Genomic DNA, 115,343 nt, shown 5'->3' with positions numbered 1-115,343 from the left:
AGACATCGCCTCGAGGGTATTAGTAAGCGCCGTCGCGACGAACCACTACGCCAGCGGTTTTGAACAGAATCGCAATGTCAGTCCATAACGCCCAGTTTTTCACGTACCAGGAATCGAAGTAGACGCGCGTATCGTAGTCAATGTCGTTACGTCCGCTGACCTGCCACAAGCCGGTCATGCCCGGTTTCGCCATCAGGTAGTAATCCACATCACCGGCATAACGCTCCAGTTCTGCTTCAATCACCGGACGCGGACCGACCAAACTCATTTCGCCACGAATAACATTCCACAACTGTGGCAGCTCATCAAGGCTGGTTTTGCGCAGGAAGTTACCAATTTTGGTCACACGCGGATCGTTTTTCAGTTTGAAATCACGGTCCCATTCGGCACGCGCTTCCTCGCTGGTCGCCAGCAGGTTTTGCAGCACTTCCTGCGAGTTGGTCACCATTGAGCGGAACTTCAGGCACTTAAACTTCACGCCATCTTGCCCAACGCGTTCATGACCATAAATCGCATTGCCGCCGTCACGTTTCACCATCGCACACAGCAGTCCAAATACCGGTCCGAGGAACAGCAGCAGCATGGATGCCACCACGATATCGAAGGTGCGTTTCAGGAAGCGCGAAGAGCGTTTCGCCAGGTTGTTGCTGACGCGCAAAATCATCACTTCATGGCTGAAGATGAATGACATATCGGTGCCATACAGCGGCACGCCGCGCAACGTTGGGATCACGGAGATTGAACGGCACTTCATTTTGGACAGGAACTTCAGCCATTTATCGCGCACCACTTGCTGCTCAAATTCGGTGGCGACGATAAATTGGGTGTTGTCACGGTCCATGGTTTGCCAGTTGATGTCTTTCCAGGTGATCACCGGAACGCCATTAACCTTCTCATGCTGTTGGTCATCATCCAGCGAGATAAACGCCTGCACGTTATAACCGAGGATCTCCTCGCTCTGCAGCGCCGCATAAGCTTCCATGGCATTTTTACCGGAACCAATGATGATGGTTTCCTTCTGCCACTGACCTGCGCGGTTGATGGCGCGTTTGACCACGGCACGCATCAGCGGCAGCAGCAGCAGAGCGTAAGTCCAGCTAAATACCCAAACCATGCGCGAGAAGTCCCATTTTGAAAAGGCAATCAACGCCAGATCAAGCAGAGAGAAGACGAACAGGGTTTTAATCACTTCTTTCAGTTCAAACCAAAACGGCTTGCGATAAGTGTAGTGACGCATACGCACCCAGAACCAGGCGGTGCAAAGAATAGAAAGGCTAAATTGGGCAATAAACCGGTATTCAATCTGCTGGGGCGGAATAAAGGTATCCAGTTCGCCCCAAATACCTTGAACGGTGGCGGCAGATAAAAACAATGCCAGATTTAATGCAATTAAATCCGAGAAACTAAGTGCGACTTTTGCGATGAGGTTTTTGCGCAGTCCGCTCCACGAGCGGGTTGCATCATTCATTATCAAAGTACTTGCCATAAAACCTGCTCTCTTTTCTTAAGTAAAAGATGGCCTGACCAGAATCAAGTACGCGCTCAGGAGTGGTCCGCTGAAAAATGGAAAGAATAATTCTTTCAGCGAGATATAAGTCAGTGCTGCCATAAGCGCTGCAAGGAAAGGACCGTTTGAGACGTGATGCACGTCACGAAAAGCTGCAGCAACGTTTAAGAGTATGCAGGAGTTATTTGACAGAGTTAATATGGAAATAGTCTGAAAAGGAAATAAATGACTAAAGAAATAATTGGCTATTTAATTGAAATGTATGGTTAAAAGTTAATTAATCGCGAATATTACGCTTCATTTTAAGACAGCTTTTCGGAATGACCGCCATTCACATCAATGGCGGCGCCAGCCAATCAGGCGGGTTTTTTTAATACCCACAGGTCCTGCTGCTTATCATAGTGTCCGATTTGCAGATCGACAGCCTCTTCATCAATCCATGCCGGTACACTGGTATCCACATCCCAGCCGTCGAGTTGGTCACTCAGGCCGGGATTGGTATGGCAGGGAATACTGACAGTGTCGCCATTGTCACTATTGAACTCTGCATCAACGATTTCATATTGACCAATCTTCACCACGCGTCCCATTACATTCTCCCGTATTTGCTGGGTTGAATAGTGAGCATAGTCGTTCACACGCAGTTTACGAGCGATAAAGCCTCGGATTAATCCTTGTCTTCGCTGACGCGCACACCGACCTTCACAATCTGGTTATCTTCTTTCTCTGCCACCGTCCAGGTTAACTGCTTCCATTCCACCTGATCGCCAACCACTGGCGTGCTGCCGAGCAAACTCATTACCAGCTGTCCAAGCGACTGCTGATCGTTGGTCTGTTCATCTAACTCCAGGCCGTAAATTTGCGCCACGTCGCGCAGGCGCGCCTCGGCATCCAGAATAAAGTCGCCGAAGAAGCGTTGATCCAGCGATACCGGCGGCGATTGACTAAACATTTTGCCCAAGGCGGGGAGATCACGTTCACGGCCAATCACACACAGCACATCGCCTTCTTTCAGGCGCGTATTGCCGTTGGGATGCATTAACGCGTTATCGCGGAACAGGGCGGCGATGCGGGTTTCGCGCGGCATCTGCAAATCACGCAGCGCTGCGCCGACGCACCATTTATCGGCGCTCAGCTGATAAATAAATTGTTCCCACGGATTCTCCGGATGGATATCCAGCCCAACCCGGCTAATCGGCGAGGCGGTTGGTGGCACCACCACTTTGGCGCGTTTGGCGGCATAGCCCAGCGAAGTGCCTTGCAGCATCAACGACACCAACACTACAAAGAAAGCGATGTTGAAGTAGAGCTTGGCGTTCTCCAGCCCGGCCATCATCGGAAATACGGCGAGGATGATTGGCACTGCGCCACGTAAGCCCACCCAACTGATGAAGATACGTTCGCGTCCGGTGAAGCCTTTGAACGGTAACAGACCAACCAGAATCGACAGCGGGCGCGCTACCAGAATCAACCACAGCGACAGAATCATCGCCGGCACCGCGATGTGCCACAAATCGGAGGGTGTCACCAGCAAGCCCAGCACAATGAACATGCCGATTTGGCTCAGCCATGCCATACCATCAAAAGTTTGCAAAATACCGTGGCGGTTGCGAATCGGGCTGTTGCCCAGCAGGAAGCCGCAAAGATAAACCGCCAGAATGCCGCTGCCTTCCATCACGGTGGTGAGCGCAAACACGATGATGCCGCCACTCACCGCCAGCAGCGGATATAAACCCTGCGCCAGATTGATACGGTTAATCAACTGCTGCAGCGCCCAGCCGCCGCCCAGGCCTAATACGATGCCAAGACCAAACTGCTGCACCAGATGCACCACAAACATCCAGCTCAGGCCGGACTGGCCTTGCTGAATCATGTCGATCAGCGTGATGGTGAGAAACACCGCCATCGGATCGTTGCTGCCGGATTCAATCTCCAGCGTGGAGCTGACACGTTCATTGAGGCCTTTATCACCCAGCAGCGAAAATACGGCGGCGGCATCGGTAGAACCGATAATCGCGCCAATCAGAAAGCCCTGCATCAGATCGAGCTTAAACAGCCAGGCAGCGGCAACGCCGGTTAACCCTGCGGTGATCATCACGCCAACCGTCGCCAGCGATAATGCCGGGCCGAGCGCCACCTTTAGCGAAGACGCTTTGGTGCGCATCCCGCCATCAAGCAAGATGATGGCTAAAGCGAGGTTGGAGACCAGATAGGCGACGGGATAGTTGTCAAAGGCGATGCCACCGATACCATCAATCCCGGCCAACATGCCGAGAGCGAGGAAGATCACCAGAATCGGAATGCCAAGGCGTGATGAAAAGGAACTGAGCAAAATACTTGCTGCTACCAGCACGGACCCAATAATGAACAAACTGTAAATCATGCTGGTATTCAACGGCGTTCTCCTGCGGTGGGGCAAAAAAGACAAACTGCGGGCGATTCACACAGACAAGGTGGAAAGATAATGCCTTATCAATAGCTTGTCAGCGCTTAATTGCACATTTTTTCATTCTGTGGGGCCGCATCCCATACACAGCTAAATTTGTATAAAAAAACAACAGGAAATGGCGCGAAGTGAGTGGGGCTGCTGCAAAGAAAAAGCCGGTCAGTGACCGGCTTATAAAATCAGGCTTCTGCAGCCTGTTTGTGGAAAAGTTCTCTAAATACCGGATAGATGTCTTCTGGCTCGCGAATATGTTGGATTGCGAAGTTATCAAACATTGCCTGCAGATGTTCATACTCGCGCCATAAGGTCTGGTGCGCGCGACGCGTGATCTCGATATAGCTGTAATAACGCACAACCGGCAGAATATGTTTGGCTAAGATCTCGTGGCAGAGCGGTGAATCATCGGCCCAGTTATCACCATCCGACGCTTGCGCCGCATAGATGTTCCACTGTGACGGGTCATAACGCTCTTTAACCACCTCATCCATCAACTTCAGTGCACTGGAAACAATGGTGCCGCCTGTTTCCTGCGAGTAGAAGAACTCCTGTTCGTCGACCTCTTTGGCTTGAGTGTGATGGCGAATGTACACCACGTCGACGTTCTTGTAAGTACGGCTCAGGAACAGATACAGCAGAATGTAGAAACGCTTCGCCATATCTTTGGTGGCTTGATCCATCGAACCTGACACGTCCATCAGGCAGAACATCACGGCCTGGCTGGAAGGTTCTGGTCGCTTCTCGAAGTTTTTGTAGCGCAGGTCAAAGGTATCGATAAACGGCACGCGGTCGATGCGCGCGCGCAACTCAGCGATCTCTTTACGTAAACGCTCCTCTTCCAGTAACTGCGCCGGTTCGCTGGTTTCCACTTCGGATAGCGTAGCTTCCAGTTCGTTTAACATGCGGCGTTTACCCGCCGTCATCGCCGTACGACGTGCTAGCGAGTTCTGCAGCGAGCGCACCACGCTGATGTTAGCCGGCGTACCGTTTGAGGTGTAGCCCGCGCGATGGGTTTTGTACTCGTTTAACTGCCGATGCTGATTCTTGCGCAGGTTCGGCAACGCCAAATCTTCGAACAGAAGATCGAGATATTCATCTTTAGATATCTGGAAGCTGAATTCGTCCTGGCCTTCACCATCCTGACTGGCGTTGCCCTGGCCGCTACCGCCGCTGCCGCCGCCACCTTGCGGACGTTCAATGCGATCGTTTTGCACGAAATGGTCATTCCCAGGATGCACGCGATGGCGACTGCCGCCGCGGCCCTGATGGAAGCTCGGTTCATTGATATCGTCAATTGGAATCGAGACCGATTCGCCGCTCTCGACATCGGTCACCGAACGCTTGTTGATGGCCTCGGAGATCGATTGCTTGATTTGCGACTTATAACGGCGCAGAAAGCGCTGCCGATTGACGGCGCTTTTGTTCTTACCGTTGAGACGCCGATCGATAAAATAGGCCATAAAAATCCCCCAAACTGCATTGCAAGCTTAGGCCGGGAAAACCCGGCCTCCTGTTGCAGCACCGAAGCGCCGCGACGCTTACAGATAACGATTATGAAGATTTACGCACGCGCAGATACCATTCGCACAGCAGGCGTACTTGCTTGCGGGTATAGCCTTTTTCCATCATGCGATCGACAAAATCATCGTGTTTTTTCTGCTCGTCCGTTGAGGTTTTGGTATTGAACGAAATCACCGGCAGCAACTCTTCGGTGTTCGAGAACATTTTCTTCTCGATGACCGTGCGCAGTTTTTCGTAGCTGGTCCAGTTCGGATTGCGTCCGCTATTCTGCGCACGGGCACGCAGCACAAAGTTGACAATCTCGTTACGGAAATCTTTCGGGTTACTGATCCCGGCAGGTTTCTCGATCTTTTCCAGCTCGGCGTTCAGCGATTCGCGGTCAAACAGCTGTCCGGTGTCGGGATCGCGGTACTCTTGATCCTGAATCCAGAAATCAGCGTAGGTAACGTAGCGATCAAAGATGTTTTGACCGTATTCAGAGTAGGATTCCAGATACGCGGTCTGAATCTCTTTACCGATAAACTCGGCGTATTTTGGAATCAAATAGCCTTTCAGGTGCTCCAGATACTTCTCGGCTTGATCCTGAGGGAACTGCTCGCGCTCAATTTGCTGCTCCAGCACGTAGAACAGATGCACCGGGTTGGCCGCTACTTCGGCATGGTCGAAGTTAAACACGCGCGACAGGATTTTAAACGCGAAGCGGGTTGAAAGACCGTTCATGCCCTCATCAACGCCCGCGTAATCGTGATACTCCTGCCAGGATTTGGCTTTTGGATCGGTATCTTTCAGGCTTTCGCCATCATAGACGCGCATTTTGGAGTAGATGCTGGAGTTTTCCGGCTCTTTCAAACGCGACAGAATCGAGAAGCGGGCCAGGGTTTCCAGCGTGCCCGGCGCGCATGGCGCAGTGGTCAACTCACTGTGATCCAACAGTTTGTTGTAGATCTTGATCTCTTCGGAAACGCGTAGGCAATAAGGCACTTTGACGATGTAAACACGGTCGAGGAACGCCTCATTGTTTTTGTTATTACGGAAGGTGACCCATTCTGATTCGTTAGAGTGCGCCAGAATGATGCCGTTGAACGGCAGGGCAGAAATCCCTTCGGTACCGTTGTAGTTACCTTCCTGCGTGGCGGTCAGCAGTGGATGTAGCACTTTAATCGGTGCTTTAAACATCTCAACGAATTCCATCACGCCTTGGTTTGCGCGGCAAAGGGCACCTGAATAGCCGTATGCGTCAGGATCGTTTTGCGCGTGATTTTCCAGTTTACGGATATCCACTTTACCGACCAACGCAGAGATATCCTGGTTGTTCTCATCGCCTGGCTCTGTTTTGGCAATTGCTACCTGCTCCAGAATTGACGGCCACACTTTCACCACTTTGAAGCGGGTGATATCGCCGCCAAACTCATGCAGGCGTTTCGCCGCCCAGGGCGACATGATGGTGCCCAGATAACGCCGCGGCACGCCATACTCTTTTTCCAGAATATTGGCGTCTTCCTGAGGGTTAAACAGGCAGAGCGGATGATCGTTTACCGGGCTGCGCTCGCCGTCGGCGCTCAGCACATAGATCGGCACACGCTGCATCAGCGCTTTCAGGCGCTCAGCCAATGAGGATTTACCGCCACCCACCGGGCCCAGTAAGTAAAGGATCTGTTTCTTCTCTTCCAAACCCTGCGCGGCGTGTTTCAGGTAGGAGACGATTTGCTCAATCGCTTCCTCCATACCGTAAAACTCTTCGAAGGCCGGGTAGCGTCCCATGACACGGTTGGAGAAGATTCGGGAAAGGCGAGGCTCTTGCGCAGTGTCAACCATCACCGGCTCACCGATGGCCATTAATAGTCGCTCGGCAGCGTTGGCGTATGCACTGCGATCCTGTTTACAGATGGCGAGGAATTCCTGCAATGAGAACTCTTCGTCCTTGGCAGCTTCATAACGCTGACGATAGTGATCGAATATATTCATAGCGATGCCCGTCCTTTCGTTTTTAGCACAGGTAAAGGAGCGTAATAAAAGTTTGTAGCAGCTCCCGGAAGATATTCTTTATTGAGTACAGCAACCCTTATGCCAACCTGACGTTTTTTTATCGGGATACACAATTCTTATGGTTACTCTGCTCGTACAAAAAAGTCTCGTCTTACATTTAACTGTAGAAGGCATTCAGAAAACCTGCAGCCACTTTTCTCCTTATTCAGCGATATATCAATAACAAAGTCTCATAAGCACTGAGGCAATCAACCTAAGCCGTGAGAGCGATGAAGCCACTGAGAATATTTCGCTATGCTGGTTAGAGAGCATCATTAAACGTTAACCGATAGCAAAAATTTGGTTAGACTCTGCGAGTGATTGTTATATTAATGGACTGAATAAATTGTGAACCAATTCAAACTTAAAGCGCTTACTCTGGCTATACCTTGTTATTTTGCGGCGTTCGGCACTCATGCAGAACCCTTATCTCTTGGCGCTTCGGTGATTTATGCGCAGTCACCTTATCGGGGCGGACAAGACCGCTATCTGCCGATTCCGGTGATTAATTATGAAGGCGAAAACTTCTGGTTCCGTAGCCTGCAAGGCGGCTATTACCTATGGAAAGACCCGCAGAATCAGCTGTCGCTGACGGTGCTGGGATCGCCGCAGCAGTACGATCCGAAAGACAACGATTTGGGTGACATGAAAGCGCTGGATAAGCGCCGTATGACGCTGATGGCCGGCGCCAACTATCGCCACGTTGCCGATTGGGGTATCGTGCGCACCGCTCTGCTGGGTGATGTGCTCAATAACAGCAATGGGTTAATCTGGGATCTCACCTATCTATATCGCTTTGATTTCGGCGCATTCAGCCTGACGCCGGGCATTGGTGCCATGTGGAACAGCGCCAATCAGAACCGTTATTACTACGGTGTTTCATCCCATGAAAGCGCGCGAACCGGCATCGCTGAGTATCATCCAGATGACAGCTGGTCGCCGTATGTCGAGATGAATGCCAGCTACCAAATCAGCCAAAGCTGGAACGCCAGCTTGTCAGGTCGCTACACGCGCTTCGACAGCGAAATCAAAGACAGCCCGATGGTCGATAAGAGTGGCCAGTTCACACTCTGGACCGGCATCAGTTACAGCTTCTGACGATTAAATAAACGCCTCATAATGAGGCGTTTTTCTTACATTGCACCAATTCAGAGCCCCATATCAGAGCAACAGGAGGAGTGATGAAGACTATCCAATTTCACGGTGAATCAGCTTTACCCGCTATTGGCCAGGGAACCTGGTATATGGGTGAGAATGCAGCGCTGCGCAGCCAGGAAGTGGGCGCACTGCAGGCGGGTTTAGATCTTGGACTTAAGGTTATCGACACGGCGGAAATGTATGCGGAAGGCGCTGCCGAAGAGGTGGTCGGCGAAGCGTTACGCGGCCGTCGCGATCAAGCCTGGCTGGTATCGAAGGTGTATCCCTGGAATGCCGGTGAAGTCGATGCTATCGAGGCCTGCGAGCGCAGTCTGCGCCGTCTGCAAACCGATTACCTCGATCTCTACCTGCTGCACTGGCGCGGCAATGTGCCCTTAGAAGAAACCATTCGCGCGATGAAATCCTTGCAGCAGCAGGGCAAAATCCGCCATTGGGGCGTCTCGAACTTTGACCATGACGATATGCTGGAACTGTGGCAAGAGCCCGGCGGCAAATCCTGTTTAACCAATCAGGTGCTGTACCACTTAGCGTCCCGCGGGATCGAGTACGATTTGTTGCCGCAGTGTCAGCAGCGCGAGATGCCGATTATGGCCTATTGCCCGTTAGCGCAGGCTGGACGACTGCGACAGGCGCTGTTTGACGATGCGCATCTTCAACAGATTGCACAACAGAAGGGCATCAGCGTGGCGCAAGTGCTATTGGCTTGGGTGATCCGTCAACAAGGCGTTTTGGCCATTCCTAAAGCCAGCAGCGTTGCACATGTGCAGCAAAACGCGGCCGCGCTTAGCATCAATTTGACTGATGAAGAGCTGAGCATCATTGATCGGGCGTTTCCTGCGCCTCAATCTAAAACTGCATTAGATGTGGTTTAGCGGCGCAACGGCGCCGCATCTTATTACTTATTAACGATACGAATTGTGGTGCCCAAACGCGCAGGGGATTCACCCGCGCTTTTTAACGGCTTGCTAATGCGCGCCGTTTCCACGCACACCATGGTTTTATAGCCTTCATTTGGCATGTCCCCCATGCTGCATGATAACTCCGGACCTGGATTCCACGTGACAACGTCACTATGATAGTGGTGATAGACTTCAATCTGGCGTTTGCCCGCTTTATCGTGAATCACGCTGCAGTCATCCGCTGCGGTGTGAATACGATCCACGCGGTTGGGATAGGTCTGCTTGCCGTCGGATGCGCCAACAGCATTATCGTTAACCTTATCGATAAAACTGTTACCCAATCCGCTCACTTCGATCTGCGCGATATCCGCAATCTGGAAGTAGCTGTGCAACGCTGCGGTGGCTTCATAGTCGCCGTAAGCTTCCAGCTCAATTTCACAATGCTCAGCAATCCGGAAGCGAGCAAGCAGGGTGAAATCGTGTGGCCAGAGCTTTTTGGTTTGTGCGTTGCTTTCCAGCGTAAAAGTCAGCATTACCGCATCTTCGTTTTCGTCATGGGCGGTCAGCGTCCACGGCATATTGCGTGCAAAACCGTGCGCCGGTTCACCTGCCGGACCAAACCACGGCCAGCAAATAGGCACGCCGCCGCGGATTGCTTTACCTGTAGTAAATGGGGTCTTTTCACTGAGCCAAATCACCGGTTTTTGACCGCTAGGCTGCCACGAAAGCAGATGCGCACCTTGCAGGGCAATCGCCGCTCGCACTTTAGGATGGCTGATCACTACAATTGGCAAATCACCCTGCTGACGCTGTGACAGATAAGGGGTGATTTGATTCACTACCGGAAGGGTATAAAGCGTATCTTGCATGGTCAGATCTTCTCTTTTATCCAGTCGAAAAAAAGGGGCGACCGAAGTCACCCCTTGTCCGTTTAGCCGGTTAGCTTACTTAGAAGCAACCAGTGCAATCAGATCGAGAACTTTGTGTGAGTAGCCAGTTTCGTTATCGTACCAGGAAACCAGTTTCACGAAGTTGTCGTTCAGAGCGATACCAGCTTTAGCATCGAATACTGAAGTCAGGGTTTCGCCGTTGAAGTCGGTAGAAACCACGTCGTCTTCAATGTAGCCCAGAACGCCTTTCATTTTGCCTTCTGACTCAGCTTTGATCACTGCACAAATTTCTTTGTAAGTCGCTGGTTTTTCCAGGCGAACAGTCAGGTCAACAACAGACACGTTTGGAGTAGGAACGCGGAACGCCATACCGGTCAGTTTGCCGTTCAGCTCTGGCAGAACAACGCCAACTGCTTTAGCTGCACCGGTAGAAGATGGGATGATGTTCTGCGCTGCGCCACGGCCGCCGCGCCAGTCTTTGTGAGACGGGCCATCAACGGTTTTCTGCGTCGCGGTGGTTGCGTGAACGGTGGTCATCAGACCTTCAACGATACCGAAGTTGTCGTTGATAACTTTAGCCAGTGGAGCCAGGCAGTTGGTGGTGCAAGACGCGTTAGAAACGATGTCCTGGCCAGCATATTTGTCAAAGTTTGCGCCACGTACGAACATCGGGGTGCTGTCTTTAGATGGACCAGTCAGAACCACTTTCTTCGCGCCAGCGGTGATGTGTTTACGTGCAGTTTCGTCGGTCAGGAAGATACCGGTCGCTTCAGCAACAACGTCAACACCCACTTCGTCCCACTTCAGGTTAGCCGGGTCTTTCTCAGCGGTAACACGGATTTTCTTGCCGTTAACAATCAGTGCACCGTCTTTCACTTCTACAGTGCCGTCAAAACGACCGTGAGTAGAGTCATACTTCAGCATGTATGCCATGTAATCGGCGTCGAGCAGATCGTTGATCGCGACGATTTCGATGTCAGAACGCTGCTGCGCAGCACGGAAAACGATGCGACCGATACGGCCAAAACCGTTAATACCTACTTTGATAGTCATATATTCCACCAGCTATTTGTTAGTGAATAAAAGGTTGGCTGTAAAATTACAAAAACCTTACCAGGCGTCAAGCGGAATCGTGTCAATTGTTGCGACAGGTCAATTCCAACACCAGGAATAATTCGTTGCGCAATCGCTTACGCAGCACCCTTATTGCGCGCCTATGTTACGCCGAATGCGGGCTGAAAAGGGATGACTTTTGCAAAGGGTGATCGCCATCACAAAATCGTGCTGTGGAACAGATGTCGGAGGCGTTAGCACGAAAAAAGACCCGATAGATGTTGTACGTTTGTTAGAATACTAGTCGATTTTTTCAGAATGACACTCCGGAACTCAAAATGGCTAAAGACACCGCACCCGACGCAAAAATTGCGCAGCTTTCCGAAATGCAGCGCTATGTCACTCAGCATCGTGGAACGGAGCCCCCTTTCTCGGGCGCCTTGCTGCACAACAAGCAGGAAGGGATTTACCACTGCTTAGTTTGTAATTCGCCGCTGTTTCTCTCCGAAACCAAATACGATTCAGGCTGTGGCTGGCCAAGTTTCTATCAGCCTTTCAGTGACGACGCCATCCGCTATCTGGAAGATGATTCTCACGGCATGCAACGGGTTGAGATTCGCTGTGGCAACTGTGATGCACATTTGGGACATGTGTTCCCGGATGGCCCACAACCGAGCGGCGAGCGCTACTGCGTGAACTCCGCCTCGCTAAACTTCACTGATGAGCAGGGCAATCAGCAAGAGGGCTAAGCATGAAACAGGAACTGGAAGCGATGCTGGAGGCGATGACGCCGGAAGTGTACGAGCGGCTCTCCACGGCGGTTGAAATCGGCAAATGGCCAGATGGCGTCGCGCTGACGCCAGAGCAGAAAGAGAATTGTCTGCAGCTGGTGATGTTGTGGCAGGCTCGCCACAATGACGATCCGCAACATATGACCATTAGCAAAGGTGGGGATATGGTGATGAAATCTAAGAAACAGCTGAAAGAAGAGTTTGGCATTGAGCCCGACGTCACGCGCATCAACCTGCACTAAAAATCAAAAGGGCTGGTTCTCACCAGCCCCTTATTTTCAGATTAATACCGCACCTTGTGCTTCCATCTGAGCGAAAGCAATTTCACTGTCATCCGGATTCAGGTTCACACCGCGGCAGCCCTCTTTAACCACCTCCACGTTGTAACCTAACTCCAGCGCATCCAGCACGCTGTATTTGACGCAGTAATCGGTCGCAATACCCAGCATCACTAAATCGCTAATGCCGCGCTCGCGCAGCCAACTGTCGAGTTCTGTCTTGCGTCGATGGCCGTTATCGAAGAAGGCGCTGTAACTATCCACCTCAACATCGCCCCCTTTATGAAACACGGCATCTATCAGAGAGCGATCGAGATCGGGATGAAAATCCGCCCCGACAGAATTCTCAATACCGTGATCGGGCCACCAGATCTGCGCTAAACCGTTTAATTCGCCGAGCGTGTAGACCGGCTCGCCGGAGATCGAGGCGAAGCTGCCGTGATTGGCTGGATGCCAGTCTTGCAATGCCACCACACATTCACCCCGATCGTGAAACTCACGCGCAAATCGATTGGCGACGGCAACCGTTTGGTCACCCTCACGCACCGCCATTGGGCCGCCGGGGCAAAAATCGTTCTGAATATCGATAATTATCAATGCCCGCTTCATTGGTTTCGCTCCGTATCAATCTTCGGTCAGTTCGCCGCGTAAATTCTGCTGCATTTTGGCACGAATTTCCGCGCTGGTAAGGTTCTGACTCAATAAAAAATGCAGTTTGGTTAATGTGGCCTCAACCGTGAGATCAAAACCGCTGATCACGCCCGCATGCTCAAGCGCATTGCCGGTGGCATAGCCGCCCATATTCACTTTGCCGGACATACACTGCGTCAGATTCACCACCACAATGCCGCGATCGCTGGCCTGTTGCAGTTCCGAAAGAAACTCTGCATTTTGCGGCGCGTTGCCAACGCCGTAAGAGCGCAGGATCAAGGCTTTCACCGGCTGACGCAGGAAATTACCCACCACGTCGGCAGAGATACCCGGATAAATCGTCACCACGCCAATCGGCTGTGGTGTAATCGGATGCACAATCAGCTCGCCGTGACCTTGCGGTGCGGGCGGGGTGTTTAACCGGCGAATATGAATACCCGCTTCCAGCAAAGGCGCCAGGTTTGGCGATGCAAAGGCATTAAAGCCGTCAGCATGTGCCTTAGTGGTACGGTTGCCGCGGAATAGCGTGTTGTTGAAAAACAGGGCAACTTCACTGATCGGATAATTGGCCGCCACATACAGCGAGTTCAGCAGGTTTTGCTGCCCATCAGAACGCAATTCTGCCAGGGGAATTTGCGAGCCGGTGACAATCACCGGCTTAGCGAGGTTCTCCAGCATAAAGGAGAGCGCCGAAGCGGTGAAGGCCATGGTGTCGGTACCATGCAAAATTACAAAGCCATCGTAACGATCGTAGTTTTGCTTAATATCGTTCGCAATCGATTGCCAATCCTGCGGCGTCATGTCCGAGGAGTCCATCAGCGGCTGATATTCATGGATGGTGAAATCCGGCATTTCAGGCCGATGGAATTCGGGCATGTTTGCCAGCTGCTGTTGCAGATGACCCGATACCGGAATGTAGCCCTGCGCAGAGCGCTGCATCCCGATGGTGCCGCCGGTGTAGGCTACGTAGATATTTTTCTTTTGCATGAAGGAACTCAGACTTGCCGTAAAACGCGCAGTATAAGGGGATTGCGAACGAAAAGCAGCCCGACCAGCGGCCGGGCTGTAAAGATTAGCGTACGTTGCCGCAGTTCAGGCAGAAAGCGTAGCGATTTTGCGGATCGTTGAGGTTATTCAGTAAGCCAGGTTGCTGTTTCATTGCGCTCATGACGTCCAGCATTGGCGCTGGCAGCCAGACTTTCAACGCAGCCGGCAACACCGCCTGAACCGACGCGTTCATCTGATTCAGCAGCAGATCGATCATGCCCGGGTCGTCCTGATACCAGCTCAACTCCGGCTTAGCGACTTTCGCCAGCTCAGCGGCTTTCGCCACGGCATCGTCAAAGTCACCCAACGCATCGACCAAACCATTGGCTTTGGCATCGCTACCGGTCCAGACGTGACCCTGCGCAATCGCATTGATCTCCTCAGGCGTTTTGTGACGCGAGGCCGCTACCAGGCCCACGAAGTTACGATAGCCGTTCTCAATGGTCAGCTGCATCAGCTGCTGCACTTCAGTTGGCAGCGCTTTGGTGGTGGCGACGTCCGCCAGCGGTGATGTGGCAACGCCGTCAGTATGCACACCCACCGAACTCAGGCTGTTTTCAACGGTGTTAATCACGCCAAAGATACCGATGGAACCGGTCAGCGTGCTGGGTGCCGCCACGATGTAATCGGCAGGCGTTGAAATCCAGTAACCGCCGGAAGCCGCCATGCCACCCATTGAGACGACCACCGGTTTACCCGCATCGTGGGCTGCCGCCAGCTCTTCACGAATCGCTTCCGATGCCGTGACGCTGCCGCCAGGGCTGTTGACACGCAACACAATGGCTTTGATTTTAGCATCCAGGCGCGCATCGCGGATTTGCGACGCCGTGGTATCACCGCCGACGTTTCCGGCACTCTCTTCACCGTCCATAATCGCACCGCTGGCGAGGATCACGGCGATATTGCCATCCTGGCTCTGCGGCGGCTGTTTAACGGTGTAATCGTAGATACTCACGCTACGGTAATCGTTATTCGCCTTATCCCAGCCGAAGGTTTTCACCAGTTCCTGATCGGCGGCTGCACGCGTATCCAGTACATCCACCAATTTATTATTCAGCGCATATTTCGCGGTATCACCTTGCACCGCTTGCAAGCCGCTAATGATGCCGGCTGCACCTGGGAACAGCTGTTCTGGTGTAATTTGACGATTGGCTGCCACAGTATTCAGATAATTCTGCCACAGCTGGCCAATCCAGCGCCCATCAGCGTCGCGCGCTTCCGGTGACATATCGTCACGCAGGAATGGCTCAACCGCAGATTTATAAGTGCCTACGCGGAATACATGCGAATTAACTTTCAGCTTTTCCAGCAAAGTCTTGTAGTACAGGCCGTTGGTGGCGAAACCGTGCAGATCAACCGTGCCCTGAGGTGAGAGATACACCTTGTTGGCGTAACTGGCGATGTAGTATTGCGCCTGGCTGTAACTGTCGCCGACTGCATAAATAGGTTTGCCGGCGTCACGGAATTCGCGCAGTGCTTTACCCACATATTGCAGCGAAGGTTGATCGCCACCGGCAAAGTCACGCAGCTCCAGCACGATGCCAGTGATGTTTTTATCGGTTTTTGCCTGGCGGATCGCATCGACGACATCGAACAAGGAATTCTCCTGCAGACGATCGCTATTGGCGCCTAACAGTTGACGGCTAATACGACTCAGACGATTGCTGACAGAAGGTTTATCGACCAGCACTCCGCTCAGATCGATTTTCAATGCGCCTTGCTGTACAGGCTCACTGCTATTGGAACTGGAAACCTGCAGCCAAATCCCGACGCCCGCCAGGATCAAAACAATAAGAAATAAATTAAGAATAAATTCCCGAATAAAATTCAGTACCCGCCAGGTCCAGCGGAACAGGCCGGAAATAATTCGCCACAAAGTGCGCATAAACTCTCCATATTCACGTAGCAGGGCAGCCAGCACGCGGTCTGCCCCGATGTCGGGTTCATCCTAAAGAGCGGCGTGCGAAAAGTCAGCAGGAAATCGCGCCAGACTGTTACAAAAGATCGTGCTGTGCCAGGATTAGCCCACGCTTTTTATTCACGGGAGAAGAATAATGGATGCATTGGATTTATTGGTTAATCGCCGCTCGGCGTCTCGTCTGGCAGAACCGGCTCCGGCAGGTGAAGCGTTGCAAAATATTCTGCACGCCGCGATGCGCGCCCCCGATCACGGCACATTGCAGCCATGGCGTTTCATTATTGTCGAAAATGAGGGGCGCGAGCGCTTTGCTAACTTGCTGGAACAGGCCGCGCGTGACAGCAACCTTGAGCAGAAGGCGATCGACAAAGCAGCCTCCGCGCCTTTTCGCGCGCCGATGATCATCACCGTGGTGGCGCATTGTGAAGAGAACGCCAAAGTGCCGCAGTGGGAGCAACTGGCGTCTGCCAGCTGTGCAGTGATGGCGATGCAGATGGCCGCCGTGGCGCAAGGTTTTAATGGCATCTGGCGCAGCGGTCCGTGGACCGATCATCCGTCCGTGCGCGAAGCCTTTGGCTGCCGCGAGCAAGATGCGATTGTCGGTTTCCTCTATCTCGGCACGCCGCAGTTGAAAGCCAACACCACCGTGATTGCGCCGGACACCGCGCAGTTTGTCAGTTATTTCTGACAGACAATGCTGGACTTTTGCGGCAGGTTAGGCGCCGTTGCAAAGATTGCACAGAGCCTGTGCGAAAGATCGAGGTTAGGTCGTGCAACACTTACTCCCAACTGACAGCCAGGCTAACATAGCGCCTTCTGTTCATCGCATAAGGAAGTCGCCATGAGTGAACCTGTTCGTTTAACGCAATACAGCCACGGTGCGGGTTGTGGGTGCAAAATTTCGCCGCAGGTGTTGGAAACCATTCTGCGCAGTGAGCTCAGCCCGTTTCACGATCCGCAACTGCTGGTTGGCAATGAAACGCGTGATGATGCTGCAGTCTACGATCTCGGCAACGGTACTGCGGTAGTAAGCACCACCGATTTCTTTATGCCGATCGTCGACGATCCTTTTACCTTTGGTCGTATCGCCGCCACTAACGCCATCAGCGATATCTACGCCATGGGCGGGAAACCAATCATGGCGATCGCTATATTAGGCTGGCCGGTGAATCTACTGAGTCCGGAAGTGGCGCAGCAGGTGGTCGAGGGCGGGCGTGCCGCTTGTCAGGCGGCAGGAATCGCCCTGGCGGGCGGCCATTCGATTGATGCGCCAGAGCCGATCTTTGGCCTGGCCGTAACCGGTATCGTCGATGTGGCACGGGTGAAAAAGAACAGCGCGGCGCAGGCCGGTTGTCAGCTTTTCCTCACCAAACCATTAGGCATTGGCATTCTCACTACCGCGGAGAAAAAAGGCCTGCTGCGGCCTGAACACCAGTCGCTGGCTGCCGATGTGATGTGCCAGCTGAATAAAGCCGGAGCGGAGTTCGCCAAACTGGCGGGCATCAGCGCGATGACCGATGTCACCGGTTTTGGCTTGCTCGGCCATTTAAGTGAAATCTGCCAGGGTTCAGGATTGCGTGCCGAAGTGATTGCAGCGCAGGTACCGCGCCTGGCGGGCGTCGATGACTATATCGCTGCGGGAGCGGTGCCCGGTGGCACCAGCCGCAACTTCGCCAGCTATGGCGAGCAGATTTCACCGCTTGACGACGCCACCCGCGCGCTGCTGTGCGATCCACAAACCTCCGGTGGTCTGCTGGTGGCGGTTCAACCCAGCGCCATTGAGGCATTCCAGCGCTGCGCCTCTGCAGCAGGCGTGCAAGCAACGTCGATTGGCGAACTGTTTGCCGCTAAAGCCGATCGTCCACTGATTACCGTAGTTACCTGACGTTAAGGAACGACGCCATCCATGCGTTTGTTTATTGCCGAAAAACCCAGCTTAGCGCGTGCGATTGCCGACGTGTTGCCAAAACCGCATCGACGCGGAGACGGCTATATTGCCTGCGGGAATGACCAGGTTGTGACCTGGTGTGTTGGGCACCTGCTGGAGCAGGCGCAGCCCGACAGTTATGACAGCCGCTATGCGCGCTGGAATCTGGCTGATTTACCGATTATTCCGGAAAAATGGCGCTTGCAGCCACGTCCATCCGTGGCTAAGCAGTTAAAAGTGATTGAAGGCCTGCTGCAACAAGCCAGCATGGTGGTGCATGCGGGTGACCCCGATCGTGAAGGTCAACTGCTGGTGGATGAAGTGCTGGATTATCTGCAGCTCGCACCAGAGAAACGTAAAGCGGTGCAGCGCTGCCTGATTAACGATCTTAATCCCTCGGCGGTTGAACGTGCGGTTGGGCGCTTGCGTGAGAACCGCGAATTCATTCCGCTGTGTGTGTCTGCGTTAGCGCGTGCGCGCGCCGACTGGCTGTACGGCATCAACATGACGCGCGCCTTTACCTTGCTGGGCCGTAACGCCGGTTACGACGGCGTGCTGTCGGTTGGCCGCGTGCAGACGCCGGTGCTGGGTTTGGTGGTGCGCCGCGATGAAGAGATCGAAAACTTTATCCCTAAGGACTATTTCGAAGTTAAAGCGCACATCGTCACGCCAAAAGACGAGCGTTTTGTCGCGACATGGGTGCCAAGCGATGCTTGCGAGCCGTGGCAGGATGAAGAGGGGCGTTTGCTGCATCGTCCACTGGCGGATCACGTGCTTGAGCGCATTAATGGTAAGCCGGCGCTGGTCACCGGATATAACGACAAACGTGAATCCGATACCGCACCGCTGCCATTTTCGCTTTCTGGCCTGCAGATCGAAGCCGGTAAGCGCTTTGGCCTCAGCGCGCAGAACGTACTGGATTGCTGTCAGCGGCTGTATGAAACCCATAAGCTGATCACCTACCCGCGTTCCGATAGCCGCTATCTGCCCGATGAGCACTTTGCCGGACGCCATGCGGTGTTGAACGCCATTCAGGCGCATCAGCCCAATCTGACACCGCCAGCGGATTTCAATCCCGATCAGAAAAACCGCTGCTGGGACGACAAAAAGGTCGATGCGCACCATGCCATCATTCCCACTGCGCGTGCCAGTAAGGTTAGTCTGACCGAAAATGAGGCCAATATTTACGGCCTGATCGCCCGCCAGTATTTAATGCAGTTTTGCCCGGATGCGGTGTTCCGCAAATGCGTTATTGATCTTGATATCGGCGGCGGAAAATTTATCGCCAAAGCGCGTTTTCTGGCCGAAGCCGGCTGGCGTGCGCTGCTCGGCAGCAAAGAGCGTGACGAGGAGAACGATGGCACGCCGCTGCCGGTCGTCGCTAAAGGTGATGAGCTGCTGTGCGAGCGCGGCGAAGTGCTGGCGAAGCAGACGCAACCGCCGCGTCCGTTTACCGATGCGACGCTATTGTCTGCGATGACCGGCATCGCCCGCTTTGTGCAGGATAAAGAATTAAAGAAAGTGCTGCGTGCAACCGATGGTTTAGGTACGGAAGCGACGCGTGCGGGCATTATCGAATTGCTGTTCCGCCGCACTTTCCTGGTGAAAAAAGGCCGCTATATTCATTCGACGGATGCGGGCAGGGCGTTGATCCATGCACTGCCAGAAATGGCCGCCCGGCCCGATATGACGGCGCAATGGGAATCGACGCTTACCCGGATTAGCGAGAAGTCTTGTCGCTATGATGAGTTTATGCAGCCGCTGGTCAGCACCTTGATTGGGCTGATTGGTGAAGCACGCCAGCGACCGTCGTTACAGGCCTTTCGCGGATTGACAGCGCCTGGGGCCAAAAAGAAAGCCAAACCGAAAACGGCTCGTCGCAAAACCAAGGAGACAGAGTGATGCGTTATGCAATGATGTTGCTGGGCGGATTGTTGTTATGCAGCACCTCGGCGCTGGCCAACCGCCAGCCGGAAAACAATCGTATGGGCAATACCGATGTGGTGGTGGATCTGCCGCCAGAAGCTTGGACACAAGGGCAAAACAATCGTCAGAGCAATTGCATGCAGTGCTGTACCTATGAGAACCGCAGTTATTCTGAAGGTGCGGTAGTCAAAGCGGAAGGCGTGTTATTGCAGTGCGGCAGGGATGAGAAGGTATTAGGAACCAATCCGCTTATCTGGAAGATCATCAAATAAAAGCGCGTGGCGCCAGACGCCACGCTGCTTCATCACAGCTTAAATGTCGACCAAACCGGGGCGTGATCCGACGGTTTCTCCATGCTGCGGATATCGTAATCGATGCCACTCTCAATGCAGCGCGAGGCAAGCGGTTGGCTTGCCAGCAGCAGATCAATGCGCAGACCACGGTTGTCGTCAAAGCCTTTCGAACGGTAGTCAAACCATGAGAAACGATCGTTGGTTTCCGGGAACTTAGCGCGCCAGGTATCAACCAAACCCCACTTCAGCAAGCGATCCATCCACTCGCGCTCCTCAGGCAGGAACGAGCATTTTCCGGTACGCAGCCAGCGTTTACGATTGTCTTCACCAATGCCGATGTCAAAATCGGTGCTGCTGATGTTCATGTCGCCCATGATCAATACCGGTTTATCCACGGCTAGCTGTTGCTCAAGATAGCTTTGCAGATCGCGATAAAACTTCTCTTTCGCTGGGAACTTGGTGGGATGGTCGCGGCTTTCACCCTGCGGAAAATAACCGTTGATCACCGTGATATCACCAATCGCACTCGGGATTTCCGCCATGATCAAACGACGCTGTGCATCTTCCTCATCGCCAGGGAAACCACGGTAGACGTTGACAGGCTCAGCTTTGGTCAGCAGCGCGACGCCGTAGTGACCTTTCTGCCCGTGATAAAACACGTGATAACCCAGTTTGCTGACGTCTTCGAGCGGGAACATATCGTCATGCACTTTAGTTTCCTGCAAGCCGATAACATCGGGTTGATGCTGTTCAACCAGCGCGGCTAATTGATGAGGACGCGCACGCAAGCCGTTGATGTTGAAAGAGACAAATTTCATTTCGCTGCCATTTTTATCCGCAAAAGTATGGCGCGATGGTAACGAGTTTTTGGGGAAAAGTCATGGTGTGAATCAGGAGGTTACAACGATTAAAACAAGTGGGAAAAACAGGAGAATGGTATTGATGGTGGTGGGAGAAGGATTCGAACCTTCGAAGTCTGTGACGGCAGATTTACAGTCTGCTCCCTTTGGCCGCTCGGGAATCCCACCGGGGATATGACATATTGTGGCTTCAGGCAGAGACGATTCAGATGGTGGTGGGAGAAGGATTCGAACCTTCGAAGTCTGTGACGGCAGATTTACAGTCTGCTCCCTTTGGCCGCTCGGGAATCCCACCACTGGCCTGAATCATTGCGTCTTAAAGCGGGGCGCATCATAACAAATGCGCTCGGTCTGTAAAGCGCCGTCACTGAAAATAAAAACTGTTTGCCCACTTTTTATGCGTGGCGCTGAAGAGTTGTGCAGTTCAGCGCCGAAGTGGTTAAAGAATGATCGTGCGGTTGCCGTAAACGAACACGCGCTGGCCTAACACTTTATACAGCGCGCGGCTCAACACATTCTTCTCAACGTCTCGTCCTGCACGCATCATCTCTTCTGCGGTGTAGCTATGATCGACGTTGATCACGTCCTGCATGATAATTGGACCTTCATCGAGGTTATCGTTCACGTAGTGCGCGGTAGCGCCGATGATTTTCACGCCGCGCTCATAAGCCTGATGATACGGACGCGCGCCAATGAACGCCGGCAAGAAGGAGTGGTGAATATTGATGATCTGGTTTGGATAACGTTGGACAAAGGCGGGCGTCAACACGCGCATATATTTTGCCAGCACCACGTAATCAGGCTGATAACGGTCAATTTCATCCGCCATGCGGTTGTCGTGCTCTTCACGCGTGTGGCCTTCGTGGCTCACCATCACAAACGGAATATCGAAACGTTCAACCAGTGAACGCAGCGTTTCGTGGTTACCGATGACTGCAGCAATCTCCATATCCAGACCGCCAAACGCGCTTTTCATTAGCAGATCGCCCAGGCAATGCGCCTCTTTGGTCACCAGAATCACGACACGGCGACGACCGGCACTTTGCAGTTCACGCACTGAACCGACGGGTAGCGCGCTATCGAGATCGGCCAGCAAGGTATTGTCGTTGAAAATGCCTTCCAGCTCGGTGCGCATGAAAAAGCGTCCGGTGCGGTGATCGACAAACTCATTGTTCTGCACAATGTTGAGTTCGTGCTTGTAGCAAATGTTGGTGATCTTGGCGATCAAACCTTTCGCATCAGGGCAAATGGTTCGTAAAACTTTTCGTTGGATGGTTTGCGCTTGCATCTCGATCAGAGTCCTGTCAAAGCGATGAATGGTAAAGCCGTTGTGTATCTGTCCAGATTACCCACAACATTTTTTGTATTTTTTATCGGCGCCACAAGGACAGCGATCGTTACGTCCCAACTCAGGCGTTGTTCCGTCGACATAGTACCAGCGTTGATCCTCGCGAAGAAAGCGCGAACATTCATAGATGGCTGAAGTGCGGCCTTTTTCGAGGTAACGCGCAAAAAACGTCACGAAGGCTTCATTCTCATGGCTTCCATGATTACAACGAGTTACATTCAAGCCCAGCCATTCAGTACCGGCAAAACTTTCGGATAATAACGTCTCAAGGTCGGCCACGCGTTTACTGGAGTGCCAGGTTTTCGCCAACCACGCGGCATCTTTCACGACGTAAGCGGTGTAACGTGAGCGCATTAATTGTTCCGCGCTGGACGGGTTCGCTTGGCCATTCAGAAAGGGTTGGCAACATACGCTATACTCCTTTCCGCTGCAGCAAGGGCACTTTTCAGACACGTCATCTCCTGGAAGTGATTAAAGTAAATTTAAGCGTGCGCTATGGTAGCCGACTGTCAGGCGTGATGCTACGTACCATGCCAATCATGAGGTGAGATGAGAAAGGTCAGGATTGGGCTGGCACTGGGTTCAGGTGCTGCCAAAGGTTGGTCGCACATCGGCGTGATCAATGCGCTGGAACGCGCAGGGATTGAAATCGATGTGGTGGCCGGATGTTCTGTTGGCGCGTTGGTCGGTTCGGCTTACGTGAATGGACGGCTGGGCGTGATGGAGAAGTGGGTGAGTGCATTCCGTTATTGGGATGTCATTCGATTAATGGACCTGTCGTGGCAGCGCGGTGGTTTATTGCGCGGCGACCGGGTGTTTAGCCACATCCGCCAGCTGATTCCCAACGACCTCATCGATGAGTGCGATAAGCCATTTGGCGTCGTCGCGACCAATCTCAGTACCGGACGAGAAGTGTGGTTGACCGAAGGCGATTTGCATCAAGCTGTGCGTGCGTCCTGTAGTATGCCAGGCTTATTGCCACCCATCGCTTACAATGGATACTGGTTGGTGGATGGCGCGGTGGTAAATCCCGTGCCGATCTCATTAACCCGCGCATTGGGTGCTGACATCGTTATCGCCGTGGATTTACAGCATGACGCACATCTGATGCAACAGGATTTATTGTCAGTTACGCCGCAGAGCGGTGAAGAAGCGGCGGCAGTAGAAGCGCTGAGCTGGGGAAAGAAACTGCGTCAACGCCTGATTGGCCTGACGCATCGCCGTGCTAATCAAACGCCGGGTGCGATGGAGATTATGTCGACATCAATCCAGGTTCTGGAAAATCGCCTGAAACGTAACCGCATGGCGGGCGATCCGCCGGATGTGCTGATTCAGCCGTTTTGTCCACAAATTTCCACACTGGACTTCCATCGTGCAGAAGAAGCCATTGCGGCTGGCAAGGCCGCCGTTGAGAAAAAAATGGATGAACTATTACCGCTGGTCCGTGGCAGATAGTCAGGTTGTTCATTCACAGGTGTTGCGACTTCAGCCAATTCTGAAAGGCGCAACGGCATTTTATGAACCACTATTGAATTATCTGGTACGCAGGGGGAGAGAATGGAAAAACCGCTAATCGGCAAAAAGATACTCATTGTCGAAGATGAGGTCGTTTTCCGTTCATTGATAGACAATTTATTAACCAGCTTAGGTGCAACAACGCTTGAGGCAGGTGATGGTGTTGATGGCTTAACCTTGTTGTCGGCGCAGTCAGTGGATCTGGTTATTTGCGATCTTGAAATGCCGCGTATGGGCGGTATCCCGTTCGTTGAGCGTCTTCGCACGCGCGGCAACAATGTGCCCATTCTGATTATCTCCGCTACACAAAATATGGCGGACATCGCGCATGTGTTGCGTTTGGGCGTGCAGGACGTATTGCTAAAACCGCTCAAAAATATGGAACGTTTCCGTGAAGCGGTGTTTGAGTGTCTCTATCCATCCATGTTTACCTCCAAAGTCGAGGAGGATGAACAACTCTTTCAGGATTGGGATGCGCTGGTCAGCGATCCGCTGGCGGCATCTAAATTACTTAAACAGCTCCAGCCGCCGGTGCAGCAAACCATTGCCAATTGCCGTATCAATTACCGTCAGCTCACCATGGCGGAACAGCCGGGCTTAGTACTGGATATCGCGGCGCTGTCAGATAACGATTTGGCATTCTATTGCCTTGATGTAACGCGCGCTGGCGATAATGGCGTGTTAGCCGCGCTGTTGCTGCGCGCACTGTTTAATGGTTTGCTGCAGGAGCAGCTCTCCGGCCAGAAGCAGCGACTGCCTGAGTTGAATGGGCTGCTGCGACAGGTCAACATGCTGTTAAGGCAGGCGAATCTCAGCGGGCAGTTCCCGTTGCTGGTGGGCTATTATCATCGCCAGTTAAAAAACCTAATCCTGGTTTCAGCAGGGCTCAACGCGACGTTGCATGTCAATACTCATCAAATCCAACTCAGTAATGGTGTGCCGCTTGGTACTATGGGCAGCACTCATCTCAATCAAATCAGCCAACGTGCCGACGCCTGGCAGTGTCATATTTGGGGCGCCGGAGGCAGGTTACGTTTGATGCTTTCAGCCGAAGAATAACCGGTTAGATTTAATTTTTCCGTGGGTTAAAGACAGGACCAGTAGCAAGCTTTACACTTGGGTAATAGTCCTAAATTCCGTGGATTAACTTCTTCCAGGATAATTCCACCTGATAGTAACTGATATACTCATTTCGTTTTTAAACCGACATATCAAGTATTAACTTGAACGGCCTATTAAGAGAGGTATTTTTGATGTCTGCCTATAAGACTAAAGTTAAAAAAGCGGTAATCCCAGTTGCAGGCCTCGGCACGCGTATGCTGCCTGCGACCAAAGCTATTCCAAAAGAGATGTTACCGTTGGTCGATAAGCCGTTGATCCAGTATGTCGTGAATGAGTGCATTGCAGCAGGCATTAACGAGATTGTGCTGGTTACGCACTCTTCTAAAAACGCCATCGAAAACCACTTTGATACCAGTTTTGAGCTGGAATCTATGCTGGAAAAACGTGTTAAGCGTCAGCTGCTGGACGAAATCCAGTCAATCTGCCCTCCACACGTCACCATCATGCAGGTTCGTCAGGGTATCGCGAAAGGCCTGGGCCACGCAGTAATGTGCGCACATCCGCTGATTGGTGATGAGCCGTTCGCTGTAATCCTGCCAGACGTAATCATCGACGAATACGAATGTGATCCAACCAAAGACAACCTGGCAGAGATGCTGGCTCGTTACGAAGAGAGCGGCCGCAGCCAGATCATGGTCGAGCCGGTTGCTGATGTAACCGCTTACGGTGTAGTTGATTGCCAGGGTGCTGAACTCTCTGCAGGTCAGAGCGCGCCAATGGTTGGCGTGGTTGAGAAGCCTAAAGCTTCAGAAGCCCCATCAAACCTGGCCGTTGTAGGACGTTACGTGTTGTCTGCTGAAATCTGGCCGCTGCTGGCGAAAACGCCTCCAGGTGCAGGTGGCGAAGTTCAGCTGACTGACTCCATTGCGATGCTGATGGAAAAAGAGACCGTTGAAGCTTATCACCTGAACGGTGTCAGCCATGACTGCGGTAACAAACTGGGTTACATGCAAGCGTTTGTTGAGTACGGCGTTCGCCATCCAGTGCTGGGTAAAGATTTCACCCAGTGGCTTGAAGGCGCGGTAGGCAACAAAAAGTAACTCAATAAACACAGGATAATTCAATGAAAGTCACTGTATTTGGTATCGGCTATGTCGGTCTGGTTCAGGCTGCGGTGTTGGCCGAAGTCGGACATGACGTTCTCTGCATTGATGTCGACGAAAAGAAAGTCGAGAACTTAAAGAAAGGCAATATTCCGATCTTTGAACCAGGCCTGACGCCGCTTGTTATGTCTAATTACGAGTCGGGTCGCCTGAAGTTCAGTACGAATGCGGAAGAAGGCGTTAATCATGGCGTGATGCAGTTTATCGCCGTGGGTACGCCACCGGATGAAGACGGTTCTGCCGATCTGAAGTATGTGACTGCCGTTGCGCGCACGATTGCGCAGCACATGAACGATCACAAAGTTGTTATCGACAAATCTACTGTACCAGTGGGTACCGCAGATCGCGTGCGAGCGGTAATGACGGAAACCCTGCAAAAGCGTGATGCAAACATCGCCTTTGACGTGGTTTCAAACCCGGAATTCCTCAAAGAAGGTGCGGCAGTCAATGACTGCATGCGTCCTGAACGTATCGTTGTCGGTACCGATAATGATGAAGTGGTTGAGCTGTTACGCGAGCTGTACGAGCCGTTCAACCGTAATCATGATCGTATGATTTTGATGGATATCCGCAGTGCAGAGCTGACCAAATATGCGGCTAACTGCATGCTGGCAACCAAAATCAGCTTCATGAACGAGATCTCTAACCTGGCAGAACGTCTGGGAGCCGACGTTGAGAAAGTTCGCCAGGGTATTGGTTCAGATTCACGTATTGGTTATCACTTCATCTATCCAGGCTGCGGCTATGGCGGTTCTTGTTTCCCGAAAGACGTGCAGGCGCTGATTCGCACTGCTGAGTCAATTGGTTACACTCCGCGTCTACTGCAGGCGGTTGAAGACGTCAACGATTCGCAGAAGAACAAGCTGCCAACCTTTATTAAACGCCATTTTGGCGACGATCTGCGCGGCAAAACCTTTGCTCTGTGGGGACTGGCGTTCAAACCGAACACTGACGATATGCGTGAAGCCTCCAGCCGCGTGCTGATGGAGACGCTGTGGGAAGCAGGGGCAACGGTTCAGGCGTTCGACCCAGAAGCGATGGACGAAGCGCAACGCATTTACGGCCATCGTAACGATCTGAAGTTGATGGGTACCAAGGAAGCAGCGCTGCAGGGTGCGGATGGCTTAGTGATCTGTACTGAGTGGCAAAACTTCCGTGCGCCAGACTTTGACGTCATCAAAAGTGCGTTAAAAGAACCCGTGATTTTTGATGGTCGTAACCTGTATGATCCTGAGCGTATCAGCAAGCGCGGTTTCACGTACTATGCAATCGGCCGCGGAGCGTCAATTAAAATCGTAGAATAATGAGGGATGTATGAAGTTTCTGGTCACCGGCGCGGCAGGTTTTATTGGATTTCACGTCAGTCAGCGTTTGCTGGCCGCTGGTCACCAGGTTGTCGGCATCGATAACCTGAATGACTATTATGATGTCAGCTTGAAACAGGCTCGTTTAGACCAGAACACCCAACATCCTGATTTTATTTTCGTAAAAATGGACCTGGCGGATCGCCAGGCCATTTCCTCTTTATTCGCTGAGCATGCGTTTGAACGCGTTATTCATTTGGGCGCTCAAGCCGGCGTGCGTTATTCAATCGAAAATCCCCATGCTTATGCCGAAGCAAATCTAATCGGCCACCTCAATATTCTTGAAGGTTGCCGTCATCATAAAATCGGCCACCTTTTGTATGCCTCATCCAGTTCAGTTTATGGCCTGAATCGCAAAATGCCTTTTTCAACGGACGATTCCGTTGACCATCCGGTTTCACTTTATGCGGCCACAAAAAAAGCCAACGAATTGATGTCGCATACCTATTCACACCTTTATCAATTGCCCACAACGGGATTACGTTTCTTCACCGTGTATGGCCCATGGGGGCGTCCGGATATGGCGTTGTTCAAATTTACACGCGCGATGTTAGCGGGTGAGCAAATTGACGTCTATAACAACGGACAAATGACGCGTGACTTTACGTTTATCGATGATATTGCTGAAGCAATCGTGCGCTTGCAGGATGTGATTCCTCAACCGGATGAAAAGTGGACGGTGGAAGCAGGTTCTCCCGCCAGCAGCTCGGCTCCTTACCGCGTTTACAACATTGGTAATAGCCAGCCGACCAGCTTAATGACGTATATTGAGTCGCTGGAAAAAGCATTGGGCATTGAAGCGAAAAAAAATATGCTGCCCATGCAACCTGGCGACGTACTGGGCACCAGCGCTGACACGCAACCTTTGTACGACGCGATCAATTTCCGTCCTCAAACTAGCGTAGAGCAGGGTGTGCAGCATTTTGTTGATTGGTATCGCCGCTTCTATCAACAATAATTAAGCATGAAAAAAGGAAGCCATTGGCTTCCTTTTTCTTACCTGGTCAAAGTGAATTAGCGATGAACTAATTACAATGCTGAGCGCTGGAATGATTACAGTAGGAAATCGTCCAGTTGTTTACCTTGTTCTTCAATTGCTTTTTTAATCACAGCAGGAGTGCGGCCCTGGCCAGTCCAGGTACGGTTTTCACCGTTTTCATCAACGTAAGAATATTTAGCTGGACGCGCAGCGCGCTTAGCTTTGCCCGGAACTTTCGTTTCAGATAATGCCTGTAACAGATCATTTGGGTCAATACCATCGGCAATTAGCATCTCGCGGTATTGTTCGAGTTTGCGTGTGCGTTCTGCATTTTCCGCTTGTGCATGAGTATCATCTTCACGACGCTCATTGACCACAACTTCGAGTTTTTCTAGCATCTCTTCCAATGTTTCCAGAGAGCATTCCCGAGCTTGTGCGCGCAATGTACGGATATTATTAAGAATTTTAAGTGCTTCGCTCATTGTCCTAATCTCAAAATATAATAAATGGGAGTTGTTCTGCCGACTCATAATAATGGTGCAAAAAAATAACTGCAATAGCCAGATTTAAAAGCAAAACGTAAAAATAAAAAAGAAGGGCAGATTGATAACGCTCTTCAGAATATATTTACTTATTTGGTAATCTTTTCTAACTTGCTGACCAGACTGAACGCTGAACCTGACGCTTCGGCTTTAATTTAAATGAATAAAATATCGGCGTAATCGTTATTTTGTCAAAACGTGCTTTCTTTCTATAGTGACTGTGATATCCATCTTAATGGTGATGTTATTTTGAGCAGATGATAAAAATAATGCATCGCTACAGCTATACAGGTTTATGGTAAACTGCGCCGCAACAGATATAGGCTGCGATGAGATTTTCTAATGGCTCAACTTTATTTTTATTACTCTGCGATGAATGCGGGTAAATCAACGGCTTTGCTACAGTCTTCTTATAATTATCATGAACGTGGTATGCGATCGTTGGTTTATACCGCCGAGATCGACAACCGCTTTGGTGCAGGCAAAGTCAGTTCACGTATCGGGCTTTCGTCTCCTGCATTTTTATATAACGATGAGACAAAGCTCGATGAGGAAATAGCTGCAGAGCATGCGAAGCAACCCGTGCATTGCGTGTTGGTCGATGAAAGCCAGTTCCTTACACGCGAACAGGTCAAAGCATTATCTGATGTTGTCGACAATCTGGATATTCCGGTGCTTTGCTATGGCCTGCGCACAGATTTCCGTGGAGAGCTGTTTGTTGGCAGCCAATATTTACTGGCATGGGCGGATAAGCTGGTTGAGCTTAAAACCATCTGCCACTGTGGCAGAAAAGCCAGTATGGTGCTTCGTCTTGATGCAAAGGGTAAACCTTTCAGCGAAGGCGAGCAGGTGGTGATTGGTGGCAATGAGCGTTATATATCGGTCTGCCGTAAACACTATAAGCAGGCAATCGATGAGGGTTCACTTCAGGCGATATATGGCTCACAATCGCCGCAGGTTTAACTCATCAGCAAGCCATAAAAAAACCCGCCGTAGCGGGTTTTTTGTTTAAAGCGGTTTAGGCTTTTTTGGTTTTCTTGTCAATTTTCACTTCGGCTTTAACTTCTTGAGCATTCTCACTCAATGACTCAGAGAATTCACGACCGTAGAAGGTATCCAGCATGATTTGTTTTAACTCAGCAATCAGCGGATAGCGTGGGTTCGCACCGGTACATTGGTCATCGAATGCATCCTCAGCCAGCTTGTCCACTTTCGCGAGGAAATCAGCTTCCTGCACGCCCGCTTCGCGGATTGAGGTTGGGATGCCCAACTGCGTTTTCATCTCTTCAAGCCAGGCGAGCAGTTTTTCAATTTTCTGCGCGGTGCGGTCGCCAGCGGCGGAGAGTCCCAGATGGTCAGCAATCTCAGCATAACGACGACGTGCTTGTGGGCGGTCGTACTGGCTGAAAGCCGTTTGCTTAGTCGGGTTGTCATTGGCGTTATAGCGAATGACGTTTGAAATCAGCAGGGCGTTTGCCAGACCGTGTGGAATGTGGAACTCAGAGCCCAGTTTATGCGCCATTGAGTGACACACACCCAGGAAGGCGTTTGCGAACGCAATCCCCGCGATAGTTGCCGCATTGTGAACGCGTTCACGTGCTACCGGATTTTTTGCGCCATCGCGATAACTGGCTGGCAGGTTCTCTTTCAGCAGTTTCAGTGCTTGCAAGGCCTGGCCATCAGAATACTCATTCGCTAATACGGAGACGTATGCTTCAAGTGAGTGCGTTACCGCATCGAGGCCACCGAAGGCGCAAAGTGAACGCGGCATATCCATCACCAGGTTGGCATCAACTATGGCCATATCTGGCGTCAGCGCATAATCCGCTAATGGATATTTCTGGCCGGTCGCATCGTCCGTCACCACGGCAAACGGCGTTACTTCAGAACCCGTACCGGAAGTGGTAGTGATGGCTACCATACGCGCTTTAACACCCATTTTCGGGAACTTATAGATGCGTTTACGGATGTCCATAAAGCGCAGTGCCAGTTCTTCGAAATGCGTCTCAGGATGTTCGTACATCACCCACATGATTTTTGCTGCATCCATCGGTGAACCACCGCCGAGTGCGATAATCACATCAGGTTTAAAGCTGTTCATCTGCTCTGCACCTTTACGGACGATGCTCAGCGTTGGGTCAGCTTCTACTTCGAAGAAGACTTCGGTTTCAATACCGTGAGATTTAAGTACGCGAGTCACCTGATCGGCATAGCCATTATTGAACAGGAAGCGGTCGGTAACGATAAAGGCGCGTTTGGCACCATCAGTTGCCACTTCTTCCAGAGCAATCGGCAGTGAGCCGCGACGGAAGTAAATAGACTTCGGAAGTTTATGCCACAACATATTCTCAGCTCGCTTGGCCACGGTTTTCTTGTTGATGAGATGTTTTGGTCCCACGTTTTCAGAAATGGAGTTACCGCCCCATGAACCACAGCCCAACGTCAGTGATGGAGCCAACTTGAAGTTGTACAGGTCACCGATACCACCTTGTGACGCCGGCGTGTTAATCAGAATACGCGCGGTCTTCATTTTGTCGCCGAAGTAGTGCACACGCTCAATCTGATTATCCTGATCGGTATACAGACATGAGGTGTGGCCGATACCGCCCATGGTTACCAGTTTTTCAGCTTTATCGACCGCGTCGTGGTAATCCTTCGCCCGGTACATCGCTAAGGTTGGAGAGAGTTTTTCATGCGCAAAAGGCTCAGATTCATCAACCAGTTTCACTTCACCAATCAGAATCTTGGTGGTTGCCGGCACGCTAATTCCCGCCAATTCGGCAATCTTCGTCGCCGGCTGGCCGACAATCGCCGCATTCAACGCGCCATTCTTCAGAATGATATCCTGAATCGCTTTCAGCTCTTTACCTTGCAACAGATAGCCGCCGTGGCTGGCAAAACGCTCACGTACCGCGTCATAAGCCGAATCAACCACAATTACGGATTGCTCAGACGCACAAATCACACCGTTATCGAAGGTCTTCGACATCAGGATGGATGCGACAGCGCGTTTGATATCCGCTGTTTCATCAATTACCACTGGCGTGTTACCGGCACCAACACCAATCGCGGGTTTACCGGAACTGTAAGCGGCTTTGACCATGCCCGGACCGCCGGTTGCAAGGATCAGGTTGATATCAGGGTGATGCATTAACTGATTAGAAAGTTCGACAGATGGGGTGTCGATCCAGCCGATGATATCTTTTGGCGCACCCGCCGCAATCGCTGCCTGCAGCACAATGTCAGCGGCTTTGTTAGTGGCATCTTTCGCACGTGGATGCGGAGAGAAGATAATGCCGTTACGGGTTTTCAGGCTGATCAGTGCTTTGAAAATCGCCGTAGAAGTTGGGTTGGTGGTAGGAACGATGCCACAGATCAGGCCAATCGGTTCAGCAATAGTAATCGTGCCGAAGGTGTCATCAGTGGCGAGAATACCGCAGGTTTTTTCATCTTTATAGGCGTTATAGATGTATTCAGAAGCAAAGTGGTTCTTGATGACTTTATCTTCAACAATACCCATACCTGATTCGGCAACGGCCAGCTTGGCCAGTGGAATGCGTGCGTCTGCAGCGGCGAGGGCGGCAGCGCGGAAGATTGCATCAACTTGTTCCTGACTAAAATTAGCGTACTCACGCTGTGCCTTTTTTACACGTTCAACCAGTGCATTAAGTTCGGCAACATTAGTAACGGCCATAGTGCTCTCCTGAAGGAAGTTAAACTCTTTTAGTAAACAAGCCTGAATCCAGAAGTATAGTCACGCTATGCTTATATATTGGTCAGGTTGGCGTCTGTATTGCCGTTGCTTACTAAAAGGGTTTCCTGGTCAAGATACTTAAGCGTCAGGAAGTTGTTTCGACGGGGTAAGATTACCCCTGATGAGGTAGGTAAATTTTGATGCAGATCAATCCGGATCTAAGCTGACACCTTTCAGCACTAACTTTCGCAAGTAAAGTTAGCGCGATGTGCCACATATTCTGCACGCATCGGCTGCATCGCAATAACCAACGGTTAACAGCAGTTGAAAAAACTGGCTCAAAGCCAGACGTATAGCATAAATTTCTGCCGTCACCTCTGGTTTTTCGCCCGGCTTATGCACTACATTAAGCGCGCTTTTCTACTCAGACTTTACCGGAGCCTACTTTGAATCCCGTGCTACTCGATCTTTCCGGCTACATTAAGTTTTTTGTCGGTTTGTTTGCCCTGGTAAATCCGGTAGGTATCATCCCGGTCTTTATCAGCATGACCAGCTATCAGGCGGTGGTTGAACGAAATAAAACCAATCTTACCGCCAACCTGGCCGTGGCCATCATCCTCTGGACGTCACTGTTTCTTGGCGATGGCATCCTGCATCTGTTTGGCATTTCGATAGATTCCTTTCGTATTGCTGGCGGTATTCTGGTGGTCACTATCGCGATGTCGATGATCAGCGGAAAACTGGGTGAGGATAAGCAGAACAAGCAGGAGAAGTCAGAGAGCGCTATTCGCGAAAGCATTGGCGTGGTACCGCTAGCGTTACCGTTAATGGCTGGTCCCGGTGCAATTAGTTCAACCATTGTCTGGAGTACGCGTTATCACAGCTGGCAGAACTTAATTGGTTTTAGTATCGCGATTGCCATTTTCGCCTTTTGCTGTTGGCTGCTGTTCCGCGCAGCACCGTTGATGGTGCGGGTGCTTGGACAAACCGGGATTAACGTGATTACCCGTATTATGGGCTTGTTGTTAATGGCGTTGGGCATCGAGTTTATTGTTACAGGTATGAAATCTATTTTTCCTGGTTTGCTGAATTAAACGAAGTTATTTTTTTCTTTTAAGAGATTTCACGATCCAAAATGGTGCATATCTTCGTTTTATTGCACCATTTTGGTTGATTTATTCATTAACCTTAACTGCAAACGTCCAGCATCACTTTTACTACTATCCTCATCCCATCCGAGTAAAACCTCACACTAAACTGTGATAATTGTCACAGATAATTGTTCTGCACATATCTTTGAAATTAGCATTTGAGAAAAGTTGATAAGTTAATCGATGACTCTTTATGCGGATAATGGCTATTTTTATAGTCGAATTCGTAAAAATCGTATTGAAAGAACAATAACGAGTAAATTACATGCAGTTACCCTACAAATAACTTTAAAATCATTTGGTTAATCGATAATTCAATAAAGGAATTAACACTTTTCCTACTCACCCGAACGTGATAAAAGAGAATCTGCTAACATTTTTGCAGTTTAGCTTTGGCGTGCGGGCATCGGTTCTGATAATTTTCGGCACATCACAAATTTTTTATCTGATAGTGACAAATGTGTACGCTTCTTGCTTACAGGCTATCAGGCATATGATTAAGGTTGATATTTGTTGATGAAATGCATGGTAGCGAAAACGGCCGTACGTTCAGTGCTTGCCTTCTGCCTTACAGGCGCACTGGCAGCAAGCCAGGCAGCCCAAATTCCCGCGGGCACGCAATTATCAGAATTACAGCGTATCGTGATCAATAATGGCAGTGAGGTGGCAACGCTTGATCCGCAGAAAGCAGAAGGCGTGCCGGAATCCAATGTCATGCGTAATTTACTGGAAGGCCTGGTTGAAACCGATAATAACGGTCAACTGGTCCCCGGTGTGGCTCAGCAGTGGCAAAGCGAAGATGGGCGCATCTGGACTTTCACGCTGCGTGACGATGCACGCTGGAGTAACGGCCAGCCTGTTACTGCGCAGGATTTCGTCTACAGCTGGCAGCGCCTGGCCGATCCTAAAACTGCTTCGCCTTACGCCAGCTACTTACAGGCAGCGCATGTGGCGAACGTTGACGCCATTCTGTCTGGCAAAGCCGCACCGTCTGAACTCGGCGTTAAAGCCCTCGATGATCGTCATCTGCAAGTCACCCTTTCTGAACCCGTTCCCTATTTTGTAGCCATGCTGGCTCACAGCGCGATGAAACCGGTCTATCGTCCGGCGATAGAGCAGTGGGGCGAGCAGTGGACACAGCCGCAACATTATGTTGGCAATGGCGCTTTTACACTCGCGGAGTGGGTGGTAAATGAAAAAATCGTGGTTAAACGCAATCCACAGTATTGGGATAATGCCCACACGGTGATGGAAGAGGGCGTATTTTTACCGCTCTCCTCAGAGAACAGCGATATCAACCGCTATCGCAGCGGTGGCACTGATATGACCAACAGCGTGGTGCCGCCGGAGATGTTCAAAAAGTTACAGCAGGATCTTGGCGATGAGGTCAAAATCAGTCCGTTGCTGTGCACCTTCTATTACGAAATTAATAACAAAAAAGCGCCATTCGATGACGCGCGCGTACGCGCCGCGCTAAAGTTAACCCTCGATCGCGACATCATTGCGCAGAAGATCATGGGCCAGGGCCAGATTCCTGCCTACGGATTGACGCCGCCGTTTACCCACGGTATCACGCTTTCCCCACCGGCCTGGGCGCAACAAACGCAGTCCGAGCGTAATGCCAGCGCCAAACAGTTATTAGCCGATGCCGGCTTTAATCAGCAAAACCCGCTGCGTTTTACGCTGCTGTACAACACCTCCGAACAAAACAAGCGACAGGCGATTGCTGCGGCCTCGATGTGGCAGAAAAATTTGGGGGCGGTGGTGACATTGCAGAACCAGGAGTGGAAAACGCTGCTGGAGACGCGCCATCAGGCGCAGTATGACGTGGTACGCGCCACATGGTGCGCAGATTACAACGAACCTTCTACCTTCCTGAATATGCTGTTGAGCGGTTCATCCAATAACACCGCGTTTTACCACAGCCCGGCGTTTGACCAGTTGATGAAGCAAACATTAACCAGCGCAGACGAAGCAAAGCGCGCCTCGCTTTATCAGCAGGCGGAAGCGCAACTCGATAAAGACTCGCCAATCGTACCGGTCTATTACCGCGTCAGCGTGCGGTTGGTAAAACCCTGGGTGGGTGGTTTTACCGGCAAAGATCCGCAGGACATGTTGGCGTTGAAATACTATTACATAAAGAAACATTGAGTAATGGGCCGATCCGGCGCTACAGTCGGGCGGCACTTTACCGTGGTAAACCCTGAAGGGTGATTAGGGTCTTCGTTCAGACACGCGAAGATCACCTGGAAACGGGGTACGCCGGGCGTTAAATCGACCCGGTAAAGATAATAAAACTGGAGCGTAATAATGAACAACATCACAAAAAAAAGCCTGATTGCCGCGGGCGTATTAGCCGCAATCGGCGCGCTGGCAGGGAATGCCGCGCTGGCAGCAACAGTGCCAGCAGGCGTTGAATTGGCAGCAAAACAGGAACTGGTTCGCGGTAACGGCGATGAAGTACAGTCGCTGGATCCCCACAAGATTGAAGGTGTACCCGAAGATAACATCGCACGTGATCTGTATGAAGGTTTAATCACCAGCGACAGTGATGGCAAACCGGTACCGGGCGTTGCGGAAAGCTGGGAAAACAAAGATTTCAAAGTCTGGACTTTCCACCTGCGCAAGAACGCTAAATGGTCCAACGGTGAGCCGGTCACTGCACAAGATTTCGTATATAGCTGGCAGCGCCTGGTCGATCCGAAAACCGCATCGCCTTACGCCAGCTATCCGCAATACGGCCACATCGTCAATGTTGACGACATCATCGCCGGTAAAAAGCCAACTTCCGAGCTGGGCGTAAAAGCCATCGACGATCACACGCTGGAAGTGACGCTGAGCGAGCCCGTACCCTACTTCTATAAGCTGCTGATCAACTCCGTGATGTCTCCGGTGTATAAGCCGGCGATCGACAAATTTGGCGATCAGTGGACTCAACCGCAAAACTGGGTCGGTAACGGCGCCTTTAAACTTGAATCGCACGTGATCAACGAACGCGTAACGCTGGTGCGTAACCCGCAGTATTGGGATAACGAGCACACCGTGCTGAACAAAGTCACCTTCCTGCCAATTAACTCCGAAGTCAGCGACGTTAACCGTTACTTCTCTGAGAACGGCAGCGATATCACTTACAACAACATGCCTATCGAGCTGTTCAAAAAACTGCAGCGGGACAACGGCAAAGAGTTGATGGTCAAGCCATACCTGTGCACCTATTACTACGAAATCAATAACCAGAAAGCGCCATTCACCGATCCACGCGTGCGTACCGCACTGAAACTCGGTCTGGATCGCGACATCATGGTGAACAAGGTTCTGGCACAAGGTCAGCAACCGGCTTACAGCTTCACCCCGCCAGCCACCGATGGCATGGAACTGCTGCCGCCGGATTGGTTCAAGTGGGATCAGAACAAGCGTAACGAAGAAGCGAAAAAACTGCTGGCTGAAGCGGGTTACACCGCGGATAAACCGCTGACCTTCAACCTGCTGTACAACACCTCCGATCTGCACAAAAAACTGGCGATCGCCGCCTCATCTATCTGGAAGAAAAACATCGGCGTCAACATCAAGCTGGAAAACCAGGAGTGGAAAACTTTCCTCGACACGCGTCATCAGGGCAACTTTGATGTTTCTCGTGCGGCATGGTGTGCGGATTACAACGAACCGACTTCATTCCTGAACATCATGCTGTCTGACAGCAGCAGTAACACCTCGCACTACAAAAGCGCTGACTTCGATAAAGTTATTCACGATGCGGTTAAAGCCACAGACGATAAAGCGCGCGTAGCGGATTATCAGAAAGCTGAGCAGATTCTGGATAAAGACAGCACCATTGTACCGGTTTACTACTACGTCAATGCGCGTTTGGTGAAACCTTACGTGGGCGGTTACACCGGCAACGATCCGCTGGATAAAACCGTCGATAAAAACCTGTATATCATTAAACATTAATAGCACTCAGGCTATCGACAGTGGCGGTGCTGCGGCACCGCCTTTTTACTTTGTGAAGCAACAGCCTGGTAGGTACGGCAATGTTAAAATTCATCCTGCGTCGGCTCCTTGAAGCCATCCCGACGCTGTTTATCCTCATCACCATCTCTTTCTTTATGATGCGACTGGCACCCGGCAGTCCATTTACCGGCGAACGTGTCCTCTCGCCGGAAGTGATGGCGAATATCGAAGCTAAGTACCATCTCAACGATCCCATTGGCAAACAGTACCTGAGCTACCTGGTGCAGTTGGCACATGGCGACTTTGGCCCTTCGTTTAAATACAAAGATTACTCGGTCAATTATCTGGTCGGCCACGCCTTCCCGGTGTCAGCCAAACTTGGTCTGGCTGCCTTCTTCCTCGCCGTGGTGCTGGGCGTAACGGCTGGCGTGATCGCCGCCCTGAAGCAAAACAGTTTGTGGGATTATGCCGTGATGGGGGTCGCGATGACCGGCGTGGTGATCCCCAGCTTTGTCGTGGCACCGTTACTGGTGCTGGTGTTTGCGATTACCTTACGCTGGCTACCAGGCGGCGGCTGGAACGGCGGCCAATGGAATTACATGTTGCTGCCGATGGTGGCGCTGTCACTGGCCTACATCGCCAGCATCGCGCGTATTACCCGTGGTTCGATGATTGAAGTGATGCATTCAAACTTCATCCGTACCGCGCGCGCTAAAGGACTGCCATTGCGTCGTATCGTGCTACGTCACGCGCTAAAGCCTGCCATGTTGCCGGTGCTTTCCTATATGGGACCGGCGTTTGTCGGCATCATCACCGGTTCCATGGTGATTGAATCCATCTATGGTTTGCCGGGCATTGGGCAGCTGTTCGTTAACGGGGCATTGAACCGTGACTACTCGCTGGTGATGAGTCTGACCATTCTGGTTGGCGTGCTGACCATTCTGTTTAACGCGATCGTTGATGTGCTGTACGCCGTGATCGATCCGAAAATCCGTTACTGATTGTGGAGCTCGCCCATGATGTTAAGTAAGAAAAACAGCGAAGCTCTGGATGCCTTCAGTGAAAAACTGGAAGTCGAAGGGCGCAGCCTCTGGCAGGACGCGCGTCGCCGCTTTATTCACAACCGCGCAGCCTTCATCAGCCTGCTGGTGCTGCTGGTGATCACTTTGTTCGTGGTGTTCGCCCCGATGTTGTCGCAGTTCAAATATGACGATACCGACTGGGCGATGATGTCTGCCGCGCCGGATACCGTCTCCGGCCACTGGTTTGGCACCGATTCATCGGGTCGCGATCTGCTGGTGCGAGTTGCGATTGGTGGCCGTATCTCGCTGATGGTGGGTATCGCCTCCGCGCTGATCGCGGTGCTGGTGGGCACGCTGTATGGCTCACTGGCGGGTTATCTGGGCGGTAAAATCGACTCGGTGATGATGCGTATTCTGGAGATCCTCAACTCCTTCCCGTTCATGTTCTTCGTTATCCTGCTGGTAACCTTCTTTGGTCGCAATATTCTGCTGATCTTTGTGGCGATCGGCATGGTGTCGTGGCTGGATATGGCGCGTATCGTACGTGGGCAGACGCTGGGCCTGAAGCGCAAAGAGTTCATCGAAGCGGCGCAGGTCGGCGGTGTGAGCACCTTCAAAATCGTGCTGCGTCACATTGTGCCGAACGTATTAGGCGTAGTGGTGGTGTATGCCTCGCTGCTGGTGCCCAGCATGATCCTGTTCGAATCTTTCCTCAGCTTCCTTGGCCTCGGCACTCAGGAACCGCTGAGCAGTTGGGGCGCATTGCTGAGCGATGGCGCCAACTCGATGGAAGTGTCGCCGTGGTTACTGATGTTCCCGGCAGGTTTCCTCGTGGTCACGCTGTTCTGTTTTAACTTTATCGGCGATGGCTTGCGTGATGCCCTCGACCCGAAAGATCGTTAAGGAGTTTCCCGATGACCATTCATGAATTTCAGCCAGCCATGGCTGCACGTGCGGGAAACAATAACCTGCTGCTTGATGTAAAAGACCTGCGCGTCACCTTCAGCACCCACGATGGCGATGTCACCGCTGTGAACGACCTCAACTTTTCACTGCATGCGGGTGAAACGCTGGGCATTGTTGGCGAATCCGGCTCGGGGAAATCGCAAACCGCGTTTGCCTTGATGGGCCTGCTGGCAAAAAATGGGCGCATTGGCGGTTCAGCAAAATTTAACGGCGCAGAGATCCTCAATCTGCCGGAAAACAAGCTCAACAAACTGCGCGCAGAGCAGATTGCGATGATCTTCCAGGATCCAATGACGTCGCTTAACCCTTACATGCGCGTCGGCGAGCAGTTAATGGAAGTGCTGAAGCTGCATAAAGGCATGAACAGCGCGCAGGCGTTCGAAGAGTCGGTGCGCATGCTGGATGCGGTGAAAATGCCGGAAGCGCGTAAGCGTATGAAGATGTTTCCGCATGAGTTCTCGGGCGGTATGCGTCAGCGTGTGATGATTGCGATGGCGCTGCTGTGTCGGCCGAAGCTGCTGATTGCCGATGAGCCGACTACGGCGCTCGACGTGACCGTACAGGCGCAGATCATGACGCTGCTGAATGAGCTGAAGCGCGAATTCAATACCGCAATTGTGATGATTACCCACGATCTCGGCGTGGTAGCGGGTATCTGTGACAAAGTGCTGGTGATGTACGCCGGTCGTACCATGGAATATGGCCGTGCACGCGATGTGTTCTATCATCCTGCCCATCCATACTCGATTGGCTTGCTGAGTGCGGTGCCGCGTCTGGATGCTGAGGAGGGCGAGTCGCTGACCACCATTCCAGGCAACCCGCCAAACCTGCTGCGCCTGCCGCAAGGCTGTCCGTTCCAGCCTCGCTGCGCCTACGCCATGGACATTTGTGCCAAGGCACCGCCGCTGGAGCCTTTCGCTGAAGGGCGCTTGCGTGCCTGCTTCAAGCCGGTGGAGGAGTTAGTATGAGCACCGTAGTCGAAGAGAAAAAAGTCCTGCTGGAGATCGCCGACCTTAAGGTGCACTTCGAGATTAAGGATGGCAAACAGTGGTTCTGGCAGCCACCGCATACCCTGAAAGCGGTCGACGGCGTCAGTCTGCGTTTGTATGAAGGTGAAACATTGGGCGTGGTAGGCGAATCAGGCTGCGGTAAATCAACGCTGGCCCGCGCCATCATTGGCCTGGTAAAAGCCACAGAAGGGCGCGTCGCCTGGTTAGGACGCGATCTGCTCGGGCAAAGCCAGGAGCAATGGCGTCAGGCGCGCAGCGATATCCAGATGATTTTCCAGGATCCGCTGGCATCGCTCAATCCGCGTATGACCATTGGCGATATCATTGCTGAACCGCTGCGCACCTATTACCCGAAGATGCCGGGCCAGCAAGTGAAGGATAAGGTGAAAACCATGATGATGAAGGTTGGGTTGTTACCTAACCTCATCAACCGCTATCCGCACGAGTTCTCGGGCGGCCAGTGTCAGCGTATTGGCATTGCGCGTGCGCTGATTCTCGAGCCGAAGCTGATCATCTGCGATGAGCCTGTATCGGCGCTGGACGTGTCGATTCAGGCGCAGGTCGTTAACCTGTTGCAGCAATTGCAGCGAGAAATGGGGCTGTCACTGATCTTTATCGCACACGATTTGGCGGTGGTAAAACACATCTCCGATCGCGTGCTGGTGATGTATCTCGGGCATGCGGTTGAGCTGGGTACTTACGATGCGGTGTATAACAATCCGCAGCATCCGTACACCCGCGCGCTGATGTCAGCGGTGCCGATTCCCGATCCGGACCTGGAGAAGAACAAGCAAATCCAGCTGCTGGAAGGAGAGCTGCCATCGCCGATCAATCCGCCATCGGGATGCGTGTTCCGCACCCGTTGCCCGATTGCCGGACCAGAGTGCGCGAAAACCCGGCCGCTGCTGGAAGGCAGCTTCCGTCATGCGGTCTCTTGTTTAAAAGTCGATCCGCTGTAAATGAAAACGCCGGGCGACTGCCCGGCGTTTTTTTGTCTGTCGCTTACTCGCGCCACAGGATGTGGCAGAGTTTGTGATCTTTCTCGCGGCAAAGCAGGACGCGTGCGAACACATCAGTGATCGGCTCGCCGTCGGCTTCACCTAAGCCAATCACCACTTCTGCGAAGAAGTCTGGGTTGAGATCGAAATCAACATGTTCCTGCCAGTCTTCCGCCGGATCGAACAGTTCCGCGCCACCGCGCTCTTCAAACTGCAGATTGAACAGAATAATGTCAGCGGGATCGAGATTGTCGCCAGCCAGCTCAAGAAAAATATCGTAAGCCTGCTCCAGCGTTTCATCTTCAGTAAGACGATTATTTAAATCCATGGTCATTCCTGCTTGCCCTGAGGCGGTAATATTTTCGCTCGTTTTACAGTAAAGGACTAAAGAAGTAAAACAGTCGTTCAACGATGCGTTGCCACCAGGCACGTTTAGCCCAGCGAGCACCATCCAGTAAGCGTGAGCGGGCGATGTAATCATCCTGCACGGTAGCGAGATCGCTGCCAAAGCCGTCATCATCAACCACCAAGGTGATCTCAAAGTTGAGCCACAGGCTGCGCATATCCAGATTAACCGTGCCGACCAAACTCAGCTGCCCGTCAACCAGCACACTTTTGGTATGCAACAGGCCATCTTCAAACTGGTAAATCTTCACGCCGGCTTCCAGCAGTTCGGTGAAGAAGGCACGACTCGCCCAGCCTACCAGCAGCGAATCATTATGGCGCGGCACAATGATGCTCACTTCCACACCGCGTAACGCTGCGGTACAGATGGCGTGCAGCAGGTCATCGCTCGGCACAAAGTAGGGCGTGGTCATAATCAGCTGCTGACGCGCGGAGTACACCGCTGTGAGTAACGCCTGGTGGATCATATCTTCCGGAAAGCCGGGCCCAGAAGCGATTACCTGAATGGTATGTCCGCTCTCCTGTTCGAAGGGCATCACGTTGCCATCCGGCGCGGGCGGCAGAATGCGTTTACCGGTTTCAATCTCCCAGTCGCAGGCATACACAATACCCATGGTGGTTGCCACCGGGCCTTCCATGCGCGCCATCAGGTCAATCCATTGGCCCACGCCGGCTTCCTGCTTAAAGAAGCGTGGATCGACCAGATTCATGCTGCCGGTATAAGCGATGTAGTTATCGATCAGCACCACTTTACGATGCTGTCGCAAGTCCATGCGGCGCAGGAAAACACGCAGCAGGCTTACCTGCAACGCTTCAACCACATCGATGCCGGCATTGCGCATCATATTGACCCACGGACTGCGGAAGAAGGTGACGCTGCCCGCTGAATCCAGCATCAAACGGCAATGTACACCGCGACGCGATGCAGCCATCAGCGATTCCGCCACTTCATCGGCCAACCCGCCGGGATGCCAGATATAGAACACCATCTCGATATTATGCCGTGCCAGCTGGATATCACGGATCAGTGCGTGCATCACGTCATCGGAGTTGGTCAGCAACTGCAGCTGATTACCTTTCACGCCGGCGATGCCCTGACGATGGCGGCACAAATCAAACAGGGACCGCGCGACGTCGCTGTGTTCGGTGGCGAAGATATGCCGGCACTGTTTGAGATCGTTGAGCCATTTGGCGGTGGAGGGCCACATGGTGCGCGCGCGTTCGGCACGCCTTTTACCTAAATGCAGCTCACCAAAAGAGAGATAAGCGATTATACCCACCAGCGGTAGAATGTAGATGATCAGCAGCCAGGCCATTGCTGAGGTGACTGCGCGGCGTTTCATCAGAATACGTAGCGTGACACCCGCAATCAGCAGCCAGTAACCAAACAGCAGCAACCAACTGATTAGGGTATAAAATGTGGTCATTAAGTGGACGTCCTGTTCGCGCTTTGTTGTGCAAAGTTTACGTGCTGATCACAGGGAGTGAAACCTTTAATCGTGAATGAGGTTTCGATGAAGCTTTCGATTTGGCATTTCCTGGCAGATCTTTATAATGCCTGCCGAGTTTAGCCTGTCTGAGAGGATGTGATGAGACGCAGCAAAAATGAAGTGGCGCGCTGGAGAATGTTACGTCAGGTACACCGTCGTCGTTCTCGCTGGCTGGAAGGGCAGTCGCGTCGTTATAAGCGCATCCATACCATTCGTCATCAGGTGGCGCAGCAACATCGCCGCTCCATCCTGTTTATCTCGCAAATGGACTGATGGGTTTACGCGGCCATCATGTGCCGCGTAGCACCCGGATGACATTGACCATCTCTACTGCCGCTGCCAGCACAATTAACATTACAACGTGCTGCCGAGCGTTGCGCCAGCCTTGCTGACGCCATAGCCAAAGTGCTCTGCCGATGAGAGCGAATGCTATCACCAGCAGTAAAACTGACAACCACATAGATTAGAAAACGCGTTTGAACGGTTTGACCGCGACTTTCTCATACACGCCTGCGGCAATGTAGGGATCATCCTTGGCCCATGATTCCGCGACTTCCAGTGAAGAGAATTCGGCGATGATCACGGAACCGCTGAAACCGGCCGGGCCTGGATCGTTGCTGTCAACTGCTGGCAGCGGACCCGCAGCAATCAGTCGACCTTCATCTTGCAACAGCTTCAAACGAGCAAGATGCGCGGGACGTACCGAGTTGCGTTTTTCAAGTGAATCAGCGGTATCTTCCGCATAAATGACGTAAAGCACGATGGGATACTCCCGTTAGACTTGCCGAAATTGCGTGACACGTTAAGTGATCGTTAATCAGAGTGCAAACGAAAGATAAATACGCTGTCATTCAGCGCAATCAGGGTTTAAAAAGACCTTTCTGCGGGGCGCTTGCACATCGCTTATTGAAACTGATTGCTATTTGCATTTAAAATCTGCGCTTCACTCAATGAACATGAATGATATGACCACGTTGACTACGCCTTTACCTTCACGTACCCCCATTGCTGTAATTTTATCCGTGGTACTTCACGGTTCGTTGATCGCTGGCATTCTCTATGCATCGTTTCATCAGGTGATTGAAGTTCCAAAAGCGTCCCAGCCTATCAGCGTTTCGCTGGTGGCTCCGGAAGTGCAACCCGAACCTGCGCCTGCCCAGGTCACGCCGCCGCCTCCTGAGCCTGAGCCGGAGCCTGAAGTGGCGCCAGAGCCGCCGAAGGTTGAGCCGGTACCGATTCCTAAACCGGAACCTAAGCCGAAGCCAAAACCTAAACCGAAGCCAAAGGTTGAAAAGAAGGTCGAGCCGAAACAGCGTCAGCAAGTGAAGCCGCAGGAAAATCCGTTTAAGCAGGAAGCGCCAACCACGCAGACGCGTCCAACAACCGCGCCGAAAGCCAATCCGACCGCAACGCCGAGCATCTCAGATGGTCCGAAAGCGATGAGCGTCAGCAAGCCTGCCTATCCGGCACGTGCGTTCGCGCTGCGTGTTGAGGGACGTGTGCGGGTGCAGTTTGACGTTGATAGCGACGGTCGTGTGGATAACGTCCAGATTTTGTCGGCAGAACCGCGCAACATGTTCGAGCGCGAAGTGAAGCAGGCGATGAAGAAGTGGCGTTATCAGCCAGGTCGTCCGGGCAAGAATCTCACCATGAACATCGTATTCCGCATCAATGGTGGCGCCAATATCGAATGAGCACTCGTGGCTGAGAGGTAAAAAGAAAGCGGTCAGATGACCGCTTTTTTAATGTTACAGATCGCTTAAATTGCTTCTGCCGGGCGGCAGCGGGCGAGATTGCCCGGTATTGTCGACGGCGACGTAGACAAATACCGCTTCGGTTGCGCAGTAGGTCTGTCCAATCGGTTCGGACGACACTTTCTTGATCCACACTTCGACGTTTATGGTCATGGAACTGTTGCCGGTGCGGATGCAGCGTGCGTAGCAGCTCACCACATCGCCAACCGCCACCGGTTTAAGGAACGTCATTCCGTCCACGCGCACGGTGACGACACGTCCTTCGGCAATCTCTTTCGCCTTAATTGCGCCGCCCATATCCATCTGCGACATCAACCAGCCACCAAAGATATCTCCGTTGGCATTGGTATCCGCTGGCATGGCCAGGGTACGCAACACCATCTCGCCTTGCGGCGACTTATGTTTTTCGTCCATTGCTCAGTTCTTCTGCAGGTGAAGAGAAGCCCGACGCTGTCGGGCGGAGTGGCATTATTTTTGTTCTTGTTGCGGCATCTGTCGCCAGATATACACGCCGCTTAACAGGGTAAAGAGTAGGGTCAGGCCGGTCAGACCGAACACCTTAAAGTTAACCCAAAATTCCTGCGATAACCAAAACGCAACATAAATATTCGCTAAGCCGCAGGCGAGAAAGAAGATTGCCCAGGCAATGTTGAGATTGCGCCACACGCCTGAAGGCAGTTGTAACTCTTTGCCCAGCATGGTTTGAATCAGCGGTTGCTTCATAAACCACTGGCTGTAGAGCAGCGCGACGGCAAACAGCGAATAGATCACCGTGACTTTCCATTTGATGAATTCATCGTTATGGAATACCAGCGTCAGCGTGCCGAATACCGCGACCAGCACAAAGGTAAAAATGGTCATCTTTTCCAGCTTGCGGTAGAGCACCCAACTGACGACCAGCGCCAGACCGGTGGCAACGATCAATGCGCCAGAAGCAACAAAGATGTCGTACAGCTTGTAGAAGATGAAGAAAACCACCAGGGGAAGAAAATCGAGTAACTGCTTCATAGCGTTTCCAAGTAGGCAGGAGCATACAGTTATGGCGCCCGGGTGAGCGCCATAACGATTAACGTAACAGCATATACAGCCGGTACAGATAGATAATCAGCACTGCGGAGACCAGGTTACCTAGCGCGTTCAACACCACGGAGGCGATATTGGCGGGCAGCACGGTCAGCGATGAAAAGAAGAACATCAGCACAATTTTGGCCAGCAGCCACAGCACAATAGCCGGTGCGATAACCTTAATATTCTTCCAGGCGAGACGCATGCTGGCACGCATCGCGCCAATCACGCCGAGCTTCTCATTGGCGAGAATCACCGGTGCCAGTGAAAACAGGATCGCCAGAATCACGCCCGGTACCATCAGCACCATAAAGCCCAATTGAACCAGCAGGGTGATCAGGAAGGTCTGCAGCAGCAGCTTTGGCAGGATGGGCGCAGATGCACCAATAGCGCGCAGCGCGCTGACGCGTTGTCCGCCCGATACCATAGGGATCAGAAGCAGCATGCCACCCAGCAGCAGCGTGTTGCCAATCAACGCAGCGAACGTGCCTGCAGCGGAAGCGCGCAGCAAAATACGCTGCTGATCCGGAGACATATTTTGTACCAGCTCAAACAGCGACGATGCGCTGTCATCGGACTGGCTCAACAACGAGAGCTGGTCTTCACCTGGCGTTAACGCGTGGCCGACGATCACAGTAATGAACGAGGTCAGCAGCGCCAGCAGTAAAATAGTAACCAGCTGATGGCGCAAAAAATTTCCTGTGTCACGGTATAACGAGCTTGCCGTGATAGACATGTAAACTCCTTGAAAGAACCGGATTAATTAACCCGGCGATTGTACATGTTCTACTGGCGTGCTGGCACCCGCATTGGGATAACTTTCTGTCATAACAGGTAAAGAAGGGTGAAAAAGCGCAGGAAGACCGTAGCGAGCACGGGCGCGATCGCAGGCTTCGTTCTGTTCACCGTTCTCGCCGGACATCGAAAACTCCCGACAGGGCGAAGGGCGCTGCTGATAAATGCCGCAGGATACGCAGCCGCCGACGTCGCCCTGTAGCGCAATACAGCGCGGCTGGCGTTGGTTGGTGCCGCGCATATTGCGCATAAACGGGGTTAACGGTTCGGTTAATTCAACGGGAACAGCACCGGCGCCATCATCGGCTTCGGCCCAGTAAAATGAGACACGGAAGTGCGCGCAGCATGCGCCACAGGTCACGCAAGGATTTAGTGAATCGCTCATCTGATCGCCCGCCACCTTTAAGGTATCGAACCAAAATCACACAGGGGAATGGTAAAATAGTCACGGCGAAAAATTTTCGCAAGCGGACTTTTATTACGCGCTGTAAAGCCAAAATTTATCTTAATCAATTCATTGTTTTTTAAGTGATTAATTTAGATTGATGCAGATGATCTTTTACCAAAAAAGGGGTAAATGTTGTGCCGCATTCAACATTGAGACCCATCTTTATTTGGCAAAGGAGTGATTATGAAACTGGCAAAATGCGCACTGCTGATGGCGCTGGCAATTCCGCAACTGGCTCTGGCTCATGAAGCCGGTGATTTCTTTATGCGTGCAGGTAGCGCCACCGTTCGTCCGACTGAAGGCTCTGACAATGTGCTGGGTATGGGCGGCTTTAACGTTAGCAACGATACGCAGCTGGGCTTGACCTTCACCTATATGGCAACGGATAACATCGGCGTTGAGCTGCTGGCTGCAACCCCGTTCCGTCATAAGGTTGGACTGGGCGCCACCGGTAATCTGGCCACCGTTCGTCAGCTGCCGCCGACCTTAATGGCGCAGTACTATTTCTTTGATAGCAAAAGTAAAGTCCGCCCGTACGTTGGCGTCGGTATCAACTACACCACCTTCTACGATGCCAAATTCAACCAAACGGGTGAGGATGCCGGATTAAGCGACCTGAGCGTGAAAGACTCGTGGGGCATGGCGGGCCAGGTCGGTCTGGATTATCAAATCAACCGCGACTGGATGCTGAATGCCTCGCTGTGGTACATGGATATTGATACCGAAGTGAAATTTAAAGCTGGCGGTGAGCAGCAAAACATCAACACGCGTATCGATCCGTGGGTGTTCTTCTTTGGTGCGGGATATCGATTCTAATCGGCAACCAGAAATGAAGCGGGCGACCAGAAGGTCGCCCGTTGTGTTATTTGATCTGCATATTGTTAACCACAGATTTCACGCCCGCCACGCTACGCGTTACGGCCACCGCGCGATTTGCCATCTGCGGGGAGCTGACAAAACCGCTCAGCTGAACTTTACCCTTGAAGGTTTCAACATTGATTTCGGTCGATTTCAGCGACTCGTCATTCAACAGCTGAGCCTTAACTTTGGTGGTTACCACGGTATCGTCGATGTAACCGCCAGTGCCTTCTTTGGTTGCTGTGGGTGCACACGCGCTAAGTGCCAGCGCCATTACCGCAGCCATCATAAATCCTGCAACGACTTTGAAAAATTTCATTGGTTATCTCCCTGTCTTAGATGATGTTTCGCCGCAATGGGGCGGCGCAATTAATTGTGGTCTGGAGATGCGAAATCAGCAAATCGGCGCGCGTGAAAAAGTCAGAAATAGGGCGTTTTTACCACTTATTGATCCAATCGCAGTTTTCGCTGGGCATGAAAATCTGAGAGTAGCCGGGAATTTGAGTTTGGGGATATTTTTGGCAATAAAAAGGCCTTATCCGCACCAGCGAATAAGGCCCTGAAGGATTTTAGCGGGTGGCTGCTTTCAGACTACTCACAAAGGCTTTCAGCTCGCTGAGCAGCGTGGCCGGATCGTTCTGGTTACGCTCAATGATTTTCACAATTGCCGACCCGGAAATGGCACCCGCCGCACCAGCGGCGATGGCTTCTTTCACCTGGCCGGGTTCAGAGATACCAAAGCCCTGCAGCGGCGGCGCAGCGTTAAACTCACGCAGCTTTTCGATCAGGTGATGCAGCGGCAGGCTGGCACGATTTTCCGAACCGGTGACGCCTGCGCGTGACAGCAAATAGGTATAACCGCGACCGTGCGCAGCGATCTCACGCAGCAGTTCATCGTCAGCATTTGGTGGACAGATAAAGATCGGCGCCACATTGTGGCGCAGCGCAGCCTGACGGAAGGGCGCAGACTCTTCCAGCGGCACATCCGCAACCAGCACGGAATCGACGCCCACCGCTTCACACTGTGCATAAAAGTTATCGATACCTTTGCTGAACACCAGATTGGCGTACATCAGCAAGCCAATCGGCAGCTCGGGATATTTCTGACGCACGGTCGCCAGAATTTCAAAGCACTGCGCCACGGTGGTGCCGGAAGCAAAGGCACGCAGCGTCGCGCCCTGAATGGTTGGGCCGTCGGCCAGCGGATCCGAGAACGGAATACCGAGTTCTAGCGCATCCGCACCGCCTTCCACCAGGGTATCGATAATTTTCAGCGAAAGTTCAGGTGACGGATCGCCGAGAGTAACGAAGGGGACAAACGCGCCTTCTTGCTGCGCCGACAGACGTTGAAACAGCTGATTATAACGTTCCATCAGATCTCTCCCTTGGCTTTCAAAATATCGTGAACGGTGAAGATGTCTTTATCGCCGCGACCAGAAAGGTTAACCACCAGCAGCTGCTCTTTTTCCGGATTTTCGCGGATCATTTTCAGTGCATGTGCCAGCGCGTGTGAGGATTCGAGCGCAGGAATAATCCCTTCAGCACGGCACAGCTCTTTAAAGGCGCTGAGCGCTTCGTCATCGGTGATCGAAACATATTCCGCGCGGCCGATACTGTTTAGATGCGCATGCTGAGGACCCACTGACGGGAAGTCCAGACCCGCAGAGATTGAGTAGGATTCTTCAATCTGCCCCTCTTCGGTCTGCATCATCGGCGCTTTCATACCGAAATAGATCCCCACGCGACCGTGCTTGAGCGGCGCACCGTGTTCTCCGGTTTCGATCCCGTGACCGGCCGGCTCCACGCCGATCAGGCCAACGCTTTCTTCTTCGATGAAATCAGCGAACATACCGATCGCGTTCGAACCACCGCCCACGCAGGCTAACACCGCATCGGGCAGACGACCTTCGCGCTCCAGAATCTGGGCTTTGGTCTCTTCGCCAATCATGCGCTGGAATTCGCGTACGATCGTCGGGAACGGGTGCGGGCCTGCGGCGGTGCCGAGCATGTAGTGCGCGGTTTCATAGCTGCCAGACCAGTCGCGCAGCGCCTCGTTACAGGCATCTTTCAGCGTGGCTGAGCCGCTATGCACCGGAATCACTTCCGCGCCCATCAGACGCATACGGAATACGTTTGGCGACTGACGTTCAACATCCTTGGCGCCCATATAGATGCGGCACTTCATGCCCAGCAGGGCACAGGCTAACGCTGACGCGACACCGTGCTGACCGGCGCCGGTTTCCGCGATGATCTCGTTTTTGCCCATGCGTTTTGCCAGCAGCGCCTGACCCAGCACCTGGTTGGTTTTGTGCGCGCCACCGTGCAGCAGATCTTCACGCTTTAGATAGAGGCGGGTTTTGCTGCCTTTAGTCAGGTTGCTGCACAGCGTCAAAGCCGTTGGGCGTCCAGCGTAGTTTTTCAGCAGGTCAGTAAACTCGGCCTGAAACTCGGGATCGCGCTGCGCTTCAACAAACGCATTTTCCAACTGGCGCAAGGCTGGCATCAGGATTTGTGGTACGTACTGGCCGCCAAACTCGCCAAAATAGGGATTCAATAACGTGGTCATTTTTCATCTTCCTTATTCGGCCCGCACCATGGCGGGCAAGCGAAATTAATAGGCGCGCAGCGTGCGGAATACCGCCGCGACTTTGCTGGCATCTTTAATGCCTGGCGCAGATTCTACGCCGGAGTTGAAATCGAGGCCGGCACAGCCCAGCTGCGCGGCCTCTACGCAGTTGTCCGCGCTTAGGCCACCGGCCAGCAGCACATTGCTGAGATCCTGGCCTTGCAGCAGTGACCAATCGAAACGCTGGCCGGTGCCGCCCTGGCCATTATCAAACACGTAACGATCGACGTGCGGCCAGTCGCGCGCAGGTAACTGCTCTTTAATGCTCAGCGCTTTCCAGATTTTGGTGTCTGCTGGCAGCGCATGACGCAATTCTGCGACGAACGCCTGATCTTCATCGCCGTGCAGCTGTACCGCAAAAAGTTTTAAACTTTCCGCTAGCGTGACAATGTCACTTGCCGCATTGTTGCGGAACACGCCAACATACTTCAGCGGGGCAGCCGCCTGCACAATCTGCGCCTGCTCGCGGCTGATTTTACGCGGTGAGCCTTCAGCGAAGATCAAGCCACCGTAAATGGCGCCGGCTTCCTGCGCTGCGCGTGCATCTTCGGCGCGGGTCAGGCCGCAGACTTTGTTATCACCGAGCAATACGCGACGCACGCCAGCGGTGAGATCGGCTTCTTCCATCAGCGCGGAGCCAATCAGGAAGCCGTTAGCGAAGTGGCTCAGCTCACGAACCTGCGCATAATTGTGAATGCCAGATTCGCTGATGACGGTGACGCCATGTCCGAGGCGCGGCGCTAACTGACGCGTGCGATTCAGGTCGATGGACAGGTCGCGCAGGTCGCGGTTATTAATGCCGACGACTTTGGCTTCCAGCGCAATCGCGCGTTCCATCTCTTCTTCATTACTGACTTCGGTCAGCACGCCCATTTTCAGGCTGTGCGCCACGGCGGCGAGCTGACGATATTGCTCATCATCGAGCACCGACAACATCAGCAAAATGGCGTCGGCCTGATAATGTCGTGCCAGATAGATCTGATACGGATCGATGATGAAGTCTTTGCACAACACCGGTTGCGTGATGGCGGCGCTAACAATCGGCAGGAACGCAAAATCGCCCTGGAAGTATTTTTCATCGGTTAACACCGACACCGCAGAAGCGTAATGACGATATACGCCAGCGATGGTGGCGGGATCGAAATCCTCGCGAATCAGCCCTTTGGAGGGCGATGCTTTTTTGCATTCCAGGATGAATACGGTGCGTGAGCCACGCAGTGCATCGTAAAAATGACGTTCCGCAGGCTGCAAATCGTTCTGGAAGGTGGCCAGCGGCTGCTGTGCTTTGCGCGCTTCAACCCAGACGGCTTTATCTTGTACGATTTTCTCTAAAACAGTGCCCTTAATACTCATCTCATCCTCTCGCTGCCAGAGCGACAACGCGCTCGTAGGCCTGTCCGCTGCGAATGGCAGCGATGGCGCGCTGTGCGTTGTCGCGCAAATCTTCATTTCCGAACACTTTCAGTAACATTGCGACGTTGACCGCCACCGCCTGCTCATGGGCGGGCTGGCCTTTACCCTGAAGTAAACGGGTCAGAATGTCACGGTTTTCTTCCGGCGTGCCGCCTGCCAACGCGTCTTTATCATGGAAGCCAAAACCGAAGTCTTCTGGCGTCAGTTGATAGCCAGTGATTTCGCCATCACGCAGCTCGGCGACCTGCGTTGGGCTGTGCAGCGCTACTTCATCCATGCCACCGCCGTGAACCACAGCCGCACGTTGATAGCCGAGCACTTTTAGCGTTTGGGCGATTGGCAGTACCAGCTCCGGGCTGTACACGCCAATCACCGCCAGCGGTGGACGCGCAGGGTTAATCAGCGGACCCAACACGTTAAAGATGGTACGGGTTTTCAACTGCTGACGTACCGGCATCGCGTGACGAAAACCGCTGTGATACTGCGGAGCAAACAGGAAGCAGACGTTGAGATCGTCCAGCGCCTCACGTGCTTGTTCCGCAGGCATATCCAGATTGATGCCAAATGCCGCCAGCAGATCGGAAGAACCCGACTTGCTGGAGACGCTGCGATTACCGTGCTTTGCCACTTTCAGGCCGCAGGTTGCCGCAACAAAGGCGCTGGCGGTCGAGATATTGATGCTGTTGCTGCCGTCACCACCGGTACCGACGATATCGGCAAAGGTGTAATCCGGGCGCGGGAACGGTTTTGCATCGGCCAGCAGCGCGGAAGCGGCACCGGCGATCTCTTCCGGACGCTCGCCACGGACTTTCATGGCAATCAGCGCGGCGGCTAACTGCGTCGGCTCCAGCTGACCGGTAATAATAGCGCTAAATAGCTGGTGGCTTTCGCCCTGGCTCAGCGTCTCAGACTGATAAAGTTTTTCCAGAATAGTTTGCATCATAATCTCCCTATTACTGCGCCAGCGCCCAGGCCAACGTCTGTTCTAATAAGCGCGCGCCCTGAGTGGTGAGAATGGATTCGGGGTGGAACTGGAAGCCACACACGCGGTCGGCATCGTGGCGCACGGCCATCACCATGCCGTTGTAGCTGGCGTTAACGGTCAATTCGGCTGGCGTATTGCTACCGACCAGCGAGTGATAGCGCGCCACCGGCAGCGGATTGCTCAGGCCAGCGAACATGCCTTCGCCATCATGGGTAATAGAAGAGGCTTTGCCGTGCAGGATCTCGCCGGCCTGGCCGACATGGCCGCCGTAGGCTTCAACAATCGCCTGATGACCGAGACAGATGCCGATAATCGGCAGACGACCGCGCAGCGCTTGTAGCAAATCTGGCATGCATCCGGCATCTTTCGGCGCGCCCGGACCCGGCGACAGCATCAGAATTGGGTTTTCCATCTGCTGCAGGCGTTCAATCAGCACCTCAGCGGGCACGTTGTTGCGGTAAATCACCACGTTATGGCCAAAGGTACGCAGCTGATCAACGAGGTTGTAAGTAAAGGAGTCGATGTTATCGAGCAGCAGGATATCGGCCATCAGAAAATCTCCTTGCAGTGATGGGCTGTTGCGATGGCACGCAATACCGCGCGCGCTTTGTTGCGGCTCTCGTCCGCTTCTGCCTGGGGCTGGGAATCCAGCACCACACCGGCGCCGGCTTGTACGGTGGCTACACCGTCTTCAACCCACGCGGAACGGATAACGATGCAGGTATCAAGGTCGCCGTTAGCGGTGAAATAGCCGACTGCGCCGCCGTAGCTGCCGCGACGTGTGCCTTCTTTCCCGGCAATCAGTTGCATCGCACGCACTTTCGGTGCGCCGCTCAGCGTGCCCATGTTCATGCAGGCGCGGTAGGCGTGCAGCACGTCGAGATCCGCGCGCAGCGTGCCGACCACGCGTGACACCAGATGCATCACAAACGAGTAGCGGTCAACTTTAGTCAGGTCTGCCACGTAACGGCTGCCCGGCACGCAGATACGCGCCAAATCGTTACGCGCTAAATCCACCAGCATCAGGTGCTCAGCCATCTCTTTATGGTCGGTGCGCATTTCCAGTTCGATGCGGCTGTCGAGATCGCGATCCAGCGAACCATCAGCATGGCGGCCACGTGGACGCGTACCGGCAATCGGGTAGATCTCAATCTGACGCGACGTCGCGTCATATTTCAGTGAGCTTTCTGGCGAGGCACCAAACAGCGCGAAATCCTGATCCTGCATAAAGAACATGTAAGGACTTGGATTGCTGTTTTTCAACGTGTCGTAAGCGGCCAGTGGAGAAGGGCACGGCAGCGAGAAGCGACGTGAAGGGACAACCTGGAAGATTTCGCCAATGCGAATCGCTTCCTGCATCTCACGCACCACGTTGCAGTACTCTTCATCGCTCTGACTGGTGCTGAGCGTCATGTGCTCGACGCGCTGGACCGGCAATGCGGGCGCTGCTTGCGTCATCTGGCCGCGCAGTTGTTCGATGCGGCCTTGCAGACGCTGAAACTCGCTGGTCGATGGGCTGAATAAGCTGGCCTGCAGGCGAGCAGTGCGCTGCTGATGGTCGATCACCAGTAAGGTTTCGGCCAGATAGAAGCAGTAATCCGGGCAACGCTGTTCGTTGCGCAGTTGCGGCAGATCTTCGAAACCGGCCACTAAGTCATAAGCGAACAAGCCGCCAAGTAGCATCGCTTCACGCTCCTCTTCCGGGCTGTTCACCAGCTGCGGGATCAGGCGCAGCGCATCAAATACGGAAAGGGCCTTCAGGCGGGAATCTTCGTCCTGCATGCCTTGCGGCTGGGTGAAATGCAGCTCGCGGCCATCAGGGCGCACCTCGATACGCACCTCAGAGGGCAGCGCCTCGTCCAGCAGCGGCAAGATGGCGCGACCATTTTCCGACAGCGCTTTGATGGTGACAATGTTGCCCAGCGCACTGACGCGCAGCGCGCTATCGACGATTAACAGGCTTTTCAGGTTTTGTTTGCTGTCGATATCTGCGGATTCAAGCAGCAGAGTTGCTGGACGTGCGCCGCATAACTGATGAAACACTGCGGCCGGATCTTCGCGGTAGGGCGCGGTACCGGTTATCAACTTCAATGTAGGTTTCGCAATAGCCATAATGGATTCTCTGAATTTCGCTCAAAAAAAAGCCCGCTCGGTGGCGGGCTTAGGTATCAATCTGCACTGCGGTTACGCAAATTGTGCACGACGACGTCGCCCGATAAAGGGATCATCGCGCCACCAACCATTTAAATGCGTACCAAAAATAGTCATGATTAAATACCCGTTACGTGTGAACTTGTGTACTAGTTAACTGGTTCGGGCGAAAAATGTCAATACCCTTTTTCAGCCAGGGGCAAAATCGTTATCATGCCTGCCGGTTTATGTAGTTGCTGGAGTTATCTTGTCGGACATCGCTCGTTTTCCCCTTTACGATTTACACAGCCATACGCTGGCTTCTGACGGCTTATTGACGCCGACCGCGCTGGTGCAGCGCGCGGTTGAGATGAAAGTCGGTGTGCTGGCGATTACCGATCACGACACGGTGGCGGGCGTGGCAGAAGCGCAGGCGGCAGTGATGCAACAGGATCTACCGATCCGCGTGCTAGCCGGTTTAGAAGCATCAACCTTATGGGAAAATCACGAAATCCACATTGTGGGGCTGAATGTCGTTTGCCAGCATCCCGCGCTGACTGAATTCCTTGCGCAGCAGTATCGGACACGCCTTGATCGTGCGCAGCAGATTGCCGAACGCCTCGAGCGCGCTCGCATTCCTGATGCGCTAGCCGGTGCGCAGCGACTGGCGCAGGGCGGCTTGATCACGCGTGGCCACTTTGCGCGTTATCTGGTGGAGATTGGCAAAGCCGACAATATGGCGCAGGTATTCAAGAATTATCTGGCGCGCGGGAAAACCGGCTACGTGCCGCCGCAATGGTGTACAATTAAACAAGCCATTGATGCTATTCATCATTCTGGCGGCTATGCCGTTTTGGCGCATCCCGGTCGTTATGGTTTGTCGGCTAAATGGTTAAAGCGGCTGATTGCGCATTTTGCCGACGTGGGTGGCGATGCCATGGAGGTCGCGCAGTGCCAGCAAGCGCCCAACGAGCGCACGCAGCTGGCAACCTATGCGCGTGACCATCAGTTAGCCGGGTCGCAGGGATCAGATTTCCACCAACCTTGTCCGTGGATAGAACTGGGACGCAAGTTATGGCTACCGGGCGGCGTGGAGCCGGTTTGGGAACGCTTCCCCGCATTGGCGCCCAGCAGTGCTGTTGCAGACAGGTGATATGAGGTTTTTATGAGTCAATATTTTCACATTCATCCCGACAATCCGCAGCCGCGCCTGGTAAATCAGGCCGTTGATTATCTCAATAAAGGCAGCGTGATTGTTTATCCAACCGACTCTGGCTATGCGCTGGGGTGTCGTCTGGAAGAGAAAAATGCCATGGAACGCATTTGTCGCATTCGCCAGTTGGATGGCAATCACAACTTTACGCTGATGTGCCGCGATCTGTCGGAGCTGTCGACTTACGCGCAGGTGGATAACTCCGCGTTTCGCCTCCTGAAAAACAACACGCCGGGCAACTACACCTTCATTTTGAAGGCGACGAAAGAAGTGCCGCGTCGTCTGATGAATGACAAACGTAAAACCATCGGGCTACGCGTGCCGTCCAACCCGGTGGCGCTGGCGCTATTGGAGCGCCTCAACGAGCCGATGATGTCGACTTCGCTGATGCTGCCCGGCAATGATTTCACCGAGTCCGATCCGGAAGAGATTCAGTACAGCATTGGCAAGCTGGTGGATCTGATCATCGATGGCGGCACGCTAGGACAGCAGCCGACCACGGTGATCGATCTCACCAGCGATGTGCCGTTGGTGGTGCGCGATGGTGTCGGTGACACGCGCCCATTTCAGTAATTATGCATGGTCAGGCGTGGCTTTCTGCGTCTGACCAATATTGGATTCCAGCCAGGTTTTGAAATCCCCGTACGGAATATATAGCGAGACATCTTTTAAGATGACTTTCTTGCTGCGAACGTTAGATATTTCATGGCTGTAACCGACAATCACCCCGCCAATAGTTTGGTCCGCATTATATACCGCGCCACCGGACATCCCTTGCACCACGCCAGCATTTGATGCCATAGCCATGCAGGGCTTTTTATTCCATTTATTGGTAATGGCGGTACGCGCTAAATTAACGCCGCTCGATTCCACCGGCATAGCGGAAATAAAGCTGTAACCGTACATTTTAATCGGTTCACCAATAGCACCGTTGCGGAATTTCGCCAGCGTTTCTGGACTGTTTTTATGATAAATAATCGCGACGTCGCAATAAGGATGATAGGCCTTGACACGCTGCACGGCCGTTTTTGCCACGTGCGCCGCCGTCAGGCTGTATTCTGGCGTCAAAGGAATGGTTGTACCGAGAATGCCCAAACCCAGCACGGTCGGGATGCCTGTCACGCTCATATCAACGTGTTGCATCGCAGTACGACTGTACTCAGTGTGGCCCACGGAACAACCGCTCAGTGCCAGCGCAGCGAGCGCAGGCCAAAGCAGAGAGGTTTTCATGGCTGTGATCTTCTATAAAGCATGTCCGTAAAATCCCTGGTGAAGACTTTCGACATGCAAATTAAATTCATTCCGTAAATGAATAAACGCGTCTAATCCCGCGCGCGCCGGTTTGTAATATCAGTGAAATTACACAGTGGTTCGTTAATGATTTGTAAGTTGAACGAATATAAATAGTAAATGAAAGCTATGTTATTATGACGACGCACTGGATTTCAGGCTTAAATTTTACACAGTTTTTTCTGCAGAACAATTCATCAAATTTAATATTAATCAAATAATACAAAAATACAGACTTAATCCAACCTGTAGTGCCAATAAACTATCAGTTTGCATTTATTACTGTAATGGACCTTATTTAATGCTATTAAATAGTTTTTTATGCTGTTTTATTGTTTTTACTTAGATTTAAAGTTTGTGATTATCTTTAAGCGTGGCGAGCAATAGCGGTTAAGCAGTCTTGCAAAGTGCTAATGTATCAGTTGTCTTAAGTTGATAATAGGCTCAGGCGGGAAAGATTAGGGACAAGTAATAATAATTCAGTCACTTGGCGTGGATGCTGCGGATGCAAATAAGATCGATCTATCAGCCAGCTGAATGTTTATCGTCATGGTCTTAATGGCCATGTTTTTACCAGACCCTCTGTTATCGGCAGCAAAGGAAAAGGTGTTAACGAAACTTGCGTTAGTGTAAAATCGCGGGCCGTCTGAGATTGCAGCAGCGATGCAGAGCGGTAACAGATTCTGATATGGGAATTGGTAATCCCTGTATCGCACCTCTTCTTACCACGACGCCTGGGAAGGCGACAACGAGGCTCCATGAGCGAAAAATTACAGAAAGTATTAGCGCGCGCCGGTCACGGTTCGCGTCGCGAAATCGAAACCATGATTTCAGCCGGACGCGTCAGCGTTGACGGCAAACTGGCGACGCTTGGCGATCGCATCGAAAGTGATAAATCCCTGAAAATTCGTATCGATGGCCATCTGGTTTCTATCGCTGAGTCGGCGACCGAAGTGTGTCGCGTATTGGCGTACTACAAACCAGAAGGTGAACTCTGCACGCGTAACGACCCGGAAGGGCGTCCAACCGTATTTGATCGTCTGCCGCGTCTGCGTGGTTCACGCTGGATTGCCGTCGGTCGTCTGGATGTGAATACCTGCGGTTTGATGCTGTTCACCACCGATGGTGAACTGGCTAACCGTTTGATGCACCCAAGCCGTGAAGTGGAGCGTGAATATGCGGTTCGCGTGTTTGGCGAAGTGGATGACGATAAAATCCGTCAGCTGAGCAAAGGCGTGCAGCTGGAAGATGGCCCGGCATCGTTCAAAACCATTAAGTTTGCCGGTGGCGAAGGCATTAACCAATGGTACAACGTGACGCTGACCGAAGGACGTAACCGCGAAGTGCGCCGTCTGTGGGAAGCGGTTGGCGTGCAGGTTAGCCGACTGATGCGTGTGCGTTACGGTGATATCCAGTTACCGAAAGGCCTGCCACGCGGCGGCTGGATCGAGATGGAATTACCGGCAGTCAACTATCTGCGTACGTTAGTTAGTATGCCGGAAGAGACGGTAACGAAAGTGGCCGTTGAAAAGGATCGTCGTCGCACCAAGGCTAACCAAATTCGTCGTGCGGTAAAACGTCACGGGGTGGTGAGCAACAATCCGCGTCGGAATAACACCAAACGCGGTTCCTGATCCTAAGCCTGACGCCGCGCTTTGCGGCGTCAGCGTGTTACCAATCTATTCCTTGCTGAGCCTGAATTCCCGCATCAAACGCATGTTTCACCGGACGCATTTCCGTTACGGTATCAGCCAAATCCAGTAACGTACGATGACAGCCGCGACCGGTAATGATCACGCTTTGCTGAGCAGGGCGCTGTTTCAACACATCGACCAGCTCCGCTAAATCCAGATAATCCATGCTCACCATGTACGTGATTTCATCCAGGATCACCAGATCGACGCGGCTATCGGCCAACATACGACGCGCCTGCTGCCACACTACCTGGCAGGCGGCAGTGTCAGTCTCACGGTTCTGAGTATCCCAGGTAAAACCGGTGGACATCACCTGAAATTCAACGCCGTGCTGTTCCAGTAAGTTACGTTCACCGTTGGGCCATTCGCCTTTAATGAACTGTACCGCCGCCACATTTTTACCGTGTCCGCAGGCGCGCAACGCGGTGCCAAAAGCCGCGGTGGTTTTCCCTTTGCCGTTACCGGTGAACACCATCAAAATGCCGCGCGTCTCGGTGGCGGCGGCGATTCGGGCATCAACCTGCTCTTTTAGTCGCTGCTGGCGTTGCTGATGGCGATCGTTCATGCGGTTGCCGGCCCCGCTTTGCGTCCCGGCTGCGCATCAAAGCTGGTGCCGGTTTTACGTCGGCTGTCATCACCCATCAAATAGAGGTAGAGCGGCATCAAATCCGCGGGGGTTTTGAGTAAATTGGCATCCTCATCAGGGAAAGCGCTGGCGCGCATTTTGGTGCGCGTACCGCCGGGATTGATGCAGTTCACCCGCAAGTGACGGTTTTTATACTCGTCGGCCAGCACCTGCATCATGCCTTCAGTGGCAAACTTCGAAACCGCATACGCGCCCCAGCCTGCACGGCCGGTGCGGCCCACGCTGGACGTGGTAAACACCAGCGATCCGGCATCTGATTTCAGCAGCAGCGGCAGTAATGCCTGGGTTAAATAGAAGGTGGCATCAAGGTTAATCTGCATCACGTCACGCCAGATCTGTGGATCGAGCTCCTCCAACGGTACGATTTCGCCCAGAATGCCAGCGTTGTGCAGCACGCCATCCAGACGCGGCACCAGCGCAGTAACCTGGTCGGCTAACTGCTGGCAGCTTTCTGGCGTGGCTTCAGCCAGATCCAGTAATAAAGAAGCGGCTGGCTGCTTGTTTAACTGGTTGATGGCCTGCTCCGTTTTCTGCAGGGTATCGGCGTTGCGGCCCAACAGGATGACGCGCGCGCCGTAGCGCGCATAGGTCAGCGCCGCTTCACGGCCAATGCCATCGGAAGCGCCGGTGACGAGGATGATGCGATTTTCCAGCAGATCGCTTTTCGGTTGATAATGCACAGCGATGTCCTTTGCTCGGGTCAGAAGGTTTTTGGCTTTATGCCTGAATTTGCCGCGCGGTGCAACGCTTGAGCCTCGCATTCTGTGCCGCCTGCGGGCATTTCAGGCGACGACAGCGCGTAAAGCGGGTAAACTTATAGCTGTTGTAATTTACTGTTTAATAAGGCGGCAGAATGGATTTTTTCTCCAGTTATGGATTATTTCTGGCTAAGGCCGTCACCGTGGTGGTGGCGATCGCAGCTATTGTTCTGATTGTGCTAAATGCCGCGCTGCGTAAACGTCACAGCAGCGGTCAGCTGCGTTTGACGCATCTTGATGATGATTATCGTGAGATGAAGGAAGATCTGCAGCTCGCCAAAATGAAGCCACAGGCGCAAAAAGTGTGGCTCAAGCAGCATAAGAAAGAAGAGAAGCAAAAGGCGAAAGCCGATAAACGCAATGCTAAAGCGGGCGTGAGCGAGACGCTGAAGCCCACGCTGTATGTGCTGGAGTTCAAAGGCAGCATGGACGCGAGTGAAGTCACCTCATTGCGTGAAGAGATCTCCGCGGTGCTGGCAGTTGCGGTGCCGGGCGATGAAGTGCTACTGCGCCTGGAAAGCCCCGGCGGCGTAGTACACGGCTACGGTTTAGCGGCTTCGCAGCTGCAACGCCTGCGTGATGCCGGTCTGCAATTGACGGCGGTGGTGGATAAAGTCGCTGCCAGCGGTGGTTACATGATGGCATGCGTGGCGGATCGCATTGTGGCCGCACCGTTTTCTATTATTGGTTCAATTGGCGTGGTCGCGCAGATTCCCAACTTTAACCGCCTGTTAAAGCGTAACGATATTGACGTCGAGCTGCATACCGCCGGTCAGTACAAACGGACTTTGACGCTGTTTGGTGAAAACACCGAAGAAGGGCGCGAGAAATTCCAGGAAGATCTCAACGAAACGCATCAGCTGTTTAAAGATTTTGTACAGCAGATGCGTCCGTCGCTTGATCTGAACAAAGTGGCGACCGGCGAGCATTGGTATGGCCGTCAGGCGCTGGATTTGGGTTTGATTGATGAAATCGGCACCAGCGATGCGTTGATTATCCAGCATATGGATCGCTTCACCGTGCTGGGCGTCCATTACGCACGTAAGCGTAAAATGATGGATCGCTTTACCAACAGCGCCAGTCTGGCGGCAGAACGGTTGATTCTGAAAATATGGCAGCGCGGCGAGAAGCCGCTGTTGTAACCGGGCCCGGCAATTGCCGGGCTTTTTTATGCCAGATGATATTGAGAGGAGAGTTCAACCGCGAGGTGCTTAAACACGTTAAATACCGTGGTGGTTTTGGCGGTGGGTAAGCCTTCATCATCGAGAAAATAGGGACCGCGAAACACCAAAACATCACCTTGCTGAATCACATCATTGGCTTCTAATCCGACAAAATAATTTTCGTGCTGCGTGATTATCTGATTGGCTATTTCCAGTAACGCCTGGCGTGAAATAGATTCCGTTGGCACTGACATTTTTCACCTCTTTTTTGACAGCCATTTTTCTCCTTCTATATTACTTGCGAGCTATCGCGTTCAGCAAATCAGCATGGCGTCACAAAACTGGCGCAAAATTAGGCAGAATGCTAATTAAGTTGCGTAACGGATTTTATCAGGTAGAGTGTGGGCGATTCAGCTTTCAGGGAGATCACACCCGGATGTGTGGTTCTGTCAGATGGAAAACTCGCTCCTAATCATAAAGTTGCAGAAGTCGACGCAATCTGACCTGAGATTATCCCTGCTGCCTTGAAATGCGAAATGCCGGCAGCAATATTGAACCCATTGGGTTTTGGGACCTCCAATTCTCTCCCGTTTATCAGGACGTTTCATTTAGGTAAAGGTACATATGGGTAAATCACTCGTAATCGTTGAGTCCCCGGCAAAGGCCAAAACAATCAATAAATACCTCGGTAATGACTACGTGGTGAAATCCAGTGTCGGTCATATCCGTGATTTGCCGACCAGCGGTTCAACTGCCCGTAAAAGTGCCGACGGGGAAAAAGCGAAACCTGGAAAAAAGGTTAAAAAGGATGAGAAAGCCGCACTCGTAAACCGCATGGGTGTGGATCCCTGGCATGGTTGGGAAGCGGATTATCAAATTCTGCCGGGCAAAGAAAAAGTTGTCGCTGAGCTGAAAAACCTGGCTGCCGATGCAGACCACATCTATCTCGCAACCGACCTTGACCGCGAAGGGGAAGCCATTGCCTGGCACCTGCGGGAAGTGATCGGTGGGGACGATAAGCGCTTTAGCCGCGTAGTATTTAACGAAATTACCAAGAATGCGATTCGTCAGGCGTTTGACAAGCCTGGCGAGCTTAATATTGAACGTGTCAACGCACAGCAAGCGCGCCGCTTTATGGATCGCGTGGTGGGTTACATGGTGTCGCCACTGCTGTGGAAGAAAATTGCCCGCGGCCTGTCAGCCGGTCGCGTTCAGTCGGTTGCGGTACGTCTGGTTGTTGAGCGGGAGCACGAAATCAAAGCCTTCGTGCCAGAAGAGTACTGGGAAATCCATGCTGATTTCGCCACGCCGAAAGGCGCCGATCTGGCCATGCAGGTGACGCATCAGAATGACAAAGCGTTCCGTCCGGTCAATCGTGAGCAAACTCACGCGGCGGTAGCGATTTTGCAGAAAGCGCGTTACGAAGTGCTGGATCGTGAAGACAAGCCGACCAGCAGCAAGCCTTCTGCACCTTTTATTACCTCAACGCTGCAACAGGCGGCGAGTACGCGTTTGGGCTTCGGCGTGAAGAAGACCATGATGATGGCGCAGCGTTTGTATGAAGCGGGCCACATCACCTATATGCGTACCGACTCCACCAACCTGAGCCTGGATGCCGTGGCGATGGCGCGCGGTTATGTTGAGAGCAGCTTCGGTAAAAAGTATCTGCCAGAAGCGCCGAATACCTATGCCAGCAAAGAGAACTCACAGGAAGCGCACGAAGCGATTCGTCCTTCTGACGTGAATATCGTGGCTGAGCAGTTGAAAGATATGGAAGCTGATGCGCAGAAACTTTATCAGCTGATTTGGCGCCAGTTTGTTGCCTGCCAGATGGTTCCGGCTCAGTACGACTCCACCACGCTGACCGTGGGCGCGGCTGAATTCAAATTGAAAGCCAAAGGCCGCACGCTGCGTTTCGATGGCTGGACGCGCGTGATGCCTGCGCTGCGTAAAAATGATGAAGATCTGACGCTCCCGCCGGTAGATGTTGGCGACATGCTGGATCTTAAAGAGCTGATGCCAAGCCAGCACTTCACCAAACCGCCGGCGCGCTTCAGTGAAGCATCCCTGGTGCGTGAGCTGGAAAAACGTGGCATTGGTCGTCCATCAACGTATGCCTCGATTATCTCCACCATTCAGGATCGTGGTTACGTGCGTGTTGAGAACCGCCGTTTCTACGCTGAAAAAATGGGTGAAATTGTTACCGACCGTCTGGAGTCTAATTTCCGCGAGCTGATGAACTATGACTTCACCGCGCGCATGGAAAATAGCCTCGATCAGGTGGCGAATAATGAAGCCGAATGGAAAGCGGTACTCGACTCCTTCTTCAGTGATTTCAGCCAACAGTTAGATGATGCTGAGAAAGATCCGGAAGAGGGCGGCATGCAGCCGAACCAGATGGTGTTGACGTCAATTGATTGTCCAACCTGTAGCCGCCCGATGGGGATTCGCACTGCCAGTACCGGCGTGTTCCTGGGTTGCTCGGGTTATGCTTTGCCGCCGAAAGAGCGTTGCAAGCAGACCATCAACTTGATCCCGGAAAATGAAGTGCTCAACGTGCTGGAAGGCGATGATGCTGAAACCAATGCGCTGCGTGCTCGTCGTCGTTGCCAGAAGTGTGGCACCGCGATGGACAGCTATCTGATCGATAACCAGCGCAAGTTACACGTCTGCGGTAATAACCCAGAGTGCGACGGCTACGAGATTGAGCAGGGCGAATTCCGCATCAAGGGCTACGACGGTCCGATTGTTGAGTGCGAGAAGTGTGGTTCTGAAATGCATCTGAAAATGGGTCGTTTCGGTAAGTACATGGCGTGTACCAACGACGAGTGCAAAAACACCCGTAAGATTCTGCGTAACGGTGATGTCGCGCCGCCAAAAGAAGATCCGGTGCCGCTGCCAGAATTGCAGTGTGAAAAGTCGGATGCTTACTTTGTGTTGCGTGATGGTGCAGCGGGCGTGTTCCTTGCCGCTAATACCTTCCCGAAATCACGTGAAACGCGCGCGCCGCTGGTGGAAGAGCTGCAACGCTTTGCCGACCGCCTGCCAGAAAAGCTGAAATATCTGTCAGAAGCGCCAGCCGCCGATCCGGAAGGGAATAAGACGATGGTACGTTTCAGTCGCAAGACCAAACAGCAATACGTCTCTTCCGAAAAAGATGGTAAAGCCACTGGCTGGTCAATGTTCTATATTGATGGCAAATGGCAGGAAGCGAAAAAGTAATTCCCCGCAAGGCCAGCATTCGCTGGCCTTTCTCTTATCCTTATAGCTAATCGTTCTACATTCTTCCTTTAACTGATATAGTAGTTATAGAACTCTTTTCGTTTCGCTGATTCGCTTTCCCTCCCTCACCGCAGTTAAAGCGGAAACACGCCTGCCGGGAATGCACCTCTGTCGCTACCAGGAAGATATAACTATGAAATTGCAGCAGTTGCGTTACATCGTCGAAGTGGTTAATCACAATCTTAATGTCTCATCGACCGCCGAAGGCTTATATACCTCGCAGCCAGGCATCAGTAAGCAAGTCCGTATGTTAGAAGATGAGCTGGGCGTGCAGATATTTGCGCGCAGTGGTAAGCATCTGACGCAAGTAACGCCTGCAGGTGAAGAAATTATCCGGATTGCGCGCGAAGTGCTGTCTAAAGTTGACGCGATTAAATCTGTTGCTGGTGAGCACACCTGGCCAGATAAAGGCTCGCTGTATGTAGCAACTACCCATACGCAGGCACGTTATGCGCTGCCAGGCGTGATTAAAGGCTTTATTGAGCGCTATCCTCGCGTCTCTTTGCATATGCATCAGGGATCGCCGACGCAAATAGCTGAGGCGGTTTCAAAGGGCAATGCAGACTTTGCCATTGCCACAGAAGCGCTGCATCTGTATGACGATTTGATTATGCTGCCGTGCTATCACTGGAACCGCGCCATTGTGGTAACGCCAGATCATCCGTTGGCGGGTAAATCAAATGTGACCATAGAAGAGCTGGCGGATTTCCCGTTAGTGACTTACACATTTGGCTTTACAGGCCGTTCAGAGTTGGACACCGCGTTTAATCGCGCCGGATTAACGCCACGCATCGTCTTCACTGCGACGGATGCTGACGTCATCAAGACGTATGTGCGTTTAGGTCTGGGCGTTGGCGTAATTGCCAGTATGGCGGTTGATCCTGTTGCAGACCCCGATTTGGTGCGTATTGAAGCTTCAGAAATCTTTACGAATAGTACGACCAAAATTGGCTTTAGACGTAGCACCTTCCTCCGCAGCTATATGTATGATTTCATTCAACGTTTCGCACCACACCTGACGCGTGATGTGGTGGATGCGGCGGTCGCATTGCGCTCCAATGAAGACATCGAAGCTATGTTCCGCGACATCAAGTTACCCTTCAAGTAAATTCCTAACTCATTCTTTTGCCAAGGTGTCCAGTGGGCACCTTCGGAATCCCTTAGCGCTTAGCGCCACGAGTACTTCAAAAAAAATCATTATTTTTTTGTAAATGAAACATGGGTCACATGTTTTTTCATTGTTATCTATTAAATGCGAATCAGTACACAATTTTTACGATGCTGCTTTGCAGCTCGCCAGGAATATTCCCATACTCTAGTTAAGAGTTGATGAAGAAGGGCTTTTTAACTGGCTTGGTAAATTAAACTAAAATTTAGATTGGATCTAATTTGCTGTTAACCCAAATTTACAATGTAACGATTTAATTAATAGTTGTGTTGGTAATTAAATTTATCTCATCAATTTTTGGCGTTTTGATAAATAGCGTTAATCGTTGTGCTCAATAAAAATAACTGGATTTTCGGTCTTAACAAGTTTAGGATTCGTCCTAAATCTTAATCGTTGTCATCAATCGTTTTATTGAGAGTGATTATCAAAAACTATGAATACGAGAATAACTGTACAGCCGGGCTTCCGGACTAAAAGCACCAAAGTTGAGCGTACTGGTAATACTCGTCGCAAAGCTTGGATGACTGTCTTCGCTGCTTCAGCACTGTTCTGGGTAGTGGTGGCGTTAATGATTTGGCGTATGTGGGGTTAAGCCATGTGGGCAAATACACTCAGTCGTAAGCATCCGGTTTCTGCACGTCAGCCGCAAACGCCTGCGTGCAAAGTTAAAGACGTTGTATCCACTGAACCTCAGGTCACCATTCCGGCTTCGTGGGAACTCAGCGAGAATCAGCGCAACTTTATTGAATCCTTCATGGACATGAAGTCGAAATAACGCAGCATGCGTTCCGTACTATATTTAGTCGTTTAGTCCCTCTTTTTGCCGGATTATCCGGTGGGCAAGTTAAAAGCCCGTCCTTTAACACTCAGCATTAAAAAAACGGTGTCATCAGTACAACGCTGAAGACGGTGGACTTTTTTTGCCCGGAATCCGGGAGGGAGTGAATTATGAGCATCAACACAACGACATTATCCTGGGTGAGCGTTTATACCTTTTCCCTGGCTTTTTGGGCCGCCGCCTTCTGGGCGATGATTTAAGCCCTAACTCAAATTACACTGAATTTTATAAATGCCCTGACAAACGTCGGGGCATTTTTCATTGTGTTTTAATGTGTCTATTCGTGTTGTTATCAAAACGTTAACGGCAATGTAGTCTATCTTTAAGTTAAACCTTGCAGTCACTGAGGTTTAAAAAAAGATTCACTTACATGGAGGCGCTATGTCGTTAACGTTACGCGAGCAGAGTCAGGACACGCTGGATGTTCGGGCAAAAAAATATCATTACTACAGCTTGCCCAAAGCAGCTCAGCAACTGGGCAATATCGATCGCTTGCCCAAGTCGATGAAAGTCCTGCTGGAAAACCTTTTACGCTGGCAGGATGATGATTCTGTCACGCTTGAAGATATTAAAGCGCTGGTCGCCTGGCAAAAAGATGCTCACGCCGATCGTGAGATTGCCTATCGTCCCGCGCGTGTATTAATGCAAGATTTTACCGGCGTACCGGCGGTGGTAGATTTGGCTGCCATGCGCGAAGCGGTGAAACGCCTTGGCGGCGACGTCGCCAAAGTCAATCCCTTATCCCCGGTAGATTTGGTTATCGACCACTCTGTTACCGTGGACCATTTCGGTGATGACAAAGCCTTTGATGAAAATGTGCACCTGGAAATGGAGCGCAACCATGAGCGCTACGTTTTCCTGCGCTGGGGGCAAAAAGCCTTCAATCGATTCCGCGTAGTACCCCCGGGCACCGGGATTTGTCATCAGGTCAATCTGGAATACCTCGGTAAATCTGTCTGGCATGAGACGCTAAATGGGCAAGAGATCGCCTATCCCGATACGCTGGTGGGCACCGATTCGCATACCACCATGATCAATGCGCTCGGCGTATTGGGTTGGGGCGTTGGCGGGATTGAGGCTGAAGCGGCGATGCTTGGTCAGCCGGTCTCAATGCTGATTCCTGACGTAGTCGGTTTCAAACTCACCGGTAAATTGCGTCCGGGCATCACCGCAACGGATCTGGTGTTAACCGTTACGCAAATGCTGCGCAAACATGGTGTTGTGGGTAAATTCGTAGAATTTTACGGCGACGGCTTAGCCGACCTGCCGCTTGCCGATCGCGCCACCATCGCTAACATGGCGCCTGAGTATGGTGCGACCTGCGGCTTTTTCCCTGTCGATGATGTCACCCTGAGTTATATGACGCTCACTGGCCGCGATGCGGAGCAAGTTGAACTGGTTGAGGCTTATGCTAAGCAACAAGGTATGTGGCGTAACGCGGGTGATGAGCCGGTGTTCACCAGCTCTCTAGCTCTGGATATGGGCGACGTCGAGTCCAGCCTGGCCGGACCAAAACGTCCGCAGGATCGCGTATCACTCGGTGATGTTCCTACTGCCTTTGATGCCAGCAACGAACTGGAAGTGAATCAGGCGCAAAAACCGCATAAAACCGTGAGCTACCGCGATAGCGAAACTGGAGAAAGCTATCAGCTGGATGACGGTGCGGTCGTGATCTCGGCGATTACCTCTTGTACTAATACCTCAAACCCTAGCGTGCTGATGGCTGCCGGTTTACTGGCGAAGAAAGCCGTTGAACGCGGTCTGATGCGCAAGCCCTGGGTTAAGGCCTCACTGGCACCCGGTTCCAAAGTGGTTTCTGACTACCTTGCTGTGGCCCAGCTTACGCCATATCTGGACGAGTTAGGATTCAATCTGGTCGGTTACGGTTGTACTACTTGTATCGGTAATTCCGGCCCGTTACCGGACGCGATAGAAAGCGCGATTAAAGAGGGTGATCTCACGGTTGCCGCGGTGCTTTCGGGTAACCGTAACTTCGAAGGCCGAATTCATCCGTTAATTAAAACCAACTGGCTGGCTTCGCCGCCGCTGGTGGTTGCTTATGCCTTAGCGGGTAATATGAAGCTCAATCTGCAATCCGATCCACTCGGCCAGGATCGTCAGGGCAACGATGTTTTCCTCAAGGATATCTGGCCTTCGCCGGAAGAGATTGCGGAAGCGGTGCAAAAAGTCACCAGCGATATGTTCCACAAAGAGTATGCCGAGGTGTTTAACGGCACGCCTGAGTGGCAGCAGATCAAAGTCAGCGAAGCGGCAACCTACGATTGGGATGGCGATTCCACCTACATTCGTTTATCGCCATTCTTTGACGACATGGAGAAAACGCCGAAGCCGGTGCAGGATATCAAAGGCGCGCGCATTCTGGCGATGCTGGGTGACTCCGTCACCACCGACCACATTTCTCCTGCGGGGAGCATCAAAGCCGAAAGTCCAGCCGGACGCTATTTGCTGTCGCATGGCGTTGAGCGCACCGATTTCAACTCTTACGGTTCGCGTCGTGGTAACCACGAAGTGATGATGCGCGGCACCTTCGCCAATATCCGTATTCGTAACGAAATGGTGCCGGGTGTCGAGGGCGGTTATACCAAACACTTCCCGACTAACGAGCAGTTGGCGATTTACGATGCGGCGATGAAGTATCAGCAGGAAGGTGTGCCGTTAGCGGTGATTGCTGGTAAAGAGTACGGTTCAGGCTCAAGTCGTGACTGGGCAGCAAAAGGGCCGCGCTTACAGGGCGTGCGCGTGGTTATCTCCGAATCCTTCGAGCGTATTCACCGCTCAAACCTGATTGGTATGGGGATTCTGCCGCTCGAGTTTCCGGCTGGCGTGACGCGTAAAACGCTGCAGCTTACGGGTGAAGAGTTTATAGATGTGGCGAACCTCTCGCAGCTTAAGCCGGGTGGCACGGTAACCGTAATTCTGACGCGCGCGGATGGCAGCAAAGAGACGCTAGAGACGCGCTGCCGTATCGATACGGGTAACGAGCTAACCTATTACCAGAACGACGGCATTTTGCATTATGTGATACGCAATATGCTGAACTAAAAGAAAAAGCCGGGATTTCCCGGCTTTTTTTATCTGCTATAAAGACCGCTTACGACTTTGGCAACAGATGACCCATTTTTTCGGCTTTCGTATCGAGATAGTGCGCGTTTTTCGGGTTACGCCCGACAACCAACGGCACGCGTTCGACGATATTGATACCGGCTTCACTCAGGATTTCAACTTTACGCGGATTGTTTGTCAGCAAGCGCACTTCATTGACGCCCAACAGTTTGAACATATCTGCACATAGCGTGAAGTCACGCTCATCAGCGGCGAAACCGAGCTGATGGTTGGCTTCGACCGTGTCGTAGCCTTTATCCTGCAATGCATAAGCACGAATTTTATTCAGCAAACCGATGTTACGACCTTCCTGACGGTGATACATCAGAATGCCACGACCTTCTTCCGCAATCGCCGTTAACGCCGCTTCCAGCTGGAAGCCGCAGTCACAGCGCAAGCTGAACAGGGCATCGCCGGTGAGACATTCGGAATGGACGCGCGCCAGCACCGGATTGTGATCGCTAATATCACCATAAACCAGTGCGACATGGTCGTGGCCGGTTGCCAGTTCTTCAAAACCAACCATCAGGAAATCTCCCCATGGCGTGGGCAGTTTGGCTTCTGCTACCCGTTTAAGCTGCATGTGACTCTCCAGAACCTTCAGAGGATGCGCTATCATCATGATAACGCACGGGCCATGTGGCCCGATGAAACTTACGCTATTGTGCCACAACCCGAACGGCTGCCGTTAATCGGTCAGAGTGATTGTAGTGATAAAGCACAATTATCCAAGCCGCAATAGGTATGTTATTCTTTTTTCAGCTAAAGTTATGCTTAACGCACCTGTTAATCCGGATCTAAAAGGAAGCGAATGTTAAAAATCATTCAGCGCACCACCTTAGGGGCGTTTTTATTGTTGTTGATGCCGTTGGGCGTATGGATATCTAACTGGCAATGGCAACCCGGGGAAAGCGGCAATCTACTTCGCGCGCTGTTTTGGATGACGGAAACCGTCACCAGTCCGTGGGGCGTCCTCACCAGTATCATCCTCAGCGCCTGGGTGTTGTGGTGTTTACGCTTTCGGCTCAAACCCGCGATTCTGCTCATTCTTATCATGAATGGTGCGATTCTTGCTGGTCAGTACACCAAATCCTCAATCAAAGAGCATGTGCAGGAACCGCGCCCCTACGTCATCTGGCTGGAAAAAAGTCATGGCATTAACGGTGATGAGTTTTATCAGCTTCATCGCCAGCAGCGCGGCGAAATGGTCTCAACTTTGCTGGCCAATGACACTCAGCTGCCGCAATGGCTGAAGAATCATTGGGCATTTGAAACCGGTTATGCGTTTCCTTCCGGGCATACCATGTTTGCCGCCAGCTGGGCGCTTTTAGCCATCGGCCTGTTATGGCCGCGCCGTCATTTTGCTACCGTTGCCGTATTATTCGTTTGGGCGACCGCGGTGATGGGCAGCCGTTTAGTGCTGGGTATGCACTGGCCGCGTGATTTAGTGATGGCAACGCTGATATCCTGGTTATTGGTGACCGTTGCTACGCTGCTGGCCCAGCGTTTCTGCGGCCCGCTCACCATCCCACCAGAGGAACATCGTGAGATCGCGCAACGTGATGATGGATTGTAATCAGCCTATTCATCCCCATATGATTGATTGTGCTTGCAGAAAAAAGCGCTAACTGATGTGGGGATAAGCAGCATCGACGGCGGTTTTTTGGCATACTTCTATTGGATAACCTCTCGACAGGACGCATTGTGAAATATTTGCTTATTTTTCTCGTGGTATTGGTCATTTTCATCATCTCCGTCACGCTCGGAGCGCATAACGACCAAATCATCACCTTTAACTATCTGCTAGCGCAGGGCGAATTCCGCATTTCAACACTGCTCGCCAGCTTGTTTGGCGCTGGATTCCTGCTGGGATGGGCGATTTGCGGCCTGTTCTGGTTACGCTTACGTGTTTCTCTGGCAAATGCACAGCGTAAGCTTAAACGTATGCAGGCACAGAATGAACAATCTACTGCAGTGACCCCATCACCAACTGCCAGTCGTCGGGATTAATTTTCGATGCTTGAATTGCTGTTTCTGCTTCTTCCTGTTGCTGCGGCGTATGGCTGGTATATGGGCCGCCGCAGTGCTCATCAGGATAAGCAACAGGAAGCGAACCGCCTATCGCGCGATTATGTGACCGGCGTAAACTTCCTGCTCTCCAATCAACAGGACAAAGCGGTTGATCTCTTTCTCGACATGTTGAAAGAGGACAGCGGCACGGTTGAGGCGCATCTGACGCTTGGCAATCTGTTCCGTTCGCGTGGTGAAGTTGATCGCGCCATTCGCATTCACCAATCCCTAATGGAAAGTGCGTCGCTCAGCTATGAGCAGCGCTTGCTGGCGATTCAGCAACTCGGCCGCGATTACATGGCAGCCGGTTTGTACGATCGTGCCGAAGATATGTTTGGGCAACTGGTGGAAGAGACCGATTTCCGTATTGGCGCGTTGCAGCAATTGTTGTTGATTCATCAGGCAACCAGCGACTGGCAAAAAGCCATCGACGTGGCGGAAAAGCTGGTTAAGCTCGGCAAAGACAAGCAAAAAGGCGAAATTGCCCATTTCTACTGTGAGCTGGCGTTGCAGGCATTAAGCAGTGACGACCTTGATCGGGCGATGAGCTTGCTGAAGAAGGGCGAGTCAGCCGATCATCAAAGTGCGCGCGTCTCAATCATGATGGGCCGCATTTTGATGGAGCAGGGCGAGTACGCTAAAGCCGCCAGCCGACTGCAGCGCGTGCTGGAGCAGGACAAAGAGCTGGTGAGTGAAACGTTACCCATGCTGGAAACCTGCTACCAGCGCCTGAACCAACCCGAAAACTGGGCGCAATTTTTACAGCGTTGTGTCGACGAGAATACCGGCGCCGCAGCAGAGCTTTATCTCTCTGATATTCTTGAGCAACAGCAGGGACCGGAAGCGGCACAGCTGTATATCAATCGTCAGCTTCAGCGTCATCCGACGATGCGTGTGTTTCATCGTTTGATGGATTTCCACTTACACGAAGCGGAAGACGGACGTGCGAAAGAGAGCTTGATGGTGCTGCGCGATATGGTCGGCGAGCAGATCCGTACTAAGCCGCGATATCGCTGCCAGAAATGTGGCTTCACTGCCCATGCTCTGTACTGGCATTGCCCATCTTGTCGCGCCTGGTCTTCAGTTAAACCCATCCGTGGACTCGACGGCCAATAAATGGCCGCATCACGCGCCTGGGTACATCTATTTAGTTACAACATACTTGTGAGTTTAATTAAGAAACTGCCCTGGCATCGTGCAGCTAGCAGTCAAACAGGCAAGTTCTGGCGGTAGCGTGATTGTCGGCACCGGCCTGCGCAGGTAGAATGCTTGCCGTTTGTCCATCGCGCCTGCGGGTGCCAGTTACTGAGGAAACGTTATGCCTGTAACCACTTCACCTATTCTGGTGGCACTCGACTATCATGATCTCAATAGCGCGCTGCAGTTTGTAGACCGCATCGATCCAGGCCAGTGTCGCCTGAAAGTGGGCAAAGAGATGTTCACACTGTTTGGTCCATCGCTGGTGAAAACGCTGCAGGAACGGGGTTTTGAAGTGTTCCTCGATCTCAAGTTTCATGACATCCCAAACACCACCGCACATGCAGTCGCGGCAGCGGCGGATCTTGGCGTGTGGATGGTGAACGTGCATGCCAGCGGAGGCGCTCGCATGATGAACGCGGCTCGTGAAGCGCTGGTGCCATTCGGCAACGATGCGCCGCTGCTGATTGCCGTCACCGTATTGACCAGCATGGATGAAGACGACCTCAAAGGTTTGGGCATTACCTTATCTCCAGCCGCGCAGGCTGAGCGGCTGGCACGTTTGACCCGCGATTGCGGCCTGCACGGCGTGGTTTGTTCGGCGCAGGAAGCCGCGCATTTTAAGCAGGTGATTGGTCAGGATTTCGCGCTGGTTACGCCAGGCATTCGTCCGGCTGGCAGCGATGCGGGCGATCAGCGCCGTATCATGACGCCGCAGCAGGCAAAACTCGCGGGCGTGGATTATATGGTCATCGGGCGTCCGATCACCCAATCCGCCGATCCGGCCGCCACGCTGCAGCAAATCCTGCAAAGTTTACAGGAGGCTTAATGGCTCAGGACAATCGATTGGTGTATTCGACCGATAGCGGTCGTATCACCCATGAAGAAGAGAAAGCGCCACGACCTAAAGGCGATGGCATCGTGCGTATTCAGCGTCAAACCAGTGGACGAAAAGGTAAGGGCGTGTGTCTGATTACCGGTGTCGATCTGGATGATAGCGCTCTCGAAAAACTGGCTGCTGAACTGAAGAAAAAGTGTGGTTGCGGTGGAGCAGTGAAAGAGGGCGTGATTGAGATTCAGGGCGATAAACGCGATTTGATAAAAACGCTGCTGGAAGCCAAAGGCATGAAAGTCAAGCTGGCGGGTGGTTAAGCAGTTCGGGCCACTTTTTAGGTGGCCCGTTGTTAAGTAGATGCGCTGCGTAGCCTGATAATTATAATTTATTTGCTGATCTGGTGGCCGATGATGCCGCCGACAGCTGCGCCACCAACGGTACCAAGTCCGCTACCGTTGGTCAGCACTGAACCACCAATGGCACCCGCACCCGCACCGATTGCGGTATTACGGTCGCGTTTAGACCAGTTAGAGCAGCCGCTCAGCGCGACAACTAGTGTTGTTGCCAATACGGCAGCAGTAAGACGTTTCATTGTTGTAGTCATTAACTTCTCCTTGATTGTTAACACCGTGGTAACCATATAAGTATAGATGTTACACCGCACTCGGCAGGGTAAAACGGTCCTAAAATGCGAGTTTGCAAGCCACTTCTTGTTTAATCATCAAAACCAACCCGCGCCACACATTTAACCCATTAGCCACTTTCCGCAGCTTTTACAGCCGTTCCATCCATAACGCTTTTTCTCCCTGCTCCGCACAATTCAGCTATCACAGTTCGCAGGAGAAAAAAGATGCTGGAAGCGTTAAAGCAACAGGTGCTGGAAGCCAATCTCGATTTACCCCGTTACAACCTGGTCACCTTTACCTGGGGCAACGTCAGTGCGGTGGACCGCGATCGGGGTTTAGTGGTGATCAAGCCGTCGGGTGTGAAGTACGAGCAGATGCAGCGCGACGATATGGTGGTCGTCGATCTCGCCAGCGGCGAGGTGATAGAAGGGATAATGCGCCCATCTTCGGATACCGCCACCCACCGCGCGCTCTATCTCGCTTGGCCAGAGATCGGCGGCATCGTGCATACGCACTCGCGCCATGCCACCATTTGGGCTCAGGCTGGACGTGAAATCATCGCGTTAGGCACCACGCACGCCGATGATTTTTACGGCACCATTCCCTGCACGCGGCAGATGAACCGCGAAGAGATTGAGCAGGAATACGAGTGGAATACCGGCCAGGTGATCATTGAAACTTTTGCGCAGCGCGGAATTGAACCAACGGCAATCCCCGCCGTGCTGGTGAACTCCCACGGCCCGTTTGCCTGGGGTAAAGATGCGCATGCTGCAGTACACAGTGCGGTGGTATTAGAAGAGGTGGCCTATATGGCATTGCACACCGAGCAGCTGCGCACTGAGTTACCGCCGATATCGCAAACACTGCTTGATCTGCACTATCTGCGTAAGCACGGTAAAAATGCGTGGTATGGGCAGAATTAAAGTCAATTCTGAAACATATACGCCTGCTGGCGTAATGCCAGTTAATTAAGCTAGTGGTGAGCGCGCAGGCCGGGGGCACTTTTGGTCCGGCGGTCCTCGCGCCGCTTACGCGGTACCTTCACTTCGTTCGTCTGCCTGACGGACCGGCGGAGACGGGACGTCCTTGTCCCGGCTCCGCCTTTCGCCCGCGTCCTGCGGGCTCTTCTGGCCTCCTCGCTTCGTTCAGCGCTGCGGATTGCCGGCACAAAAGCGCCCCCGGCCTGCTCATAAGCTTCAGTGCGAGTTGCTGAAAAGGGCAGATGTGTCAGCGCCCGCACAGATAATCCATCCTTACAGAAAAAACGCCTCCGGGTGCCTCTCATTTAACTTCAGATCATCTGGTATGGCGATGCGTATCATAAATGCAAAATGATCAATCAATAAAAATAAAACAGCGTTTCATAAATGCATTTGCGATCACTTTTTTCCTTTCTGCCAATCGTTATCTTGCTCGCCATGCCATCTGGCAATTCATAAAAACACCTCCCTCTGGCTCAGTTAAGGTGACACCTTTATGCATATCAAACGTGCAATCGATAAAATTCCTGGCGGCATGATGCTGATTCCGCTGTTTTTGGGCGCGCTGTGCCATACGTTCTCTCCGGGCGCAGGTAAATACTTTGGTTCGTTCACCAATGGGTTGATGACCGGCACCGTCCCGATTCTTGCGGTGTGGTTCTTCTGCATGGGCGCATCCATCAAACTCAGCGCCACCGGCACAGTACTGCGTAAATCGGGCACGCTCGTGCTCACCAAGATTGCGGTGGCGTGGGTGGTCGCGGCGATTGCTTCACGTGTGATGCCGGAAAATGGCGTGGAAGCGGGCATGTTTGCCGGTCTCTCGACGCTGGCGTTAGTGGCGGCGATGGATATGACCAACGGCGGCTTATACGCTTCCATCATGCAGCAATACGGTTCGAAAGAAGAGGCCGGTGCGTTTGTCCTGATGTCGCTGGAGTCCGGGCCGCTGATGACGATGGTGATTCTCGGCACCGCAGGCATTGCGTCGTTTGAGCCACATGTCTTCGTTGGCGCGGTACTGCCGTTTATCGTCGGGTTCACGTTGGGTAATCTCGATCCCGAACTGCGCGAGTTCTTTGGCAAAGCGGTGCACACGCTGATTCCGTTCTTTGCCTACGCGTTGGGCAACACCATTGATTTAACCGTTATCGCGCAAACCGGTCTGCTGGGCATTATGCTGGGCGTCGCAGTGATCATTGTCACCGGCATTCCGCTGATTATTGCCGATCGCCTGATTGGCGGTGGCGATGGTACGGCGGGAATTGCGGCATCGAGTACCGCCGGGGCTGCGGTGGCCACGCCAGTGTTGATCGCCGAGATGCTGCCACAGTTTAAACCGGTCGCACCCGCCGCAACGGCGTTAGTCGCCACGTCGGTCATTGTCACCTCCGTCATTGTCCCCATCATCACCGCGGTTTATTCACGACGCGTTAAGCGTTCTCATGTTGCTGTGGGGCAACGCGCTGCCATCAAGTAAGCCCGCTAATGCTTCCCCGGCCGCTGGTCGGGGATATCTCTGGATTTTGCTTTATAAATCAATCTCTCATTTGGTCTGGCCTCACTCTGGATTACGCTGATGTGGCGTTTAACGCACTACATAAACATAAACAGAGGATGAGACAATGACAGTAATTAACCAACCAACATGCAGACTGTTCACCGAAGTTGGACAAACCACACAGCTCGCGGCCTACTATGAAGAGGGTCGCCGCACCATGTGGATGATGCTGCGTGCGCAACCCCGTCCGAGTTTTAACCACGAATTAATTGAGGAGATCATGAACCTGAGCTATTCCGCTCAACGTTCCGGTCTGCCGATTGATTTCTGGGTGACGGGTTCGTTAGTGCCACAGATGTTTAACGCCGGAGGCGATTTGCGTTTCTTTGTGGAATGCATTCGCAACAACCGTCGTGAAGCACTGCGCGCTTATGCGCGTGCCTGTGTCGACTGCATTCACTCCGCAGCGCGGGGTTTCGATACCGGTGCGGTCACGCTGGCGATGATTGAGGGCAGTGCGCTCGGCGGCGGCTTTGAAGCGGCGCTGGCACATCACTTCATTCTGGCGCAGAACAGCGCGCGCATGGGTTTCCCGGAGATCGCATTCAACCTGTTCCCCGGTATGGGCGGCTACTCGTTAGTGTCGCGTCGGTCTGGCATGAAGCTGGCCGAAGAGCTGATTATGGAAGGTGAGTCACACAGCGCGGAATGGTATGAAACGCGTGGTCTGGTCGACAAGGTGTTCCAGCCGGGCGATGGTTATCGCACCACACGCACCTTCATCGATACGTTACGTCCAAAACTGAACGGCGTGCGGGCAATGCTGAAAGCGCGTCAACGCGTATTGCAGTTATCACGCGCTGAGCTGATGGATATCACGGAGGACTGGGTCGATTATGCCTTCACACTGGAACCTAAAGACATTGCTTACATGGAACGACTGGTACAACTGCAGAACCGTCATAGCGCATCCTTGCGCAAAGCCGGCTAATCTCGCAGACCAGCGTTAAACGCGGGCAGGATGCTTAGCCAGCCAATGCCCGAGCTGTTCTGCGGGCATTGGTTTTGCATAATAATAACCTTGACGCCCATCAACACCGTTGGCCATAACAAACTTCTCTTCGGCTTTGGTTTCAATGCCCTCGGCAATCACCTGCAGCTTCAGGGCTTTGGCCACCGCGACAATCGCACGCACCAGCGACTGCGCCACGGGTTGTCTGTTGATATTACGTACAAAGCTCTGATCCAGCTTAATGGCATCAATCGGGACGCGCGCCAGTTGAGAAAGTGAGGAGTAACCGGTACCAAAGTCATCGAGATGCACTTGCGCACCCAGCTCCTGGAACTGTTTCATCAGCATCAGCGCACCGGCTTCATTCTCAATCAGACAGCTTTCCGTCAGTTCGATATCAATCGGACAATCGGTCAAACCGGCTTCATTCAATGCCTGTTTCAGATCGGTGTAAATGCTCTGGTCGATCAGCTGCTTAGCCGAGACGTTAACCGCGACGCGCAGAAAGATGCCTTCGCTGCGCCACTTAATGATCTGCTGCAGCACGTTGAGCATCACCCAGCGGCCCAGGGGCACAATCAAACCGGACTCTTCGGCGTAGGAGATAAAATCGCCCGGCGGCACCAGACCACGCTCTGGAGAATTCCAGCGCACCAGCGCCTCGGCGCTCAGCACTTCGCCTTCGGCATTGAGTTTTGGCTGGTAATGCACCACCAGATGATCCAGCTCGAGCGCTTTGCGCAGGTTGGTATCGAGCCACAGATACTCAAACACGCGCTGATTCATCTCATTAGCGAACACGCAAAACTTGCCGCGGCCGTTTTCTTTGGCGTGATACATCGCGGTATCGGCGTTACGAATCAGGCTTTCACGATCTTCACCATGCAGCGGGGCGAGGGCGATACCCAGCGAGCAGCCGCTGTAAACCTCAATCAGGCCAATGCGGAATGGCTGACGCAGCCGCTCAAGAATACGCGACGCCATCGCTTCCAGCGCTGCCTGGCTGGTGTGTTCCGCCAGCACCACGAACTCATCGCCGCCAAGGCGCGCCAGCGTCTGGTCTTTGCCAAGACAGCTGAGGATGGCCAGCGACACGGCTTGCAGCAGCTGATCGCCAAACATATGGCCGTAAGCGTCGTTTACCTTCTTAAAATTGTCTAAATCGAGGTACACCACACCGGTTTGACTGCCATTCGCCAGCTCCAGTGCCAGACTAATCTGCTGATGGATCGCGTTGCGATTGGGCAAGCCGGTGACGGTATCGGTATTGGCCAGCACGCGCAGACGTTCCTGAGCGCGGCGCTCTTCGGTTATGTCGGTTCCGGAACAGATGAGGAAAATTTCATTTTTTCCGCTACCGCTGTGAACGAACTTATTACGAAACAGAAACAGTCGCTGACCTTTACGGGTTTTTATCCAGCGTTCAACTTCGTAAGAACTGCCTTCACGAAAGAAACCGGCGATATTACGGCGCGATGCCTGCGCTTCCTGCTTGGTCATAAACAGCTGGAATACGTTGCGGCCAATCACTTCCTGCTCTTTCAGCCCGGTGTACTCTTCACTCAAACGGTTGAAACGCTGGATATTGCCGCGTTGATCGAGGATCACGATGACGGAATTCGCCTCAGAAACCACTTGCTCGGCGAAGGATAAACCCAGCGTCAAATCACGCGCGACAGACGACGTATCGCCCCAGGCTGACGAGGTGCCTGCCCAGGTAGATTGATTGACTTTACGGCCGACAAAATGCATCGGAACAGGTTCGCCATGCAGCGACAGCGTGAGGTTAATACTTGAGGTAATGACCGTCATCGCACGTAATAAACTGGCTTGTGCTGGAGTCAGCGGCACCGCCATATTGGTGTTTGCGTTCTCATCTTCGGCAAAATGCAGAGCATCACTATCTGAAGTTAAACGCCAATGAGGGCTGGTGGTGCCAAACAAGGTATATAGCAATGTTTGCCCTTGTTCATCGGTCATGGAAACTTCCTCCGGGGGAATGCTCAGCGGGCGGTATCTCATTATTTTAGCAACAGTATTCAACCTCCTGCGTCAGCACAAGATGCAATCCAAATATATTTTTGTTTTTATTAAAGAATGGCACGAAAAAGCCCCGACAAGCGGGGCTAATCTCTGTTAGCAAGGGCACTTTCCGAGTTTTCCGGCCTGGCTGGGAAAGCGGGCATCGAGGCAGTGACGGTGAAAAGCACGCTCATCCATGGGGGCGATCGTTGGATGATGTTCGCGCATATGCTTCAGATAAGTTTGATAGTCATGAACGCCGACCATTAAACGAAAACTTTGCTGCAATCCCCGCCAGATGCGCTGCCAGCGCGTAAGATTTTGCCCAGCAGTGGCGGGGGCGATTGGTAAGCACTGCTGAATGTGCCACGGCCCGTTGGGTTTTCTCCAGTGATATATGGACTCAGACATTTCGCACCTCTTTGCGCAGTGAGATCTCAGATTCATGGGTGGTTGGCACCGTGCTGTTAAGAGCCCGACGAATCACGAAGAAGGCCGCCACCAGCATAGTCACCGCCACCAGCATGAAGAAGGCGCATAGGGCCGCGTTAATTTGATTGCTGAAGACGATGGTTTGCATGTCAGCCACACTCTTCGCCGGGGCGATGACGATGCCGTCATCAATACCTTTGCGGAACTTGTTGGCCTGCGCCAGGAAACCAATCGAAGGTTTTTCGTGGAAAATCTTCTGCCAGCCCGCGGTCATCGAGGTAATGAACAGCCAGGCTGTCGGAACAATCGTCACCCACGCATAACGCTGCTTCTTCATTTTGAACAGCACCACGGTGCCGAGAATCAGCGCCATTGACGCCAGCATCTGGTTGCCGATACCAAACAGCGGCCACAGCGTATTGATGCCGCCGAGCGGATCGACCACGCCCTGGTAAACGAAGAAGCCCCAGCCCGCCACCGCGACGGTGGTACCCGCCATGTTGCCCAACCATGAACGGTTATTCGCCATTGACGGTACCACGGTGCCCACCAGATCCTGCACCATAAAGCGACAGGCGCGGGTGCCGGCATCCACAGCGGTCAGGATAAACAGCGCTTCAAACAAGATGGCGAAGTGATACCAGAACGCCATCATGGCGCGGCTGTTAAACACTTCGGTAATGATATGCGCCATGCCGACCGCAAAGGTTGGTGCACCACCGGCACGCGAAAGAATGGTGCTTTCGCCGACGTCGCGCGCAATGCCGCTCAGCATCTCTGGCGTCACCACGAAGCCCCAGCCGTTAATCACTTGCGACGCATTTTCCACCGTGGTGCCAATCAGCGCGGCAGGGGAGTTCATGGCAAAGTAGACGCCCGGATCAAGCACCGAGGCGCAAATCAGCGCCATGATCGCCACAAAGGATTCCATCAGCATCGCGCCGTAGCCGATAAAGCGGATATGACTTTCGCGCTCCACCAATTTCGGCGTGGTGCCGCTCGAAACCAGCGCATGGAAACCTGAAATGGCGCCACAGGCGATGGTGATAAACAGGAACGGGAACAGCGCACCGGAGAAGACCGGCCCGGTACCATCAATAAATTTGGTCACTGCGGGCATCTTCATCTCGGGCATGGCAAACACGATGCCGATGGCCAAACCGATGATCACGCCAATTTTCAGGAAGGTTGAGAGATAATCGCGTGGTGCCAGCAGCAGCCACACCGGCAGCGAAGAGGCGACAAAACCGTAGATCACCAGCACCCACGTCAGCTCCGTGCCTTTCAGCGTGAACAGCGGGCCCCAATAGGGATCGGCCGCCACATTGCCGCCGTAAATAATCGCCGCCATCATCAGCACGAAGCCAATGATCGACACTTCCGCGATTTTTCCCGGACGCAGGAAGCGCATATACACGCCCATAAACAGCGCAATCGGAATGGTTGCGGCAATGGTGAACAAACCCCATGGACTGTTGGCCAGCGCCTTCACCACCACCAGCGCCAACGCGGAAAGGATGATGATCATCACACCCAGCGCGCCGAGCATGGTGACCACGCCAGCGAATGAGCCGAGCTCCTGACGCGCCATCTCACCCAATGAGCGGCCATCACGACGCGTTGAGATAAACAGGATCAGGAAATCCTGCACCGCACCAGCAAACATCACGCCAACCAAAATCCAGATGGTGCCGGGCAGGAAGCCCATCTGTGCCGCAAGGATCGGACCGACCAGCGGGCCCGCACCGGCAATCGCCGCAAAATGGTGGCCGAACAGCACCCATTTATTGGTCGGTACATAATCGAGGCCGTCACTTAAGCGCTCCGCTGGCGTGCGACGGCGATCGTCCAGTTCGAAAATACGCTTGGCGATAAACAGGCTGTAAAAGCGATAGGCAATGCTGTAGCAGGCGACGGAGGCAACCACCAGCCACACCGCGTTGACGTGTTCGCCACGGCTGAGGGCCAGCATGGCAAATGCGCCCGCGCCAATTAACGCCACCGCTAACCAGATGAGACTGGTTTTGACGTTGTTCATGAGTTAACTCCTTGTAGGGACCGGGAAAAGAGGCGATCGAATACAACAAGTTAAAAGTAATGTAATGAATTGTTAACGACAGACAAAGGCATTAGAAATGTGAAGCGGAAAGCAAATTTAACATTTGCTAAAGCGAGCGGAGAGAAATGCGGGATAACGGCTGTTATCCCGCGAGTTTTCATGCTCAGGCGGCAGGACGCGCGACCACGCTGCGGGTTTCCATACGCACTTCGGCGATGGTCACGTCGATGATGTCAGTGACACGGTAAGCGACTTCACCTTTTATCTGCACGGTGCCGCTTTCCTGCGAGCACACCAGCTCATCACGCATCGCGTGGATGAACGGCGCAGGAATGAAGGCTACCGCGCCATTCTCCAGCAGACGAACGCGCATGCCGCCGCGAGACACGTCGATGATCTCGGCGCTGAACTTGCGATCGGTAGCGGCAAACGGTGCAAGGAAGCGGGCATACAACCAGTCCCCAACATCGCGCTCGGCCATGCGGTTCAGGCGACGACGTTCGCTCATGATGGTGGTCAGCTCATCCTGCGGACGGCCAGTGCTTTCACCGCGCACGATCGCCTTCAGCAAGCGATGGTTGATCATGTCGCCGAACTTACGAATCGGCGAAGTCCAGGTCGCGTAGGCTTCGAGGCCAAGACCAAAGTGCGGGCCCGGCTCGGTGCCGACTTCTGCAAACGACTGGAAGCGACGAATGCGGCTATCCAGATACTGGGTTGGCTGCGCATCGAGTTGACGACGCAGCTGGCGGAAGCCTTCCAGCGTGGTAATCGCCTGCGGATCCACGGTGATGCCATGACCCGCCAGCACGCCAGCGGCTTGCTCAGCATTGGCCAGATCGAAACCGGTGTGCAGGTTATAGATACCGAAGCCCAGTTTCTCCTGTAGCACTTTCGCGGCACAGACGTTAGCCAGAATCATTGACTCTTCAACGATGCGGTTCGCGATGCGACGTGGCTCGGAGATGATATCCAGTACTTCGCCTTTTTCGCCCAACACAAAGCGGTAGTCCGGACGATCTTTAAACACCAGCGCGTGGGTTTGACGCCATTCGCTGCGCGCCAGGCAAACCTGATGCAGCAGGCGAATCTGCTGAGCAATGGCGTCGTTTTCAGGCTGCCAGCTGCCGCTGTTTTCCAGCCAATCAGAAACTTCGTCATAAACCAGCTTGGCTTTCGACTCGATCCACGCAGCAAAGAAATGCACGTCATCAGCCAGGCTGCCATCTTTCAGCACGGTAACGCGACAAGCCAGCGCGGGACGACGCTCGTTCGGACGCAGGGAACAGACGTCGTCAGAGAGTTCGCGCGGCAGCATCGGAATGTTGAAGCCCGGCAGATAGTTGGTGAACGCGCGTTTCGACGCCAGCTTATCCAGCTCGCTGCCTTCTGCCACGTAAGCGGTTGGATCGGCGATAGCGATGGTCAGGATCAGATTGCCGTCGGCAGCCTCTTCCACGTACAGCGCATCATCCATATCCTGGGTGCTGGCGCTGTCGATGGTGACGAAGTTCAGTGCGGTCAAATCTTCACGCTGCAGATTTTCGTCGAGCATCTCACCAAAACCGACGTCCGGAGCCTGACGTTCGAGGTTATGGCGCGACAACGTTACCCACCACGGCGCGAGGTGATCGTCCGCAGTGACAATGAATTCGGTCAGTTCAGCATAGAAACCGCGATCGCCTTTCAGCGGGTGACGACGCATCTCTGCTACCGCCCAATCGCCGTTCTGGAAATCGTGAGTCACGCCACGTTCGGCGCGGCACTGAATCGCCTCTTTCAGCAGCGGATGATCCGGCACAATTGACAGGCGATCGTCTTTCTTCTGCACGCGGCCGACAAAGCGGGTCAGGAACGGCTCAACCAGGGTTTCCGGCTCGGCACTCTCGCGGTCTTTATCGGTGTGGATCACGGCCGAAATACGGTCGCCGTGCATCACTTTCTTCATCTGCGGTGGCGGAATGAAGTAGCTTTTCTGGGCATCAACTTCGAGGAAGCCAAAGCCTTTTTCCGTACCTTTAACAACACCTTCGACGCGCGGAGTCTGCGCGTGAAGCTTCTCTTTAAGCTGCGCGAGCAGCGGATTATCCTGGAACATAATTTATATAGTTTCGTGGCCTAAGAGCGGCTGACAGTTTTACGCGAATCGGGTCCGCGCGGCAAGGCCAAAACAGGCTAAAAAGCCGCTTTGCGCGGCTTTTTACCTTCTGATAACGCTTTGGTCAGGCGATACGTTGTGACGGTGTGGCGGCGCTTAATGCCAGCTTCACCGGCACCGATTTTGAGGTCGGTGTGCCGCTGCCGTCGCCAAAACTCGAGAGCGGCACCAGCGGGTTGGTTTCCGGATAATACGCCGCGAGGTTACCGCGCGGAATGTTATACGGCACCAGCTTGAAACCGCTGACGCGACGGGTTAAACCGTCATTCCACAGCGTCTCGATATCCACCAACTGGCCTTCAGTGAAGCCCAGCGACGCCATATCATCCGGATGGATAAACACCACTTCGCGCTGACCGTACACGCCACGATAACGGTCATCGAGGCCGTAAATCGTGGTGTTGTACTGATCGTGTGAACGCAGCGTTTGCAGCGTGAAGGGCACCGCGACATCGCCCAACTGCGGGAACAGCGACGTAGGCAGGGCGGCGGCGCTGAACTCGGCGCGTTTGCTTGGCGTATTGAAGCGCAGCTCGGCAGCAGCGCTACCCAGGTAGAAACCGCCCGGAATGTCGCACTTGTTATTAAAATCAGCAAAGCCGGGAATCGTGGCGGCGATGTGATCGCGAATCAGATCGTAATTGCCTGCCATCGCCAGCCAGTCGATTTTATCGCTGCCTAATGTCGCATGGGCGATGCCAGCCACAATCGCGGTTTCAGAGCGCTGCGTCTCCGCCAATGGAATGCCGACGCCTTCTGAGGCGTGCACCATGCTGAACGAGTCTTCCACGGTAATGTACTGATTACCGCTTGCCTGACGATCGCGTTCGGTACGGCCCAGCGTTGGCAGAATCAGCCCTTCGTGGCCCGGCACCAAATGGCTGCGATTGAGTTTGGTGCTGATGTGCACGGTCAAACCGCAATGCTGCAACGCTTCTTCGGTGACCGGTGAATCCGGTGCGGCCGCCGCGAGGTTGCCGCCCAGCGCAATCAGCACTTTCACTTCGTCACGCAACATCGCGTTCAGCGCTTCAACGGTGTTGTGACCATGCTCGCGCGGGGGTTCGAAATCAAAGTGCGCGCCGAGTGCATCGAGGAACGGCTTGCCCGGCTTCTCATCGATGCCCATGGTGCGGTTGCCCTGCACATTACTGTGGCCGCGCACCGGACACAGGCCTGCGCCTTTCTTGCCCAACTGACCAAACAGCAGCTGCAGGTTGGTGATCTCGCGAACGGTATCCACCGAGTGTTTATGCTGAGTAATGCCCATCGCCCAGGTGACAATCACGCGTTCAGCACTTTGATAAATCGCCGCCGCTTCACGAATCTGCACTTCGCTGAGACCGGATTGGCGCACGATATCGTCCCAGCGGGTGTTATCAACGGCGGCAAGATACGCGTCAATGCCATGAGTGTTGGCATCGATAAACGCCTGATCGAAAATGCCTTCTTCACCGGCAGCTAAACGTGCACGCTGTAGCTCAAGCAGGGCTTTCACCATGCCGCGCACCGCTGCCATATCGCCGCCCAGATTAGGTTGGTAATAGGCGGAACTGATGGTGCCCGCCATCGACGTGACAATCTCCAGCGGCTTTTGCGGATCGGCAAAACGCTCGAGGCCGCGCTCGCGCAGGGTGTTAAAGGTGACGATTTTCGCGCCGTGATCGGCCGCGTGACGCAGGCTGTGCAGCATGCGCGGATGGTTGGTGCCCGGATTCTGACCCAACACGAAAATCGCGTCGGCATGATCAAAATCGTCCAGACGAATGGTGCCTTTACCCACGCCGATGCTGCGTTTCAGGCCGGTGCCGCTGGCTTCGTGGCACATGTTGGAGCAGTCGGGAAAGTTGTTGGTGCCCATCACACGGCCAAACAGCTGATAGAGCCAGGATGCTTCATTGCTGGCGCGGCCGGAGGTGTAAAGCTCCATTTGATTTGGATGATCCATCGCCTTCAAATGGCGAGCAATCAAGGCTAACGCATCGTCCCAGCTGATCGGTTCGTAGTGGTCGGTCGCGCTGTTGTAGCGCATCGGATGGGTCAAGCGTCCCTGATACTCAAGGAAGTAATCGCTCTGCTGGTAAAGGGTGCTGACGCTGTGCTGGGCAAAAAATTCCGGCGCAACCACACGACGCGTGGCTTCCCACGTCACCGCTTTTGCTCCGTTTTCACAGAAGCTGAAGGTGCTTTTGTTGTCATCGCCCCATGCGCAACCTGGGCAGTCGAAACCGCGCGCTTTATTCATGCGCATCAGGTTTCGCATGTTCTTCAGGGCAGCTTTACTATCAAGGACGAAACGGGTGGTGGCTTCCAATGAACCCCAGCCGCCCGCAGCAGCGCGATAGGGTTGAATCTTACGTTTAAATTTCATAGTTGCAGGCTTATTTGTTTATGAGTTGTTATCAGAATATGTCTTCTGTTAGCGGGAAGTGTGCGACTCTCCTTAAAAGTTGTCTAATTGATTGGTTTAATGGTGCGATAGGCGGCGTTTATCGTGAAACGCACGCAAAGCGTGACCTAAGTCAAACTTTCCCGGCCGTTAAGGGGCGGCAGTTACGTGCTGCTGAGATAACTGACTAATAATTGCTCTTTCCATTCTGAAAAGGGCACGCAGCATGAAGAATCTGGCAAGCCAAATTCACGCCTTCGGTAAAGCCTTAATGATGCCCATCTCGGTGATTGCTGCCGCAGGGATCTTTCTTGGCCTGGCCGCCGCAATGCAAAATCCGGCCATCACCGGCGATGCCTTCGCCAATCTGCAGGTGCCACAGCTGATTATCGGGTTTATCCGCAAGGTGGCGGGCGCGCTGTTCGCCAATTTGCCGCTGTTCTTTGCGGTGGCCAGCGCCATCGGGCTGGCGAAAGCGGAGAAACCGACCGCCGCCTTTGCCGCCGTAATTGGCTATATCGCCATGAATGTCGGTATCAGCTCCACGCTGGCGTCGAAAGGTTTGACGGCCGCTACCACCACGCCAGAAGCGCTGCAGAAAGCGGGTATGGATCAAACCGTAGCGATGATGACGTCGGCCGAATACATCGACATGCTCGGCATCTTTACTTACAACATGAGCGTGCTGGGCGGCGTGATTGCTGGATTGATTACCGTGCTGCTGCATAACCGTTTTTACACTCAGCAACTGCCGACGGCGATCAGCTTCTTTGGTGGACGCCGCTTTGTGCCGATCGTGACCGTGGTGGTGCTGCCGCTGGTGGGCGTGCTGCTGGCGTTAATTTGGCCGACCATCGGCGAAGGCATTGCGTGGGTGGGTTTGATGATTGGTAAAAGCGGGCAATACGGCGCCTTCCTGCTTGGCACCAGCGAACGCTTACTGATTCCCACCGGTTTGCACCATATCCTCAACGAAACCGTGCGCTTCACACCGATTGGCGGCATGGCAACGGTTGATGGACAAAGCATCGTCGGCGCGCTGAACATCTTCAACACCTCGCTAACGCATCCCGGCGCCATCCCGGACGATACGGTGCGCGGCGCGACGCAGTTCCTCGCGCAGGGCAAAATTCCGGTAATGATGTTTGGCTTACCGGCCGCCGCGCTGGCGATCTACCACACTGCGCGCCCCGAGCATAAGCAGCGCGTTAAAGCGCTGGTGCTGGCCGGTGCACTGACTTCCTTTACCACCGGCATCACCGAGCCGCTGGAGTTCTGTTTCATCTTCATGTCGCCGGTGCTCTATATCCTGCATGCGCTATTAACCGGCCTGTCATTTATGTTGATGTCGATGCTGCATTTGATGATTGGCAACGTGCAGGGCGGCGCCATCGATCTGGTGGTGTTCGGCATTCTCGGTGGCAGCAAAACGCACTGGTGGTGGACGATTGTGCTCGGCGTAATTTATGTGCCGATTTACTACTACGGCTTCCGTTTTGTCATCACGCGGATGCGGGTTGAAACGCCGGGACGGGAATCCGATGAGGAGCACAAACCCGAACAGGTGGCGGCGGATGAGCGCACCAAAGTGATCATCAGCGGGCTGGGCGGCGAAGCCAATATAGAGGACGTCGATTGCTGCTTCACCCGGCTGCGCGTGCGGGTCAAACAGATGAATGAGGTGGTCGATCAAACGTTACTGACCACCGGCGCGAACGGCATCAATCGCGTCAGCGAACACGATATCCAGGTGATTTACGGCCCGCAGGTCGAGAAGATCGCCAACGACGTAAAAAGTGCCTTGGGTGTGGCGTAACACAATGGCCGCTGCGCCTGGACGCAGCGCAGCGGCAACCGCCATGATACACTGCTGTTTTCCAGCCAATTCTGCTTTCCATGGACATCAAACAATTAATCTATCTGACGAATCTTGAACGCGAACGCCACTTTGGCCGCGCGGCAGAGGTCAGCTTTGTCAGCCAGCCGACGCTATCGATGCGCCTGAAAAACCTCGAACGCGAATTAGGGCTGTCGCTGATCAACCGCAGTAATAATTTCGATGGCTTTACGCCGGAAGGCGAGCGTGTGCTAGCCTGGGCGCGGGAAATTGTTTCGGTGTATCAGGGATTGAAGCTGGAAGTGGAGTCGCTCAAGCATGGCGTCAACGGCACCTTGCGGCTTGGCGTGATGCCGCAGTGCAGCGTGGCGCTGCCAGCGTTGTTGAAAGCGGTTGAAGCGCGTTATCCACAGCTGGATTATCGCGTGGCCGCGATGAGCGCCGATCAGCTGCTGGAAGCGCTCAACAGCCACACCGTGGATGGCGGTATCGGCTTTTTTGAACTGACGTCACTGCGCGAGCTGCATTTTCAAACTGCGCTGTTGAAAGATCCGGGTGTCGAGGCGCTGTTCAATCCGGCGCACTTTCCGGCGCTGCTGAAACAAGAGAACATCTCGCTCGCCACGCTTGCCTGCCAGCCGCTGTGTCTGGCGGAACCTACGCGCTATTTTCGACGTTATCTTGATGGGCAGCTGCGGGAAACCGGCTTGATCCCACGCGTGATCGTTGAGAGCGCGTCGATTATGCAACTGCTGCAAAGCGCGCAGGTTGGTTTGGGCGTGATGGTGTCGCCATGCGGGCATCTGTTGCCGGAGCTGATGCAGAATCTGGCGCGGCGGCCGATTGAGATGGCGCCGATGGGCCGGCAGGCGGCATTAGTGATTGCCGAGCCGGGCAGAGCATCGCCGCTGGCTCAGCATTTCTTTGATGAAGCGCGGCGGCATCTGCCCGATTAACGGGGTTCGCCGAGCGCCATCAGCAGGCGATCCTGCCAGCTGGCAAAAGCCACCGCTTGCAACAGCGTGAAGATGCGTTCGCTGCCCCAGCCCGCGTTCAGCAGCGGCTGCAAATGTGCAGCGCTGAAGCGATCGGGCAGGCGAGTGAGCTGGGCGCTGAGTGAAATCACCGGCGATGCTGCGCCAGCGCTTTCGACATCCTGCAGCAGTGCGTCACGCCATTCATCGGTAACAAAATCAAACTGACGTCGACAACCCAGCACGCGTGCGCTAACCGCCTGCGCCAGCGCTTCATCCCCGGCAAAATGTTCATTCAGCCGCTGTTTTAGCGTGGCGAAGCCATACAGCACTTGCGCATCATGTACCAGCAGCCAAATGGCATCATCTAATCCCTCAATACCCTGACAGAAAGTAACCGCCGCCAGTTGATCGGCGCTGGCATAGCGCAGTTCAACCGGTTTCAACGCGTGCTGCCAGCCGTCGTTGCCGGTAAACAGCGCTGCGCTGGCATCCGGCGGCGGTGTTACGCCCGGAATCCAGCGCACCGGCAAGCCCATCATCGCCTGCAGCGATGCCACCACGCGTGACTGATAGCTGACATATCCCACCAGTTGATTCAGCGTGACGATATCGGGCTCGGTTAAGCCCACCGCGTCCAGCGCGCTGATGCTGTTGGCGGTGATCAGTTCCGGCTGCATCGCCAGCTGACGCGCATATTGGGTGATTTGCGTCAGGCGATTATTGCTTTCACGTGATGAGTCCGGACCCGGCAACGGATTGAGCCGGGCTGAGTAGTGATTGCACAGGCGCTGCACGCCGGCGACCTGCGCCACCGTTAGCGCGGTGCTGAGACGATCGTACAGCGTTAAGGTGTGGGTCAAACTGGTGGCAAGCGTATCGGGAAACAGAATCTGGCTGAGATCGCGCGCGGCCAATAACGCAGGCTGAAAACGCGACAGCAGCGGCTGTAGCGCGGTCGCTTCCTGTTGCAAACCGAGTAAGAAACGATCGTCGATATAGGCGGCTTCGGGCACCAGCGGCGCAGTGGCGGTGCTATTCGGGCGAGTCTGGCTTTCATAAAACCAGTGGTCATGGCCGGGAGAACGGCGTTGTTCCATGGTCATTCCTTGCGCTAAAAACGGACTTGCTGCACAGCGTGCGAATCTGAAAAGCAGGCATGCAACAAAGGGCTAGCTCATCGTCGCTGAACGGCTGTCCACGGCAAAAGAATGATGGGGAATAATTAATAGCTTACGAGTATAAGGGGGGCGTTATTTGAAGAGGAGGTCGCCATGAAAGGCGACCTCAGGTAAATCTTATTTCAGTTCCAGCTCGTTCATTGCGGCAATGCTGAAGCCGCCATCAACGTGTACCACTTCACCGGTGATACCACCCGCCAGATCAGAGCACAGGAATGCAGCTGAGTTACCCACGTCTTCAATAGTAACGGTACGACGAATCGGGGTAACCGCTTCGCAGTGCGCCAGCATTTTACGGAAATCTTTGATGCCTGATGCAGCCAGCGTACGGATTGGACCGGCAGAAACGGCGTTAACACGCGTGCCTTCTGGACCCATCGCGTTCGCCATGTAGCGCACGTTAGCTTCCAGTGACGCTTTCGCCAGACCCATCACGTTGTAGTTCGGGATAGCGCGCTCTGCACCCAGGTAAGACAGGGTCAGCAGGGCAGAATTCGGGTTCAGCATTGCACGGCACTCTTTCGCCATCGCCACAAAGCTGTACGCGCTGATGTCGTGAGCGATTTTGAAGCCTTCACGGGTAACAGCATTCACGTAGTCGCCATCCAGCTGATCGCCAGGTGCGAAACCGATGGAGTGAACGAAACCGTCAAATTTCGGCCAGGTTTTTGCCAGTTCGGTGAACAGCGCAGTGATGCTCTCGTCTTCAGCCACATCGCATGGCAGAACAATGTCTGAACCCAGATCTTTAGCAAACTCTTCCACACGACTTTTCAATTTGTCGTTCTGGTAGGTGAAAGCCAGTTCTGCGCCCTGTTTGTGCATCGCCTGCGCAATACCGTAGGCGATTGAGAGTTTACTGGCAACGCCAGTAATCAGAATGCGCTTACCGGAAAGAAAACCCATAGCTGTAATCCTTTTGGTCATTGTTGTTGGCGGTCGCGGTGGTTGAAAAACAGGCGACCGACGTTAATCTCGTGCGAAGTCTAGCACGTCTCTATAAATGCGGTAAATCGCACCGCATTTTCGGCGCCTTAACGCTCGCGGCGCCAGGCTTCAGCGGTTAAGGCTTCACCAAAGTGGCTGGTGATCAGGCGCTTGGTGAGATCGTGCAGCGGCGAGGCCAATACATCGGCGGTGCCGCCGCGCTCGACCACTTCGCCCTGATGCATCACCAGAACCTGATCGCTGATGTGCTTCATCATGCCGAGATGCTGCGTGACATAAATATAGGCGATGCCGTGCTTCTCCTGCAGTTCCAGCATCAGGTTCACCAGCTGTGAACGCATGGTCATATCGAGCGAGGCGAGGGCTTCATCGGCGACGATCACTTTTGGCTGCAGAATCAGCGCTCGCGCCAGCGCCAGACGCTGCTTCTGGCCCGGCGCCAGCATGTGCGGATAGTATCCGGCGTGGTCGCGCAGCAAACCGACCTGACGCAGCGTGGCGATAATGCGTTTTTCACGCGCTTCATCATCCAACTCGGTATTCAGGCGCAGCGGGAAATCGAGTATCTGGCTGATGCGCTGGCGCGGATTCAGCGAGGTTGAGGGATCCTGAAAAATCATGCGAATGCGCTGGCTGCGATAACCATAATCACCGTACTCCAGCGGATGATCGTCAATCAGCATTTCGCCCTCGCTCGGCTCGACCATGCCGCTGAGCATTTTTGCCAGCGTCGATTTTCCCGAACCGTTTTCACCAATCACCGCCAGCGTCTGTTTTTCACGCAGGGTAAAACTGACGCCTTTCACCGCCTCAACGTGCTGACGACGGAACAAACCGGTGCGATAGCGGTAGGTTTTACTCAGGTTGCGCACTTCCAGCAGCGTTTCCATGTTTACTGGCTCTCCATATTCAGCGGGAAGTGACAAGCAAACAGATGCGCTTTATTGCCGGTCAGGCGCGGTGTTTCGATGCACTTACGCTGCGCATACGGGCAGCGCGGCCCCAGACGACAGCCAATCGGCAGATGTTCCAGTGAAGGAATCGCGCCAGAAAGCGTGTTGAGGCGGCTTTTGTGCGGCAGCGCGCTACCGAAATCGGGCATCGCCCGGATCAGCGCCTGCGTGTAAGGATGATGCGGTGACTCCATTAACTCTTCGCTTTGCGCGATCTCCACCGTCTGGCCGCAATACATCACATTAATGCGGTCGGCCCAGTGGCTCATGGTGCGCAGATCGTGGCTGATCAGCAAAATGGTGGTGTTGTTATTCTGATTGAGGCGGCTCAGCAGGCGGAAAATTTGCGCCTGCGTGGTCGGCTCCATCGCATTGGTTGGTTCATCGGCGATCAGCAAACGCGGCTGATTGGCCAGCGCGATGGCGATCATCACCTTTTGGCATTCGCCGTCGGTGAGTTCATACGGGAAACTGCGCATGATGTCTTTATGATCTTTGATGCCGACGCGATGCAGCAGCTCAATGGCGCGCACTTTGCGCCAGAACCACAGCCGTTTATACCAACGGCCTTTGTGCGTCCAACGCGGAATCGCCTGCATCAGCTGGCGACCAATACTTTCTGACGGATCAAGACAGGATTGCGGCTCCTGAAAAATCATCGACACGTTATGGCCGACAATCCGACGGCGTTCGCGCGGTGACAGGCGCAGCAGATCAATATCATCAAACACCATGCGATCGGCGGTGACGCGCCAGTTATCTTTGGTGACGCCGCAAATGGCTTTGGCGATCAGACTTTTGCCTGAACCCGATTCACCCACCAAACCGCGGATTTCGCCTTCGCTTAGCGTCAGGTTGATGCGATCAACCGCTTTGACCGGACCGTCAGCGGTCATAAATTCGATGGTCAGGTTACGGATATCCAGTAGCGGCATTATTCAACTCCCGCTTCTACAGCGCGACGAATGCCGTCGCCCAGCAGGTTAACGATCAACACGCTGACCATCAGCGCCACGCCCGGCAGCATGACCGTCCACGGCGCAACGTAGATCAGCTCCAGCGCGTCACCCAGCATCGCACCCCATTCGGGCGAGGGCAGCTGCGCGCCAAGATCGAGGAAACCGAGTGCGGCGATGTCCAGAATCGCCATCGACAGCGAGCGGGTAAATTCGCTCACCAGCAGCGGCAGCACGTTAGGCAGCACCGCATTCCACAAGATATTCAGGTTGCGCGCGCCATCAAGACGCAGCGCCACCACATACTCTTTTTCCATCTCATCATGCACAGCAGTATAGATCTCGCGCACCAGACGTGGGATCAGCGCGAGAAACACCGCCAGCATCGCGTGTTCCAGGCGCGGGCCGAGAAATGCCACCACGATAATCGCCAGCAGCAGCGAGGGAATCGACAGTAAGGTATCCAGCACGTGATTCATCACCGCCGAGCGCATGCCGTGCGTGATACCGGCAAACACGCCAAGCACCAGCGCACAAATTGCCGCCAGCACCGTCACCAGAATCGCCGAGCCGACGGTCGGCGCTACGCCGCTTAGCAGGCGGCTCAGCACATCGCGGCCTAAATCATCGGTGCCGAGGAAGAAGGAGACATCGCCGTAGCGCGACCACGATGGCGGCAGCAGCTGATAACCAAGGAATTGCTGATCGATACCATACGGCGCCAGCAGACCACCAAACAGGCACAGGAACAGCAGCAAGCCAAAGCCGTACAAGCCGACCATGCCGCTGGTATCGCGATACAAGCGCTGCCAGCTGCGACGCAGCGTGCTGGGCAGCCGCTTCTCGTCGTAGACATTATCTAAGGGCATACCATTCCTTATGTTTCAGCGGGTTAAGCGCCGCACCCAGAATATCGGATAACACGCTGACCAGAATTACCAGACCGCCCACCACCATCACGCCAGCGGAAATCGCCGCGTAATCCTGCTGGCGAATGGCGTTAATTAGCCAGCGGCCGAGGCCCGGCCAGTTGAACACCACCTCGGTGATCATCGCCAGCGTCAGCATGGTGGAAAATTGCAGCCCAAGGCGCGGAATCACCGGCGGCAGCGCATTGTGCAGCACGTGGCGGCGGATCACCGTGAAGCGCGACAGGCCGCGCGTGGCGGCGGCTTTGACGTAGTTTTTGTCCATCACATCGCTGGTGCTGCTGCGCAATAAGCGGATCATCTCGGTAGCAGGCGCAACGGCGAGCACGACCACCGGCAGAATCATGTGCGTTAAGGCGCTGACCAGCATTTCATGACGCCACGGCGACGGGCTCAGGCATGCATCAATCAGCGCGAAGCCGGTAACGTTTTGCACCGGATAGAGCAGGTCGAAACGTCCGGACACCGGCAACCAGCCGAGCGTTAACGAGAAGAACAGCGTAAACAGCAGCGCCAGCCAGAATACCGGCATCGAGAAGCCAAGCAGCGCCAGCGCGCTAATGGCTTTATCCTGCCATTTTTTGCGCATCACGCCGGCGCAAATTCCCAGCGGAATCCCCACCAGTAGCGCCAGAATAAATGCCATTACGCACAGCTCCAGCGTGGCGGGAAACACTTCGCGCAGCTGAAGATCAATCGGCTGGCCGTTGGTGCTGGAGACGCCAAAATCGAACTGCAGCAAGCCCTTGAACCAGAACCACCACGCATCAAACAGCGATGCGCCTTCGAGCGGGGCATTTGGTGTGAAGTAGCTCAGACTGAAGCTCACCAGCGACAGCAAAAACAGGGTGATGAGCAGCAGCACCACGCGACGCAGAATATAGATAATCATGCTTACTCCTCGCTGCTCTCATCGCGGTAAACGCCAGCGAACGAAGCGTTACCAAACGGGCTCAACACCAGGCCTTTGATATCATGCCGATAGGCTTGCAAACGCAGCGATGACGCCAGCGGCAGCACCGGCAACTCCTGCGCCAAAATCTGCTGCGCCTTGTCATAGCTGTCAATGCGCGCCGATAGCTGCTGGGACAACAGTGCATGCTGCAAAGCCTCATCAAAGGCGGGCGAGCACCAGTGTGCGTAGTTGGTTTGCGAACGGATCGCCGCGCAGCTTAACAGCGGACGGAAGAAACTGTCGGGATCGTTACTGTCGGTTGCCCAGCCGGTGAGCGTGAGGTCATGGTTCATCTCCATCAACTGCGCTTCCTGGAAGCGGCCTTCCACCGGCGCGATAGTGACGCGCACGCCAACCTGAGCCAAATCCGCTTGCAACAATTCAGCGGTCTTTAGCGGGCTGGGATTCCACGACTGCGAGGAAGAGGGCACCACTAAACGTAAATGTAAATCTTCCAGCCCCAGCGCTTTCAACTCTTCACGCGCTTTAGCCGGATTGTATTCGGTGACGCGCGCATCGTTGTCATACGCCCAGGACGCACGCGGCAAAATGGAGGCGGCAGTTTCGGCGGTGCCGTAATAGATCGACTCCATCAGGCGTTCGTTATTGATCGCCAGCGCCAGCGCGTGACGCACTTCCGGGCGATCCAGTGGCGGTTTGCGCGTGTTGAACGCCAGATAGGCGATGTTCATGCCAGGACGCAGCGTCATGCGCAGGCGCGGATCGTCACGCAAAATGCTCAGCTGGCTGGCGGCGGGATAGGCCAGCACATCGCATTCGCCGGTCAGCAGTTTGGATAACCTTCCGGTGCCGCCGACGCCCAAATCAATCACCACCTGCTGCAGACGCGGCACGCCCTTCCAGTACTGCGGATTACGCGCCAGGCGGAGATATTGCCCGGTACGATATTCGCTCAGCTGGAACGGGCCGGTGCCGACCGGTTCGCGGTCCAGCTGTTCCTGCTGGCCTTTAGCGCTGAGTTTATTGGCGTACTCCTGCGACAAAATCGGCGCGTAATGCGTCGCGATATGCCACAAGAATGAGGCGTCCGGGCTGTTCAGGCGGATTTCAACCGTATCGCTATCCAGCTTTTTCACACTCTGCACTGAATCGGCAAACTGCAGGCTATCAAAATAGGGATAGCTGCCGCCGTTGACGTTGTGCCACGGATGCTTGCGATCAAACATGCGTGCAAAGCTGAACACCACATCATCGGCGTTCATTTTCCGCGTCGGTTTAAACCAGTTGGTGTGCTGGAAGGCGACATCTTTACGCAGGTGAAAACGGTAGGTTGCGCCGTTATCACGCACTTCCCAGCTCTGGGCGAGGTCGGGAATCAGCCGATAAGTATAAGGATCCACGTCCAGCAGCCGGTCATACAGCTGCGCCGCCAGCGTATCAACGACTAAGCCGCTGCTAACCATTTGTGGATTGAAGGTATTAACCGTGCCGTTAACGCAATAGACAAAACCGCTGTTGCGGATGTTGTCCGTTGGCGCGGCCCACGCTGACGCGCTCATCATGCTGAGACCCAGCAGCAGAGAGGGGAATAATTTTGGCATAGAACTCAACGATTCTGAGGCAATAGCGTGAGTGTATCTTAAACGCCACGTACTCCCCAAATTCGCGACGCTTCTGCTGTGTTTTTCGCCAAGCTGGCGATGGGGTAATCACAATCTCTGTGTGGAGATGAGAAAAATTCTCAATTAGGGGTTTACAGATGATAATAAGAATGATTATTATTCTTCTGCGCTTCGACGGTGGCTCTACCGAAGAAGAGCACGACATTGCTCACATTGCTTCCAGTATTGCCCGCTTCTCGCGGGCTTTTTTTGTGTGACGATTTTCCCGTCATCTTTTACGCCGCTGCTGCGTTGGCTGCGCACGCTAACCCCGGTCACATACTGGTGTATGCTCCCGGGGATTATCGCACTTGCCGCCTTGCATCAGCGCAAAAGCTTTTGGGAAAAGCGCCACACACTCGTGCGATAAAATGTAGTGGCGCCATTTATGGCGACCTGGTTAATCCTCGTCACGGGCCTGTATCCCGTGCTTCTTCATCATGGCGCGCAACTGATGGTAGGTCACACGCAATAACTCGGCGGCGCGGCGCTGGTTGTATTTGGCTTGCTGTAAACTCGCTTCAACCAGCTCGCGTTCCTGTTGATTTTGCCACTGACGCAAATCCAGCGGCAGGGAAGGCAAGGCAGATACGTCCGCCTGGGCAATGACGTCGGCGGGCGGCGTGCGGGGGGCGAACGGGTTAATGATAATGTTATCCAGCTCATCGTCGGCGCTGTGATGGCGATAAACCGAACGCTCGACCACGTTCTTCAGTTCACGCACGTTGCCGGGCCAGCTGTGATTGAGCAACGTCAGCTGAGCGCGATCGCTGAAGCCGGGGAACAGCGGCAAGCCCAGTTCGCGGCACATCTGAATGGCGAAATGGTTGGCCATCACCAGTATGTCGCTGCGGCGTTCACGCAGCGGCGGCAGCTGCACCACATCAAAGGCGAGGCGATCGAGCAGGTCGGCGCGGAATTTACCGGCGGCGGCAAGCGCCGGCAAATCTTCATTGGTCGCGCACACCAAACGCACATTCACCTGCAAAGATTGATTACCGCCAACGCGTTCCAGCTGTCCGTATTCAATCACGCGCAGCAATTTCTCCTGCACCAGCATCGGCGCGGTGGCGAGTTCATCAAGAAACAGCGTGCCGCCATCAGCGCGTTCGAAGCGTCCCAGATGGCGTTTTTGCGCCCCGGTAAACGCGCCAGCTTCATGACCGAAGAGTTCGGAATCGAGCAGGTTTTCATTTAGCGCGGCGCAGTTCAGCGAAACAAACGGACCTTCCCAGCGGTTTGACAGATAATGCAGGCGGCTGGCAATCAGCTCTTTGCCGGTGCCGCGCTCGCCAATCACCAGCACCGGTTTTTCCAGCGGCGCTAAGCGCGAAACCTGTTCCAATACTTCCAGAAAGTTATTCGATTCGCCTAACAGATTGTCTGAACTGTTCGCCATGATGAAATTCGCCACTGATTAATCAATTTCACTACCTTAAGCGATGTCCAGGCGGATGTAAAATAAACAAATCGCGTAAAATCAATAAATTAAAAGTTGGCACGCGAATTGTATTAGTGAAGGGCGCCTCGCGCACCTACACACAAAATTTGAGGAACATCATTATGGGTATTTTTTCTCGTTTCGCCGACATCGTGAACGCTAACATCAACTCTCTGCTGGAGCGCGCCGAAGATCCGCAGAAACTGGTACGCCTGATGATTCAGGAAATGGAAGACACGCTGGTTGAAGTCCGTTCAACCTCAGCCCGCGCGCTGGCCGAAAAGAAACAACTGCTGCGCCGTAGCGAGCAGGCTGAAATTCAGCAGGCCGAATGGCAGGAAAAAGCGGAGCTGGCAATCAACAAAGGTAAAGAAGATCTGGCGCGTGCTGCTTTAATTGAGAAGCAGAAGCTGACCGATTTGATTGCTGCGCTGCAGCAGGAATCGACCCAGGTTGAAGAGACGCTGGACCGCATGAAAGGCGAGATCGGTGAGCTGGAGAAAAAACTCACTGAAACCCGTGTGCGTCAGCAGGCGTTAACGCTGCGCCATCAGGCAGCATCGTCATCACGTGATGTGCGTCGTCAGCTCGACAGCGGCAAGATTGATGATGCGATGGCACGTTTCGAATCCTTTGAACGTCGCATCGATCACATGGAAGCAGAAGCAGAAAGCCAGCGTTTTGGTAAACCAAAAGGTTTGGATCAGGAGTTCGCCGAGCTGAAAGCCGATGATGAAATCAGCCAGCAGCTGGCCGCGCTGAAAGCTAAAATGAACCGCCCTGAGTGATCGCCACGGGCCTGATTGCGGGCCCGAGTTAAAAATGGTGTTAGTGATTAAGGAGAGTCAATGAGCGCACTTTTTTTAGCCATACCTTTAACGATTTTCGTGCTGTTTGTCGCACCAATTTGGTTATGGCTGCATTACAGCAACAAACGCAACGGCGGCGCCGATCTATCGTCGAGTGACCTGCAGCGTTTGCAACAAATTACCCAGGATGCGCGCCGCATGCGTGAACGTGTTGAAGCACTGGAAGCCATTTTGGATGCCGAACATCCAAACTGGAGGCAACCATGATGAATGGCCGTAAACTGTGGCGCATTCCGCAGCAGGGCAAAGTACGCGGCGTCTGCGCGGGTATCGCCGAATATCTCGACATTCCGGTACGCTTGCTGCGTGTGATTGTGGTGTTGTCGCTGTTCCTTGGGCTGTTTATGTTCACCATCGTCGCCTATTTTATTCTGGGCTTTGTGCTGGACGAGAAACCCGTTGATGCGACATCTGAACGGGCACCCAGCGCACGTGAACTGCTCGACGAGCTGGAAACAACGCTGCAAAGCGATGAGCGAAAGGTGCGTGAAGTTGAACGCTACGTCACTTCAGAGACGTTTAGCGTGCGCAGCCGCTTCCGCCAGATTTAAATTCCCGGGCTTTCGGGCCCACTTCTTCTATTGTGATAAGAGGCTCTATGCAAACTCAACGTTTTACTGCTCTGCGCCGTCGCGCGACACCTGCGTTGATGTCGGCGGGGAAATTTATCATCATTAGTGCAGTAACTTACGGGCCCGGCGGTATCGCTGGCTGGGCGGTGAAATCGGTGGCGCGCCGTCCGCTGCGCCTGTTGCTGGCGGCCGCCCTGGAACCGTTGCTGAGCAAAGCGTTTAAACGCTTATCGGCACGATTCATCAGGGAGAACGATGAAAAGACTGCAAAATGAATTTGTGGCGTTGATGAACCGCGGTGTTGACCGCCATCTGCGCCTGGCTGTAACCGGTTTAAGCCGTAGCGGCAAAACCGCGTTTATCACTTCGCTGGTTAACCAGCTTCTCAATGTTCACAGCGGCGCACGTTTGCCGCTGTTTTCCGTGGTGCGCGAAGATCGCCTGCTGGGCGTCAAGCGCGTGCCGCAGCGTGAACTCGGCACGCCGCGTTTCACCTACGACGAAGGTCTGGCGCAACTGTACGGCACGCCGCCGATGTGGCCGACGCCGACGCGTGGTGTGAGCGAAATGCGTCTGGCGCTGCGCTATCGTCCGGATGAATCGCTGCTGCGCCATTTCAAAGATACCGCCACGCTCTACCTTGAAATTGTCGATTACCCCGGCGAATGGCTGCTGGATCTGCCGATGCTGGCGCAGGATTATCTCAGCTGGTCACGCCAGATGGTGGGCTTGCTGCAGGGCGATCGCGCAGGCTGGTCAGCGCACTGGCGCAGCTTGTGCGCCGATCTCGATCCTTTTGCGCCCGCCGATGAAAATCGTCTGGCAGCGATTGCCGCTGCCTGGACCGACTATCTGCACCAATGCAAAAGCGAAGGCTTGCACTTTATCCAGCCGGGCCGCTTTGTATTGCCGGGCGATATGGCCGGCGCGCCCGCGCTGCAGTTCTTCCCGTGGCCGCAGGTCGACGAGATGCAGGTTAGCAAGCTGGCGCAAGCGCCAGCAGGCAGCAACTTCGCCATGCTGCAGCAGCGTTTCAACTATTACTGCCAGCACGTGGTGAAAGGATTCTATAAAAATCATTTCCTGCGTTTCGATCGCCAAATCGTGCTGGTCGATTGCCTGCAACCGCTTAACAGCGGGCCGCAAGCGTTTAACGATATGCGCCTCGCCTTAACGCAACTGATGCAGAGCTTTCATTACGGTCAGCGCACGCTGTTCCGCCGTCTGTTCTCTCCGGTGATCGATAAGCTGCTGTTTGCTGCCACCAAAGCCGATCATGTGACTTCGGATCAGCACGCCAATATGGTGTCCCTTTTGCAGCAGCTGGTGCAGGACGCGTGGCAAAACGCGGCGTTCGAAGGCATCAATATGGATTGCCTCGGTTTAGCCTCGGTGCAGGCCACAGAAAGTGGGCTGGTTGATCATCGTGGCGAGAAATTACCGGCGTTGCGCGGTCATCGTCTTGCCGATAATGAAGCGCTGACGTTCTATCCTGGCGAAGTGCCGCCGCGCTTGCCTGGCCACAATTTCTGGCAGCAGCAGGGATTTCAGTTTGAACAGTTCCGGCCGCAGCAGCTGGATGTTGATCGCCCGCTGCCGCATATTCGCATGGATGTCGCGCTGGAATTTTTACTGGGAGATAAATTGCGATGAGCGACGAAACACCTTTGAAAGGACGCATTGATTTTGCCCGTCCGCTGACGGTGGAAGCGGAAAAACCGCTGCGCGCCGCACAAACCTTTAGCGCGGACAGCGAGAAAGCCTTTCTCGCCACGGCGGAAGCCGAGCCGTTGGAAGAGGGCGAAGGCGAAAAAGTGGTGGAAGCCGCGCTGCGGCCGAAGCGCAGCCTGTGGCGTAAAATGGTGGGCGTTGGCCTCGCTATTTTCGGCGTCAGCGTGGTGGCGCAGGGCGCGCAAACGCTACACGATGCGTGGCTGGTGCGCGACTGGTTTACCCTCGGCACCGGCGTGGCGGGCACATTGATTGTCGCCGCGGGTGCGGGCGCGCTGATTGGCGAATGGCGGCGTTTATATCGTCTGCGTCAGCGGGCCGAAGAGCGCGATATTGGCCGCGAATTGCTGCACAGTCACGGCGTCGGCAAAGGCCGTGCGTTCTGTGAAAAGCTGGCGCAACAGGCGCAGCTTGATCAGGCGCATCCTGCACTGCAGCGCTGGCATGCGGCGCTGCATGAAACCCACAACGATCGTGAAATTGTCACATTATATGCCCAACTGGTGCAGCCGGTGCTGGATCGTCAGGCGCGCCGGGAAATAAGCCGTCACGCCGCCGAATCGACGTTAATGATCGCCGTCAGCCCGCTGGCTTTGGTCGACATGGCGTTTATCGCCTGGCGCAATCTGCGGCTGGTCAATCGCATCGCGGCGATCTATGGCATTGAGCTGGGCTACTTTAGCCGCATCCGCCTGTTCCGCTTAGTGCTGCTCAATATGGCGTTTGCCGGGGCTTCCGAACTGGTGCGCGAAGTCGGGATGGATTGGATGTCACAGGATCTTGCCGCACGCCTGTCAACCCGCGCTGCGCAAGGGATTGGTGCCGGTTTGCTCACCGCACGTCTCGGCATTAAAGCCATGGAGCTGTGTCGCCCGTTACCGTGGCTGGAAGATGATAAGCCGCGTCTGGGCGATTTCCGTCGCGAGTTAATCGGTCAGCTGAAAGAATCCCTGGTAAAAAGTGGGGATAAAGCAGGGCAGGCTGCTAAATAATCAGCACTTGCGTACCTTTCACGCTGCAACTGGCGTGAAAGGTAAAATTATCTGTGTTACCACGCATATTCGGCGGGATTTTTGTTGGTCGCTCCGTTACACTTCCCTTTATCACCTGCCTCTGGCTGTCAACTTTTCCTGACAGGCCTCTTCTGAGGCGCTGCAAGTTAGCGTATTATCACTAAAATCAAAACCTGACTAAGGCTCATCGCAATGCGTTTGGAAGTTTTCTGCCAGGACCGAATCGGTCTGGCGCGCGAGTTGCTCGACCTGCTGGTTGCCCGCAATATCGACCTGCGCGGCATCGAAATTGCGCCACTCGGTCGCATTTACCTCAATTTTACCGCGCTGGAGTTTGAACCCTTCAGCAATCTGATGGCGGAAATCCGCCGTACACCTGGCGTGACAGATGTGCGTACCGTTTCGTTTATGCCCTCTGAACGCGAGCATCGCGCATTGAGCGCGCTGCTGGTGGCGATGCCAGAACCGGTGTTATCCATCGATCTGAAATGCAAAGTCGAGCTGGCCAATCCGGCAGCACAGAATCTGTTCACCCTTGATGAGCAGAAGCTGCGCAATCAAAATGTTGGCACCCTCATCACCGGCTTCAATTTCCAGCGCTGGCTGGAGAACGATCGCGTTGACGCACAGGCGCAGCATGTGGTGATTCAGGGGCGCGATTTCCTGATGGAAGCGCGACCGATTTATCTGGCAGAAGAAGAGGGCCAGAGCGACCTGCCGGTCGGCGCGATGATCACCCTGAAATCGACGGCGCGTATGGGCCGTCAGTTGCAGAATCTTACCGTTACCGATGAATCGGAGTTCGATCATATCGTGGCGGTTACGCCAAAAATGCGTCAGGTGATCGATCAGGCGCGCAAGCTGGCGATGCACGATGCGCCGCTGTTGATCGTGGGCGATACCGGCACCGGCAAAGATATGCTGGCGCGCGCCTGTCATTTGCGTAGCGCGCGTGGCAAAAAACCGTTCCTGGCGCTGAACTGCGCCTCATTGCCGGATGATGTGGCCGAGAGCGAGCTGTTTGGTCACGCAGCCGGTGCTTATCCCAATGCGCTGGAAGGCAAGAAAGGCTTCTTCGAGCAGGCTAACGGCGGTTCGGTATTGCTGGATGAGATTGGCGAAATGTCGCCACGCATGCAGACCAAACTGCTGCGTTTCCTTAACGACGGCACGTTCCGCCGCGTGGGCGAAGAGCATGAAGTGCACGTTGATGTGCGCGTGATTTGCGCCACGCAGAAGAATCTGATTGAGCTGGTGCAGCGTGGTGAGTTCCGCGAAGATCTGTTTTATCGCCTGAATGTGCTGACGCTCAATCTGCCGCCGCTGCGCGAACGTCCGCTGGATATTCTGCCGCTCACCGAAATGTTTGTCGCGCGTTTCGCCGATGAACAAGGCTTGCCGCGTCCGCGACTCTCATCGCAGCTGACGCCATTCCTGACGCGTTATAACTGGCCCGGTAACGTACGCCAGTTAAAGAATGCGCTGTACCGCGCGCTGACGCAGCTGGAAGGTTACGAGCTGGGACCACAAGATATTGTGTTGCCAGAGCAGGCGCTGGATGTGTCATTGGGCGAAGAGGCGATGGAAGGTTCGCTGGACGATATCACCAGCCGTTTCGAACGTTCGGTGCTGACGCGTCTCTATCTCTCTTATCCCAGCACGCGCAAACTGGCGAAACGCCTCGGCGTGTCGCATACCGCGATTGCCAATAAGCTGCGTGAATATGGGTTAGGGCAGAAGCGCAACGAGAGTGAGTAATAGAGCGCGTGCATCTCGCAACGCTGTTCTGCATGCGGTCGCCATTTATGGCGTTGCCTGTCAGTTAAGAAAGCATTTTGCTTTAAATTCGGTGCGGGCTCTGACCCATCTGCTGCGTCACGGGCCGTCCTCGCGCCGCTAGCGCGGTACCTTCGGCTTTCACGTTGTGCCAAACGGACCGTTCGCGGATCGGCCGTCCTGGCCGGCCCCGAACTGCCTCGCGCATCCATGCGCGAGGCTCCTGGCCCAACGTAAAAGCCTCAGCGCTGCGAATGGCCCTTTTGCCGCAGCAGACGCGCCAGCGCCTCTGGCAAATGAGCCCTTTTCAGCAGCACGCACTGAAGATTCATCGTGGGCTTAACTGACAAGCATTACGCCATTCATGGCGACCTATCGTAAATGTGCATCTACTCTGGCACGCGGATGTCTACCTGACTTCCTGCTCTCGTAAACACCGGAATTTCACTCAGTGGCGCGGCGACGCTGATGCGTTGGCCGCCTTGATAGCACTCACCATTGCGGGTAATCCATTGCTCGCCAGCAGGTAACCACACTTCACGTTCACGCTGCCCGGCGTTTAGCACCGGCGCGACCAGAAGGTCGCGGCCCAGCAGATACTGATCTTCCACTTGCCAGCTCTCTGTCTGCTGCGGGTAGTGATAGAACAGTGGGCGCATCACCGGATCACCGAGCTCATGCGCTTCGCGCATCAGGCCATCAATATAGGGGCGAATCTGCTCACGTTGCAGCAGGCAGCTTTTCATCAGCGCGTAATTCTCCTCACCGTAACTCCATACCTCATTGGGCGAGCCGCTGTTGCACTGCGCAATGCCATCGCGCCAGGTTTCTTCAGGTGCAATTTGTGGCTCGCGGTAACCATGCAAACGCATCACCGGACAGAATACCGCCCACTGGAACCAACGGATCAACAGTTCATGAAACGCCGGATCATGAATATTCCCGCCCTGAAAACCGCCGATGTCGGTGGTACACCATGGAATACCTGCCATCGCCATATTCAGCCCGGCAGTAAACTGATTACCTAAGGCATGGAACGAGGAGTGAACGTCGCCCGACCAGGCTAGCACACCATAACGCTGGCTGCCCGCCCAGGCGCAGCGCACCAGATTGACGATCTCGCTCTCGCCCTGTTGTTGCAGACCTTCATAAAATCCGCGGGCAAACAGCTGCGGATAGATATTGCCCACTTCCTGTACCGGGCCGAGATGATAGCGGTAATTATCAAAATCGTAGGCGCGGTATTCCGGCTCTGCTTCGTCGAGCCAAAAAGTGCGGATGCCGTGGTCATAATAGTTGCGCTTAACTTCCTGCCAGACGAACTCGCGTGCAGCGGGATACGTGGCGTCAAAAAAGGTGGTGTTGCCCATAAAATCAAGGTTCACCGATACGCCGCGCTCGCTGTTAACCAGCAAGCCTTTGGATTTCATCAGACGATAGTTATCACTGCGGCTATCCACCGTGGGCCACACCGACACCATGGTTTCGATGCCCATCTCTTTCAGCTCCTGCACCATGGCACGCGGATCCGGCCAGTCGCGCGCATCGAAACACCAGGATGCGCTGATTATCATCGGCGGTGATAATCGCCCCCATCGAGCAGTAAGGAATATTGATGGCGGTGTACATCAGCATCATCAGGCTGTAGGTCACGGCGGCGTAAATCATCTTGCCAGTCAGCGACAGGCTTTCCGGCACCGCATAAATCAACATACAGCTCACGCCGAACGGTACCGCGAGCATCAATAGCCAGGGACGAAATTTGCCCCAGCGTGAACGGGTTCGGTCAGCCACCATCCCCATCGCCGGGTCGACCACCGCATCGGCGACGCGCGCCAGTAAAAACAGCGTGCCGACAAAGATCGCGGGCAAACCCACCACATCGGTGTAGTAAAAGGTGAGAAAAATAATGACGTTATCGATGGCGATATGGCTGGCCATATCACCGAGGCCATAACTGAACTTTTCTTTAATGGATAAGCTTGCTTGCATAAAGATTCCCGCCTGTCTTTGAATCGCTTAAGTGCAATTGACGGTTAGTTATAGGTAGCGATGCTGATGGGAACAATTGCGGGATTTGTTACGGGTTTTATGTTTTTTAATTAATGTGATACGGGTAACAAGAATCACAGTAAAAATGCAACATGGCGGGAAGAAGTGCTACGTATCGCGATAAATCAACAGGTTGAAAATTGAACCATCCTGAAGGTGAGCATAAAAAAAAGCACCGAAGCGTTAATCATTCGGTGCTTTTTGTTTCGCCTGGCAGGCGAGAGATTTACTTCAGCGCAGCCAGCGCGGCATCGTAGTTTGGCTCTTCGGTGATTTCATTCACCAGCTCGCTGTAAATCACTTTATCGTTTTCATCCAGCACCACCACCGCACGTGCGGTCAGGCCTTTCAGCGGGCCATCAGCAATCGCCACGCCATAGTTTTCTTTGAACTCAGCGCCGCGCAGGGAAGAGAGCGTGATCACGTTGCTGACGTTCTCTGCGCCACAGAAGCGTGACTGGGCGAAAGGCAGGTCGGAAGAGATGCACAGCACAACCGTGTTGTTCGCTTCACCTGAACGCTCGTTAAACTTACGCACCGATGCCGCACACACGCCAGTATCAATGCTTGGGAAAATGTTCAGAACTTTGCGTTTGCCTGCATAATTAGCCAGGGATACGTCAGTAAGATCTTTTGCGACCAGGTTGAAAGGTTTAGCTTGCTCGCCAACTTGTGGGAACTGGCCTGCAACCGGCACCGGATTGCCCTGAAAGTGAACAGTCTGAGACATGCGATTTCCTTTTTTAACGATGAAATATCTGACTTTTGGAACGTCAGAACAGGTATAGCGCTTGTTTATGACATAATTTTTAAGGGTTTACGAGCGCATTTCCTGGCGATAATCGAGCCGGCTCGCATTAAAGCGACGGATTTAAGGAGAAATAATGAGAACAGTGAAGAGTTATCCGGAAGCCTGGCCGTTACATTCGCCGTTTGTTATTTCGCGCGGCAGCCGCACCGAGGCGCATGTTGTGGTAGTGGAAATCGAGCAAGATGGCGTTAAAGGTGTTGGCGAAGCGACGCCGTACGCGCGCTACGGTGAAAGCGAAGAGTCGGTGCTCAAGCAGATCGCCTCGCAGCTAAGCGCGTTGCAAAGCGGCATGACGCGAGAAGCGCTGCAACAGGCGTTACCGGCGGGCGCGGCACGCAACGCGATTGACTGCGCAATGTGGGATCTGGCACGACAGCAGCAGGGCGAAAGTCTGATGCAATTGTGCGCGGTGCCACTGGCTGAAGAGATTGTCACCGCACATACCATCAGCATCGATACGCCAGATGCGATGGCCAGCAGCGCGCAGGCGCTGTGGCAACATGGCGCGCGTTTATTGAAGATTAAAATGGACGATCACCTGATCAGCGAACGTTTGGTGGCGATACGCAGCGCGGTACCGGACGCGACTTTGATTGTCGATGCCAACGAATCCTGGCATGCCGAAGGCCTGGCGGCACGCTGTCAGCTGCTGGCCGATCTCAATGTCGCGATGCTGGAACAGCCGCTGCCGGCCGCAGAAGACAGCGCGCTGGGCAACTTTATCCATCCGCTGCCGATCTGCGCCGATGAAAGCTGTCACACTCGAGAAAGCCTGCCGCAGCTGAAAGGGCGCTATGAGATGGTGAATATTAAGCTGGATAAAACCGGCGGATTAACGGAAGCGCTGGCGCTGGCAGAGGCGGCGCAGCAGCAGGGATTCGCGATTATGCTCGGCTGCATGCTCTGCACCTCGCGGGCGATTCGTGCGGCATTACCGCTTACGGCGCGCGCGACCTTCGCGGATCTCGACGGTCCAACCTGGCTTGCGGCCGATGTTGAACCGTCGCTGCATTTCTCTCACGGCGTACTCAAGCCGCTGGCTGCCAGCGCAGCAGATTGATCATCGCTTCAAGATAGACTTCGGTGGCTTCGTCCACCGAAATCGGTGGCATCTCGGCGGTAATGCATAACAGACCGAGATCGTCGCACCAGCTGCCAAACGAACCCGGCGTAGCATAACCCACGCTGCTCACCACCGGCAGCGCGGTCTGCTGCGCCAGCCACTGCGCTAATTCGCTGTGGTGCGGATCGTCAATGCAGGCCAGCGGTTCATGCCACGAAACCACCCAACGCGGTTTGATCTGATGAATCAGCTGGCACAGCGCGCGGGTTTCTGGTTCGGAAGAGGGCGCTGATCCGGTTGAAAGCACCACATCACGCTCATCCGCTTCGCTGTTCCAGCGATACACCGTGTCGCCATGCTGCCAGTTAGCGGCGGGGAAATTACGGTTAAGATCGACGCCGTTGGCGTTGGCGCGCAGCCCCAACTGACAACCATCGGGATTGACCGCCAGAACAACGTGATGACGCCGCAGCGCGTCCGGCAAGGTGCGCATCGCGCCCGATAAGGTGGCAATCGCGGCATTCTCGTCGCCGTGCGTGCCAGCGATAATCAGCCCGCTTTCAGCATCGGCGGCGGGTGCCGGAAACCACAGCAGCGGTGCACCCAGCACCGATTGCCCGTATTGTTGCCAGACAGCGTCCAGCTTGCCGCGCAGCGGACGTGGATGGTATGACGACATGACGTTCCTCTATGAAATGCTTCCAACACCGCCAAAAGCCTTCTGGCGCTCAAGGTAAAAATGTGACCGGGAATCCAGCCTCAACATAACGGTAAATAGCCTGCGGGGAAATAGCTATATATCAATCAGCAATTTGCGATAAAGTGCCAAAAGTTGCTGGCGACACAATCTCTTCGCGGTCGCCATTTTTTTCGCGTAAAGGAGTGGTGATGAAACTAACGTTCCGCAAAACGCTGACTGCCTTAATTGTAGCCAGTGCTGTCTCACCCGCATTCGCCGCCAACGTGCCGTCGGGCGCACAGCTGGCCAGCATCCAGGAAATTGTTCGCCATATTAAAGATGAACCCGCTTCACTCGATCCGATGAAGGCGGTTGGTTTGCCAGAAATTCAGGTGATGCGCGATCTGTTTGAAGGGTTGACCAATCAGGACGCCCACGGAAACATCGTGCCGGGCGTAGCGCTAAGCTGGAGCAGCAACGACAACAAAACCTGGATGTTTACCCTGCGCAAAGATGCGCGCTGGTCAAATGGTGAGCCGGTTACCGCGCAGGATTTTGTCTACAGCTGGCAACGTTTAGTTGAGCCGAAGAACAGTTCGCCGTTTGCCTGGTTCGCCGCCTTGAGCGGCATTGAAAACGCCGAAGCAATCACCAAAGGACAGATGAGCGCCGATAAGCTGGGCGTGACGGCAACCGATGCGACTCACCTTAAGGTGACATTGTCACGTCCTGTACCGTGGTTCCCGAGCATGGTCGCCAACGCCGCGATGTATCCGGTATCGAAGCAAGTGATTGAAAAAGAGGGCGACAGCTGGACATCACCGGGCAAGCTGGTGGGCAATGGCGCTTATCAGCTGCAGGATCGCGTGGTGAACGAAAAAATTGTATTGGTGCGCAACGCTAACTATTGGGATGACCAAAAATCGGTGCTGACGAAAGTCACGTTTATTCCGATTAATGAAGAATCCAGTGCTACCAAACGCTATCGTGCCAACGATATCGATATCACCGAATCCTTCCCGAAAAACATGTACGCGCTGCTGAAAAAAGAGTTGCCTGGTCAGGTGTATACGCCGGATCAGCTTGGCACCTATTACTACGCGTTCAATACCGAGAAAGGGCCAACCGCTGATGTACGCGTACGCAAGGCGCTGTCGTGGAGCATCGATCGTCGCATCATTGCGGAGAAAGTATTGGGCACCGGCGAGAAACCGGCCTGGCACTTCACGCCGGACGTTACCGCCGGTTTCACCCCGATGAAGAGCTATCTGCAGCAACATAGCCAGCAGGAGCTGAACGCGCAGGCCAAAGCATTGCTGACAGCGGCAGGTTATGGACCGGGCAAACCGCTGCATTTGACGCTGCTCTACAACACCTCGGAAAGCCATCAGAAAATTGCTATCGCGGTGGCGTCAATGTGGAAGAAGAATCTTGGCGTGGATGTCACCTTGCAAAATCAGGAGTGGAAAACCTATATCGACAGCCGTAATAGCGGCAGTTTCGATGTGATCCGCGCGTCATGGATCGGCGATTATAATGAGCCTTCAACCTTCCTCAGTCTGCTGACCTCGACCCACACCGGCAATATCGCGCGCTTCCGCAGTGCCGATTACGATGCGGTGATCACCAAAGCCAGCACTGAAACCAGCGTGGCGGCGCGTAACACCGATTACAACAAAGCCGAGCAGATCATCGCCGATCAGGCGCCGATCGCGCCGATCTATCAATATACCAACGGCCGCTTAATCAAGCCGTGGGTGAAAGGTTATCCGATCACCAATCCTGAAGACGTGGCGTACAGCCGCGAGCTGTGGATTGAGAAGCATTAACCCCGCACATCCGCAGGCGGTGATTGTCACCGCCTGTCATCTTTGCTCACAGCCTGATGATTGCAACTGGTCTGCGCCACGCTAGACTGTATCGTATTGATTTTGATAGTGAGGCGAGTTCGTGAACGTCATTGAAGGAAAAGCGTTACAAGTATCCGATGCCATTGTGTCCTGTCAGTTGGATGGCGCAGGCGGCATGATTCCCATCGAAGATAAAGACGTCATCAACTGCGAACGTCCCTGCTGGTTGCACCTCAATTACACCCAACGGCAAAGTGCGGAATGGCTGCAAAACACGCCGCTGATCCCCGATTCGGTGCGTGATGCGCTGGCGGGCGACAGCATGCGGCCGCGCGTGACACGCCTCGGCGACGGCTTCATGATTGTGCTGCGCAGCGTGAACCATAACGCCGATTCACGTCCCGATCAGCTGGTGGCGATGCGCGTGTTTATCAACGATAAGCTGATTGTCTCGACGCGCCGTCGCAAAGTGTACGCCATTGATGCCGTGCTGACCGATCTACAACAGGGTAACGGTCCGGTTGACGGCGGCAGCTGGCTGGTGGATGTGTGCGATGCGTTAACCGATCACGCCAGCGAATTTATCGAAGAGATGCACGATAAAATTATCGAGCTGGAAGATGCGCTGATGAATCAGGAAGTACCAGCGCGCGGCGATTTGGCGCTGCTGCGTAAGCAGCTGATTGTGATGCGTCGTTATATGGCACCACAGCGCGATGTCTATGCGCGGCTGGCTATCGAGAAGATGGCGTGGATGAACGACGACGATCGTCGCCGTATGCAAGAAGTTGCCGATCGCTTAGGTCGCGGATTGGACGATCTCAATGCCGGCGTGGCGCGTACTTCGATTCTGGCGGATGAAGTGGCGTCAATACTTGCGGAATCGATGAACCGCCGCACTTATACCATGTCGTTGATGGCGATGATTTTTTTACCGGCCACGTTCCTTACCGGCTTATTCGGCGTCAACCTCGGCGGCATTCCGGGCGGCAATTGGGCGCTGGGCTTTACCGCTTTCTGCGTGCTGCTATTGGTGATGGTTGGCGGCGTGGCGATATGGCTTAAACGGCGGAAATGGTTGTAAGGCAGAAAAGCGGATTAAACCTGATCGATATCAATATCCCGCCAGCGCAATCGGGGCAAACTCTTTCCCGCAGGTGAATGCAACGTCAAGCGATGGGCGTTGCGCTCCATATTGTCTTACTTCCTTTTTTGAATTACTGCATAGCACATTTGATTCGTACGACGCCGGCTTATCCGCCGGCTTTTTTTTGCCCGCCTGGCTTGCTCGGCTAACCTTTCCTATGCTTAAAGGACATTCAGCGACAAGGAGAAGGGCATGCAAGAGATCATTGCCAGCGAACCGATTCCTACCGATCCACCACCGATTCCCGAACCGATTCCACAACCGCAGCCGATACCACCCGCACAGCCACCACACGATCCCGAATTCCCACCGATCCAGGATCCACCGCCGCACCGTTAATAAAAAAGGCGCGTAGCCGAAGCGACGCGCCTTTTTCACAGCAAAACCTATTACTTAATTTCCAGCACATCAAGACGTACGCTGAGATTCGGCGCATCATCCTCTTCTGGCTGCCAGCCCGCGGGCTGGACCGGCAAGCTTTCGCGATCAAACGCCAAATCACCGCCATCCACCACGGCATCACCGTGTTTGATGCCTTTGAAATCGAACAGATTAATGTCGGCCATGTGTGATGGCACCACATTCTGCATCGCGGTAAACATGGTTTCGATACGGCCCGGATAACGTTTATCCCAGTCACGCAGCATGTCGGCAACCACCTGACGTTGCAGATTCGGCTGCGAACCACACAGGTTGCACGGAATGATCGGGAACTGGCGCGCTTCCGCAAAACGAATGATGTCTTTCTCGCGGCAGTATGCCAGTGGACGAATCACAATATGTTTACCGTCATCGCTCATCAGTTTTGGTGGCATGCCTTTCATCTTGCCGCCGTAGAACATGTTGAGGAACATAGTCTGCAGAATATCGTCGCGATGATGACCTAAGGCGATTTTGCTACAACCCAACTCGGTGGCGGTGCGATACAGAATCCCGCGGCGCAGACGCGAACAGAGCGAGCAGGTAGTTTTGCCTTCAGGAATCTTATCTTTAACGATGGAATAAGTGTCTTCGTTAACGATGTGATACTCAACGCCCTGTTGTTCCAGATAGGCTGGCAGAATATGCTCCGGGAAACCGGGCTGTTTCTGGTCGAGATTCACTGCTACCAGCGAGAAATTCACCGGCGCGCTCTGCTGCAAATTACGCAGGATCTCCAGCATGGTGTAGCTGTCTTTACCACCAGACAGACAAACCATGATGCGATCGCCTTCTTCAATCATGTTGAAGTCAGCAATGGCTTCGCCAACGTTGCGACGCAAACGCTTCTGCAGTTTGTTGAGGTTGTACTGCTCTTTTTTTGTTACTTCTTGATTTTCTGACATTATTTTCACGCTTGAGAGTGAAGGCGAGGGCCGTTAGCGGCTGAAGCAATCTTCAACGGCAATAAACCCTATAAACATGACTGCGTATGGTACGGATTGCGGGCGCGAATGCTAGCCTGAAGTGATCTCTTTTCTGATGATAACTCAATGCGCTTGAGACAAAGGCGCACACTTTGTCAGAACAATCTGGCTATTTATTGATCTGGGCAAATATTTACCTCATCTGGGCCTGACAGGATGGCCGAAGTGCTTTTTTTACTTTCTTTAGGTGAGGAGCGGCAA

103 protein-coding genes, 2 tRNA genes, 3 pseudogenes and 1 other annotated feature are annotated in these 115,343 nt (G+C 53.5%); of the genes and pseudogenes, 54 read left to right on the top strand and 54 right to left on the bottom strand.

The features are described from left to right. Window positions 1-19: 19 nt before the first annotated feature. The 5 genes from wbaP to yeaG all read right to left on the bottom strand — a co-directional run bounded on the left by wbaP (window position 20) and on the right by yeaG (window position 7,436). On the bottom strand, window positions 20-1,486 hold the full coding sequence (wbaP, locus tag FCN45_RS10705) for an undecaprenyl-phosphate galactose phosphotransferase WbaP (protein ID WP_008110368.1): 1,467 nt from the start codon (window positions 1,484-1,486) through the stop codon (window positions 20-22). A 377-nt stretch (window positions 1,487-1,863) separates the two neighbouring features. Further along, on the bottom strand, window positions 1,864-2,097 hold the full coding sequence (locus FCN45_RS10700; protein ID WP_110866277.1) for a DUF1480 family protein: 234 nt from the start codon (window positions 2,095-2,097) through the stop codon (window positions 1,864-1,866). A gap of 77 nt (window positions 2,098-2,174) precedes the next feature. Continuing rightward, a complete protein-coding gene (locus FCN45_RS10695) occupies window positions 2,175-3,902 on the bottom strand; it encodes a potassium/proton antiporter (protein WP_101764211.1) in 1,728 nt (575 codons plus the stop codon). A 230-nt stretch (window positions 3,903-4,132) separates the two neighbouring features. After that, complete coding sequence (locus FCN45_RS10690; protein ID WP_137385905.1) at window positions 4,133-5,410, bottom strand: YeaH/YhbH family protein; 1,278 nt, start codon at window positions 5,408-5,410, stop codon at window positions 4,133-4,135. A gap of 91 nt (window positions 5,411-5,501) precedes the next feature. Continuing rightward, window positions 5,502-7,436, bottom strand: coding sequence for a protein kinase YeaG (gene yeaG / locus FCN45_RS10685; RefSeq protein WP_008110364.1), 1,935 nt, complete (start codon window positions 7,434-7,436; stop codon window positions 5,502-5,504). A 408-nt stretch (window positions 7,437-7,844) separates the two neighbouring features. On the opposite strand from yeaG, the gene FCN45_RS10680 reads away from it, so the two are divergent. After that, on the top strand, window positions 7,845-8,594 hold the full coding sequence (locus FCN45_RS10680) for a MipA/OmpV family protein (protein WP_110866275.1): 750 nt from the start codon (window positions 7,845-7,847) through the stop codon (window positions 8,592-8,594). A gap of 80 nt (window positions 8,595-8,674) precedes the next feature. Then, window positions 8,675-9,526, top strand: coding sequence for an aldo/keto reductase (locus tag FCN45_RS10675; RefSeq protein ID WP_305790956.1), 852 nt, complete (start codon window positions 8,675-8,677; stop codon window positions 9,524-9,526). Window positions 9,527-9,549: 23 nt separating this feature from the next. On the opposite strand, the gene FCN45_RS10670 is transcribed toward FCN45_RS10675, so the two are convergent. Both FCN45_RS10670 and gapA read right to left on the bottom strand, forming a co-directional pair. Continuing rightward, a complete protein-coding gene (locus FCN45_RS10670; protein ID WP_137385903.1) occupies window positions 9,550-10,422 on the bottom strand; it encodes a D-hexose-6-phosphate mutarotase in 873 nt (290 codons plus the stop codon). A gap of 75 nt (window positions 10,423-10,497) precedes the next feature. After that, window positions 10,498-11,496, bottom strand: a complete 999-nt coding sequence (gapA, locus tag FCN45_RS10665; RefSeq protein ID WP_007889697.1) for a glyceraldehyde-3-phosphate dehydrogenase — start codon at window positions 11,494-11,496, stop codon at window positions 10,498-10,500. Between the two features lie 338 nt (window positions 11,497-11,834). On the opposite strand from gapA, the gene msrB reads away from it, so the two are divergent. Both msrB and FCN45_RS10655 read left to right on the top strand, forming a co-directional pair. Further along, window positions 11,835-12,245, top strand: a complete 411-nt coding sequence (gene msrB, locus FCN45_RS10660) for a peptide-methionine (R)-S-oxide reductase MsrB (RefSeq protein WP_101764216.1) — start codon at window positions 11,835-11,837, stop codon at window positions 12,243-12,245. A 2-nt stretch (window positions 12,246-12,247) separates the two neighbouring features. Continuing rightward, window positions 12,248-12,529, top strand: coding sequence for a YeaC family protein (locus FCN45_RS10655; protein ID WP_101764217.1), 282 nt, complete (start codon window positions 12,248-12,250; stop codon window positions 12,527-12,529). A 36-nt stretch (window positions 12,530-12,565) separates the two neighbouring features. Here the strand turns inward: FCN45_RS10655 and pncA are convergent, their stop codons facing one another. The 3 genes from pncA to sppA all read right to left on the bottom strand — a co-directional run bounded on the left by pncA (window position 12,566) and on the right by sppA (window position 16,148). After that, on the bottom strand, window positions 12,566-13,174 hold the full coding sequence (gene pncA, locus FCN45_RS10650) for a bifunctional nicotinamidase/pyrazinamidase (RefSeq protein WP_101764218.1): 609 nt from the start codon (window positions 13,172-13,174) through the stop codon (window positions 12,566-12,568). A 15-nt stretch (window positions 13,175-13,189) separates the two neighbouring features. Beyond that, entirely contained in the window at window positions 13,190-14,203 is a 1,014-nt protein-coding gene (gene ansA / locus FCN45_RS10645; RefSeq protein WP_101764219.1) for an asparaginase, read from the bottom strand. Window positions 14,204-14,288: 85 nt separating this feature from the next. After that, complete coding sequence (gene sppA, locus FCN45_RS10640) at window positions 14,289-16,148, bottom strand: signal peptide peptidase SppA (protein ID WP_137385902.1); 1,860 nt, start codon at window positions 16,146-16,148, stop codon at window positions 14,289-14,291. Window positions 16,149-16,317: 169 nt separating this feature from the next. Here sppA and FCN45_RS10635 point away from each other — a divergent pair, with 169 nt between their 5' ends. The 4 genes from FCN45_RS10635 (at window position 16,318) to FCN45_RS10620 (ending at window position 20,306) form a co-directional block, all read left to right on the top strand. After that, window positions 16,318-16,869, top strand: a complete 552-nt coding sequence (locus tag FCN45_RS10635; RefSeq protein ID WP_137385901.1) for an NAD(P)H nitroreductase — start codon at window positions 16,318-16,320, stop codon at window positions 16,867-16,869. Between the two features lie 153 nt (window positions 16,870-17,022). Next, window positions 17,023-18,066 (top strand): selenide, water dikinase SelD, encoded by a 1,044-nt coding sequence (gene selD, locus FCN45_RS10630; protein ID WP_137385900.1) that lies wholly within the window; start codon window positions 17,023-17,025, stop codon window positions 18,064-18,066. 21 nt (window positions 18,067-18,087) lie between these two features. Continuing rightward, on the top strand, window positions 18,088-20,010 hold the full coding sequence (locus FCN45_RS10625) for a DNA topoisomerase III (RefSeq protein ID WP_137385899.1): 1,923 nt from the start codon (window positions 18,088-18,090) through the stop codon (window positions 20,008-20,010). Continuing rightward, window positions 20,010-20,306, top strand: a complete 297-nt coding sequence (locus FCN45_RS10620) for a YnjH family protein (protein WP_137386880.1) — start codon at window positions 20,010-20,012, stop codon at window positions 20,304-20,306. Before FCN45_RS10625 ends, FCN45_RS10620 begins: the two co-directional genes overlap by 1 nt. A 32-nt stretch (window positions 20,307-20,338) precedes the next feature. On the opposite strand, the gene xthA is transcribed toward FCN45_RS10620, so the two are convergent. The 5 genes from xthA to FCN45_RS10595 form a co-directional block, all read right to left on the bottom strand. After that, a complete protein-coding gene (gene xthA, locus FCN45_RS10615) occupies window positions 20,339-21,145 on the bottom strand; it encodes an exodeoxyribonuclease III (RefSeq protein WP_137385898.1) in 807 nt (268 codons plus the stop codon). A 125-nt stretch (window positions 21,146-21,270) separates the two neighbouring features. After that, window positions 21,271-21,355 (bottom strand) — tRNA-Tyr (locus FCN45_RS10610). A 42-nt stretch (window positions 21,356-21,397) separates the two neighbouring features. After that, window positions 21,398-21,482: transfer RNA gene (locus FCN45_RS10605), tRNA-Tyr, on the bottom strand. A 144-nt stretch (window positions 21,483-21,626) separates the two neighbouring features. Beyond that, window positions 21,627-22,475, bottom strand: a complete 849-nt coding sequence (gene purU, locus FCN45_RS10600; protein WP_101764236.1) for a formyltetrahydrofolate deformylase — start codon at window positions 22,473-22,475, stop codon at window positions 21,627-21,629. 57 nt (window positions 22,476-22,532) lie between these two features. Continuing rightward, window positions 22,533-22,988 carry a YchJ family metal-binding protein gene (locus tag FCN45_RS10595; protein WP_101764237.1) on the bottom strand — a complete coding sequence of 152 codons (456 nt, stop codon included), beginning with the start codon at window positions 22,986-22,988 and terminating at the stop codon, window positions 22,533-22,535. Window positions 22,989-23,084: 96 nt separating this feature from the next. Between FCN45_RS10595 and rssA the strand changes: the two genes are divergently transcribed. The 5 genes from rssA (at window position 23,085) to FCN45_RS10570 (ending at window position 28,597) form a co-directional block, all read left to right on the top strand. Continuing rightward, complete coding sequence (rssA, locus tag FCN45_RS10590; RefSeq protein WP_101764238.1) at window positions 23,085-23,990, top strand: patatin-like phospholipase RssA; 906 nt, start codon at window positions 23,085-23,087, stop codon at window positions 23,988-23,990. A gap of 102 nt (window positions 23,991-24,092) precedes the next feature. Continuing rightward, window positions 24,093-25,109 carry a two-component system response regulator RssB gene (rssB, locus tag FCN45_RS10585; RefSeq protein ID WP_101764239.1) on the top strand — a complete coding sequence of 339 codons (1,017 nt, stop codon included), beginning with the start codon at window positions 24,093-24,095 and terminating at the stop codon, window positions 25,107-25,109. 194 nt (window positions 25,110-25,303) lie between these two features. After that, window positions 25,304-26,212, top strand: a complete 909-nt coding sequence (gene galU / locus FCN45_RS10580) for a UTP--glucose-1-phosphate uridylyltransferase GalU (RefSeq protein ID WP_137385897.1) — start codon at window positions 25,304-25,306, stop codon at window positions 26,210-26,212. A gap of 23 nt (window positions 26,213-26,235) precedes the next feature. Further along, complete coding sequence (locus tag FCN45_RS10575) at window positions 26,236-27,579, top strand: UDP-glucose/GDP-mannose dehydrogenase family protein (protein ID WP_137385896.1); 1,344 nt, start codon at window positions 26,236-26,238, stop codon at window positions 27,577-27,579. Between the two features lie 10 nt (window positions 27,580-27,589). Next, on the top strand, window positions 27,590-28,597 hold the full coding sequence (locus FCN45_RS10570) for an NAD-dependent epimerase (RefSeq protein ID WP_137385895.1): 1,008 nt from the start codon (window positions 27,590-27,592) through the stop codon (window positions 28,595-28,597). A gap of 95 nt (window positions 28,598-28,692) precedes the next feature. On the opposite strand, the gene hns is transcribed toward FCN45_RS10570, so the two are convergent. Next, window positions 28,693-29,100, bottom strand: a complete 408-nt coding sequence (gene hns / locus FCN45_RS10565) for a histone-like nucleoid-structuring protein H-NS (RefSeq protein WP_101764243.1) — start codon at window positions 29,098-29,100, stop codon at window positions 28,693-28,695. A 402-nt stretch (window positions 29,101-29,502) separates the two neighbouring features. Here hns and tdk point away from each other — a divergent pair, with 402 nt between their 5' ends. Next, window positions 29,503-30,123, top strand: a complete 621-nt coding sequence (gene tdk / locus FCN45_RS10560; protein WP_101764244.1) for a thymidine kinase — start codon at window positions 29,503-29,505, stop codon at window positions 30,121-30,123. Window positions 30,124-30,178: 55 nt separating this feature from the next. Here the strand turns inward: tdk and adhE are convergent, their stop codons facing one another. Further along, window positions 30,179-32,854: a bifunctional acetaldehyde-CoA/alcohol dehydrogenase gene (adhE, locus tag FCN45_RS10555; RefSeq protein ID WP_101764245.1), complete on the bottom strand. Its 2,676-nt coding sequence runs from the start codon at window positions 32,852-32,854 to the stop codon at window positions 30,179-30,181. 446 nt (window positions 32,855-33,300) lie between these two features. Between adhE and FCN45_RS10550 the strand changes: the two genes are divergently transcribed. The 7 genes from FCN45_RS10550 to oppF all read left to right on the top strand — a co-directional run bounded on the left by FCN45_RS10550 (window position 33,301) and on the right by oppF (window position 41,913). After that, a complete protein-coding gene (locus FCN45_RS10550; RefSeq protein ID WP_008106584.1) occupies window positions 33,301-33,948 on the top strand; it encodes a YchE family NAAT transporter in 648 nt (215 codons plus the stop codon). A 573-nt stretch (window positions 33,949-34,521) separates the two neighbouring features. Beyond that, window positions 34,522-36,156, top strand: a complete 1,635-nt coding sequence (locus FCN45_RS10545; RefSeq protein WP_137385894.1) for an ABC transporter substrate-binding protein — start codon at window positions 34,522-34,524, stop codon at window positions 36,154-36,156. 159 nt (window positions 36,157-36,315) lie between these two features. Continuing rightward, on the top strand, window positions 36,316-37,956 hold the full coding sequence (gene oppA / locus FCN45_RS10540) for an oligopeptide ABC transporter substrate-binding protein OppA (RefSeq protein ID WP_110866261.1): 1,641 nt from the start codon (window positions 36,316-36,318) through the stop codon (window positions 37,954-37,956). 80 nt (window positions 37,957-38,036) lie between these two features. Next, complete coding sequence (oppB, locus tag FCN45_RS10535) at window positions 38,037-38,957, top strand: oligopeptide ABC transporter permease OppB (RefSeq protein WP_007892378.1); 921 nt, start codon at window positions 38,037-38,039, stop codon at window positions 38,955-38,957. A 15-nt stretch (window positions 38,958-38,972) separates the two neighbouring features. After that, window positions 38,973-39,881, top strand: coding sequence for an oligopeptide ABC transporter permease OppC (oppC, locus tag FCN45_RS10530; protein ID WP_008106577.1), 909 nt, complete (start codon window positions 38,973-38,975; stop codon window positions 39,879-39,881). An 11-nt stretch (window positions 39,882-39,892) separates the two neighbouring features. Then, window positions 39,893-40,912, top strand: a complete 1,020-nt coding sequence (locus FCN45_RS10525) for an ABC transporter ATP-binding protein (RefSeq protein ID WP_061718771.1) — start codon at window positions 39,893-39,895, stop codon at window positions 40,910-40,912. Continuing rightward, complete coding sequence (gene oppF, locus FCN45_RS10520; protein ID WP_101764250.1) at window positions 40,909-41,913, top strand: murein tripeptide/oligopeptide ABC transporter ATP binding protein OppF; 1,005 nt, start codon at window positions 40,909-40,911, stop codon at window positions 41,911-41,913. The genes FCN45_RS10525 and oppF overlap by 4 nt, the downstream gene beginning before the upstream one ends. 43 nt (window positions 41,914-41,956) lie before the next feature. Here the strand turns inward: oppF and FCN45_RS10515 are convergent, their stop codons facing one another. After that, window positions 41,957-42,286, bottom strand: coding sequence for an HI1450 family dsDNA-mimic protein (locus FCN45_RS10515; protein ID WP_196761379.1), 330 nt, complete (start codon window positions 42,284-42,286; stop codon window positions 41,957-41,959). 37 nt (window positions 42,287-42,323) lie between these two features. Beyond that, the gene (gene cls / locus FCN45_RS10510) at window positions 42,324-43,784 is read right to left on the bottom strand and encodes a cardiolipin synthase (RefSeq protein ID WP_101764252.1); all 1,461 of its coding nucleotides are present in this window, start codon (window positions 43,782-43,784) and stop codon (window positions 42,324-42,326) included. 162 nt (window positions 43,785-43,946) lie between these two features. Between cls and FCN45_RS10505 the strand changes: the two genes are divergently transcribed. Further along, entirely contained in the window at window positions 43,947-44,120 is a 174-nt protein-coding gene (locus tag FCN45_RS10505; RefSeq protein WP_137385893.1) for a YciY family protein, read from the top strand. Between the two features lie 190 nt (window positions 44,121-44,310). Here the strand turns inward: FCN45_RS10505 and FCN45_RS10500 are convergent, their stop codons facing one another. Continuing rightward, window positions 44,311-44,607: a YciI family protein gene (locus FCN45_RS10500; RefSeq protein WP_101764253.1), complete on the bottom strand. Its 297-nt coding sequence runs from the start codon at window positions 44,605-44,607 to the stop codon at window positions 44,311-44,313. A gap of 205 nt (window positions 44,608-44,812) precedes the next feature. Here FCN45_RS10500 and tonB point away from each other — a divergent pair, with 205 nt between their 5' ends. Continuing rightward, window positions 44,813-45,541, top strand: coding sequence for a TonB system transport protein TonB (gene tonB, locus FCN45_RS10495; RefSeq protein ID WP_210421261.1), 729 nt, complete (start codon window positions 44,813-44,815; stop codon window positions 45,539-45,541). 54 nt (window positions 45,542-45,595) lie between these two features. Here tonB and yciA read toward each other — a convergent pair whose 3' ends face one another. From yciA to FCN45_RS10475, 4 genes are read right to left on the bottom strand one after another with little or no spacing between them, the layout of a single operon-like run. Then, entirely contained in the window at window positions 45,596-46,015 is a 420-nt protein-coding gene (gene yciA / locus FCN45_RS10490) for an acyl-CoA thioester hydrolase YciA (RefSeq protein ID WP_007892397.1), read from the bottom strand. 54 nt (window positions 46,016-46,069) lie between these two features. Then, the gene (locus FCN45_RS10485) at window positions 46,070-46,609 is read right to left on the bottom strand and encodes a septation protein A (RefSeq protein ID WP_008106564.1); all 540 of its coding nucleotides are present in this window, start codon (window positions 46,607-46,609) and stop codon (window positions 46,070-46,072) included. A gap of 58 nt (window positions 46,610-46,667) precedes the next feature. Further along, window positions 46,668-47,402, bottom strand: coding sequence for a YciC family protein (locus tag FCN45_RS10480; RefSeq protein ID WP_101764255.1), 735 nt, complete (start codon window positions 47,400-47,402; stop codon window positions 46,668-46,670). Window positions 47,403-47,429: 27 nt separating this feature from the next. Next, entirely contained in the window at window positions 47,430-47,846 is a 417-nt protein-coding gene (locus FCN45_RS10475) for a YkgJ family cysteine cluster protein (RefSeq protein ID WP_101764256.1), read from the bottom strand. A gap of 246 nt (window positions 47,847-48,092) precedes the next feature. Here FCN45_RS10475 and ompW point away from each other — a divergent pair, with 246 nt between their 5' ends. After that, window positions 48,093-48,725: an outer membrane protein OmpW gene (ompW, locus tag FCN45_RS10470; protein WP_064738828.1), complete on the top strand. Its 633-nt coding sequence runs from the start codon at window positions 48,093-48,095 to the stop codon at window positions 48,723-48,725. A gap of 46 nt (window positions 48,726-48,771) precedes the next feature. On the opposite strand, the gene FCN45_RS10465 is transcribed toward ompW, so the two are convergent. From FCN45_RS10465 to FCN45_RS10435, 6 genes and pseudogenes are all read right to left on the bottom strand, one after another. Next, window positions 48,772-49,086 carry a BON domain-containing protein gene (locus FCN45_RS10465; RefSeq protein WP_101764257.1) on the bottom strand — a complete coding sequence of 105 codons (315 nt, stop codon included), beginning with the start codon at window positions 49,084-49,086 and terminating at the stop codon, window positions 48,772-48,774. Window positions 49,087-49,336: 250 nt separating this feature from the next. Further along, the gene (gene trpA / locus FCN45_RS10460; RefSeq protein WP_101764258.1) at window positions 49,337-50,140 is read right to left on the bottom strand and encodes a tryptophan synthase subunit alpha; all 804 of its coding nucleotides are present in this window, start codon (window positions 50,138-50,140) and stop codon (window positions 49,337-49,339) included. After that, complete coding sequence (trpB, locus tag FCN45_RS10455) at window positions 50,140-51,333, bottom strand: tryptophan synthase subunit beta (protein ID WP_101764259.1); 1,194 nt, start codon at window positions 51,331-51,333, stop codon at window positions 50,140-50,142. The genes trpA and trpB overlap by 1 nt, the downstream gene beginning before the upstream one ends. A gap of 45 nt (window positions 51,334-51,378) precedes the next feature. After that, complete coding sequence (trpCF, locus tag FCN45_RS10450; protein WP_137385891.1) at window positions 51,379-52,746, bottom strand: bifunctional indole-3-glycerol-phosphate synthase TrpC/phosphoribosylanthranilate isomerase TrpF; 1,368 nt, start codon at window positions 52,744-52,746, stop codon at window positions 51,379-51,381. 1 nt (window position 52,747) lies between these two features. Next, window positions 52,748-54,341: pseudogene (gene trpD / locus FCN45_RS23715) on the bottom strand (bifunctional anthranilate synthase glutamate amidotransferase component TrpG/anthranilate phosphoribosyltransferase TrpD). Next, window positions 54,341-55,903: an anthranilate synthase component 1 gene (locus FCN45_RS10435; protein WP_101764262.1), complete on the bottom strand. Its 1,563-nt coding sequence runs from the start codon at window positions 55,901-55,903 to the stop codon at window positions 54,341-54,343. Before FCN45_RS10435 ends, trpD begins: the two are co-directional and overlap by 1 nt. A 23-nt stretch (window positions 55,904-55,926) precedes the next feature. Next, window positions 55,927-56,035 (bottom strand) — a sequence feature (Trp leader region). Window positions 56,036-56,189: 154 nt separating this feature from the next. Here FCN45_RS10435 and FCN45_RS10430 point away from each other — a divergent pair. Then, window positions 56,190-57,074, top strand: coding sequence for a PHP domain-containing protein (locus tag FCN45_RS10430; RefSeq protein WP_137385889.1), 885 nt, complete (start codon window positions 56,190-56,192; stop codon window positions 57,072-57,074). Window positions 57,075-57,086: 12 nt separating this feature from the next. Beyond that, window positions 57,087-57,707 carry an L-threonylcarbamoyladenylate synthase gene (locus FCN45_RS10425; RefSeq protein WP_137385888.1) on the top strand — a complete coding sequence of 207 codons (621 nt, stop codon included), beginning with the start codon at window positions 57,087-57,089 and terminating at the stop codon, window positions 57,705-57,707. Here FCN45_RS10425 and FCN45_RS10420 read toward each other — a convergent pair whose 3' ends face one another. Next, window positions 57,708-58,364 (bottom strand): serine protease, encoded by a 657-nt coding sequence (locus FCN45_RS10420; protein WP_137385887.1) that lies wholly within the window; start codon window positions 58,362-58,364, stop codon window positions 57,708-57,710. 818 nt (window positions 58,365-59,182) lie between these two features. Here FCN45_RS10420 and rluB point away from each other — a divergent pair. Continuing rightward, window positions 59,183-60,058: a 23S rRNA pseudouridine(2605) synthase RluB gene (gene rluB / locus FCN45_RS10415; RefSeq protein WP_101764266.1), complete on the top strand. Its 876-nt coding sequence runs from the start codon at window positions 59,183-59,185 to the stop codon at window positions 60,056-60,058. 37 nt (window positions 60,059-60,095) lie between these two features. Here rluB and cobO read toward each other — a convergent pair whose 3' ends face one another. Both cobO and FCN45_RS10405 read right to left on the bottom strand, forming a co-directional pair. Beyond that, entirely contained in the window at window positions 60,096-60,683 is a 588-nt protein-coding gene (gene cobO / locus FCN45_RS10410; RefSeq protein ID WP_137385886.1) for a cob(I)yrinic acid a,c-diamide adenosyltransferase, read from the bottom strand. Continuing rightward, on the bottom strand, window positions 60,680-61,444 hold the full coding sequence (locus tag FCN45_RS10405; RefSeq protein WP_137385885.1) for a YciK family oxidoreductase: 765 nt from the start codon (window positions 61,442-61,444) through the stop codon (window positions 60,680-60,682). The genes cobO and FCN45_RS10405 overlap by 4 nt, the downstream gene beginning before the upstream one ends. Before the next feature lie 173 nt (window positions 61,445-61,617). Between FCN45_RS10405 and sohB the strand changes: the two genes are divergently transcribed. Beyond that, the gene (gene sohB / locus FCN45_RS10400; RefSeq protein WP_137385884.1) at window positions 61,618-62,664 is read left to right on the top strand and encodes a protease SohB; all 1,047 of its coding nucleotides are present in this window, start codon (window positions 61,618-61,620) and stop codon (window positions 62,662-62,664) included. A 26-nt stretch (window positions 62,665-62,690) separates the two neighbouring features. On the opposite strand, the gene FCN45_RS10395 is transcribed toward sohB, so the two are convergent. Then, window positions 62,691-62,939 carry a DUF2498 family protein gene (locus FCN45_RS10395; RefSeq protein ID WP_137385883.1) on the bottom strand — a complete coding sequence of 83 codons (249 nt, stop codon included), beginning with the start codon at window positions 62,937-62,939 and terminating at the stop codon, window positions 62,691-62,693. Between the two features lie 370 nt (window positions 62,940-63,309). On the opposite strand from FCN45_RS10395, the gene topA reads away from it, so the two are divergent. The 5 genes from topA to acnA all read left to right on the top strand — a co-directional run bounded on the left by topA (window position 63,310) and on the right by acnA (window position 71,036). Further along, entirely contained in the window at window positions 63,310-65,907 is a 2,598-nt protein-coding gene (topA, locus tag FCN45_RS10390; protein WP_137385882.1) for a type I DNA topoisomerase, read from the top strand. Between the two features lie 193 nt (window positions 65,908-66,100). Further along, window positions 66,101-67,075 carry an HTH-type transcriptional regulator CysB gene (gene cysB / locus FCN45_RS10385; protein ID WP_064738814.1) on the top strand — a complete coding sequence of 325 codons (975 nt, stop codon included), beginning with the start codon at window positions 66,101-66,103 and terminating at the stop codon, window positions 67,073-67,075. A gap of 493 nt (window positions 67,076-67,568) precedes the next feature. After that, window positions 67,569-67,727: a YmiA family putative membrane protein gene (locus FCN45_RS10380; protein WP_071531660.1), complete on the top strand. Its 159-nt coding sequence runs from the start codon at window positions 67,569-67,571 to the stop codon at window positions 67,725-67,727. Window positions 67,728-67,730: 3 nt separating this feature from the next. Further along, window positions 67,731-67,910, top strand: a complete 180-nt coding sequence (locus FCN45_RS10375; protein ID WP_137385881.1) for a hypothetical protein — start codon at window positions 67,731-67,733, stop codon at window positions 67,908-67,910. A gap of 444 nt (window positions 67,911-68,354) precedes the next feature. Next, window positions 68,355-71,036, top strand: a complete 2,682-nt coding sequence (gene acnA / locus FCN45_RS10370) for an aconitate hydratase AcnA (protein ID WP_137385880.1) — start codon at window positions 68,355-68,357, stop codon at window positions 71,034-71,036. A gap of 49 nt (window positions 71,037-71,085) precedes the next feature. Here acnA and ribA read toward each other — a convergent pair whose 3' ends face one another. Continuing rightward, complete coding sequence (gene ribA / locus FCN45_RS10365) at window positions 71,086-71,679, bottom strand: GTP cyclohydrolase II (protein WP_097097212.1); 594 nt, start codon at window positions 71,677-71,679, stop codon at window positions 71,086-71,088. Window positions 71,680-71,907: 228 nt separating this feature from the next. On the opposite strand from ribA, the gene pgpB reads away from it, so the two are divergent. From pgpB to yciH, 5 genes are all read left to right on the top strand, one after another. Continuing rightward, a complete protein-coding gene (pgpB, locus tag FCN45_RS10360; RefSeq protein ID WP_137385879.1) occupies window positions 71,908-72,672 on the top strand; it encodes a phosphatidylglycerophosphatase B in 765 nt (254 codons plus the stop codon). Window positions 72,673-72,800: 128 nt separating this feature from the next. Continuing rightward, a complete protein-coding gene (locus tag FCN45_RS10355; protein ID WP_137385878.1) occupies window positions 72,801-73,106 on the top strand; it encodes a LapA family protein in 306 nt (101 codons plus the stop codon). A 6-nt stretch (window positions 73,107-73,112) separates the two neighbouring features. After that, window positions 73,113-74,282: a lipopolysaccharide assembly protein LapB gene (gene lapB, locus FCN45_RS10350; RefSeq protein ID WP_110866246.1), complete on the top strand. Its 1,170-nt coding sequence runs from the start codon at window positions 73,113-73,115 to the stop codon at window positions 74,280-74,282. A 202-nt stretch (window positions 74,283-74,484) separates the two neighbouring features. After that, window positions 74,485-75,192 (top strand): orotidine-5'-phosphate decarboxylase, encoded by a 708-nt coding sequence (gene pyrF, locus FCN45_RS10345; protein ID WP_101764275.1) that lies wholly within the window; start codon window positions 74,485-74,487, stop codon window positions 75,190-75,192. After that, window positions 75,192-75,515, top strand: coding sequence for a stress response translation initiation inhibitor YciH (yciH, locus tag FCN45_RS10340; RefSeq protein ID WP_110866244.1), 324 nt, complete (start codon window positions 75,192-75,194; stop codon window positions 75,513-75,515). The genes pyrF and yciH overlap by 1 nt, the downstream gene beginning before the upstream one ends. 68 nt (window positions 75,516-75,583) lie before the next feature. On the opposite strand, the gene osmB is transcribed toward yciH, so the two are convergent. Beyond that, window positions 75,584-75,802 (bottom strand): osmotically-inducible lipoprotein OsmB, encoded by a 219-nt coding sequence (gene osmB / locus FCN45_RS10335; protein ID WP_008106509.1) that lies wholly within the window; start codon window positions 75,800-75,802, stop codon window positions 75,584-75,586. 246 nt (window positions 75,803-76,048) lie between these two features. On the opposite strand from osmB, the gene araD reads away from it, so the two are divergent. From araD to FCN45_RS10315, 3 genes are all read left to right on the top strand, one after another. Continuing rightward, window positions 76,049-76,747, top strand: coding sequence for an L-ribulose-5-phosphate 4-epimerase (gene araD, locus FCN45_RS10330; protein WP_137385877.1), 699 nt, complete (start codon window positions 76,049-76,051; stop codon window positions 76,745-76,747). Window positions 76,748-77,300: 553 nt separating this feature from the next. Then, window positions 77,301-78,284 carry a 2-keto-3-deoxygluconate transporter gene (gene kdgT, locus FCN45_RS10320; RefSeq protein WP_137385875.1) on the top strand — a complete coding sequence of 328 codons (984 nt, stop codon included), beginning with the start codon at window positions 77,301-77,303 and terminating at the stop codon, window positions 78,282-78,284. A gap of 145 nt (window positions 78,285-78,429) precedes the next feature. Next, window positions 78,430-79,296: a crotonase/enoyl-CoA hydratase family protein gene (locus FCN45_RS10315; protein ID WP_137385874.1), complete on the top strand. Its 867-nt coding sequence runs from the start codon at window positions 78,430-78,432 to the stop codon at window positions 79,294-79,296. A 15-nt stretch (window positions 79,297-79,311) separates the two neighbouring features. Here FCN45_RS10315 and pdeR read toward each other — a convergent pair whose 3' ends face one another. The 5 genes from pdeR to FCN45_RS10290 all read right to left on the bottom strand — a co-directional run bounded on the left by pdeR (window position 79,312) and on the right by FCN45_RS10290 (window position 88,359). Next, on the bottom strand, window positions 79,312-81,297 hold the full coding sequence (gene pdeR, locus FCN45_RS10310; RefSeq protein WP_137385873.1) for a cyclic di-GMP phosphodiesterase: 1,986 nt from the start codon (window positions 81,295-81,297) through the stop codon (window positions 79,312-79,314). A 156-nt stretch (window positions 81,298-81,453) separates the two neighbouring features. Then, the gene (locus FCN45_RS10305) at window positions 81,454-81,750 is read right to left on the bottom strand and encodes a YbdD/YjiX family protein (protein WP_110866241.1); all 297 of its coding nucleotides are present in this window, start codon (window positions 81,748-81,750) and stop codon (window positions 81,454-81,456) included. Further along, window positions 81,743-83,809, bottom strand: coding sequence for a carbon starvation CstA family protein (locus tag FCN45_RS10300; RefSeq protein ID WP_137385872.1), 2,067 nt, complete (start codon window positions 83,807-83,809; stop codon window positions 81,743-81,745). The genes FCN45_RS10305 and FCN45_RS10300 overlap by 8 nt, the downstream gene beginning before the upstream one ends. Window positions 83,810-83,993: 184 nt before the next feature. Next, window positions 83,994-85,928: an exoribonuclease II gene (locus FCN45_RS10295; RefSeq protein WP_137385871.1), complete on the bottom strand. Its 1,935-nt coding sequence runs from the start codon at window positions 85,926-85,928 to the stop codon at window positions 83,994-83,996. A gap of 124 nt (window positions 85,929-86,052) precedes the next feature. Beyond that, entirely contained in the window at window positions 86,053-88,359 is a 2,307-nt protein-coding gene (locus tag FCN45_RS10290; RefSeq protein WP_137385870.1) for an FdhF/YdeP family oxidoreductase, read from the bottom strand. A gap of 244 nt (window positions 88,360-88,603) precedes the next feature. Here FCN45_RS10290 and FCN45_RS10285 point away from each other — a divergent pair, with 244 nt between their 5' ends. Both FCN45_RS10285 and FCN45_RS10280 read left to right on the top strand, forming a co-directional pair. Continuing rightward, window positions 88,604-90,193 carry a PTS transporter subunit EIIC gene (locus FCN45_RS10285; RefSeq protein ID WP_137385869.1) on the top strand — a complete coding sequence of 530 codons (1,590 nt, stop codon included), beginning with the start codon at window positions 88,604-88,606 and terminating at the stop codon, window positions 90,191-90,193. Between the two features lie 80 nt (window positions 90,194-90,273). After that, window positions 90,274-91,170 carry a LysR family transcriptional regulator gene (locus tag FCN45_RS10280; protein ID WP_137385868.1) on the top strand — a complete coding sequence of 299 codons (897 nt, stop codon included), beginning with the start codon at window positions 90,274-90,276 and terminating at the stop codon, window positions 91,168-91,170. Here the strand turns inward: FCN45_RS10280 and FCN45_RS10275 are convergent. From FCN45_RS10275 to pspF, 8 genes are all read right to left on the bottom strand, one after another. Then, window positions 91,167-92,288, bottom strand: coding sequence for an oxidoreductase (locus FCN45_RS10275; RefSeq protein WP_137385867.1), 1,122 nt, complete (start codon window positions 92,286-92,288; stop codon window positions 91,167-91,169). The genes FCN45_RS10280 and FCN45_RS10275 overlap by 4 nt on opposite strands. 198 nt (window positions 92,289-92,486) lie before the next feature. Further along, entirely contained in the window at window positions 92,487-93,275 is a 789-nt protein-coding gene (gene fabI / locus FCN45_RS10270) for an enoyl-ACP reductase FabI (RefSeq protein WP_007892455.1), read from the bottom strand. A 128-nt stretch (window positions 93,276-93,403) separates the two neighbouring features. Continuing rightward, window positions 93,404-94,207 (bottom strand): putrescine export ABC transporter ATP-binding protein SapF, encoded by an 804-nt coding sequence (gene sapF / locus FCN45_RS10265; RefSeq protein WP_008106485.1) that lies wholly within the window; start codon window positions 94,205-94,207, stop codon window positions 93,404-93,406. Window positions 94,208-94,209: 2 nt separating this feature from the next. After that, a complete protein-coding gene (gene sapD / locus FCN45_RS10260; protein WP_101764288.1) occupies window positions 94,210-95,205 on the bottom strand; it encodes a putrescine export ABC transporter ATP-binding protein SapD in 996 nt (331 codons plus the stop codon). Continuing rightward, window positions 95,205-96,095: a putrescine export ABC transporter permease SapC gene (gene sapC / locus FCN45_RS10255; RefSeq protein WP_101764289.1), complete on the bottom strand. Its 891-nt coding sequence runs from the start codon at window positions 96,093-96,095 to the stop codon at window positions 95,205-95,207. Before sapC ends, sapD begins: the two co-directional genes overlap by 1 nt. Further along, window positions 96,082-97,047 carry a putrescine export ABC transporter permease SapB gene (gene sapB, locus FCN45_RS10250; RefSeq protein WP_137385866.1) on the bottom strand — a complete coding sequence of 322 codons (966 nt, stop codon included), beginning with the start codon at window positions 97,045-97,047 and terminating at the stop codon, window positions 96,082-96,084. The genes sapC and sapB overlap by 14 nt, the downstream gene beginning before the upstream one ends. A gap of 2 nt (window positions 97,048-97,049) precedes the next feature. Further along, window positions 97,050-98,672, bottom strand: a complete 1,623-nt coding sequence (gene sapA / locus FCN45_RS10245; RefSeq protein ID WP_110866234.1) for an ABC transporter substrate-binding protein SapA — start codon at window positions 98,670-98,672, stop codon at window positions 97,050-97,052. A 460-nt stretch (window positions 98,673-99,132) separates the two neighbouring features. Next, complete coding sequence (gene pspF / locus FCN45_RS10240) at window positions 99,133-100,131, bottom strand: phage shock protein operon transcriptional activator (RefSeq protein WP_137385865.1); 999 nt, start codon at window positions 100,129-100,131, stop codon at window positions 99,133-99,135. A 164-nt stretch (window positions 100,132-100,295) separates the two neighbouring features. Here pspF and pspA point away from each other — a divergent pair, with 164 nt between their 5' ends. From pspA to tyrR, 7 genes are all read left to right on the top strand, one after another. After that, the gene (gene pspA / locus FCN45_RS10235) at window positions 100,296-100,961 is read left to right on the top strand and encodes a phage shock protein PspA (RefSeq protein ID WP_137385864.1); all 666 of its coding nucleotides are present in this window, start codon (window positions 100,296-100,298) and stop codon (window positions 100,959-100,961) included. Between the two features lie 60 nt (window positions 100,962-101,021). Beyond that, on the top strand, window positions 101,022-101,249 hold the full coding sequence (gene pspB, locus FCN45_RS10230; RefSeq protein ID WP_007888081.1) for an envelope stress response membrane protein PspB: 228 nt from the start codon (window positions 101,022-101,024) through the stop codon (window positions 101,247-101,249). Then, window positions 101,246-101,593 (top strand): envelope stress response membrane protein PspC, encoded by a 348-nt coding sequence (pspC, locus tag FCN45_RS10225; protein ID WP_101764292.1) that lies wholly within the window; start codon window positions 101,246-101,248, stop codon window positions 101,591-101,593. The genes pspB and pspC overlap by 4 nt, the downstream gene beginning before the upstream one ends. Window positions 101,594-101,640: 47 nt before the next feature. Next, entirely contained in the window at window positions 101,641-101,889 is a 249-nt protein-coding gene (gene pspD / locus FCN45_RS10220) for a phage shock protein PspD (protein ID WP_007888070.1), read from the top strand. Beyond that, window positions 101,870-103,267 (top strand): YcjX family protein, encoded by a 1,398-nt coding sequence (locus tag FCN45_RS10215; RefSeq protein WP_137385863.1) that lies wholly within the window; start codon window positions 101,870-101,872, stop codon window positions 103,265-103,267. Before pspD ends, FCN45_RS10215 begins: the two co-directional genes overlap by 20 nt. Next, window positions 103,264-104,337 (top strand): YcjF family protein, encoded by a 1,074-nt coding sequence (locus tag FCN45_RS10210; protein WP_110866230.1) that lies wholly within the window; start codon window positions 103,264-103,266, stop codon window positions 104,335-104,337. Before FCN45_RS10215 ends, FCN45_RS10210 begins: the two co-directional genes overlap by 4 nt. A 213-nt stretch (window positions 104,338-104,550) precedes the next feature. Next, the gene (tyrR, locus tag FCN45_RS10205) at window positions 104,551-106,116 is read left to right on the top strand and encodes a transcriptional regulator TyrR (protein ID WP_101764295.1); all 1,566 of its coding nucleotides are present in this window, start codon (window positions 104,551-104,553) and stop codon (window positions 106,114-106,116) included. Window positions 106,117-106,523: 407 nt separating this feature from the next. On the opposite strand, the pseudogene FCN45_RS10200 reads toward tyrR, so the two are convergent. The 3 genes and pseudogenes from FCN45_RS10200 to tpx form a co-directional block, all read right to left on the bottom strand. Continuing rightward, window positions 106,524-107,693, bottom strand: a pseudogene (locus FCN45_RS10200) (TIM-barrel domain-containing protein); the annotation flags it as partial. After that, window positions 107,692-108,126: pseudogene (locus tag FCN45_RS10195) on the bottom strand (MFS transporter); the annotation flags it as partial. The pseudogenes FCN45_RS10195 and FCN45_RS10200, both read right to left, overlap by 2 nt. A gap of 286 nt (window positions 108,127-108,412) precedes the next feature. Next, window positions 108,413-108,916, bottom strand: a complete 504-nt coding sequence (gene tpx, locus FCN45_RS10190) for a thiol peroxidase (RefSeq protein ID WP_101764298.1) — start codon at window positions 108,914-108,916, stop codon at window positions 108,413-108,415. Window positions 108,917-109,070: 154 nt separating this feature from the next. Between tpx and ycjG the strand changes: the two genes are divergently transcribed. Next, entirely contained in the window at window positions 109,071-110,057 is a 987-nt protein-coding gene (gene ycjG, locus FCN45_RS10185; protein ID WP_137385862.1) for an L-Ala-D/L-Glu epimerase, read from the top strand. On the opposite strand, the gene mpaA is transcribed toward ycjG, so the two are convergent. Further along, entirely contained in the window at window positions 110,026-110,739 is a 714-nt protein-coding gene (gene mpaA / locus FCN45_RS10180) for a murein tripeptide amidase MpaA (RefSeq protein ID WP_101764300.1), read from the bottom strand. The genes ycjG and mpaA overlap by 32 nt on opposite strands. A 209-nt stretch (window positions 110,740-110,948) precedes the next feature. Here mpaA and FCN45_RS10175 point away from each other — a divergent pair, with 209 nt between their 5' ends. From FCN45_RS10175 to FCN45_RS23615, 3 genes are all read left to right on the top strand, one after another. Continuing rightward, on the top strand, window positions 110,949-112,568 hold the full coding sequence (locus tag FCN45_RS10175; RefSeq protein WP_110866226.1) for an ABC transporter substrate-binding protein: 1,620 nt from the start codon (window positions 110,949-110,951) through the stop codon (window positions 112,566-112,568). 121 nt (window positions 112,569-112,689) lie between these two features. Then, window positions 112,690-113,673 carry a zinc transporter ZntB gene (gene zntB, locus FCN45_RS10170; RefSeq protein ID WP_137385861.1) on the top strand — a complete coding sequence of 328 codons (984 nt, stop codon included), beginning with the start codon at window positions 112,690-112,692 and terminating at the stop codon, window positions 113,671-113,673. Between the two features lie 255 nt (window positions 113,674-113,928). After that, the gene (locus FCN45_RS23615; RefSeq protein WP_167391210.1) at window positions 113,929-114,075 is read left to right on the top strand and encodes a hypothetical protein; all 147 of its coding nucleotides are present in this window, start codon (window positions 113,929-113,931) and stop codon (window positions 114,073-114,075) included. A 50-nt stretch (window positions 114,076-114,125) separates the two neighbouring features. Here FCN45_RS23615 and ttcA read toward each other — a convergent pair whose 3' ends face one another. Further along, on the bottom strand, window positions 114,126-115,061 hold the full coding sequence (gene ttcA, locus FCN45_RS10165; RefSeq protein ID WP_101764303.1) for a tRNA 2-thiocytidine(32) synthetase TtcA: 936 nt from the start codon (window positions 115,059-115,061) through the stop codon (window positions 114,126-114,128). Window positions 115,062-115,343 lie beyond the last annotated feature (282 nt).

This window comes from Pantoea sp. SO10 (assembly GCF_005281435.1).
Classification (GTDB): Bacteria; Pseudomonadota; Gammaproteobacteria; order Enterobacterales; family Enterobacteriaceae; genus Pantoea; species Pantoea leporis.
Note: the sequence above shows the minus strand (reverse complement) of the source record. Positions and strands in the feature narration are given on the sequence as shown.

What these genes read in the sequence shown, in the direction of transcription:
- sapB (WP_137385866.1), bottom strand. Translation starts at nt 97,047, where the DNA reads ATGATTATCTATATTCTGCGTCGCGTGGTGCTGCTGCTCATCACCCTG.
- yciA (WP_007892397.1), bottom strand. Translation starts at nt 46,015, where the DNA reads ATGGACGAAAAACATAAGTCGCCGCAAGGCGAGATGGTGTTGCGTACC.
- pyrF (WP_101764275.1), top strand. Translation starts at nt 74,485, where the DNA reads ATGCCTGTAACCACTTCACCTATTCTGGTGGCACTCGACTATCATGAT.
- cobO (WP_137385886.1), bottom strand. Translation starts at nt 60,683, where the DNA reads ATGAACGATCGCCATCAGCAACGCCAGCAGCGACTAAAAGAGCAGGTT.
- tpx (WP_101764298.1), bottom strand. Translation starts at nt 108,916, where the DNA reads ATGTCTCAGACTGTTCACTTTCAGGGCAATCCGGTGCCGGTTGCAGGC.
- sapD (WP_101764288.1), bottom strand. Translation starts at nt 95,205, where the DNA reads ATGCCGCTACTGGATATCCGTAACCTGACCATCGAATTTATGACCGCT.
- FCN45_RS10215 (WP_137385863.1), top strand. Translation starts at nt 101,870, where the DNA reads ATGAAAAGACTGCAAAATGAATTTGTGGCGTTGATGAACCGCGGTGTT.
- FCN45_RS10485 (WP_008106564.1), bottom strand. Translation starts at nt 46,609, where the DNA reads ATGAAGCAGTTACTCGATTTTCTTCCCCTGGTGGTTTTCTTCATCTTC.
- FCN45_RS10380 (WP_071531660.1), top strand. Translation starts at nt 67,569, where the DNA reads ATGAATACGAGAATAACTGTACAGCCGGGCTTCCGGACTAAAAGCACC.
- cls (WP_101764252.1), bottom strand. Translation starts at nt 43,784, where the DNA reads ATGACCACATTTTATACCCTAATCAGTTGGTTGCTGCTGTTTGGTTAC.
- FCN45_RS10305 (WP_110866241.1), bottom strand. Translation starts at nt 81,750, where the DNA reads ATGTCTGAGTCCATATATCACTGGAGAAAACCCAACGGGCCGTGGCAC.
- pspA (WP_137385864.1), top strand. Translation starts at nt 100,296, where the DNA reads ATGGGTATTTTTTCTCGTTTCGCCGACATCGTGAACGCTAACATCAAC.
- sapA (WP_110866234.1), bottom strand. Translation starts at nt 98,672, where the DNA reads ATGCCAAAATTATTCCCCTCTCTGCTGCTGGGTCTCAGCATGATGAGC.
- acnA (WP_137385880.1), top strand. Translation starts at nt 68,355, where the DNA reads ATGTCGTTAACGTTACGCGAGCAGAGTCAGGACACGCTGGATGTTCGG.
- FCN45_RS10280 (WP_137385868.1), top strand. Translation starts at nt 90,274, where the DNA reads ATGGACATCAAACAATTAATCTATCTGACGAATCTTGAACGCGAACGC.
- araD (WP_137385877.1), top strand. Translation starts at nt 76,049, where the DNA reads ATGCTGGAAGCGTTAAAGCAACAGGTGCTGGAAGCCAATCTCGATTTA.
- FCN45_RS10295 (WP_137385871.1), bottom strand. Translation starts at nt 85,928, where the DNA reads ATGTTCCAGGATAATCCGCTGCTCGCGCAGCTTAAAGAGAAGCTTCAC.
- FCN45_RS10625 (WP_137385899.1), top strand. Translation starts at nt 18,088, where the DNA reads ATGCGTTTGTTTATTGCCGAAAAACCCAGCTTAGCGCGTGCGATTGCC.
- FCN45_RS10290 (WP_137385870.1), bottom strand. Translation starts at nt 88,359, where the DNA reads ATGAAATTTAAACGTAAGATTCAACCCTATCGCGCTGCTGCGGGCGGC.
- FCN45_RS10315 (WP_137385874.1), top strand. Translation starts at nt 78,430, where the DNA reads ATGACAGTAATTAACCAACCAACATGCAGACTGTTCACCGAAGTTGGA.
- ycjG (WP_137385862.1), top strand. Translation starts at nt 109,071, where the DNA reads ATGAGAACAGTGAAGAGTTATCCGGAAGCCTGGCCGTTACATTCGCCG.
- FCN45_RS10465 (WP_101764257.1), bottom strand. Translation starts at nt 49,086, where the DNA reads ATGAAATTTTTCAAAGTCGTTGCAGGATTTATGATGGCTGCGGTAATG.
- yeaG (WP_008110364.1), bottom strand. Translation starts at nt 7,436, where the DNA reads ATGAATATATTCGATCACTATCGTCAGCGTTATGAAGCTGCCAAGGAC.
- kdgT (WP_137385875.1), top strand. Translation starts at nt 77,301, where the DNA reads ATGCATATCAAACGTGCAATCGATAAAATTCCTGGCGGCATGATGCTG.
- yciH (WP_110866244.1), top strand. Translation starts at nt 75,192, where the DNA reads ATGGCTCAGGACAATCGATTGGTGTATTCGACCGATAGCGGTCGTATC.
- pdeR (WP_137385873.1), bottom strand. Translation starts at nt 81,297, where the DNA reads ATGACCGATGAACAAGGGCAAACATTGCTATATACCTTGTTTGGCACC.
- pspB (WP_007888081.1), top strand. Translation starts at nt 101,022, where the DNA reads ATGAGCGCACTTTTTTTAGCCATACCTTTAACGATTTTCGTGCTGTTT.
- pspF (WP_137385865.1), bottom strand. Translation starts at nt 100,131, where the DNA reads ATGGCGAACAGTTCAGACAATCTGTTAGGCGAATCGAATAACTTTCTG.
- FCN45_RS10435 (WP_101764262.1), bottom strand. Translation starts at nt 55,903, where the DNA reads ATGGCTATTGCGAAACCTACATTGAAGTTGATAACCGGTACCGCGCCC.
- oppF (WP_101764250.1), top strand. Translation starts at nt 40,909, where the DNA reads ATGAGCACCGTAGTCGAAGAGAAAAAAGTCCTGCTGGAGATCGCCGAC.
- FCN45_RS10395 (WP_137385883.1), bottom strand. Translation starts at nt 62,939, where the DNA reads ATGTCAGTGCCAACGGAATCTATTTCACGCCAGGCGTTACTGGAAATA.
- wbaP (WP_008110368.1), bottom strand. Translation starts at nt 1,486, where the DNA reads ATGGCAAGTACTTTGATAATGAATGATGCAACCCGCTCGTGGAGCGGA.
- cysB (WP_064738814.1), top strand. Translation starts at nt 66,101, where the DNA reads ATGAAATTGCAGCAGTTGCGTTACATCGTCGAAGTGGTTAATCACAAT.
- ribA (WP_097097212.1), bottom strand. Translation starts at nt 71,679, where the DNA reads ATGCAGCTTAAACGGGTAGCAGAAGCCAAACTGCCCACGCCATGGGGA.
- lapB (WP_110866246.1), top strand. Translation starts at nt 73,113, where the DNA reads ATGCTTGAATTGCTGTTTCTGCTTCTTCCTGTTGCTGCGGCGTATGGC.
- FCN45_RS10620 (WP_137386880.1), top strand. Translation starts at nt 20,010, where the DNA reads ATGCGTTATGCAATGATGTTGCTGGGCGGATTGTTGTTATGCAGCACC.
- selD (WP_137385900.1), top strand. Translation starts at nt 17,023, where the DNA reads ATGAGTGAACCTGTTCGTTTAACGCAATACAGCCACGGTGCGGGTTGT.
- sapC (WP_101764289.1), bottom strand. Translation starts at nt 96,095, where the DNA reads ATGCCCTTAGATAATGTCTACGACGAGAAGCGGCTGCCCAGCACGCTG.
- oppA (WP_110866261.1), top strand. Translation starts at nt 36,316, where the DNA reads ATGAACAACATCACAAAAAAAAGCCTGATTGCCGCGGGCGTATTAGCC.
- ttcA (WP_101764303.1), bottom strand. Translation starts at nt 115,061, where the DNA reads ATGTCAGAAAATCAAGAAGTAACAAAAAAAGAGCAGTACAACCTCAAC.
- pncA (WP_101764218.1), bottom strand. Translation starts at nt 13,174, where the DNA reads ATGAAGCGGGCATTGATAATTATCGATATTCAGAACGATTTTTGCCCC.
- FCN45_RS10425 (WP_137385888.1), top strand. Translation starts at nt 57,087, where the DNA reads ATGAGTCAATATTTTCACATTCATCCCGACAATCCGCAGCCGCGCCTG.
- hns (WP_101764243.1), bottom strand. Translation starts at nt 29,100, where the DNA reads ATGAGCGAAGCACTTAAAATTCTTAATAATATCCGTACATTGCGCGCA.
- galU (WP_137385897.1), top strand. Translation starts at nt 25,304, where the DNA reads ATGTCTGCCTATAAGACTAAAGTTAAAAAAGCGGTAATCCCAGTTGCA.
- osmB (WP_008106509.1), bottom strand. Translation starts at nt 75,802, where the DNA reads ATGACTACAACAATGAAACGTCTTACTGCTGCCGTATTGGCAACAACA.
- FCN45_RS10475 (WP_101764256.1), bottom strand. Translation starts at nt 47,846, where the DNA reads ATGAGCGATTCACTAAATCCTTGCGTGACCTGTGGCGCATGCTGCGCG.
- FCN45_RS10545 (WP_137385894.1), top strand. Translation starts at nt 34,522, where the DNA reads ATGAAATGCATGGTAGCGAAAACGGCCGTACGTTCAGTGCTTGCCTTC.
- FCN45_RS10175 (WP_110866226.1), top strand. Translation starts at nt 110,949, where the DNA reads ATGAAACTAACGTTCCGCAAAACGCTGACTGCCTTAATTGTAGCCAGT.
- FCN45_RS10570 (WP_137385895.1), top strand. Translation starts at nt 27,590, where the DNA reads ATGAAGTTTCTGGTCACCGGCGCGGCAGGTTTTATTGGATTTCACGTC.
- ansA (WP_101764219.1), bottom strand. Translation starts at nt 14,203, where the DNA reads ATGCAAAAGAAAAATATCTACGTAGCCTACACCGGCGGCACCATCGGG.
- FCN45_RS10420 (WP_137385887.1), bottom strand. Translation starts at nt 58,364, where the DNA reads ATGAAAACCTCTCTGCTTTGGCCTGCGCTCGCTGCGCTGGCACTGAGC.
- trpCF (WP_137385891.1), bottom strand. Translation starts at nt 52,746, where the DNA reads ATGAGTATTAAGGGCACTGTTTTAGAGAAAATCGTACAAGATAAAGCC.
- FCN45_RS10480 (WP_101764255.1), bottom strand. Translation starts at nt 47,402, where the DNA reads ATGTCTATCACGGCAAGCTCGTTATACCGTGACACAGGAAATTTTTTG.
- trpB (WP_101764259.1), bottom strand. Translation starts at nt 51,333, where the DNA reads ATGACCACGTTATTGAATCCCTATTTTGGCGAGTTTGGCGGCCAGTAC.
- rluB (WP_101764266.1), top strand. Translation starts at nt 59,183, where the DNA reads ATGAGCGAAAAATTACAGAAAGTATTAGCGCGCGCCGGTCACGGTTCG.
- FCN45_RS10300 (WP_137385872.1), bottom strand. Translation starts at nt 83,809, where the DNA reads ATGAACAACGTCAAAACCAGTCTCATCTGGTTAGCGGTGGCGTTAATT.
- rssA (WP_101764238.1), top strand. Translation starts at nt 23,085, where the DNA reads ATGAGAAAGGTCAGGATTGGGCTGGCACTGGGTTCAGGTGCTGCCAAA.
- FCN45_RS10655 (WP_101764217.1), top strand. Translation starts at nt 12,248, where the DNA reads ATGAAACAGGAACTGGAAGCGATGCTGGAGGCGATGACGCCGGAAGTG.
- tonB (WP_210421261.1), top strand. Translation starts at nt 44,813, where the DNA reads ATGACCACGTTGACTACGCCTTTACCTTCACGTACCCCCATTGCTGTA.
- pspC (WP_101764292.1), top strand. Translation starts at nt 101,246, where the DNA reads ATGATGAATGGCCGTAAACTGTGGCGCATTCCGCAGCAGGGCAAAGTA.
- xthA (WP_137385898.1), bottom strand. Translation starts at nt 21,145, where the DNA reads ATGAAATTTGTCTCTTTCAACATCAACGGCTTGCGTGCGCGTCCTCAT.
- oppB (WP_007892378.1), top strand. Translation starts at nt 38,037, where the DNA reads ATGTTAAAATTCATCCTGCGTCGGCTCCTTGAAGCCATCCCGACGCTG.
- FCN45_RS10515 (WP_196761379.1), bottom strand. Translation starts at nt 42,286, where the DNA reads ATGACCATGGATTTAAATAATCGTCTTACTGAAGATGAAACGCTGGAG.
- purU (WP_101764236.1), bottom strand. Translation starts at nt 22,475, where the DNA reads ATGCAAGCGCAAACCATCCAACGAAAAGTTTTACGAACCATTTGCCCT.
- FCN45_RS10275 (WP_137385867.1), bottom strand. Translation starts at nt 92,288, where the DNA reads ATGGAACAACGCCGTTCTCCCGGCCATGACCACTGGTTTTATGAAAGC.
- oppC (WP_008106577.1), top strand. Translation starts at nt 38,973, where the DNA reads ATGATGTTAAGTAAGAAAAACAGCGAAGCTCTGGATGCCTTCAGTGAA.
- FCN45_RS10575 (WP_137385896.1), top strand. Translation starts at nt 26,236, where the DNA reads ATGAAAGTCACTGTATTTGGTATCGGCTATGTCGGTCTGGTTCAGGCT.
- tyrR (WP_101764295.1), top strand. Translation starts at nt 104,551, where the DNA reads ATGCGTTTGGAAGTTTTCTGCCAGGACCGAATCGGTCTGGCGCGCGAG.
- topA (WP_137385882.1), top strand. Translation starts at nt 63,310, where the DNA reads ATGGGTAAATCACTCGTAATCGTTGAGTCCCCGGCAAAGGCCAAAACA.
- FCN45_RS10285 (WP_137385869.1), top strand. Translation starts at nt 88,604, where the DNA reads ATGAAGAATCTGGCAAGCCAAATTCACGCCTTCGGTAAAGCCTTAATG.
- trpA (WP_101764258.1), bottom strand. Translation starts at nt 50,140, where the DNA reads ATGGAACGTTATAATCAGCTGTTTCAACGTCTGTCGGCGCAGCAAGAA.
- FCN45_RS10690 (WP_137385905.1), bottom strand. Translation starts at nt 5,410, where the DNA reads ATGGCCTATTTTATCGATCGGCGTCTCAACGGTAAGAACAAAAGCGCC.
- sapF (WP_008106485.1), bottom strand. Translation starts at nt 94,207, where the DNA reads ATGGAAACGCTGCTGGAAGTGCGCAACCTGAGTAAAACCTACCGCTAT.
- sohB (WP_137385884.1), top strand. Translation starts at nt 61,618, where the DNA reads ATGGATTTTTTCTCCAGTTATGGATTATTTCTGGCTAAGGCCGTCACC.
- ompW (WP_064738828.1), top strand. Translation starts at nt 48,093, where the DNA reads ATGAAACTGGCAAAATGCGCACTGCTGATGGCGCTGGCAATTCCGCAA.
- mpaA (WP_101764300.1), bottom strand. Translation starts at nt 110,739, where the DNA reads ATGTCGTCATACCATCCACGTCCGCTGCGCGGCAAGCTGGACGCTGTC.
- rssB (WP_101764239.1), top strand. Translation starts at nt 24,093, where the DNA reads ATGGAAAAACCGCTAATCGGCAAAAAGATACTCATTGTCGAAGATGAG.
- FCN45_RS23615 (WP_167391210.1), top strand. Translation starts at nt 113,929, where the DNA reads ATGCAAGAGATCATTGCCAGCGAACCGATTCCTACCGATCCACCACCG.
- sppA (WP_137385902.1), bottom strand. Translation starts at nt 16,148, where the DNA reads ATGCGCACTTTGTGGCGAATTATTTCCGGCCTGTTCCGCTGGACCTGG.
- gapA (WP_007889697.1), bottom strand. Translation starts at nt 11,496, where the DNA reads ATGACTATCAAAGTAGGTATTAACGGTTTTGGCCGTATCGGTCGCATC.
- FCN45_RS10670 (WP_137385903.1), bottom strand. Translation starts at nt 10,422, where the DNA reads ATGCAAGATACGCTTTATACCCTTCCGGTAGTGAATCAAATCACCCCT.
- FCN45_RS10525 (WP_061718771.1), top strand. Translation starts at nt 39,893, where the DNA reads ATGACCATTCATGAATTTCAGCCAGCCATGGCTGCACGTGCGGGAAAC.
- pgpB (WP_137385879.1), top strand. Translation starts at nt 71,908, where the DNA reads ATGTTAAAAATCATTCAGCGCACCACCTTAGGGGCGTTTTTATTGTTG.
- adhE (WP_101764245.1), bottom strand. Translation starts at nt 32,854, where the DNA reads ATGGCCGTTACTAATGTTGCCGAACTTAATGCACTGGTTGAACGTGTA.
- pspD (WP_007888070.1), top strand. Translation starts at nt 101,641, where the DNA reads ATGCAAACTCAACGTTTTACTGCTCTGCGCCGTCGCGCGACACCTGCG.
- FCN45_RS10505 (WP_137385893.1), top strand. Translation starts at nt 43,947, where the DNA reads ATGAGACGCAGCAAAAATGAAGTGGCGCGCTGGAGAATGTTACGTCAG.
- tdk (WP_101764244.1), top strand. Translation starts at nt 29,503, where the DNA reads ATGGCTCAACTTTATTTTTATTACTCTGCGATGAATGCGGGTAAATCA.
- FCN45_RS10700 (WP_110866277.1), bottom strand. Translation starts at nt 2,097, where the DNA reads ATGGGACGCGTGGTGAAGATTGGTCAATATGAAATCGTTGATGCAGAG.
- fabI (WP_007892455.1), bottom strand. Translation starts at nt 93,275, where the DNA reads ATGGGTTTTCTTTCCGGTAAGCGCATTCTGATTACTGGCGTTGCCAGT.
- FCN45_RS10635 (WP_137385901.1), top strand. Translation starts at nt 16,318, where the DNA reads ATGGATGCATTGGATTTATTGGTTAATCGCCGCTCGGCGTCTCGTCTG.
- FCN45_RS10210 (WP_110866230.1), top strand. Translation starts at nt 103,264, where the DNA reads ATGAGCGACGAAACACCTTTGAAAGGACGCATTGATTTTGCCCGTCCG.
- msrB (WP_101764216.1), top strand. Translation starts at nt 11,835, where the DNA reads ATGGCTAAAGACACCGCACCCGACGCAAAAATTGCGCAGCTTTCCGAA.
- FCN45_RS10375 (WP_137385881.1), top strand. Translation starts at nt 67,731, where the DNA reads ATGTGGGCAAATACACTCAGTCGTAAGCATCCGGTTTCTGCACGTCAG.